Genomic DNA, 115,343 nt, shown 5'->3' on the forward strand with positions numbered 1-115,343 from the left:
CTGCTGAGTGAGTCCGTTAGGTCTCTCTCAAGCGGGAGGCGTATTCTACACTTCCGATATTTGATGTCAACAATTTTATTTAGTTTTTTTGAATTTATTTCAAATCGCTAAATTGTCTCCATCCCGCTCTACACTTGCCTTTCGGCTTGTTCGAAAAACACCTTTAAAGGGTTTTAAGAAGAAACATTCTTTAAAGTTTGTCCCGAAGCGAGGCGCGCATTTTACAGAGCATAATCGGAAGATCAAGGGCTAATTTAAAATAAATTGAAAAAACCGTTTGTTTGCTGTTTTTTGCATCAATTAACCTGTTTTTGGAGGTTATTTAGGGAGTTAATATCACCCTAGGCATTCTCTAAGGTAATTAGTAGTCTTATTATGACTTATTAATGTAAGTGTTACTTGCTTATTTATGAAGGCGACTTTGAACGGCCTTACATTTTAAATATCATAAAATAACAACAGCTAATTCTTACAGAGTGTTTTAAATTCAACACTAATAATTGAAGTGACTCACAGTCAATGAATAAACAAATCGTATAGCAATCAATCAAATTTATGTCAGTATTTTTAACAACTTATGATTAAATCATTGGCGCTCAAAAAAAATTATTATATATATCAGTACGCTATATAGGGGGAATGTTTCTTGCTTGAATACTAGGTCTAATTTACGACCACATCAAAAATAAAAGACGTTTTGATGGTGTAAAGATTAGATTTGGCCATCTTGGTCAAGTTACCAAACCGAAGAAGTTTGGAAAGCGTTTCTATACGTAGGCAGTAACAAACTGCTCATAATTATAAAACAATAAAGGAAGATTCTATGTTACGCAAACAGCTAACAGTGCTCGGAACAGGGTGCTTTTTGGCGATGTCTGTGCATAGTGCTTTGGCATTATCAAATTCAGACCGCAGTTTACTCACCTTAGATGGTTCTACCACCCATAATTTAAAAACCACTTCAAGGTACATTGTCCAATTAAAAGACCAACCCGCAATTAATGGCGTTAAATCAGCTACGTTGCCATCTAAAGCAGACGGGATTTTAAGTACTGCTAAATACGATGCAAATTCAGTTGCAGCAATTGCATATCGCCAACAACTAGTTAATAAACAAAAACAAGTAATGAGTAGTGTTGGTGTAACGGAAGCAGTCTATACCTATGAGCATGCATTTAACGGTTTCGCAGCAGTCTTATCGGAAGCTCAAATTGCAAAATTAAAAAGTAATCCAGAAGTTTTGAATATTTGGCCAGATGAAGTTAGACACATGGATACGTCAAATACACCTAGCTTTATAGGTTTAACGGCTCCTAATGGTCTTCATACTTTAGGTAATAAAGGTGAAGATATGATCATTGGGGTGGTCGATTCAGGTGTATGGCCTGAAAACCCTAGCTTAGATGATGAAGGTTATGCACCTATCCAAGAAACAAGACCTGAATGGCCAGCAGCTGAAGATGCTTGTGATGTAGGTACCGACCCACTATTTAGTTGTAATAATAAACTGATTGGAGCGCGTTATTTTAATTCAGGTTTCGCTCCCGAATCAATCTTACCTGGAGAGTTTGATTCTCCTAGGGATGCTGACGGTCACGGTACTCACACATTGACTACAGCGGGCGGAAACGAAAATGTTACAGCGTCTATATTGGGTGTTGACATAGGTACTGTTACAGGTATGGCTCCTCGAGCTCGTGTCGCAGCCTATAAAGTGTGCTGGAATGGTAGTGCGGAAGGCAATAGCGGGTGCGCGACTACAGACTCGGTTGCTGCAATAGATGCAGCTGTAGAGGATGGAGTAGACGTAATTAACTTTTCAATCAGTGGTAGCTCAACGGCACTAGTTGATCCCGTTCATGTTGCCTTTTTCAATGCAGCACAGGGAGGGGTATTTAGTTCACTTTCTGCTGGTAACTCTGGTCCAGGCGCACAAACTGTCGCCCATAATGTACCTTGGGTAACCACAGTTGCAGCCTCCACCTACGATGGTGAAACTGCATTAATTGGAAATACATTAGAAGTTAGTTATGAAGACTTAGCAGAAGACCTATACTCGGTTCACGGTTCAATTACAGCAGCAGTGCCAGAAACAGGTTTATCTGGTCAGCTTGTTGCTGCAACTCCAGCACTAGCCTGTGATGATGGTTTAACTAACCCTGAAGAAGTAGCAGGAAACATTGCGTTAATAGCTCGCGGTACTTGTAATTTCAGTATTAAAATACTTAATGCTCAAAATGCTGGCGCGACCGGTGTTGTCGTATACTCTGATGACCGTTCTCCTATCGCGATGGGTGGAGATGCAACTGGAATAACTATTCCTGGCGTTATGATTACCAATGAAAAAGGACTTGAATTAGCTGGTTTGGTTGATGAAGTCACTGTCAGTGTGAATATGACATACGATACGATTTCAGGCGGTACGGCGACTGAAATAGGTAATCAAATTGCTGGGTTCTCTTCACGAGGAGAAAGTTTAGCCACTGCCGATATTATCAAACCTGATATTACAGCGCCTGGTCAAAGTATCCTAGCAGGTACATCTGGTTCACAAATTGATAGTGGTACAATGGGAGAAAGCTATGCTTACCTTAGCGGTACTTCTATGTCTTCACCACACATTGCTGGCTTAGCTACTTTAATTAGAGAGGCTCATCCAACTTGGAGTCCTGCTGCGGTTAAATCTGCAATAATGACCACAGCTAGACAGAACCTTACAAAAGAAGACGGTTTGACTGCCGCTGACCCATTTGACTATGGTGCTGGTCATGTCGATCCTAACTACGCCGTTGATCCTGGTTTAGTCTATGACGCTAATGAGTTTGATTACTGGGCATTCCTATGTGGTCAAGGCGAAGCAGCGTTTACAGAAACAACTTCAGGTTATCCCTGTGATGCCTTTGAAAGTGCTGGTTATCCAACTGATGCGAGTGATCTCAACCTGCCTTCTATTGCAATTGAACAACTTGCTGACACGCAAACCATTACACGATACGTGACTAATGTGAGCGACTCTGACAGTTATGTTGCTACAGTTGATGCACCTGAAGGTGTTGATGTAACCGTAAGTGTTTACGATTTTTCCACAGAAACAATTGTTGACTCCGACACCATGAGCTTTAACGATGATGGTTTAGGTATCTATCAAGTTACCTTCGCTAAAAAAGATAGCGCTGTAATCGATGAGTGGGTATTTGGTGATATTACATGGAGTGATGGAAGTCACGAAGTACGTAGTCCAATAGCCATAAAACCGACTGCTCCACTTAGAGTTATTGCTCCTGAAACAGTGAACATGACTACGACAAGCTCTGTTGCTCGAGTAACCTTGTCAACGGAAATTGGTTATAATGGTAGATTGTTCGTTCAAGGAATCGGCCTTGATACTGCAGATGTATTTTATAGTAATGTTGCTCAGGATGCTGACCAAGAATTCGCTTTCAACGAAGCTGGGTTAGGGTTTTACTTTGTAGACGTACCTGAAGGTACGCGCATCGCTAAATTCGCGCTTTATGACGAAGATCAAAGTATAGAAGGTGTCGACTTGGATCTTTACGTATACGCTTGTCCTAGCTTTAGCTGTTCAGAAGTTGGTTCTAGTTTAACGGCAACATCTGATGAATCAGTTGTCTTAATTGACCCTGAGCCGTTAGCTAATTTGGGGGGTAGTGACATTTACGTAGTATTTGTACACGGCTACTCATTAAGCGGCGCTGACAGTGTTTTAGCTCCACTACATGTCTGGACTGTTGATGAGTCTGGTAAAAGCAAATTGACCGTCGTAGCTTCTTCGAGAGCTATTGAAGGTCGTTCTAGCCGGGTTTATGTCGGTATGTATGGACTGCAAAGTGGTGAAAACTACGTTGGTGGTGTCATATATAAAGATGAAAACGGTGACGAAAATGCGCTAACAGTTCTTGATGTAGAAGCTCAATAATTCGTTAGAATTAACCTATCTTTGTATGGGTTAAGAGTTAGTTAATTCAAAAGCCCGCAAATGCGGGCTTTTTTATTTTTCTAGGATTTAATAAAAAGCGACTTGAACAAGGGAAAATAGAGCCCAACACTAATGTGGCCGTAATATTATCCTCTAAGTAATAAATAGCATTTTGGGTTCTATAACACGCTTTATTTTAAAACCATAATTACAGGAACCTTCACGCTTAACGTAAAACCAACTTTTAACATCTCTCTTTATACGTAAAATCAAATCTAGTCAAATACTCCTATACTAAACTCGAGTTAAGAAATGTTGAGTAAGCTACATAAGCCTATTCAATGCTCAACTAAGAAGTTATATCAATAAGTTCGTTTAAAACTTCAATCGTCTAACCTGAGATTTGAAATATTAATAAAATTTGCTGTTCTACTCGCCATGTTGTTGAGCAGCACTGCCTAAAATACATTGTTGTCTTATTGTCGGGACCTCAGCATGAAAATAAAACACAGTACACCAAGTTATTACAGTTTATAACTTAGTGCCCAAAACTAGTAATAGTGGGATTTTAGCCCTAATAAATAACGTAATTAGGCTATATCCCGCTTAATAGACTAAAAATAGTTTTAACTAATGACACTTCCCTTAGCTTTTTAAAGCAAAGCAATCATTCATATTTGCTAAAACAACGGATGATTTTGTATAAATAGATATCGTTTTGTTTATTTTTTAAGTTAGCTTGGTTAGATATCGAACAAACAAACAATTCCGTTAAAAAAAGTGTTGACGACCCCAAACCTAATCAGCATAATACGCGCCACTCCAGAGAGGAGTACCCAAAGATAGATGGCTACGTAGCTCAGCTGGTTAGAGCACATCACTCATAATGATGGGGTCGCAGGTTCGAGTCCCGCCGTAGCCACCAAGTCTTGTTTTAGGACAAGCATGTGCGGAAGTGGTGGAATTGGTAGACACGCTGGATTTAGGTTCCAGTGCTTCACGGCGTGAGAGTTCAAGTCTCTCCTTCCGCACCATCTTTGTTGGGGTATAGCCAAGCGGTAAGGCAGCGGGTTTTGATCCCGCCATTCGTTGGTTCAAATCCAGCTACCCCAGCCATCTTTTGCGTAGTAAGTGCATTTGCACTTACTGCCATTTGGGGTATAGCCAAGCGGTAAGGCAGCGGGTTTTGATCCCGCCATTCGTTGGTTCAAATCCAGCTACCCCAGCCATATTTAAGCCCAAGATTATATCTTGGGCTTTTTTATTTCTAGCAAATTCTCTCCCTTCCCTCTGCAACCCTTTACTTAAGTACAGGATCACTTCAAACTAAACCAAATAAAAATTATAAATGGTTAAGGATCATAGTGATAAACGATATTGTAAGTTTCATAAACGATTTACTATGGAACAGAGGGTTAAGTGTTTTATGGGAAACCGAAGGAAATCAATCTAGCTTTTACGTTCCAATACTTGCGCTCATGTTGGTATGTGCTGGTATATGGTTCACTATAAGGTTGGGATTTTTACAATTTCGGCACTTCGGGCACATGTTTAGCATCATGAAAAACAGTACCAAAAGTGATGCTTCCGGCATAAGTTCATTTCAGGCACTGTGTACCAGTTTATCTGCCCGTGTTGGAACGGGAAATTTAGCAGGTGTCGCAGTAGCTATCTCATTAGGCGGCTCTGGTTCTATATTTTGGATGTGGATGATTGCTTTACTTGGCATGGCAACAGGATTTGCAGAGAGCGTTTTAGGTCAACTTTATAAAGTAAGAGATATTAACGGTGAGTTCCGAGGTGGTCCTGCTTACTATATTCAACAAGGTTTGAATAAGCGTTGGTTAGCCGTGCTATTTTCGTTGTTTCTATTTTTAGGTTATGGGTTTATTTTTAGTGCCGTACAAGCTAACACCATTACCGATGCCTTAAACCACGCATACGAAATACCAACCCATTATTCTGGTCTAATCATAATCCTGATGGCGGGAATGATTGTGGTTGGCGGCCTTCGTGCTATTGCAAGATTTGCTGAATGGATAGTGCCCTTTATGGCCATTACCTATGTTCTGGTAACCCTAGGTATTACCATCGCTAATTTTGATCTTGTGCCTGCAATGCTTGCGGATATTATTTCCTCAGCCTTTGGTTTGAACGAAGCTGCTGCTGGTGCTTTAGGAGCAGCAATTAAAAACGGTATCCAACGAGGACTTTATTCCAATGAGGCGGGCTCAGGAAGTGTGCCTCACGCAGCAGCGGGCGCTTCGCCTAATCCAAACCATCCTGTTTCTCAAGGCTATGTGCAGATGCTTGGAGTCTTTATAGATACCATGATCCTATGTACTTGCACTGCAGTTGTCATATTATTAGCTGGAGGATCAAGTAGTGAGCAAATGGAAGGCATACGCTTAACACAAGACGCAATGGGTAGCCACTTAGGTGAATTTGGTGGTGACTTTGTTGCTGCAGCCATTAGTTTATTTGCATTTACCTCTGTTGTTGCAAATTACGCTTACGGCGAAAGTAATTTGCATATGTTCAAGCTAGACAACAAAGTGGGACGATGGGTGTACACCGCGGGTTATCTATTGATGATTTTTTGGGGGTCAATGGCTTCACTACCTAAAGTTTGGGCAATGGCCGATATGGCGTTAGGGTTGATGACCTTTATCAATATTATTGCCATAGTAATGATGACGCCTACAATAGTGGCAATTAGTCAAGATTACTTTGAAAAACGTAAAAGAGGTCAAGAACCAGAATACGTCAATGGAGACTGTGATATTCAAGGTGAAACCGAAAAAGGAATATGGGGGAAATAAGCCTCTCCCATTAGGATTGGCGCTACTTTAGGCCAATCCTAATGCTACCTTCATGACTTGCTTTTTAATAGGCCCTGCCCTATCCGCCAAATTTAACCCAGCATTTCTGAACAACTTTAAAGGCAAATTATCATTGCTGAACACCGCGTATATTGCATCCATGGTAGACATCATCAATAGATTTGATGATCTCCGTTTATTTTCATATTGTTTCAATAAATGATGGACAGAGATTTCACGCTTATCCCAATCACTCAAGCATTCTAAAAGTGCAGACACATCACGAAACCCTAAGTTTACCCCTTGTCCCGCTAAAGGATTAATTGTGTGGGCTGCATCACCGATTAACACAGAGTTACCTTTACAATATTGATTTGCATGCATACGTGTTAGGGGAAAACTTGCGCTTTGCAATATTTCAAAATCACCCAGTTTATGGGGAAAATTAGCAATAATTTGAGTTTTCAAATTGCTCATATTTAAGCGTTTTAACTCTGCAATTTTGGTTGCCGAGTCGTACCATACCAACGAAGCAAAGCCGTCATACAAGGGTAAAAATGCTAATGGACCTGAAGACCTAAATTGTTGCCAAGTTATATCTCGCTGTTTTGCATCCGCCAATTTTATGTTGATCCCCATTGCCTGTTGCTTATATTGCCAACCTTGCTGACCAATATTCAAACAACGTCTAACCTGGGAGTTCCCGCCATCAGCGCCTACAAGAATTTTACACTCATAGGATGCATTATCCTCGGTGCGAATAATATTTGGCGCCCCCATGTGAATATCTTTAATGTTTGCGCCACTAACTAAGGTAATGTTTGGCAACACTTTAATCCGATTTAATAGGGCCAACTGAATCAATCGGTTTTCAACAATGAACCCCAGCTGTTGTTGATTGATTTCATTGCAATCAAATTGTGTCGACCCTTTGTCACTCTCCCAAACCAGCATTTTGTTAAATGGACAAAGACGCTTGGATTCAATATCTTGCCAAGCCCCCAAGGAGTTTAATAAGGTTTGAGCATTAAGGTTAATAGCCGATACCCGCATATCCGGTGGTTGCTCTGGAGCATAGTCAAAGGGTAATTTGGCTTCAAACACGACCACATCAAGACCTTGTTGTGCAAGCCCCACAGCGGTAGCAGCTCCCACCATTCCTCCCCCAACTATACCTACATCAAACATATATTCACATCACGCTGAATTACTATTAATAGCTATATCATACTGAATTACAGAGCGTTTATTCAGTGAATTATTGAAAAATTTAGGTACTGAGAATCTCTGGCAGTTAAATAATAGATGAAAGCTAGATCCTATCCACAATTAACGTTAAAATAAGCGGTTCGGTTAAGGCTAGTTTAAAAGAAGTTTGTCTCCCATAGACTGTCAATAATGACGTTTACATGACATATAAATATTAGGGTTTAAAACGCAATATGAGCAAAAAGTTATACATTAAAACGTGGGGCTGCCAAATGAATGAGTATGATTCGGAAAAAATGGCCGATCTACTTGATTCTACTCATGGTTATGAGCTTGCTGACGAAGCTGAAAATGCAGATGTTATTTTGTTGAACACGTGCTCTATTCGCGAAAAAGCCCAGGAAAAAGTATTTCATCAATTAGGGCGCTGGAAAAACTTAAAAAAAGATAAGCCAGAATTGATTATTGGTGTCGGTGGTTGTGTTGCCTCGCAAGAAGGTACAACTATAAGACAACGTGCACCTTTTGTAGACCTAATATTTGGCCCACAAACCTTGCATCGATTACCAGAGATGATCAATCAGATACAAGGTGGCAGCAAATCTGTAATCGACGTTAGTTTCCCTGAAATCGAAAAATTTGATCGTTTACCGGAACCTCGAGCCGATGGTCCTAGCGCTTTCGTATCGATAATGGAAGGATGTTCAAAATACTGTAGCTTCTGTGTAGTGCCTTACACTAGAGGTGAAGAAGTCAGTCGTCCGGTAGATGACGTTTTACTCGAAGTGGCACAACTTGCAGAGCAAGGTGTCCGCGAAGTTAATTTATTAGGTCAAAATGTAAATGCATTTAGAGGCCCTCACTTTGATGAAAGTATTTGTAATTTTGCTGAATTACTTGAGTTAATCGCTTCCATAGATGGTATCGACAGAATTCGCTACACAACTTCACATCCGGTTGAATTTACAGATGACCTCATTGAAGCGTACGCTTCCATTCCTGAGTTAGTTGATCATCTCCACCTTCCGGTACAAAGTGGCGCAGATCGTATTCTAAACTTGATGAAACGTGGCCATACCGCAATCGAGTTTAAATCTAAAATTCGTCGGCTCAAAAAGATTCGTCCTGATCTTTGTATGTCTTCTGACTTCATTATTGGCTTCCCTGGAGAAACTGATGACGATTTTCAGGCGACAATGGATTTAATTCAAGCAATTGACTTTGATATGAGTTTTAGCTTCATATACAGCGCACGCCCCGGTACACCTGCGGCCGACCTACCCGATGATGTCAGTGAAGAAACTAAAAAACAACGACTACAAATTTTGCAAAGCAGAATTAACCAGCAAGCCTTACGAATTGCCAGAAATATGCTGAACACAGAGCAACGTATTTTAGTTGAAGGGCCTTCTAAGAAAAATCCAATGGAGCTGTCTGGACGTACAGAAAATAATCGGGTTGTTAACTTTGAGGGCACGCCTGATATGATTGGTGAGTTTATCGACGTGAAAATTACAGATGTATTCGCGAACTCATTGCGAGGTGACGTTGTCAGACGTGAAAAAGATATGGGCTTAAGAGTCAGTGTTGCCCCTAAAACCATATTGTCAAAACAAACGGCACAAGAAAACGCGTTGGGCGTTCAGACGTTTTCACCAACATTAAATTAGATAAAAAAAGGTAAATTTTAATTTTGAGTACTATTGTCAGTAGCGAAGTATTTTTAGAACCCGCGGATAACAAACGGTTATCGAGCTTATGTGGACCATTAGACGACAACATAAAGCAAATAGAACGTCGTTTAGGGGTGGAAATTACCTATCGAAATAATGAATTTAAAGTACTTGGTGACCCTTCACAAAGTAACGGCGCAGCACAACTGTTGAAATTACTGTATATCGAAACCCAACCAGTCAAAGGAAAGGTACCGATTTTAGAGTCTGACCAAGTTCACTTGGCCATTCAAGAAGCCAAATGTCTTGAAAAAGCTGAAGCTGGGCATTACGGCAAAGAAGTACATATCAAAACCCGTAGGGGCGTTATCAAACCCAGAAACCCTAATCAAAGCCAATACGTGTCGAATATTTTGAATCATGACATCAGTTTCGGCGTTGGTCCTGCAGGAACGGGGAAAACCTATTTAGCTGTGGCGTGTGCTGTAGATGCTTTGGAACGCCAAGAAATACGCCGCATCCTGTTAACTCGCCCAGCAGTAGAAGCCGGTGAGAAGCTCGGATTTCTACCAGGTGACTTATCGCAAAAAGTAGACCCTTACCTGCGTCCCCTGTACGACGCCCTTTTTGAAATGCTAGGTTTTGAAAAAGTTGAAAAACTAATCGAACGCAACGTCATCGAAGTGGCGCCATTAGCTTATATGCGTGGACGTACATTGAATGATGCTTTTATCATCTTAGATGAAAGTCAAAATACCACTGTCGAACAAATGAAAATGTTTTTAACCCGGATTGGTTTTAATTCACGTGCGGTGATAACTGGCGATATTACTCAAATAGACTTACCCAGAGGGGTTCGTTCTGGATTGCGTCATACCATAGATGTATTGAAAGATGTTCAAGATATTTCTTTCAACTTCTTCACGGCTAATGATGTAGTTCGACACCCTGTGGTAGCTCGCATCGTTCGGGCATACGAAGAGTTTGAGTCTGCACAAGAGAAAGCTAAGTTACAAAAACAAGCAGAACAAAACGCAAAAGGCGACAACGAGAAATCTATCAAGTGAATATTGACTTGGATATCCAAATTGCTTGTGAAAATAACAACTTACCATCTAAGGATCAGTTTGAACTTTGGCTACAGAGCGCCCTAGCTGATCAACAAACTGAAGATACAGAGTTAACCATTAGAGTTGTTTCTCCCGAAGAAAGCCAAAACTTGAATGCAACCTATCGAGAAAAAGATAAACCTACTAATATTTTATCTTTTCCGTTTGAAGCCCCTGCTGAAATAGAACTTAGTTTATTGGGAGATTTAGTGGTTTGTGCAGACATTGTCGAAAAAGAAGCTAAGCAACAAAATAAACAATTATTTGATCATTGGGCACATATGATTGTCCATGGAAGCCTCCATTTACTTGGGTTTGACCATGAAAATGAAAATGATGCACAAATAATGGAAGGTCTAGAAGTGCAAATTTTAGCAAAATTAGGCATTGACGACCCCTATCAAGATCATTAAATATAGTGATCCAAGGAACCTAAAAAAGATATTATGAGCGAAGACAACCCCCACTCTACTAGCGGTTCTACGAATAAAAGCTGGCTAGATAAAATAGTACAAACTTTTAACGCAGAACCGAAAAGTAAAGAAGCATTGGTGGATATTATTTCCGATGCTGAACAACGAGAAGTGATCGACCCTCAAACCAGAGAGATGATTGAAGGTGTAATGGGTGTAAACGAGATGCGCGTTAGGGATATTATGATCCCTCGGGCGCAAATGATGACTATCAACGTTGACGAATCAGTGGAAGAATTTCTTCCCGTCATGCTTGAATCTGCCCACTCGCGTTTTCCAGTCATAAACGAAGACAAAGATCATATTGAAGGCATTTTACTAGCCAAAGATTTACTGGCGTATGCATTCATTCCCGGGAAAGAATTCCATTTAAAAGACGTATTAAGACCTGCTGTCATTGTGCCAGAAAGTAAGCGGGTGGATGTATTGCTCAAAGAATTCCGTCAAGAACGCTATCACATGGCCATTGTGGTAGATGAATACGGTGGAGTTTCAGGTTTAGTTACCATTGAAGATATACTCGAATTGATTGTTGGTGAAATAGAAGACGAGCATGATATCGAAGAAAATGATTCTGATGATATTCGCCCTTTAAATACTTACACCTACTCAGTTAAAGCCCTTACACCCATTGAAGATTTCAATCAATTTTTTGAAACTCACTATGATGTAGAGCAAGCAGATACTATTGGTGGAATCGTTTTGAAAGCCTTTGGCCATATGCCGATGACCGAAGACGAGATAGAAATTGATGGCCTAGTATTTAAAATTACTAACTCCGATAAACGCCGCTTGTTACAACTAAAAGTGACCTTGCCAAACAAAGAAGACTAAGTTTACGAAAGCTATGCTGCATTATATTGGTGTTATTTTATTAGGTGCTTTACTCACATTTGCTTATGCACCTTTTTCACTTTGGTTTTTAACACCGGTTTTATTGGCAGGATTCTTTTATCGATTACTGTTAACTAAATCCGGATTTAAAACCGCCTTTGCATTTGGTTTAGGTTGGTTTGGAGCGGGAATTTCCTGGGTTCATGTCAGTATTGCAGACTTTGGTGGCCTTCCCTTAGTAGGCTCCTTAGGGCTAATGATTTTGCTTTGCAGTTTTTTGGCCCTATACCCTGCTTTGTTTGCTTTTATTCTCAAAAAATATTGTCAACCTCGCTACTGGCCGTTAGCCGCCCCTTTCATTTGGTTTTTAATCGAGTTCATTCGAAGTTGGTTATTTACTGGGTTTCCATGGTTATCTATTGGTTATAGTCAACTTTCTGGTCCCCTTTCAGGCTGGATGCCGGTTATCGGTGAAACTGGAGTGAGTGTTTTAATGGTCGCGTTATGCGCCTCTATCGCTCTTAGTATTAAACAAAAAGCTTATCTACCTTCAATAGCTTTGGGGAGTATCTTATTAATCGGCGGCTGGGCACTTAATTCAGTTAATTGGGTTAGCCCAAAACCAAACACAGTCTCTATTGCGATGGTACAAGGCAACATTAAACAAGAAATGCGTTGGGCGCCAGAAGAAGAGGCTCCCACCATGGAAAAGTACCGTAAATTGACGGAAAGTCATTGGCAAAATCAGCTTATTATATGGCCTGAGGCTGCCATTCCGCGATTAGAATCAACAGCAGAGTCATTTTTATATGACTTGGATATGCAAGCTGCCAGCAATGACTCAGGTTTAATTACGGGTATTGTCAATTATGATTATGACTCTAGACAAGCCTTTAATAACCTCATTGCGTTAGGCAAAAAAGATTCTGCAGATACTCAAGGGCAATATCATTATTTGCACTCAAACCGCTATGACAAACATCATTTATTGCCATTTGGTGAATTCATTCCATTTGAAAGTTGGCTTAGAAAATTAGCGCCAATTTTTGATTTGCCCATGTCGTCCTTTACCAGAGGCGACTATTTACAAGCTAATCTGATTTCAAATGGTATAAATTTAGCGCCCGCAATTTGTTTTGAAATAGCATTCCCCAGACAAATTTCAGCAAATCTAACCCCAGAAACCGACTTTATTATAACGGTTAGTAATGATGCTTGGTTTGGCCACTCCCATGGCCCTGATCAACATTTAGAAATAGCCCAAGTGCGAGCCAAAGAATTTGGCCTTCCGGTTCTTCGGGCTACCAACAATGGGATTACAGCCTTCATCGGTTATGATGGCAAAATTATCAATCAATTACCGCAATTTCAGGCAGGCGTTTTATCCGCTGAATTAGCCAGTACCTCAGGCTACACGCCTTATCGCCAATGGGGTGACCTACCATTATGGATTTTGAGCTTGATTGCTTTGGGATGGTTGTGGCGAGAAAAGACTAAAAGTAGAAAGTAGTGTGATTAAAGTGGATTGTAATGACAGATTTAAGGATTTTGGCTTGACTAACGCCCAGCCAAAACACCTTTTATTCAATCTAAGTTACACCTCAGTTAGCGTAACTTTAGATTATTATTGACGTTAAATATATTCCACTTGAGACACTTCATATTCCACTGTGCCAGCGGGTGTCTGAATGGTCACAATGTCATCTTCCTCTTTACCAATTAATCCACGTGCAATAGGTGAATTCACCGAAATTAGGTTATTTTTAATGTCTGACTCATCATCACCTACAATTTTGTAAGTTGTTTCTTCGTCTGATTCAACATTTATAATGGTTACTGTGGCACCAAAAATAACTTTTCCGTTATTGGTTATCTTAGTTACATCAATAATCTGCGCATTAGATAATTTGCCTTCTATATCCTGAATACGGCCTTCACAAAAACTTTGCTGTTCACGAGCCGCGTGATATTCGGCATTTTCTTTTAAATCACCATGTTCCCTAGCCTCTGCTATGGATTGAATGATTTGAGGACGCTTAACAGATTTAAGTTCATTAAGCTCTTCGCGCAACATTTCTGCGCCTTTTGCTGTCATTGGATATTGATTCATTGATCAACGCTCACTTATTTGTGCTTTTGTTTATATTGAGGTTAATTAAAAAGTGCGCAGTGAATGCGCACTTTTATATCTAGAAAGTAAACTTAGTTTACCACAAGTTTAGCGTTCGTTAACTCTCTGGTGTAAAGATTGCACCGAGTTGACTTTCGCTCGATCATCAGCAGTTTGTGCGTTCACTGTGGCAAATGCAGCATTTAACGTTGTGGTATAAGTGATTTTATTGAGCAATGCTTCACGACGAATATACACAGAGTCATTAATCGCTTTACGTCCCTCAGTAGTGTTCACAATATAACAATATTCACCATTTTTAATGGCATCAACAATGTTAGGTCTACCTTCTGTTAGTTTATTGACGACACTACAGGCAATCCCCACATCGTTTAGCTGTTGGGCAGTACCGGAAGTAGCTTCTAAGCTAAAGCCTTTCTCAATCATTTTCCGAGCAAGTTCGACAACACGCTTTTTATCATTATGACGAACTGAAATAAGCGCCTTACCTTTTTGCGGAATTGGTGCACCCGCCCCCAAGTTTGCTTTAGCATAAGCTTCTTCAAAGGTATCACCTACGCCCATAACTTCACCGGTTGAGCGCATTTCAGGACCTAATAGTGGATCTACCCCTTGGAACTTAGCAAATGGCAGTACCACTTCTTTCACTGAGTAAAACGGCGGAATAATTTCCTCATTTACACCCTGTGAAGGTAGAGATTGACCCACCATTGCTCTAGCACCAATTTTTGCTAACGCCATTCCTGTTGCTTTAGACACAAATGGAACAGTACGAGCAGCCCTAGGGTTCACTTCGATTAAGTACACTTCACCATTTTTCACAGCAAACTGAGTATTCATCAAACCCACAACACCTAGCTCTAGTGCCATGTCTTTAACTTGCTTGCGCATAACGTCTTGAATTTCTTGACTCAATGAGTAAGGAGGTAAAGAACAAGCCGAATCACCGGAGTGAACACCCGCTTGTTCAATATGCTCCATAATGCCGCCGATGACCACGTTTTCACCATCGCACATGGCGTCAATGTCAACTTCAATGGCATCATCAAGGAATCGATCTAATAACACCGGAGAGTCATTGGAAACCTTTACAGCTTCATTCAAATAACGTTTTAAATCTTTTAAGTCGTAAACAATTTCCATTGCTCGGCCACCTAATACATAGGATGGACGCACAACTAATGGAAACCCAATTTTTTCAGCTTCGGCCAACGCTTGCTCCATATTGCTAACAGTGCAATTGGCAGGTTGTTTCAGGTTTAATTTATTCACCATATGCTGGAAACGTTCACGATCTTCGGCTCTATCGATAGCATCAGGCGAAGTACCAATAATTGGCACACCAGCAGCTTCTAAGTCACGAGCGAGTTTCAGTGGAGTTTGTCCACCATACTGCACAATTACGCCCTTCGGCTTTTCGATACGTACAATTTCAAGCACATCTTCTAGTGTAACGGACTCGAAATATAGTCGGTCAGAGGTATCGTAATCCGTTGAAACCGTTTCAGGGTTACAGTTGACCATGATAGTTTCATAACCATCTTCACGCATCGCTAGTGCGGCATGAACACAACAGTAATCAAATTCTATACCTTGACCAATGCGGTTAGGCCCGCCACCTATAACCATAATCTTATCTTTATCAGATGGGTTTGCTTCGCACTCTTCGTCATAGGTGGAATACATATACGCCGTGCTAGTTGAAAACTCTGCAGCACAGGTATCAACACGTTTATAGACAGGCATGATTTCCATGGAGTGTCTGACTTCACGAACGTCACTTTCAGCAACATTAGTTAATTCTGCTAAACGAGAATCTGCAAAACCTTTACGTTTAAGGATACGCATCATATCTAGATCGATACCCGTTAAACCAATCTCTGCTACTTGTTTTTCGAGGTTAATAAGGTCCTCAATCTGTACCAAGTACCAACGATCAATGTTGGTCAACGCGAATACTTGCTCTACTGACATCCCCATTCGCATAGCATCAGCAATATACCAAATACGTTCTGCGCCTGGTTCTCTGAGCTCACGAATTATAGTGTCTTCGCTTTCAGGATCGTCAATATCGATAATTGGGTTTAGGCCGTTAACACCAACTTCTAAGCCACGTAGTGCTTTTTGCAAAGACTCTTGCAGATTACGGCCGATAGCCATAACTTCACCCACAGACTTCATCTGTGTGGTTAGACGGTCATTAGCACCCGCGAATTTTTCGAAATTAAAACGAGGTATTTTGGTAACAACGTAATCTATAGCTGGCTCAAAAGATGCTGGAGTTAATCCACCGGTAATGTCATTGGCAAGTTCATCCAAGGTGTAACCAACCGCCAATTTAGCCGCGACTTTAGCAATCGGGAACCCCGTCGCTTTTGAAGCCAGAGCGGAAGAGCGAGACACCCTAGGGTTCATTTCAATAATGACCATACGACCAGTTTTCGGGTCTACACCAAATTGTACATTCGAACCGCCGGTTTCAACACCAATCTCACGTAATACTGCCATTGCTGCATTACGCATGATTTGAAATTCTTTATCCGTAAGGGTTTGCGCTGGCGCAACCGTAATAGAGTCGCCGGTGTGCACGCCCATAGGGTCGAAGTTTTCAATGGTACAAACAATAATACAATTATCGCTTTTGTCTCGTACCACTTCCATTTCATACTCTTTCCAACCAATTAACGATTCATCAATCAATAATTCACTGGTTGGTGAGAGGTCTAATCCGCGACGACAAATTTCATCAAATTCATCAACGTTATACGCAATACCACCACCGGAACCGCCCATGGTAAAAGAAGGTCTTATGATGCAAGGAAAGCCAATACGGCTTAGTACGTCATGTGCTTGTTCGATAGTATGCGCGATTTCAGCTCTAGGGCATGCCAAGCCAATTGATTTCATTGCCTTGTCGAAACGCTCACGATCTTCTGCTTTGTCGATAGCATCGGCAGTTGCACCAATCATTTCTACTGAGAACTCGTCTAAAACACCATGTTTGTTTAGATCAAGGGCACAATTCAATGCGGTTTGACCACCCATGGTGGGCAAAATTGCGTCAGGACGTTCTTTTTCAATGATGCGTTTAACCACTTCCCAGTGGATTGGCTCTATGTAGGTAGCATCAGCCATTTCCGGATCGGTCATGATAGTGGCCGGATTGGAATTAACCAAAATAACCCGATAGCCCTCTTCACGCAGAGCTTTACAGGCTTGAGCCCCTGAATAATCAAATTCGCAAGCTTGTCCGATCACGATTGGACCTGCGCCCAGAATCAGAATGCTTTTTAAATCAGTACGTTTTGGCATAGTATTCTTTCTCTAAGTATCAAGCTGAAGTTGAAGTAGTTGCTGATTTTGATTTTTCTATCAGCTCAATAAAATGGTCAAACAAAGGAGCAGCATCATGAGGACCAGGGCTTGCTTCAGGGTGACCTTGAAAACTAAATGCCGGTTTATCATTTCTGCGTATGCCCTGTAACGACTTATCAAACAAAGATACGTGTGTTACCTCTAAATTATCAGGCAAAGATGACTCATCAACAGCAAAACCATGGTTTTGGCTGGTTATCATCACTACATCACCTTTTAAATCTTTAACAGGGTGATTAGCACCGTGATGTCCAAACTTCATTTTTTGTGTTTTCGCACCGCTAGCTAGTGCTAATAATTGGTGGCCTAAGCAAATACCAAAAATTGGAATTTCAGTTTCTAAGAAACGTTTAATGGCCGCAATTGCATAATCGCAAGGTTCAGGATCACCAGGTCCATTAGATAAAAATATTCCATCAGGCTCCATGGCTAGCACTTCTTCAGCAGGAGTAGTAGCAGGGACCACTGTTAATCGGCAACTTCTGTCGACTAACATACGTAAAATATTATGTTTGGCACCAAAATCATAAGCAACTACGTGAAACTTACAATCTTCTACATTCTTGGCATAACCAGTTTCTAACGACCACACTCCGTCTTGCCAAGGATATGCTTTGTCAGTGGTGACAACTTTAGCCAGATCCATGCCTTTCAAGCCGGGAAATGCTTTAGCCGCGGTTAAGGCTTCGGAAACATCATCCTGATTAAATTCATCAACAGTAACAATGCATCCTTTTAACGCACCTTTATCACGTAAAATTCGTGTCAATCTGCGGGTATCAATATCAGCAATACCTAGAATATTGTTATGTTTCAAATAGTCAGAAAGAGAAGATTGATTACGGAAGTTACTAGCTAATAAAGGAAGGTCTCGAATAATTAGGCCTTTAGCCCAAATTTTTGTGGATTCAACATCTTCTTCATTAGTACCTGTATTACCTATATGGGGATAAGTTAAGGTAATAATTTGTTCAGCATATGAAGGGTCAGTTAAAATCTCCTGATAACCTGTCATCGATGTATTAAATACCACTTCACCGACAGAAACACCAGAAGCTCCAATAGATGTGCCTTTGAAAACAGAACCGTCTTCTAACACCAAAAGGGCAGAAATAGCCAAGTCAACCTCCTAATTAAGGACAACCCAAGGTTTTTTTGCAAGCTAAGCACCAAAACCCTATAAAAAACGAGTTGAAATTATTAATTTACATCCCGTTTACTTCATCGCCGCTAGTATTTTCGGGAGATTTAGCATCTCGAATCCGAAAATTTGGCAAATTCCCGAGATCATACACTAATGGTTTTATTTGATCCATTAGATTGTAGAAAAATTACTAAAATGAGCATTTGACTCAAAATTCAGGGGTTAATCATTAAAACGTTAAATTAGGTGAGAGGCAGAAGTAATAGTTTTTTTATCTGACCTTCTCCCTAATTAAGCTTAGATTAATTAAATCCCAACACATCCTGCATTGAATACAAACCACTAGGTTTGCCTATTAGCCACTTAGCAGCGGTTATCGCTCCTTTAGCAAACGTTAATCTGCTCGATGCCTTATGAGTAATCTCTAAACGCTCACCTATATCGGCAAATAATGCAGTGTGTTCACCCACCACATCGCCGGCTCTTACTGTAGCAAAGCCAATAGTTTCATGCTTACGCTCCCCAGTATCGCCCTCTCTGCCGTAAACGGCACATTGGTTTAAATCACGGCCAATTTCATCGGCGATAGCTTCCCCTATGGCCATAGCTGTGCCTGAAGGAGCGTCCTTCTTAAAGCGGTGATGGGCTTCAAGAATTTCAATATCTGCTGAATCCCCCATTGTTTTGGCGGCTTGACGAACCAAATTCAGCATAAGGTTAACCCCAACACTGTAGTTCGCAGCAAAAACAATCGGAATTTTAGTTGAAGCAAGCCTTAACATTTCTTTTTGTTTGTCGTTAAGACCAGTGGTACCAATAACGATTGCCTTATTATTTTTTACGCACCAAGCTAAGTTTTGTTCAAGTACATCAGGCAGCGTAAAATCAATAACGACATCTATTTCAGCAGCGTTATGCTCTAAGCTAGAAGTAATTTCCACATTTTGTTTGCCAATACCCGCTAATTCTCCAGCATCCATTCCTATCCAGTTAGAGCCTTCACGCACTGAAGCTGCAACCAACGTTACGTTAGCGTCTAAATGGGCTGCATCTATTAATACTCGTCCCATTCGACCATTGGCGCCTAGAATACCAATTCCTGTCATTTTCTACTCATCTCACCTAATCAATATTTTCGATTATTGTGCAATATAAACCACTAATTTGCAGCAGTAAAAACGCGATAAGTTATATTTGATTGAATCATTTGATGAGTAATTTTTTAAGCCATTATGATTTTGTAACCTTATATATATTGATTCAAAATCTGATTCCGCTACATTAAGGTAAACTAAATTAATGTTGCCCAACTATTGTGACTTATCAAATATTAGAAACATCTGCCCTACCTGATCCATTAGAAATTGATTTTAAACCTCTTAATATTCGCTATCGCCCCATGGCCATTTCCACTATTTGGATGTTTTCGATAATGTTCATGCTCATTATGACGTTAACGCGATGGCAACCATTTATTGCACTCCCAACAGATCTTTTAACAGCCTACCCGCTGGCTATTGGCGTAGTACTTTTTATTTCGATGCTAATTAGCCTCTATTTATATATTGCAATTCCATGTAAACAATATTGTTTAACAGAAACCAATTTGCATTTTGCTTGCGGTGTAATATTCCGCAGAATTTATAGCCAGCCAATATTACGAATACAACACGTTGAATTAAAACGAGGGCCCATTGAGCGTGCTTTCAAGTTAGCATCATTACAGGTTTTTAGTGCTGGCGGCTCTATTCATACCTTTGCAATTCCAGGCCTGAGTTTGCATGATGCACAGAAAATCAGGCAGTTTATCTTAGACCATAAAGGTGTTCGCACTAATGGATAACGACCATATTAACGCCGCGTCTAATCCGGAAAAATGGCAGAAACTATCGCCCATAGCAGTGCTATATTTTATTGCAAGTGGGATTAAAGTAGCCGCCAATAATGCTATTTATTTGCTTCCAGCTGTAGCTATAAGCTATTCCACTGTGCAAGAGAACCCACAAATTTGGCTCCCTATCGTAGTGGGTGTTTTATGTTTAATTGGTATTTCTTCGTGGCTTCAATATGCTTTTTATTCATTCCGACTGATTAATGAGACAGTAGAAATTCGATCTGGTGTTTTTTCTAAAACACATGTTGATTTACCTTTTGCTCGAATTCAAAACGTAACTATTGAAATTCCACTATATTATCGACTTACTGATACCTGTTGTTTGCAACTCGATACTGCAGGTTCGACAAAACAAGAAGCTAAAATCGTCGCTTTACCTGTAGATTTTGCCGAAAAATTAAAAAAATCCATTCTAAACAAAGTTCAAACTGAAAATGATAGTTCACAAGGGAAAATAGCAAACCAACAAGCTACCCACGAGCAATCGCCACTAAATAATGAGAATGAAGAAATACTTAATCAACGTTCTGTCAAAGATCTAATATTGCACGGTATAACCAACAATAGAGTATGGATTATTATTGGTGCTCTAGCGCCTTTTTATGATGATGTTGCCGGTTATTTAGCATCTATAGCACAGCAGTTAGGCTTTGATTATCAACACTTTTTTGACATACAGTCACAGGCAGTCTGGCAACTAGGATTAGCTTTTTTATCGTTAATACTACTGGCTACATTCTCTGTTACCTTATTATCCGTACTGGGCTCTATCGTTCTGTTTTACGACTATAAATTGGCGAAAACCACAGACCGATATATTCGGCGCAGTGGTCTACTAACCAAGCAAGAAGTCAGTATGAAACGTTCGCGACTACAAGTGATTGCCCTAAAACAAGATTGGTTAGATGTACTACTTGGCAGAATCAATTTAGAACTAAAACAAAATAGCAGTGGAGGTCAAAATAGTAACGAATTGCAAGCAGACACAAATAAAATATTAGTTCCCTCTGTTACTCAACAAGAAGCAGAAAGCATAGTCAAAGATGCCTTACCGAATAATAAACTCTATGAAACTGGCTTCCACAGCATCAGTAAAAGATTCATTTTGCGTCAAGTTTTGTGGTTAATCCCTTTTAATCTGCTTGTAAGCGCAATCACTTTTTCAAATTCAGGCATTTTCGGTATTTTACTCACACAGCTTGTAAGTGGGTTGATAATATTTTTGATATATTGTCGATGGAAACGTTGGGGTTATGCCGATGATGAAGAGTATATTTATATTAGAAAAGGATTATTCGGTGTGGATTTTTACAGCTTTCCAAAATATAAAGTACAACAAACCCAATTCATACAAAGTCGTATGATGAGAAGGCACAATTTAGCTACCATAAGTATCGTTATGGCCTCAGGTGCCTTAACTATTCCTTTTATTAATCAGCTTGATGGAAAAAGACTTTTAGGTAGCTCTTTGTTTACTGTATCCGAACTAAATCGTTCTTGGATGTAAACAGTAAGGCGTAATAATAAATATAGAACGATCTTAATTAACTTGACTATATTCTGACCTCTTTGGAGAAAAATCAAAATGCAGAAGAAATTAATCTGGGATTTGCCCCTTAGGCTTTTTCACTGGCTATTAGTGCTGGCGTTAGTATCCCAATGGATAACAGCCGAATTAGGTAGTGAATATATGGATTATCACTTTTATATTGGTTACTTCATCTTAGGTTTAATAATCTTCAGATTAATTTGGGGATTAGTAGGCCCCAAATATGCCAGATTCAGTAACTTTTTATATCCTCCTAAAGCTATCTGGCAATATTTAAGATCTTTTTTGCAAGCCAAAAACCCACACTTCACCGGTCACAATCCTTTGGGAGGCCTTATAGTCCCAGCGGTTATCTTAATTGTTGGGGCTCAAGCTGTTACTGGGTTATTTGCTAGTGACGATGTGCTTGCATCAGGACCTTATATGTCTGCGGTAAGCAGTGAAACTCAAGGGTGGCTGGATGGTTTACACCATCAAATTTTCAACCTTATATTGGCCATTGCTGGCATACACATAGTCGCCATTGCCTGGTATCAATTCGGTCGGAAAATACCGTTAGTTGGAGCGATGATTACAGGTAAAAAAACCGATGCTGCGCAAAGCAGTATCGGCTCATCAAGATTATTATTAGCGCTGATTATTGCAATTATAATTGCAGCCTTTCTATACTGGTTAATTGCTATTGCAGCACCTGTACCCGAAATGGACTACTATTTCTAATTGAAAATGAGTTCTTACAAGGTGCTATTCGGCCTTGTAAGAATCATGGCAACCTTTACAAGATTTAAACACTGCGCCAATATTTGCTTTTAACTGACCTTCATTTCCACTTGCAGCCGCCATTTTTAGGTTAGCTGCAGCTTCAGTTAATGCAGTAATTTTTGTTTGGAAGTCAGGGTAATCTTTCCAAATCGCTGGTAATGCTTCGGTATCAACACTGAACTTACTTGTATCAACGGAAAAATAATCGTTCATCATCAAAGATAACTGTTCTATGCGCGTTGCATTTTTTTCTAAGGTTTCGGCACTTAACGGGACTTGACCTTTTGCCATAGCGCCCATAATCCCAACGTTACTTTTCACTAATTGCAATATAGCTTGGCGGTACTCGACTGCGTCACCTGCATGTTTTTCAGACTTAGCAGCTGTAACAGCTACTGAAGCAAAGCTTGCAGTTAACAATGTAATACCTAACATCGCAGGAGCGATAATGTTTTTCATATTGACCTCGATTAAATAGATAGTTTATTGAATTCATAGACTTAGATTCGACTTACAAAAGCAATTTACATTGTTATATCGTTATAAATCAACAACAAATTAGTGAAACATTTAATTAAGCCTGAATGCTCAAACAAAGTTACTTACTATTAGTAGCCACTACATAAATTAAAGCGTAAATCTTAGGTATAAAAAAAGACGCCATAAATATAGCGTCTTTATCATACCATTAATTTTGTATTTAACTGGTTAAGTCATCGAAGAATTTCTTCACACCGTCGAAAAAGCCTTTCTCTTTGGGACGGTATTTAGCCGCTTCATCACCTTTGCCCATGGAGTTATTCAATTCCTGCAATAACTCTTTTTGTTTGCTATTAAGGTTAACTGGCGTTTCGACCACAACTCGACACATTAAATCTCCAACACTGCCACTTCGCACGGATTTAACCCCTTTACCGCGTAAACGGAAAAGCTTACCTGTTTGTGTTTCTGGAGTGATTTTCAGCTTAACTTTGCCATCTAGTGTAGGCACTTCAATGTCCCCACCTAAGGCAGCTACCGTAAAGCTTAATGGCACTTCACAATATAAATTATTGCTATCTCTGGTAAAGATATTATGTTCACGCACATGCACTTGAACATACAAATCACCTGGAGGTGCCCCGCTTTCACCAGCTTCACCTTCACCGGTTAAACGAATACGATCGCCAGTATCAACACCAGCGGGTACTTTGACTGATAAGGTTTTTGTTTTTTCAGTTCGGCCATGGCCATGACATGCACGACAAGGATCTGAGATAATTTGACCGCGACCGTTACATGTAGGACAGGTTTGTTGTACTGCAAAAAAGCCCTGACGCATTTGTACTTGACCGTTACCATGACAAGTTGGACAAGTAGTAGGTTTAGTGCCTTTTTTAGCACCAGAACCGTCACAAACTTCACAAGCGACAAGTGTCGGGACTTTTATCTCAACACTTTTACCGCGCACGGCCTCTTCTAGACTTAGTTCTAAATTATAACGTAAGTCGGAGCCCTGACGAGCACGTGACTGACGTCCACCACGACCACCGCCAAATATATCGCCGAATACATCGCCAAAAATATCGCCAAAATCAGCCCCACCACCAAAGCCAGCGCCGCCTCGGTTAGGATCAACGCCTGCGTGACCATATTGGTCATACGCCGCACGCTTTTGCGAATCGGTTAGGATTTCGTGAGCTTCTTGCACCTCTTTAAATTTTTCTTCCATGGCTTTATCACCCTTAGTTCTATCAGGGTGATATTTCATGGCGAGGCGTTTGTATGCCTTTTTAATTTCGCGCTCGTCAGCACTTTTGCTAACTCCAAGCACTTCATAATAGTCTCGCTTCGACATATCGCTTGTTTATCCTTTTTGATGACAAACACAACTTATTGTGTTTGAACTTGAGCAACGTTAGATGCCCTTTTTATTCGGGCTTATCCCCTTGCTACCTAAACGCGAAATTAAGTAACAAGGGGATAACACTTAAAAGGCGCAGAAAGGTTATTTCTGCGCCTGCTTTTATATTTCACCTATCAATTGACAGGTTTAAGACGCTTATTTTTTGTCGTCTTTAACTTCTTCAAACTCTGCGTCAACAACATCGTCTTCGCCTTCAGCAGATTCTGCTTGAGGTTGTTCTGCACCCGCAGCAGCACCATCAGCAGCAGCTTTAGCTTGAGCAATTTCCATCAACTTAGCAGAAGCTTGAATCAACTCTTGAGTTTTAGCTTCAATTTCAGCTTTATCTTCGCTCTTCACAGCTGTTTCAAGTGCTTCAATTGCAGTTTCGATAGTTGCTTTGTCTTCAGCTGGCAAATCATCACCGGCTTCTTCAATTTGTTTTTTGGTACCGTGGATCATGGCATCAGCCTGATTACGTGTTTGTACCATTTCTTCAAATTTCGCATCCGCATCTTTATTCGCTTCTGCATCAGCTACCATTTGCTCAACTTCAGATTCACTTAAACCAGAAGAAGCTTGGATGGTGATTTTCTGCTCTTTACCTGTATCTTTATCTTTAGCAGATACATGTAAAATACCGTCAGCATCAATATCGAAAGTCACTTCAATTTGAGGTGCGCCACGTTGCGCTGGACGGATACCTTCTAGGTTAAATTGACCTAGAGATTTGTTACCCGAAGCTTGCTTACGCTCACCTTGTAATACGTGTACGGTTACCGCAGATTGATTGTCTTCAGCAGTTGAAAACGTCTGAGATTTCTTAGTAGGAATCGTAGAGTTTTTCTCAATCAGTGCAGTCATCACACCACCCATGGTTTCAATACCAAGAGATAGAGGTGTAACATCAAGTAACAATACGTCTGTAACGTCACCGGCTAAAACACCACCTTGAATCGCCGCACCTGCAGCAACAGCTTCATCAGGGTTAACATCTTTACGAGGTTCTTGACCGAAGAATTCAGTTACATACTTTTGAACCAATGGCATACGTGTCTGACCACCAACCAAGATAATGTCGTTAACATCACTTACTGATAAGTCTGCATCTGCTAGCGCTTTTTTCACTGGCTCAAGAGTTTCTTTAACCATATCTTCAACAAGTGATTCTAACTTAGCACGAGTTACTTTGATTGTAAGGTGCTTAGGACCAGAAGCATCAGCAGTAATATAAGGTAGATTGACTTCAGTTTGTTGTGCAGAAGACAATTCAATTTTAGCTTTCTCACCTGCTTCTTTAAGGCGCTGCATTGCTAGAGGATCTTTACGTAAATCTACGCCTTGATCTTTCTTAAATTCGTCAACCAAGTAATTGATTACGCGGTTATCAAAATCTTCACCGCCTAGGTGAGTATCACCATTAGTCGCAAGTACTTCAAAGGTGTGCTCGCCTTCAACTTCATCAATTTCAATGATTGAAATATCGAAAGTACCACCACCAAGGTCATAAACGGCAACAACATTATCACCTTTTTTCTTGTCCATACCGTATGCAAGTGCAGCTGCAGTTGGCTCATTGATGATACGTTTAACTTCCAGACCAGCAATTTTACCGGCATCTTTAGTCGCTTGACGTTGAGAGTCATTAAAGTAAGCAGGAACTGTGATAACCGCTTCAGTGACTTTTTCACCCAAGTAGTCTTCAGCTGTTTTTTTCATTTTTTTCAGTACTTCAGCTGAGATTTGAGGCGGAGCCAATTTCTCACCCTTCACTTCTACCCATGCGTCACCATTGTCAGCTTTGCTGATGGAGAATGGCATAATGTCGATGTCACGTTGAACTTCTTTATCTTCCCAACGACGACCGATAAGACGCTTGATAGCATACAAGGTGTTTTGTGGATTAGTAACAGCTTGGCGTTTAGCTGGAGCCCCTACTAAAGTTTCACCATCGTTACTGTATGCAATAATAGATGGCGTTGTACGATCACCTTCTGCATTTTCTAAAATTTTAACTTTGTCGCCTTCTAAAACTGCGACACATGAATTTGTTGTACCTAAGTCGATACCAATGATCTTACCCATTAGCGTGTCTCCATAAAAAATTATTAAAACTAAGTCTTAGTATTTGTGGGGTTATTTTGATTTTTTTCAACATTAAATGTAAAAAAATCTCCACAAAAACGCTTATGCTTCGATGTCTACGCCACCTTCAGGGGCTCTAGAAACCATTACCATTGCAGGACGTAACAGCCTGCCATTAATTTCATAGCCTTTTTGCATGACGGCCATCACCGTATTAGGCGATAACTCTGCATTTTCTTGCATCGACATTGCCTGATGCAACTCTGGGTTGAAGGGTTCACCTTGCGGGTCAATCACTTTCAATCCGAATTTTTCTACTGTGCTTACAAATGACTTAAGGGTAATATCTACACCTTCTATCATAGGTTTGAGAGACTCATTATCAGGATCGGCTAATTGAATCGCTCTTTCCAGATTATCTGCCACTGGCAAAAGCTCTCCTGCGAAACGTTCTAAAGCAAACTTACGTGCTTTTTCCACTTCAGCCTCTGCACGACGACGAGCATTTTCCATTTCAGCTTTGGCACGCAAAACCGAATCTCTCTGCTCATTCACTGTTGCTTCAGCTTTTGCTAACGCTTCTTGTAACTTTGCAATTGTTTGATCGGAATCTCCGGCACCGGCATTTTCAGCCGCTTGTTCAACTTCAGCTTGTTCTGCTTGATTGAATTCAGGTTGTTCCTGTTGATTATTATCTGTTGGCTGTTGCTCTTTGCTCATGCCTTACTCCATCGCCTTTTTCACTTAACTTAAATCGGTTTATTTTCGAGTTGCGTTATTAATGGGGTTTGTTTAAACGGCTTCAAGGGTAAAGACCCCAGTTTTTTTAATGAAATAGGAAAAACATTTCCAATTGGAATTAAAAGCAAAGGGTTTTATAGTGAGTTTGGCTAATAAAAATAACGATATTTCAACAAATAGCCGCTGCAGAAGGATAAGAATTACTCCATGTTTACCCTTGTTTCCATGTCTACTGTCATATTTGTTTATTTAATCGCTTTATTCCTAGTAGGTTATTTAGGTGATAAATATTTACGACAAGGGCGACAGCACCCCATCATTTATAGTTTAGCCTTAGGCGTTCATTGTTCGTCATGGGCATTCTTCGGCACCACAACCCAAGCTACCCAATACGGCTGGGCGTTTGTACCTACATATTTAGGCATTATTTTGGTGATGCTTTTAGGCTTTGGTGCAATGAAAAAAATGGCGGAGATATGCCAACGAAATAACATCAGTTCTCTTGCCGATTTTATTGGAGTGCAATACAACAGTGCAAACCTACTGGCGGCCATAGTGTCATTGTTATGTTTTATTGGCGTGGTGCCTTATGTCGCATTGCAACTGGATTCAGTCGTAGATAGCTTAACTTTGTTAACCAATGAGTCCTCTACTAGAATGGGGCTCTATGTTGCCGTAGTACTTGCTGTATTAGCCATATTTCTTGGAGCTCGCTCTTTTGATTTAACCGATAAAAAGCCCGGATTAATGCTCACCGTTGCGTTTGCATCATCGTTGAAGCTTATCGCCCTAAGTTTTGTTGGCATATTCGTTTGTTATGAATTATTCAACGGCATATTCGATTTAATGGGTAAAGCACAGTTATCCTCCAAAGCACAACAGGTATTACAGACGAACTCAGGAATGTGGGTATACATAAGCCACGTTTTTTTAGGCATATGTGCAATGTTTTGTTTACCACGGCAATTTCATGTGAATTTCGTGGAGTACAAATCGAACACTGAGTTAAATACGGCTAGGTGGCTATTTCCACTATTTTTGGTGGGCATGGGCTTGTTCGTTCTTCCCATCGGCCTTGCTGGTCACATATTGTTTGATAAACAAGATGTTTCCACAGACATCTATGCACTTGCCCTGCCCTTAAAAGCAAATAGTGCTCTAACAACCTTAGTCAGCTTCGTAGGTGGCTTAGCCGCTGCAACTAGCATGGTGGTGGTGGCGACGCTAGCGGTCGGAATAATGATTTCCAATAACCTGATTACCCCTGTTTGGGTTAAATTTAAATTAATTAACCAAAACCAGAATAATTTAAGTCCTTCCATCATTTTATTTATTCGACGATTAACCATAGCTTCGGTATTAGCCGTCTCCTATTTTTATCACAAAGATGTTAGCTCAGGCTCGCCACTGGTCAATAGTGGTATTATTGCCATGGCTTTATTGGCGCAAACCTTTCCGATGATGCTCCTTGGTCTATATTGGCAGAAATCCAATAAATTGGCCGCCTATATTGGCCTACTCGTGGGCTCAGCAGGTTGGTTTTATTGGTTGCTTTGGCCCAGTATTACATCAAGCTACTATTTTGATCCTACTCCCACAGATTTAGAGTTGGGGCGTGGATTTATATTCAGTTTACTCGCTAATGGAATATGTTTTTGCATCATTGCCTGGTGCTCTCCCACTAAACCTGTCAACCAAGCTAATCATCCCCAAAATAACCTTCCTCAAAAACATCCAATTAAGCTCTCAAAATTATTGGCACTGACACAAAATGTGCTTAATGAAGATGAAATTAAAGGCCTCAAAAGCAAACTTGGTGAAGTCGATTTGAACAGCTTTGCTAGCATGAGTATTGTTGAATCTGTAGAAGGTATGTTGGCGGCTAAAATAGGCGGAGCAAGTTCACGAATATTAATCTCAGCCATCGCAGAAAAAGACGAAGTCCCAATAACCGAGTTAGTGGAATGGATGGAAGAAGCCGCGCAAACCTTTCAATTCAATCACGAAATATTGCAATCCAGTGTTGAGCATATCCAACAAGGCATTAGTGTAATTGATCCTGAACTAAAATTAATCGCGTGGAATCAACGCTATATTGAAATGTTTGACTATCCTGAGGGATATATTCATGCCGGCATCTCCATGCGAAAAATTCTGGCATTTAACGCCCAACGAGGGCTATTTGGTAGTATCGAGAACCCTCAACAGGAAATAGACAAACGTATTGAATATATCAAGCAAGGAAGTATTTATAAATATGTACGAAAACAACCAAACGGACAGGTAATTGAGCTCAATGGCGGCCCCCTGCCCGGCGGTGGATTTGTTACCACCTACAGCGATATTACAGAATATATGGAAATTCAACAGCAATTAGAACTAGCCAAATCGCAATTAGAAAGGCGCGTGGATCTGCGTACTGAAGAACTTAAACATTCCAATCAAGCATTAACCAAAGCCAAGCTGCTTGCCGAAAGAGCAAATGAAAGTAAAACGAAGTTCTTAGCCGCTGCAGGACACGACTTAATGCAACCTTTCAATGCAGCCAGTTTGTTTGGTGAACTAATACAGCAAAAATCAAACGAACCGGAAATAAAACTATTAAGCCAATCTTTGAATGACTCTATCAATAACGCTGAAGAGCTACTTTCACTGCTTTTAGACATGACAAAGCTAGAGTCAGGGGTACTTGAATCCCATATTCAAGAGTTCCCCATTGATGATGTTTTATCGCCTTTATTTAATGACTTTAATCTCATCGCCCAGCGCAAAAAATTGAACTTGATATACGTACCTAGCAGCGCAGTGGTAGTGTCGGATAAAAAGTTACTAAAACGCATAATTCAAAACTTATTATCCAACGCTATTCGTTATACACAGTCTGGAAAGATAGTAATGGGCTGCCGCCGAAACAAACAACATATTAAAGTCTGTGTTCTAGACACTGGCCCAGGTATTTCAACGGCTGATCAACACCATATTTTTGAAGAGTTTAGACAGTTAGATAAAACTAATATCCAACAAGGATTGGGATTAGGGCTGACGATAGTGGATCGGGTATCGTCATTACTCAACCACCCTATTCAGTTGCAATCGCAGCTTGGTAAAGGCAGCAACTTTTCAGTTTCATTGCCCCTTGGAAAACGCCTTAAAAATCCCGTTAAAACCGCCGACGCTATATTAGCAAAAACCGAGATTTTGCATGCTAGAACCGTTTTATTAGCCGAAAACGATCCGCAAACCCGTGAAGCGGTAGTGCAATTATTGGAAAGTTGGGAAGCAAAAGTGATCACCGTAGAAAACTTAAGTGGTCTTGAAAAAGTAAACGCAAATGAACACATAGATTTAATGCTGTTAGACTATCATTTAGATCACCAGTTGACCGGATTAGATATTGCCGAAAACCTTAGAAAAAAACTGCAATATAAAGTACCTGGCATCCTTAATTCATCTGATCGTAGCGATATCATGCGTGAAAATGCACAAAGAGCCGATCTTTTGTTTTTACCAAAACCCCTCAAAAGTGCGGCCTTAAAACGAATGTTGCGAAAAATTGGCTGGGCTAAAAGCGAATGAAATAGCGTGGTAATTAAGATACGACAAAGTCGCTTGCTGTTAACAAAATAACTTGTGCGGGTACAAGCAGCAGTTGCCTGTGGTATCACCAGCAAAAAGCCATGGCGCAACGCGAAATCCCCTGGGGTAAATCAAGAGTTATCACTTGATTATTTAAAACCTGAAGGACTTTATTCGTTATGTGATGGTTGGATTGCGCTTCACTATCCTAAGTGAAACGCTCTGTGCATAGCCGCATCTAGGATGTTGCTGGGGTGGAGGTTAGAGACCTTCGGCTACCCGATTAGGCATTTCGTTTTTCGAGGTAGGGTCAAATTTAAACTAATTTGTCGTTAGTGATGACAGTCTAAGATGTCAAGGGGCTAAGCACAATCGAAGTCACACTAGCAAAAATCGCGCAGAATACTGAAAATAAACACCCCAAAAACCGTAGGGGCTTATTTTTAAATGGCAACCAGAAAAGTATAGACCTAAATAACATATTGGCTTTTTCGTTTCCCGCCATGATTTTAATAATCAAAACGATAAATAAAGGAAATGAGCTGAGCAGTAGTGAATAAATATAAACTGAGGTTAAATTTTCAAATTTGAGAGCCAACATTACGGTTTCAGGAATAGCCTTTATGGCCAATATTTTGTCGCCACTAAAAGCTCCTCCAAAATCTGCAAACCATATATAGGTTATTGTGGTTAATAGAAGAAATAAAGTGAGCTTTGATAGCTGGTCAATAAAAATCATAAGCAAGCTAACTCCCAAACCTGCGCTGATAAAGCGACCGAGCAACATGGAATATGTTGAAAAAATGAAGAAATTTGTCAGATAGGTAACGACGAACCCATTGCCTAAAAACTGTGATAAAAAGCCTGATGTCATAAGATATGAATAGAAGCCCTCGGTTCTAGAGGTATATATACAGAGAAATAGAAAAAGTGAAATACAGGTCAATATAAGAACATTAAATGAAAAGTTAAAAATTCCATTGTCTAGTGAAAAGTATCTACCTAAAAACAGCTCAATTTCTTTGGCTACTTTTGATTTAGATGGGTTCTCGCTCGTGCCATGAATATAGCTATACACTACCTGTGTACCTTCCTCGCTTAACGCTTTGTCTGAATTCCATATTGCTAGGCCTAATAAAATGGAGGGCATAACTCCAGCCTGAACGAGAGACCAAACTAATTCGGAAACTTCCATCTAAGTACCTTTATGCATAACGCCGCGCCCTGCGGAATTTAGGAGCACCAGCGAATAAATTCTCCATAGCAGCGCCTTGTGTACGCCCAGCATGGGCATGAACTAAATAAGGTGAAATTCCTCGGTAGGAAGATCACCGCTTATTCAACTTACGTTATTAAACGTTAACGATTAAGGAATGGCAAGGGTTAAACCGCGAGGTTTTATCTAAAGGAAGCCGGATGTTGAAGGTGAGTTAGCAGCTAATTGCAGGAGCAATATACAACAGCTTTGGCTGGTCCCGAAGGGTGAGCCTCGTCAGACTTGAATACACGAATGCCATCCGGTAGCGGCATGGAAACGAGTTCGAGCCGATAAAGGAGCCACTGGCATCGATGGGATGATCATTGATGACTTCCCCCGTTTGGGCAAAAGATGGAAACTGGAAACGTATAATGGCTGAGCTACGCTAAGGCCAATATCATCCATCACAGGTTATACGCGTTGAAGTTGATAAACCCGAGGCGGTGAACGTCAACTGGGCATTCCAATCGTTGTCGACCGTGTGATCCAACAAGCCATTGCTCAAGTGCTCACGCCTATCTTCAACCCCACCTTCTCGAACAACAGTTATCTACGGGTTTATACCAAATTCTTGTTGTTTTGCTTTACTTAACCTTTGCGAGACTAAACGATAAGATTCAATTAGGTAATACTCCAACTCTTCATTAGTATGAGATTGAGCGTTAATTTGTTGAATCCACTTCATACCCCGATTAGCAAAATATGGGGCGGGAATATAACCTTGTCGTTCGCACAGAAAATAGTAATTCTGTTCAGAGGCTTTAAAGGTAAATGCAGGTTTTTTATCTTTACTCCAGCCTCCAATTGCAAAAACTTTTCCGCCAATTTTCCACACATGAGAATTGCCCCACTGCATAACATAGGTGGTTGACTTGAGTGCACCACAAAAATGATTAAACTCGTCGTAATTCATATTGATTATTTAGATTAACCGTTTTAAATAATGCTAAACAGCCAGATAATCTTGGGCAATGTCAGAAAAAATCACACTTGATTCATCAGTTGTTTAAATAACACCCCAGCTTGGGTTCGGTTATTTAACTTCAACTTTTTGAGTATGGCCGAACCATGCTGTTTGATGGTGGTTTCTTTGATACCCAGTTCGTAAGCGATTTGTTTATTTAACAAACCATCAGCCATCATTTTAAGCACTACAAATTGTTGTGGTGTTAATTGTTCCAAATTTTTCGCAAATTCAGACTCTTCTGCTGGAAGTTTTGCTTCAACCTGAGCAATCAAATGTTCGGGTAACCATTGCAGACCATCCAATACTTGTTCAATAGCATTGGCGATTTCAGACAATGAGCTGGATTTTGGAATAAATCCACTCGCACCTAAGTTAATCGCTTTTTGAATAATTAAAGGTTTCTCTTCACCAGAGACAATGACCACTAAAACATCGGGATGTAATAGGCGGATTTGACTCAACCCGAACAAACCATCATTGCCTGGCATATTTAAATCTAAAAACACCAATTCAATTTCTGGATCCTGATTTAGCGCTGACAAGGTTTCTTGTAACGTCGAGGTTTCAGTGATGTGATCATCGAATAACGCACTTACAGCCTGTTTAAGGGCAATACGAAATAACGGATGATCGTCTGCGATAAGCGCTTTAACTGACATACTGTATGATTATTTGCGGCTACTATGCTTGGCAGCATATGAAAGGTTGCTGCTAAGCTCAAGTTATATTAATAATAAAACCATAAAAAAAGGGCGACTAGGTCGCCCCTGGGGAACAGCACAGGATGCCGTTAGAAAGTGTAGCCCACTGTAAGGTGAACAGTACGTGGATCGCCGTAATAGCCGATCAACGTGGTGTCGCCTCCTAGTCCAGGCAATAAATCACCATCGGCATTGCGGCCACCGGTGAAGTTATAACCACCTACCCGATACTCTTCATCTGCTAGGTTTTTAGCATGTAAACCGGCTGTCCATTGGCCATTATCGCTATACCAATTTAAGCTCAGGTTAACCAGTCCATACCCTTCTTGACGTAATAATTCATCAGGTGACTCGAATAACTCATAATCATCACGATAGTAATAATTACCGTTGAAAACGAAGTCGCCCATATCAGTGCTAAATTCGTATTTCACGCCCGCATTGAAGGTAAAATCAGGGGTATTTGAAATAACAAAGTTATCTGATAAATCAATAGGGTTACCCGCAGCATCTACAGAGAAAACTTCGGTAAACTCAGCATCAATGGTACCTAAGGCACTAGTGAAAGTAAGCCCCTCAGCAGCAAGGTAGGTAAGTTCAATTTCAAGACCATTTGCATCCGACTCACCCACGTTCGCAATTCGCTGCGTAGGCTCAGCCAAGTCATCAGAAGGTACATTCACCACGTACTGTCTATCGGTGTAATCTAATTTGAATAGGGTTGCGTTGAGTCTAAATGAGTCAGTTACATCACTTTTCATACCGATTTCGTATGAATCAACAATCTCTGGGGCGGCCGCTGGCTGGAAGAACGTGGCTCTAGGGTTATACATGCCTGATTTGAAACCTTGCGAGTAACTACCGAAGAACATGGTTGAGTCTGTTAAAGCATACTCCAAGCCGAGTCTAGGGGTTAAGCGAGACCAGGTTTCAGTATCATCGATCACCACATTTGGCGCATAATCTGGTCTAACATAACCATCTACCCAACCAGAGTTTGGATAAGCTTGACCAAGTCGGGTTCCTGCTTCCACCATTCCGTGTTTTTCGTCTTTTGTATAACGCAGTCCTACAGTCGTCGAAAGTTTATCCGTAATGTCATAAGACACTTGACCATACAGGGCTAAACTTTTTGTATCTGTACAACCGCTTTGCTCGATTGAAATTCCAAATGCCATCAAATAAGCGTCGTAGATACCACAGGCCTCAGCATCGTAATAATAGGCTCCTGACACAAAAGTGAGGCCATCCCCTACATAATTTAATTGGAATTCCTGAGAAATCTGTTCATCAGTATAAGTAGCTGGTGTATCAAAAATACCTAAAGGCGTGCTATCAAAGTCGATATTAGTGGGTGAATCCCCTTCACGGCTTGCGGTCACTGATTTAAATGCCCAACTATCGTTAATATCCCACTCTACCGTTAAGCTCATGCCTTCGGTTTCAACTTTGTTCCAAGTAGGTAAACTTGAATAAGAGTCGTAAACACTATCAGGTTGTGGCGCATCCGTTAAGATACTGTCGGAAAGTCGATATCCGCCCTTAGCATTTGATTCATCTTTGGTTTTGTCATAATTAAAACGAACGAATACATCTTCTGTGGCTTGATACTCCAAGGTAAACCGAGCAGCTTGGACATCTTTATTATAGTTTTCAGTATCCTGCCCTTCTGGGGCTACTAAGAACTCACCAAAACCATCTCGATTTAAACTGGCTACAGCAAATCCAAAGAATAGGTCTTCGGTAATAGGGATTTGGCCAGACACTTTTAAGTCTCTTTGCGAATAACTACCCACTGTTGCATTGACTGACAACTCAGTGTCACCAGACATTTTTTTAGTTACATACTTAATTGCACCACCAATGGTGTTCTTTCCATACAAGGTCCCTTGAGGGCCACGAAGCACCTCAACTCGTTCCAAGTCGAACAAATCTAAAACTGCTCCTTGGGGTCTGGAAATATAAACATCATCAATGTACACACCTACACCAGGTTCAAAACCCCAAACAGGATCTTGTTGACCGACACCACGAATAAACGCAGTTAATGTTGAGTTGGTACCACGGCTTACTTGTAAAGTAGTATTGGGTGATTGTTGTTGGATCTCAGTCATTACTGACATCCCTTTTTCCATTAACTCTACAGCTCCAAGAGAGGTAAGAGAAACTGGAACTTCTTGCAGACTTTCTACGGTTTTACGCGCAGTAACTTCAATTCTTTCTAAGCCACCTTTAGATTCTTCTTGTGCAACTACTTGCCCTGATAGACAAGATAATGCAACGGCAGATGCTAGAGTCGAAAGTTTTAAAAGCTGTCTTTTTTGAGCGCTAGATTGTGTGTGTGTGTGTGTTTCATAGAGTGTCCTTCTTACACAGTTTCTTTTTATAAAGTTGTTAGTTTCGCTGCGGTCACAGTGACAGTGTAATTACTCTAATCTAGTTCAAAATGTTTTACCTTAGTACCATAGTACTATGTCTTAAATCGGAAAAAAGATTAACACTATAGCCCGCACTCATAACTGGATTTAACCCAGTTCCCTGAGTGAAATGATATGTATCTCTGCGGTCACAGATTTTTGTATCATTTAAAAAAGGGAATAAAAATGCTGAGTCTCATTGGCTTAATCGGTGGCTTATTTTTACTCATAGTCTTGACAATCAGAGGCATGAATCTTTTTATTGCAGCCCCTCTATGTGCACTTATCGTTGCTTTAACGAGTGGATTACCGGTTTTCATCGGTGATACCAATTTTGTCGAAACCTACATGTCGGGTTTTGCAGGGTTTGTTGCAAACTGGTTCTTCATGTTCTTGTTAGGAAGCTTGTTCGGTAAATTTATGGAAGACACGGGCGCAGCTGATGCTGTTGCCAAAGCGATTATCGGTCGCCTTGGTAAACAACATGCGGTAGCTGCTGTCGTTATTGCCTGCGCCATTCTCACTTACGGCGGCGTAAGTGTATTTGTTGTGGCATTTTCTGTTTATCCCATGGCATTGAGTCTTTTCAAAGACGCGAATTTACCCAGACGCTTTATCCCTGCTGCTTTAGCCTTTGGATCGGTAACATTTACAATGACCTCAGCGGGCTCACCAGAGATACAAAATTGGATCCCCATTAAATACTTAGGAACATCACCTTTTGCAGCGTGGGAAGTGAGTTTAGTAGTAGCTATTTTCATGGCAACCCTTGGTTTCTGGTGGATTAGAAAAATGATGAATAAAGCTATTGCAGCTGGTGAATGTTTTGAGACCAAAGATCACGACCCCAAAATTACAGAGCGACACTATCCTCACTGGGTGACAGGGTTAATCCCCTTGTTAGTGGTGTTAATTTTATCCTATACCTTTCATGAATCGTTACAACAGATGGCGTTGATTGTCGCTTTAGGTGGCGGAGTATTGACCCTGATGATCATCAATTTTAAGTACTTCCATAACCTGACCGCTGCCGTGGGTGTTGGCACAACGGGGGCGCTTATTGCCATAGGCAACACTGCGGCTGTAGTAGGCTTTGGCACCATTGCTAAGTCTACCGAAGCGTTTCAAACGGCAGTGGAAGTCATGACTCAAATTCCAGGTAATGAATTAATTGGTGCGGCCATAGCCGTCAGTGTAATCGCCGGATTAACCGGTTCAGCCTCGGGCGGCCAAGCGATTGCGCTACCTTTAGTTGGCCCACATTATATGGACCAAGGTGTCGATCCTGAACAATTACATAGAATTGTATCAATCTCTTCTGGCGCATTGGATTCACTGCCCCATAACGGTTATGTTGTGACCACCATACGTGGGATCTGCCACGAAACCCATCAACGTGCTTATTGGGCAGTAGGTGCGTTAACCGTCGTAATCCCATTAATTGGTTTAAGTTTAGCTATCGCACTTTTCACTTTCTTTTAATAGTGAAACTGGAAATAAAGGAAATAGGTTTGAAATTTAATTATCGCATTTGCCTAAAAAGTTGTTTTTTACTGTTAATTTTGAGTATGCAAACTGCCTGTGCAAACTCGGTAAGTAGCCATAAAACAGCGGTTGACTCGAGCAACACTAAGTCCACGCTTTTAGTAGAAAAAAAATCGTTTACGACACAAAACTTCCAAACGTTTGGTGGCAAAACCATTGAAAAGGTCAGTGTTGGTTGGGAAAGCTATGGCAACTTAAGCACCGAAAAAGACAACGTAATTTTAATTACCCATTATTTCACCGGTAATTCTCACGCCGCGGGAAAATATCAACAAAGTGACAATGCCGCAGGATATTGGGACGCTATTATCGGCCCTGGTAAAGCCATAGATACAGATCGCTTTTTTGTTATAAGTGTGGATAGTCTTGCTAATTTAGGAGCACATAATCCAAACGTGATCACTACAGGGCCAGCTTCAACTAACCCCAAAACCGGTAAACCCTATGGTCTCGATTTTCCAGTGCTCACCATCCGTGATTTTGTCAATATTCAAAAACAAGTTTTAGAGTCTTTAGGGATTTCAAAATTATATGCCGTAGTGGGTCCATCAATGGGCTCAATGCAAGCACTGGATTGGGCAATTGCCTATCCTAATTGGGTAGAACGCATGGTATCAGTAATAGGCGCAAGTGAAGCGGATGCATGGACCTCCGCCAAACTCGAACATTGGGCGACTCCCATTAAACTGGATAAAAATTGGCAACAAGGAGACTATTATTCGAGTCAGGGGCCATTAGATGGGCTAGTCGCCTCGTTAATGTTAATTACCCAAGATGCCCTCTATCCCGATTTTTTCAATCAAGTGGGCAATGATATTAACTTCAAGGCATTGGAAGCTGCAGCGCTTGAAGATATCCGTCAATCTCCCAGCATCATTAATTGGTTAAGAGCAAGAGCTCAAGCTCGCGCTGAATCTATGGACGCTAATCATCTCTTGTATTTGGTTCGCGCTTGCCAATTGTATATTGCCGGCCACCAAGGTGATTTAAATAACGCACTGGCAAAAGTAAAGGCAAAAACCCTATTCTTACCGGCCGCCACCGACCTGTTGTTAATGCCTTACAATTTAGAGTCTACCCATCAAATGCTATTGGATAACGGCAAAGACAGTGAGCTTTCGATTCTTCCAGGCACCTTGGGCCATTTAGAAGGTGTTACTGGTATTAGTAAGCACGGAACCCTAATCCAATCATTTTTAAATAAATAGGTTATCAAATCATATGAGAAAATTACGTAATCTGGTTATCTGTATGGGGTTAACCGCAATTGTGCCAATCAATGTGTCGATCAGCGCTGAAACGACCGATTTAAATTTAGATATAAATGAAATCACCATATCGGGTTTATCGAGCGGTGGCTATATGGCTAACCAATTTCACATCGCTCATTCTGATTGGGTAAAAGGTACTGCTATTATTGCTGCTGGATCTTATTATTGTGCTCAAGGAAGCATTACCACTGCATTGTCTGAATGTGTAAATAAGCAATCGTCTGAATTCTCATTAGAGCCTTTGCAAACGCAGTTGATGCAATACGCTAGCGAAGGATTAATTGCTCCTCTATCCAACTTACAAGACAGTCGAGTTTGGTTGCTACATGGCAAATTAGATGCAAAGATTTCTTCTCCAGTGGCCAACGCCCTTTACCAGCAATACCAAGGGTTAGTATCAGATAAAAATTTAACTTACATTAAAGACAAACCCTTTGCGCATCACTTCCCTACACTATCAACGGGTTCTTCCTGTGATACATCCGAATCCCCCTTTTTAGGTAACTGTAATTATGATGCAGCTGGTGAGTTTCTAAATTTTTTATTTCCTCAGTTAAATTCCCCTAACCAGAAATCTAGCGGCACGATTACCGCAATTAATCAACACAAACTGGGGAGGGAACCCGCTGAGACTATGGCTAAAACGGGTTATGTGTATATCCCTAAAAGCTGCGCAGAAGGTCAGCAATGCCAAGTCCATGTTAATTTCCATGGATGTAATCAAAATGCTGAGACCATAGGTCAAGACTACATCATTGGAAACGGATTAAATCGCTGGGCGGATAACAATCAGTTAATCGTTTTATATCCTCAAACATCAACCTCTATGATGCTTCCAATGAATCCTCAAGGTTGTTGGGACTGGTGGGGATACACCGGTGAAAATTACGCAACGGCTCACGGAAAACAAATTGAGGCAGTTAAAAACATTGTGGAATCACTTGCCGCTCAATCAAAATCTAAAGGATAAAAAATGCAAAATAAGACCATATTAATAACTGGCGCCGCCAGTGGTATTGGTTTTGGTATAGGCCAATACTTAGGAAAGATGGGGCACAAGATCATTGTCGCTGATATTAATCAGCAAACGGCGCAAAGCGCAGTGGATAAATTAAGCGCAAATAATATAGATGCGCGTTCAGTGCAACTAGATGTGAGTGATCCTGAACAAATAGAGGCATTACCTGCAAAATTGTTACCCGATAAAGTTGATGTACTGATTAACAACGCTGGAATTCAACATGTCTCTCGGTTGGAAGACTTTCCAGCTCAAAAATGGCAACAACTGATCAATATCATGCTTGTTGGTCCCGCCATATTAACAAAAGCATTTTTACCCCATATGCGCGAACAAAACTACGGTCGTATTATCAATGTAGGTTCTTTGCACTCGGTGGTTGCCTCCCCTTACAAGTCTGCTTATGTGGCGGCCAAACACGGTTTATTAGGTTTCGCAAAAACCTTAGCTCTTGAAACGGGTGATTGCGATGTCACCATCAACACCTTGTGTCCAGGTTACGTTAAAACCCCACTAGTAGAACAACAAATTGCAGCGCAAGCGGTAGAAAATGGTATCAGTGAAGAGGATGTAATCAATAAAATCATGCTTGAGCCTATGCCTAAAAAAGCTTTTATTGAAATTGAGGAATTGGCAAGCACTGCGGCATTTTTGATCAGTGATGCGGCTAAAAATATGACGGCGCAAGCACTGGTGATAGACGGAGGTTGGACAGCACGATAAACATTATTTGAGACGGTCTTAACTATCATGCTTGGTTTTCAAGACTAAGCATGGTTATACTGAGTTTTTGAATTTAAATAGAATGTTATGCCATTTAAAACTATAGGTCTAATTGGAAAGCCTGCACATGAAGGTGCAAACAAGAGCCTTAACGCTATTTTGCAATTTCTGAAACGAAGAGGTTGTCGCATTCTGGTCGAAACTAAGGTTTCAAGCATGCTACAAGGGAATGGTTTTGAAACGGCTGAATTAGAAGATATAGGTTTACAAGCAGATTTAGCTATTGTTGTGGGTGGCGATGGAAATATGCTTGGTGCCGCTAGGGTGTTAGCGCAACATGATGTAGCTGTAGTAGGCGTTAACCGTGGTAACCTTGGATTCTTAACCGACATCCACCCAGATGATATTGAACGCCAACTAGAATGCCTTTTTAATGGTGAATTTGTTAGAGAGCAGCGTTTTATTTTACAAGTTGATGTATTCCGAGAGGGCCAGCAACAAAGCTCTAATTCGGCCATCAATGAAGTGGTACTGCATCATGGTAAAGTGGCTCACATGATGGAGTTTGAAGTATATATTGATGATAACTTTGTGTTCAGTCAGCGTTCCGATGGACTCATTGTTGCCACACCGACCGGTTCAACTGCATATTCTCTATCAGGTGGAGGCCCAATACTCACCCCCAACTTAGATGCCTTAACACTGGTGCCCATGTTCCCTCACACCTTGAGTAGCCGGCCTATAGTGGTTGATGCAAACAGCGTAGTAAGAATGATAGTATCCAATGATAATACGGATAACCTGCAAGTAAGTTGTGACAGCCACATTGCTTTAACGGTTTTTCCTGGTGACGAGATTTTTATCAAGAAAAACCAAGAGAGATTGTCGCTGATCCACCCCAAAGACTATAACTACTTCAACGTACTTCGCACCAAATTAGGTTGGGGTTCAAAATTATATTAATTTTTAACCGCTAAATCGCAATTCTACTTTACATGCAGCAAATATTGTATATATTTACAGTTACTGTATATTTAAACATGTATTTATTGTTATGTTAATTCACTTATCTGTCCAAAATTTAGCAGTTGTTAAGTCATTAGACGTTGATTTTAAGCAAGGCCTTAGCGTGATCACCGGTGAAACTGGTGCCGGTAAGTCTATTGCCATTGACGCACTTGGGTTGTGTTTAGGCAATCGTGCGGATGCCGGTATGGTCCGCCCTAACTGTGACAAAGCTGATGTTTGCGCCACCTTCGATATTACTAAGCTTCCAAAAGTTAAAGCATGGCTGAATGAGAATGATTTGAGTGAGCATGAATTAGCAGAACATGAACCGCAAGAGCTGATGATCCGCCGAGTAGTTTCCTCTGAAGGACGCTCTAAAGCCTATGTAAATGGATACCCAGTTCCAGCACTACAGCTTAGAAATTTAGGTTTACAATTAATTAGTATCCACGGTCAACATGCTCACCAATTATTGCTTAAATCTGATGTACAAAAGCAATTAGTCGATAATTTTGCGGAGCATGAAAATTTACTCAGCACAGTTAAACAACAATATGATCTGCTTAACAATGCCCAAAAACAAATGACCGTTCTTTTGGCGGGCACGCAAAAACGTACAGACCGGCGTAATTTACTGCAATACCAAGTTCAAGAATTAGATGAATTTAATTTAGCTGATAATGAATTTGTTGAATTAGAAATAGAACATAAAAAATTAAGTAACAGCCAAGCACTTTTGGAACAATCACAAAAAAGCTTTTATCAACTCTATGATGCCGATGAAGGCAGTGCATTAAACGCGGTACAAAGCAGTATAGATATGCTTACAGAGCTTGAGGAACACGATCCTGAATTATCTCCTATTGTCACCGTATTGAATGAGGCATTAATTAATATCGACGAGGCATCTAATCAATTACGTGCCTATACGGACCGTTTAGAAATTGATCCCATGAGAATGCAGCAAATTGAACAGCGTTATTCACAAGCGCTAGATTTAGCAAGAAAACATGGTGTGCGACCTGAGGAACTATTTGACCATCATCAACATTTGTCAGCTGAGTTAAAAGAGTTAGACAATCAAGATGAATCTCTGGAAGAATTACAGGGCAAGCTCGCAATACTGCAACAAAGCTATATCAGTGCAGCAGAAAAATTAAGTAAAAGCAGAAACAAAGCTGGTAATAAATTGGCCAAGTTAGTAGAGCAACACATTCAAGATATGAATATGTCGCAAGCAAAATTTTCTGTTTGCATAGAATTTGATCCACAGCTGGCTCCCTCGCCCTCTGGTTTAGACAAGGTGAAGTTTTTAATCTCCACAAATCTAGGCATACAAGCAGATACTTTGGAAAAAGTAGTGTCCGGTGGTGAACTTTCTCGAGTTGGCCTTGCCTTACAGGTGATTAGTGCTAAAGGTAACTTAATCCCAACTATGATTTTCGACGAGGTAGACACTGGAATTAGTGGGCCTACGGCTTCTGTAGTTGGAAAATTGTTACGGAAACTAGGGCAAACAAGCCAAGTGATATGTGTCACTCACTTACCTCAGGTAGCTGCTAGTGGTCATCAGCAAATGTTTGTGACTAAGTTTTCAGATAAAAAGACCACTGAAACACATATGCTTTGTTTGCAAGAAAGTGAGAGAATTGAGGAGTTAGCTCGATTATTAGCTGGCGATACTTTGACTAATTCAGCTATCGAAAATGCCAAAGAATTGCTGAGCAGTTATCATTAGTCTCGATTAAATATTGATTGCAGGCCTCATGGTGAGTTAGCATGCGTGTCCAGAAATAGGCAGCCTTAACGGCTTAGCTAAATTAATTATTTAACTTAAATGAAAGAATGAATGAAGTATAAAAGTATAATAGTTGCTGTAGTAACAACATTGTTTTTGTCTGGTTGCACAGATTGGATATACCGTATTGACGTTCCCCAAGGCAATTTCCTTCAGGAAAAAAGCGTTAAGCAACTACGAATTGAAATGACCAAGGAACAAGTCATATATGTTCTTGGCCGCCCTGTTGTTCAAGATTCTTTTGACCATGATACATGGTATTACGTCTACGAAATGAAACGGGGTATGAGTAAACGTGGTGAAGACTTTCGTAAAGAATTAATCATTCATTTTGAAGACGAAAAAGTGGCTAGCGTAACTGGTGACTTTGAGCTTTCCGAAGATTTTAATACGCCATTAGATCAGTAACAAATAGCTAAATTACCACCTATATGCCACCTTAAATCTTCATAGTAGGGGCATATAGGCTTGTTAGTGAATTTCTGAGTGAGTAAGTTTTAATATATTAATCTTAAGCGCCATCAAGCTCGTTACGTTTGTATTTATTTACCTTACTCTTTACGATTGTAGTTACGTTAGTAGTCACCTTAGTATTAGTCATTACATTAGCTTAATTCTGAGCTGACAATTATTATTTATCCCCCTGCTTTAGTCCTACTAAGCTTCCCCTCTTCATTCCGGTTGTTTTCTGGTTAATCCGTGTTTACGCGCTAGGACTTGGTATTCGCTCGACTGTTTTCCACTGTGTCTGCTAAACAACTCCCTCACCAGACGCTAATTTCTTATTATCACTTTAAACTAGCTGGTTACCCTCCTGCTTAGCTTTTATTCCACCCTTTACACCCAGTCCGCGATTAATATCAACAAACCCCATCAAAACTTAGTTATTTATGGCATAATCCCGCGCAAAATTTATATGTCTTTTATCAATAGGAATTGCCATCGTGTTAGCTACTGCCAATATCACCATCCAATTTGGTGCCAAGCCTCTTTTTGAAAATGTTTCCGTTAAATTTGGAGAGGGAAATCGTTACGGTCTTATCGGCGCTAACGGTTGCGGTAAATCCACGTTTATGAAAATTCTGGGTAATGATTTAGAACCATCATCAGGTAACGTCACCAAAGATCCTAATGAACGAATTGGTAAACTAAAACAAGACCAGTTCGCCTTTGAACAATACTCTGTAATTGATACCGTGATCATGGGTCATGAAGAGTTATGGAAAGTAAAAGAAGAGCGTGATGCGATTTATGCCAATCCTGAAATGACCGAAGAGGATGGCATAAGAGCAGCAGAATTAGAGTCTGAGTTTGCCGAAATGGATGGCTACACCGCAGAATCCCGGGCAGCAGAACTGCTAACTGGTGTGGGCATTGAAGAGGCCCTGCATTATGGCCCTATGAGTGAAGTGGCTCCAGGCTGGAAATTACGGGTGTTGTTAACCCAAGTTCTATTTTCCGATCCAGATATCATGTTGCTTGACGAACCGACCAACAACTTGGATATTGATACCATTCGCTGGTTGGAAGATACGCTAAACTCACGTAACTGTACCATGATCATTATTTCCCACGATCGTCACTTCCTAAACAGTGTTTGTACTCATATGGCGGATTTAGATTACGGTGAATTAAGACTTTTCCCTGGCAACTACGATGAGTATATGACCGCAGCGACCCAATCCAGAGAACGTTTATTGTCTGACAACGCTAAGAAAAAAGCGCAAATTGCAGAACTAAAATCTTTTGTCAGCCGTTTCTCTGCAAATGCATCAAAATCGAAACAAGCCACTTCCAGAGCGAAACAAATAGATAAAATCCAACTAGATGAAGTTAAACCCTCTAGTCGTCAAAACCCATTTATTCGTTTTGATCAGGACAAAAAACTGCATCGATTAGCCCTTGAAGTGGAAGGACTCAGTAAATCCTTTGACACTCCCCTATTCTCAAACCTGGATTTAATGATCGAGGTCGGCGAAAGAGTTGCCATCATTGGTCCTAATGGTGCGGGTAAAACAACGCTGATGCGCTGCTTATATGGAGATATTGCTGCTGACAGTGGTATTGTAAAATGGTCTGAGAACGCATCCATCGGTTATTACGCCCAAGACCATGCACACGACTTTGAAGAAGACAAAACTTTACTAGACTGGATGTATCAGTGGGGTAAAGAAGGTGATGACGAACAGGTTATTAGAGGGACACTGGGCAGATTGTTATTTTCCCAAAAAGAAATTGATAAGTCCGTCAAGGTGATATCTGGTGGTGAGCAAGGCCGCATGATCTTCGGCAAACTCATTCTTCAGAAAAACAATGTATTGTTAATGGATGAACCCACCAATCACTTGGATATGGAGTCTATTGAGTCATTAAACCTAGCTCTTGAAAACTACCCTGGTACCTTGTTATTTGTCAGCCACGACCGCGAGTTTGTATCTTCATTGGCAACTCGCATTCTGGAAATTACAGAAGACGGCATTGTCGACTTTAGAGGTAACTACGAAGATTACTTAAGCAGTAAAAAACTCGTTTAATTAAGCTAACTTAACTAACCTGTAGGCGGTAAAGGTATGCAAAATAAAACCAAAAACATCGGCGTTTTTGTGGATGTGCAAAATGTGTACTACACCTGCCGACAGGCTTATCAAAAACAGTTTAATTATCGACAGTTTTGGCAGCACCTCTCAACTCGCGGCAACATAGTGGTTGCCAATGCCTATGCCATTGCCCGTCAACATGACCAACAAATTAAATTTCAAGATGCCCTTAGGCATATTGGTTTTGAAGTTAAACTAAAACCCTTTATTCAACGCAGCGATGGCACAGCTAAAGGTGACTGGGATGTTGGTATTACCGTTGATATGATCGATCAATCACCGCTTCTAGACGAGGTGATTTTACTCAGTGGAGATGGCGACTTTGCGGTATTAATGGGTTATATCAAAAGCAAGTATCAGGTTTCAACACAGGTCTATAGCGTTCCTCAACTCACCGCCAAAACCTTAAGCGATTGCGTGGATATATATCATCCTATTGAAGCCAATTCAGCATTCCTTAAATAATCGTCAACACACTTCGCTACCATTTGTTTAGTGCTTCAGCAAAATACTGTACATACAAACAGTATTAAGCTATATTTATCCTTGATGGCACAAAACCAACAGAAATATGAGGAAACATAATGGCTATTATTGTGAGATATGTTGTTGAGCGAAATGGAGAAGAAAAACTTGTGACTTCTGACAAAAAGGCGGCTGATCAATATGACAAAATGCTTGATGTTGCGGATAATCTAGGCACTTATATCCAAGCAAAAGGCATCAAATTGCCAAATGATGTTGCCGAAGACCTCACTATTTTATTGTCTAAAAATAAAGACGTCATTGCCAAATTATTTAAAGGCACAGATGCGGATTCCATATTAGAACAAGAAAAAGCGGAAGTAGTTAAGATGGATAAAAAGAAAGCTTAATTAGTAAGATACTTTATCCTAGTTTAAAAACACGCTTACGCGTTTGTGTAAGCGCTGGTTCACTTTCTCGATTCTATATATCAATCAAGAAAGTGATACTCCAGTTACCACAAACATGGAAAAGCGAGCCTTTTAACAATAGTGTTATTCCGAATCTATTGCTTCTCTTATCTTATCGATAAACTCTAAACGTTTACTATCTAAATTCGAATCGGTAGCCGTGGGCCAATTACCATTAAATGCAATCACGAGATCTCTATTAGGATCGACAAATATTGTTTGTCCAAAGATACCATCAGCAGTAAAACTGCCGTCATCGAATGTCCACCATTGGTAACCGTAGCCCCTGCCCTCAACACCTATTTCAGTTTGTGTAGTGGTCGCCTTAGCTAACCAGTTATCGGGTAAAACAGATTGCCCATTTATTCTGCCTTGTTCTAGTATAAACAAACCGTAGCGAGCAAAGTCTCGTAAGCTTGCTTGAATGCAACAGCCAGAAATTTCATTACCATCAGCCCCCAAAATCCAGGTTGCTTTGTTAGCCATACCAAAAGGCTGCCAGATCTTTTCAGTTAGATAATCTGCCAGTCTTTTACCGGTAGCTCGCTCTACCAAAATACCAATTAGGTTAGTCTCACCTGTTGAATAATTCCACTTTTCTCCCGCAGGATGAGCCCTATTTAGCATTCGCATATAACTAACTATTGTTGGCAAACCGTCTTCTGCTTGGTGATTATTAAATAACGCCACATCAGAGTTTGTATCGTAATAATCTTCATTCCACGCCACACCTGATGTCATGGTTAGCAATTGTTCAATGGTCACATCGTCATAGACAGAACCTTTTAGCCCCGCAATATAATCAGACACAGGATCCTTGAGACTACGAATATGACCTTCCTTTAGCGCAATCCCCACTAAGCTTGAGGTAAATGATTTCGCCACTGAAAAGCTCGTCCAACGTCCTTGTTGTGAATGTCCAAGTGCGTATTTTTCAAATCTAATTTTGCCTTTATGCAGGATTAAGCCGCCAGCCAAACGCTGCTCGTCAAAAAACCTATCGACATCTTCATTAACAACGAGTGCCTCGCCTTTAGGCAACACTCTAATATTATCTGCTGGTGTAATTTCCCGGGATTTCACCAGAAATGACAGTTGATCTAGCACTAGAAAACCTGCATCTCGCTGGCTTTGACTCCAGAACAGGACATCAGTATCTTTAGGTGGATCTAAGAGCAAGGAACGCCAAGTCGGTCCAATCCACCAGCCCCCGATGACAGCAATGATTAAAATTACTAAGAATGTACTAAATATCCATTTTATTGCAGTTTTCATACTCGTCCCTATTTGTCTTACAAGACATAGCTTATGGTGAGATCTTTCGGTTTAGGTTTTTTGTTCTGTTAATTGCGCAAATGCGCGCACCGGAAAGGTACCAAAACCTTTGATTTTTACCGGCACCGCATAAAAATAAAACCCTTTATCTGGCAGCGATTGCAAATTGCACATGTGTTCAACAATTAAAATATCCGCCCCCAATAAAGTACTATGAACTGGCCTTGCACCGCCGCGAGTATCATCTATATTATGGCTATCAATACCCACCAATGACACGCCACTTTCCTTCAAGAAAATAGCTGCGTCTTCCGTTAGATATGGATGATTTTCATAATACAGGTCCGTATTCCAATGACGAGACCAGTTGGTTTCTATGAGCACGGCTTTATTGGTTAAATCTAATTGTGCAAAGTAGCTTTCATCAATTGCTAAAATATTTTCAGGGATAGTAATTTTAACCCCATCTAGATGAGCAACTGATTCAAGTGAAAGTTCAGAAAGATCATCGCCATCAGCATAACGATGAAATGGGGAATCGATATATGTGCCAGTATTAGAGCACATTTCAATTTTACCGATTTGAAATGACGTGCCTTCGTCATAGTGCGATTTTGACGCTTCTCGGCTCAAGTAGTCGCAAATGATTGGAGCTGGTAAGCCTTTGTAGGTCACTAAGCCATCTTCCACTGTATGACTAAGATCGATTAATTTACTCATTTATCGTCAATTCCCTTTATTACACTGTTACGTGATTAAAACCTGTAAACTTTTAAATAATATGCACTTTTTGGAACTAAATTAGAAGCTGTCAGATATAAAAAAGCCAGTTGGATTAGCAACTGGCTTTAAATGTGAAACAAGAGTGAGATCAAGCTATAGCGTTATTTACCGCTTTTCAAATGATCTGCTACTAAAAATGCCATTTCCAGTACTTGATCGGCATTCAAACGAGGGTCACATTGTGTCTTGTATGCTTGCGCAAGATCATCATCACTAATTTGATACGCGCCCCCAGTACATTCAGTAACGTGTTGTCCAGTCATCTCTAAATGGATACCACCTGGATGTGTTCCTTCAGCACGGTGAGCTGAGAAGAACTGCTGAATTTCACTTAAAATATCGTCAAAGTTTCTAGTTTTGTATCCACTGGAAGCTTTTTTGGTATTGCCATGCATAGGATCAGAACTCCACACCACTTTTCTTCCTTCCGCTTTTACACGACGAAGTAATTTTGGCAAATTCTGCTCAAGTTTATCTGCGCCCATACGCGTAATGAGTGTTAAGCGCCCAGCACTATTATCTGGATTCAAGGTATCAATCAATCTCATCAATTCATCTTCTTGAATTGTTGGCCCGATTTTGACACCAATAGGATTATGTATACCTCGGAAAAACTCAATGTGTGCATGATCCAATTGGCGAGTGCGCTCTCCAATCCACACCATGTGTGCTGAACAATTGTAGGGCTTACCAGTTAAAGTATCGATACGAGTTAAAGCTTGCTCATAGTTCAACAACAAGGCTTCATGAGAAGTAAATAAATTGGTTTCATGGAGCGTCGCGTTATTTACATGATTAATGCCAATCACATCCATAAACTCTAATGCATCTTGTAAACGATTGGTCACGTCTTGGTAGCGATCACGCAACGGATTGTTCTCAAGAAAGGTCATATTCCAACGATTGACTTGATGCAAATCAGCTAGACCACCTTGAGCAAAAGCACGCAATAAATTTAGGGTAGAAGCGCCTCTATGGTATGCCTCTAACATCCGATTTGGATCAGGCATTCTGGATTGTTCAGTAAACTCAAAGCTATTAATAATATCACCGCGGTAGCTTGGCAAAGACACACCATTAATGGTTTCTAAATCTGACGAACGCGGCTTTGCATATTGTCCTGCCATTCTGGCCACTTTCGTTACTGGGCACTTTCCAGCGAAAGTTAAAACAATTGCCATCTGTAAGATAACTTTAAAAGTATCACGAATTTTAGGGGCGTTGAATTCATCAAATGATTCAGCGCAATCACCACCTTGAAGTAAGAAACCTTTGCCTTCGGCAACATCACCTAACTGTTTATATAGCTGGCGGGTTTCTTCTGCAAAAACCAGTGGTGGATAACTATGAAGTTTGCTTTCTACTTGCTTTAATAACGCTTGATCTTGATAAGTAGGTTGTTGCTGGATAGGTTTAGACCTCCAGCTGTCAGGTTGCCATTGGCTCACACGCTTTCCTTTAATGAAGTCAAAAAAAGCAGGTCAAACCTGCTAAATAAAATTTATGGGAAATTACCCTAATATGCCGTCATAATACAATGTCTATATGCACTAATCTATTCGACTATTGACTATAATGTCGAAATAAATTGTTTGTACCTTGCCTTAGGGTTATTTGTATCAAACTAATGGAGATAGTTAATCTTCAAGCACAATTAAAGCGGAAATATGTTCAATAAGACCATCTGCTGATGACTCAATTAAATCCAGAACGTACTCAAAGCCTTTTTTACCACCATAATACGGGTCTGGTATAATCTCTTCTTCTAAACCAGAAAAAGACATAAATAGCTTTATTTTATCCTGATACTCTTCTGGGCATTCACTTTGCAAACCACGCAGGTTCATTTCATCCATGGCAATCAAGATATCGAAATCATGAAAGTCTTGTTTGCTAATTTTGCGACAAGAAATGCCGTCAAAATCATAACCGCGAGCTTCACCAACGCTAACAGACCGTTCATCTGGCGGTGCGCCAACATGATAGCCCTGGGTTCCTGCTGAATCAATTTTCAACAACAAACCTTTTTCTTTGGCCTTTTTTCTAAACACAGCCTCAGCACTTGGTGAACGACAGATATTTCCCAAACATACAAACAAAACAGAGCGAATTGTTCCAGCCATTCAAGTTGTTTCCTATTTCCGATTCTCTTATGCTTATTATATTATACCATTCTATCTAGCTAAAAATGCGCGTCTAGCGTTAAATGCATTTCAAAGGAAAAAAATGTCAAAAAAACGAGTACTCATGTTAAGCAGTTCAAAAGTGGGTAATGAAAAATATTTAGCTAATCACAAAATAATGATATTGCCGTTTTTAGATAAAATTCAATCGGCTATTTTTATCCCCTATGCCGGTGTGACTATGTCTTGGGATAACTACACTGACAAAGTGCAAGAGGCGCTACCAGAGATAAACATTAGTGGTATACATAGCTTCAACGATCCATCAGAGGCTATTCAAAATGCTCAAGCTATTATTGTTGGTGGCGGCAATACGTTTAACTTGCTTTATCAATTGCAGAACAAGGGTTTAATTGACTGCATAAAAAATAGAGTAGACTCAGGCACCCCCTATATTGGCTGGAGTGCTGGGTCGAATATATGCGGATTGAGTATTAAAACCACCAACGACATGCCGATAATCCAGCCAGAGTCATTCTCTGCTTTAGCACTGCTGCCGTTTCAAATTAATCCTCACTATAGCGATTACCAACCACCCGGTCACAATGGTGAAACCCGGGCGCAACGTATTGAAGAGTTTTGTGTATTAAACCCAACCATTCCAGTTGTTGGCATTAGAGAAGGCAGTGGACTGTTATTGGATAACCAAAAACTAACCTTAATCGGTGATTTGGACGGCGTTATATTCAACGCAAAAGAGCAACATAGCATTGCAGCCAATTCAGAGCTAACTCACCTATTGTAATAATCCATCAATAGATAAGTATTCTGCGGCTTGTTCGGTGTTGTTAAGCTTAGGCACAACACCGAGACAAGGTGCGGGGATCAGAGCCTTTAAACTATCAATATTATCTTGCAGATATAACATCTGATCATCAATCTGATTTGCCACCCAACCAATCACCTGCAAACCATCGACACATATCGCCTGGTAGGTGAGTAATGCATGATTTAAACAGCCTAACTTCATACCAACCACCAGAACCACTGGAAGTTTATGTTGTATCGCAAAATCAGATAAAAATACGCCCTCAGAAATGGGTAACCGCCAACCACCCGCGCCCTCAGTAAGTAACAGATCAGCTTTTTCATTGACGAGTTGTTGATAAGCCAAATTGATTTGTTGCATATCCACAGTGACGTCCATGCGTTTTGCAGCTAAATGGGGGGCCACGGGATCGGCAAAGGCAATGGGATTTATTTGTTCATATGCTAGCTGTTTTGTACTGACCTTTTGTAAGGCTAAAGCATCATCATTGCGCAGCCCTTCAGCGGTTTGCATACAGCCTGCAGATACGGGTTTAAAACCTATAGTACTCAACCCTTTGTTTGCAGCAAGTTGCAAGATCGCCGAGGCGATAACGGTTTTTCCAGCATCAGTATCCGTACCTGTAATAAAAATAGAATGGGTCATATCGCTTTACTCAACACTAAAAAACTCACTTCATAGGACAAGGGCAATTGCCCTTTAAGCGCAAAATCTTGCCGATAAATGCGTTCAAATTCTGCCAATGACTGTCGGCTCAATTTAGAATGATTGCCCGTTTCAGGCACTACATTTGCGCCTATGTGACGAATACTATTCAATAAACTAATCGCGCTTTGATGCCAGGTAGTATAGTTTTTTTGATGACCTACTACGCTAAATCCGCTTGTTTTTGCCGCTTTTACCAATTCGCTGTGAGGCAAGAAATGATTGACCCTAGGCACGCAGTCTACTTTTGACCAAGTTTGATCTAATTCAGCCATCGAACCTTCGCTCAACAAGACTAAAACTGCGCAGCCTTGCTCACTTAAAACCCGATGGATCTCATTTAAACTTGTTTGAATGGTCGTACACCACTGTAATGCCATACACGAAAACACCGTATCAAATGTTTTATCTGCAAATGGCAGTGCTTCTGCATCGGCGATATGAAAGTCGATGTAACCTTTAGCATCTTTAGATGGATTAAGCTTTTTTGCCTGGGCAATCATACCAGCAGCTAAATCAACAGCGGTGAGAGACTGAAACTTATCTGCGAGTCTGCGGGTTAGCCGAGCGGTGCCGCAGCCAACATCCAGAAGTTTGCCGTTTTTGTTCTCAGCAACCTGTTGAATGGCATCAAAACCGATGTCCAGTTGAACTTGAGCAATATCATCGTAACGATGGGCTGATTGGCTAAATTGATAAGCTATTCTGCGTTTTTTATCATCTATCGTATTATTCATTGGACAATACCTGATAACGCTTAAGCACCATCTGCAAACCATCCACAAATGCATCTATATCGGTGGTTCTGTGACTCGCTGACAAGGTAATACGCAGTCTATCTGTACCTTTAGGTACAGTAGGATATCGAATCGCCGTTACCCAGAGTCCAAGCCGTTTGAGATCATCACTAATTTTTACACACTTAACCGGATCACCCACAACAATAGGTTGAATGGCGGTGTTTGAATCTGTCAACGGAATACCCTTTTGCTGACATAATGATCTAAATTGGGCTATTCGCTGGGTCAAAGCTTGTTGTTTAGTACCATCAGCTAAAGATTGAAAACTCGCGTAGGTGGCCAAGGCCATAGCCGGTGGCATTGCTGTGCTATACACATAATGTTTAGCAAAATTAATCAAATAATCGATGAGAACCTGTGAGCCCGCGACAAAGGCACCTGAAGTGCCAATGCCTTTACCAAAAGTCCCCATTAAAATTGGAACTTGGGTTTGACTTAAATTAAAGTGCTCAACGCTGCCTAAACCTGTTTCACCTAAGACCCCCATGCCATGAGCGTCATCTACCATTAACCAAGCATCATGCTGTTGAGCAACGGTGTTTAATTCAGCTATCTTCCCTAAATCACCATCCATACTAAACACCCCCTCTGTCACTATGAGGTTATCTTGGACAGAAGATGATAAGTCCGATGATTGATTAGCTGCGAGCAAATTACTTAGATGGCTAACATCGTTATGTCGAAAACGTTTGAACTTAGCCTCACAATGTTTTCCAGCTTCTACAAAAGACGCGTGCATTAATTTATCTGAGAGAATGCACAGTTGAGGATTAGCCAGTGCCTGACAAACGGCTTGATTGGCAGCAAAACCAGAGTTGAACAATAACGCAGCTTCACGTTTTAAACCTGTGGCTAAATAATCTTCCAACTGCTGGTGAGCTTGAGTATGACCGGTAACTAGCGGTGACGCACCACTACCCACTCCGTAATCTGAAACGCCCTCAACCCAAGCTTGCATCACTGCTAAATCTTGACGTTGGCCAAGGTAGTCATTGCCGGAAAAACTTAAAAAGTGCTGGCCTTCAACTTCGATCATAGCGCCAACAGAAGCGTCAATGACCCTTCGTTGACGTAACAATCCATCACGTTGACGGGCGTTTAGCCCTTCTTTTAAATAAGCGAAAGCCACTAACTATTTAGTCGTTTCAGGTACGGCCGTGACTGGCTTACTGGCATCATAAAACAACTCACTTCCTGCTTGCTCAGCTTCACCAGCCTGAATTTCTTCCATTAAAGCGGCTTCATGGGCTTCGTCTGAATACTCACGGGTTTGTTTCGAATTAATTCCCAGCTTTTTGAATAACATCACATCTTCGTGCGTGTCTGGGTTAGAGGTTGTCAACAATTTGCATCCGTAAAAAATCGAATTAGCACCAGCCATAAAACACATTGCTTGCATTTGTTCATTCATGGCTTCACGCCCTGCAGACAAACGAACAAAAGACTTCGGCATTAATATACGTGCCACAGCAATAGTACGCACAAACTCAAAGGAATCTAAATCTTCCACATCATCCAACGGCGTGCCTTTAACTTTCACTAACATGTTAATAGGAACACTTTCTGGGTGGTGCTCTAAATTAGCCAATTGCATTAATAGCCCTGAACGGTCATCAGCCTCTTCCCCCATGCCAACGATACCACCGGAACAAACATGCATACCGGCGTCACGGACATTTTGCAGTGTATCTAAGCGATCCTGGTAGGTACGAGTGGTGATGATATCACCGTAATATTCTGGTGATGTATCCAAGTTATGATTGTAGTAATCTAGACCAGCCTGTTTTAGCGCAATTGCTTGATCACGAGTTAGCATCCCTAAGGTCATGCAGGTCTCAAGTCCAAGTTTTTTGACTTCTTTAATCATTTCCAACACATAAGGCATATCGCGATCTTTTGGATTACGCCAAGCAGCTCCCATACAAAAACGGGTCGAGCCGGTGGCCACCGCTTCTTTAGCTCGTTGAATGACTTTTTCAATTTCTAACAAACGCTCTTTTTCTAGACCTGTATCGTAGCGAGCACTTTGCGGGCAATATTTACAATCTTCAGGACAAGCTCCAGTTTTAATCGATAATAGTGTGCTGACCTGCACATAATTAGGATCGAAATGTTGGCGATGAATACATTGAGCTTGAAAAAGTAAATCATTAAACGGCATGGCAAACAATGCATTTACTTCATCTAAAGTCCAGTCGTGTCTAATCTCTGATTTACCTGAAAAATCTGCTGGAAACGCCATATTTGGTCCTTTACTATCGAATTATGTTGGCTTAGTCTAAGCCCCACTTAAACATTGTCAACTCCTATCAGGCATTTTGATTTACAAGTGAGCGCAAATTGAACAATTTTGACCTACCTGACTTAGAATTCGACCAAAAACATATATGGCACCCCTACACTTCAGCCATTAATCCCCTTCCTTGTTACCAAGTTGAATCTGCAGAAGGGGTGTTATTAAAGCTTAATGATGGTGAAGAATTAGTGGATGGCATGTCGTCTTGGTGGGCAACCATTCATGGCTACAATCATCCAGATTTAAACCAAGCCGCTAGGGAACAACTAGGGAAAATGTCCCATGTGATGTTCGGTGGGATAACCCATAAACCGGCTATCGATTTATGTAGAACCTTAATCGATATCACCCCAGAGGGGTTAGAGCGGGTATTTTTAGCCGATTCAGGCTCTGTATCCGTTGAAGTGGCTATGAAAATGGCATTGCAATATTGGGCTTGTCAGGGTGCCCCTGAAAAATTTCGGTTTATATCTCCACGTAATGGTTACCATGGCGATACATTCGCGGCTATGTCGGTGTGCGACCCCGTCAATGGAATGCACAGTATTTTCAACCAAACACTTACAACCCAAATTTTTGCTCCTGCACCACAAACTCGATTCGATCAGACCTGGAATGAAGATGATATAGGCCCGTTAGAGGATTTAATACTGACTCATAAGAACGAAGTTGCGGCGCTGATAATTGAACCCATAGTGCAAGGTGCCGGTGGCATGCGCATTTACCACCCAGAATATTTGCATCGTTGTCGTCAATTATGTGATGAGCACAATATATTATTAATTTGCGATGAAATTGCCACCGGCTTCGGCCGAACAGGAAAACTCTTTGCGTGTGAACATGCGGGCATCAGCCCCGATATTATGTGTGTAGGTAAAGCGTTAACAGGAGGCTATATGACGTTGGCTGCTACTTTATGTACTGAAGACGTTGCCTTAGGAGTCTGCGCCGGTGAACCTGGGGTATTTATGCATGGCCCCACTTATATGGGAAATCCTTTAGCTTGCGCAGTGGCTAATGCGAGTTTGGCTTTATTGGCTCAAAACAAGTGGCAATCTCAAGTGGCAAGTATCGAAGAACAACTCCAGCATCAGTTGTTACCATTAAAAGATCATGTTGCAGTAGAAGATGTTCGAGTGCTGGGTGCGATTGGTGTCATTGAGTGTAAAAAAGCAGTAAATGTCGCAGAGTTACAACGTGTGTTTGTTGATAACGGTGTGTGGATCAGGCCATTTGGTAAACTGATTTATATCATGCCTCCGTTTATCATTAATCAACAACAACTGAGTCAGTTAACAGCCGCTATTGCCATAAGCTTACAAACTCTTAATTAGGATAAACTCAAATATCAGACAGTATCCAAACTAACACCACGACACTAATGGCTAATAAAATAATCACATTGACCCCAAAATAATCATTTCGGCGACGAGTTCGATATCGCCGCATAATTAACACAAATAAACTCATAGAAGTGCATAGGCAAAGCAATATAATCAAATAAATACTAAGTGACATAGACCAATCTTGCCGACCATTCACTCCCCAATATTCTTGCACACCTGAGATCAATTCTGGACGGGCATAATGGAAAACAATTAGTGACGCGACAAATATCACCCAAGCAACGATATTCAATCCCAAAACAATTTGGTAAAATTTATCGTGGCTTCGTGGCGTTTTTCGGCGATTTTCACCCTGCCAAGGGTATTGATCAGACATATTCTCTGTTTAGCGCCTATTTTTACTTGAGTCTGTCAATTAGCTAAGTAAGATTACACACCTTATTTAAATGACAGAGTCTAGTGACATTTTAATTATCCAGCTTTAGTAACTGTAGAGCATTAAGTAAGTTTCATCTAGATTATTGTTTATCCTAGACGATTGTCATATTTTAGTTTGTAATCAAAAAATTGCAGGTTACCCCCTGCTGTAGTGGAGAATATCAATGGCGCATGCCCCAGTGGTTGACGTGTTAACTGGCAAGTACCCAATCGGGGAACAGGTAGTTTTGAAAGGATGGGTAAGAACCCGCAGAGATTCTAAAGCAGGATTGTCTTTTATCAATTTACATGATGGAAGCTGCTTCGACGCGATTCAGGTGATTGCCCTGAATACAACGGAAAATTATAGTGATATCCAACGTCTTACTACGGGTTGCTCTATTGCCGTAACTGGCGAGGTTAAAGCCTCACAAGGTAAAGGCCAAGCCCTGGAAATAGATGCGAAGCAAGTTGACATTTTAGGTTGGGTGGAAAACCCTGATACCTATCCCATGTCAGCAAAGCGCCATAGTATTGAATATCTTCGAGAGCACGCTCACCTGCGGGCAAGAACCAATGTAATTGGCGCAGTCACCCGTGTTCGTAACTGTTTATCTCAAGCAATACATCGTTTTTTCCACGAACGAGGCTATTTTTGGATCAGTACTCCAATTTTAACCGCTAGCGACACTGAAGGTGCCGGTGAAATGTTCAGAGTATCCACCTTAGATATGATGAACATACCCAAAACTGAGCAAGGTGAAGTTGATTATTCCCAAGACTTTTTCGGAAAAGAAACTTACTTAACGGTTTCAGGTCAGTTGAACGTAGAAACTTACTGTACAGCCATGTCCAAGGTATATACTTTTGGTCCAACGTTCAGAGCCGAAAATTCAAATACAAGTCGTCATTTAGCCGAGTTTTGGATGATTGAACCAGAAGTGGCTTTTGCCGAGCTATCTGATGTGGCTCAACTAGCCGAAGACATGCTGAAGTATGTGTTTAAAGCGGTGCTAGAAGAACGCGCCGACGATATGGCTTTCTTTGCGCAACACATTAACAAAGATGTTAAAGATAGAATGGAAAAGGTAATTTCCCAAGACTTCGTCAGAATGGATTACACCGATGCCATCGAAATACTGAAAAACTGTGGTAAAAAATTCGAATTCCCAGTGGATTGGGGCGTAGATTTATCTTCTGAGCATGAACGTTATCTTGCCGAGGAGCATGTAGGTGCGCCAATTATCATGCAAAACTATCCTAAAGATATTAAAGCATTTTATATGCGCATTAATGACGATGGTAAAACGGTTGCAGCAATGGATGTATTGGCTCCAGGAATTGGTGAAATCATTGGAGGTTCTCAACGTGAAGAACGTTTAGATGTATTTGACCAAAGATTAGAAGAAATGGGGCTGGATAAAGAAGACTATGCTTGGTATCGCGACTTACGTCGATACGGCACAGTACCACATTCAGGATTTGGTTTAGGCTTTGAACGCTTAGTAGCCTATGTGACAGGGATGCAGAATATTCGTGATGTAATCCCCTTCCCTCGTTCTCCAGGTAATGCAAATTACTAATTTGTAGAACTAAGTTAGTTCATATATTTCCGAAAGCCATCTTAAAGATGGCTTTTTTTTTACATATTTTTCTAAAAATACCCATTTAATGATAACGTAAACATAGGTTTCACACAGGAAGTACGACCATGTCTAAATTACAAAAAAATTTGTTCGAACAAGCGCGTACTTCAGTATTGTTGAAACAGGCTTGTGAAGATGCAATTACTTACCAAAACAATTCGCATCAAAAGGCCATATACCCTTCGCAACATAATTTAGAATTATTGAGTGAATTCGATACTCAGCTACCGGAACAGATGGGCGATGAAAATGCCATTTTAAGTTTATTAGCTAAACAAGGTGAACTGAACACGGTTCGGTATGCAAACGGTCGTTATTATGGTTTTGTAAACGGTTCAGCCCTTCCCATAGGCTTGGCAGCCAAATGGTTAGCCGATGTGTGGGATCAAAACGCAGCACTGTTTGCAACCTCTCCAATTGCAGCAAAGTTAGAGAGCATTTGCCAACAATGGTTACAACAACTATTTACACTGCCGTCCGATACAGTAACGGGTCTTGTTGGTGGTACATCCGTGGCCAGCTTATGCGGTTTAGCCGCTGCCCGCTATCGTCAATTGAGCCGATTAAGTTGGGATATTAGTCAACAGGGTCTGTTTGGCGCTCCCGCGCTGCGCATCATTTTAGGCAAACAGACACATGGCACTGTGGTCAAGGGGTTAAATATACTCGGATTCGGGCAACAGCAAATAGAATGGGTTGAGTGCGACGAACAAGGTCGTATGATTGTTGACTCAATTCCACCTTTAGACCAAAGCTGTATCGTCGTTTTACAGGCTGGCAACGTGTGTAGCGGAGCATTTGATGATTTTCACAGTATTATTCCCAAAGCTAAAGTGGCAAACGCTTGGGTACATGTTGACGGTGCGTTTGGTTTATGGGCTGCGGCGTCCACGATGTTTGCTGACCTAACAAAAAGCATTCACTTAGCTGACTCATGGTCCGTTGACGCTCACAAAACCTTAAATACTCCCTATGATTGTGGTGTTATATTATGCGCAGACCCAACCGCACTCACCCATGCACTGCATCATCAAGGCTCCTATATTCAGCCTAGTGAAAATCGCGACAACATGCACTACACCCCAGACATGTCCAGACGGGCAAGGGGCATCGAATTATGGGCTTGCTTGGCTTATTTAGGTCGAAGTGGGATCGCAGAGTTAGTTGAACTTTTACATGAGCATGCAATTTACTTCGCCGAACAAGCCAAAATTGCGGGTTTTAATGTGCTAAATGATGTGGTGTTCAATCAAGTTATTTTAACGACAGACTCTGATGAGGTCACAGTAAAAACGCTAAAATCCATTCAAGACTCTGGAGTAACATGGAGTGGTGGCGCTACATGGATGGGACAACAAGTGATTAGAATAAGTATTTGTTCATGGGCTACGACACAGAGTGAAATAGATAAAAGTATCGCAATATTTTCTGATTGTTTAGCGAAACAAACTCAAGCTAACTAAGGTTTAGTCAAGATGAGTAACGGTTCAAAATAATGAGTAAAGGATTATCTGACCCAATTCACAGCGGAAAAACTGTCTGCCAACAGTGTGACACCAAAGTGGTTATTCCTCGTTTAGCCCATCGGCAAAAAGCAAAATGTCCTCTTTGCGGTCATGTATTGACGCAACACCTCGATAGTGCGAATCAGCGAATAATTATGTTTGCCGTCAGTGCGTTGATTTTCTTAATACTGTCTATGCCATTTAACTTTCTTGGTTTTAGTACTAATGGGCAACATCAAGCTATTGGTATTATATCGGGGTTAGATGTGTTGATAGTTAACGACTACATGTTCTTAGCAGTCGTTCAGTTACTTTCCATTGTTATCGTTCCAGCCATCGTATTAACTGGCTTACTACTTGTACTGTTACCTTTTCCAGCAACAAAAAATCCTAACACCTCCAAGGCTATTCTGAATGTGGTTTATACCCTTATTCCGTGGAGTATGGCAGAGATATTTTTAATTGGTGTACTGGTTAGCTTAATTAAAATTAGTTCGTTTGCTGATATTAGCATAGGTCTATCATTTTACGCTTATATAGGCTTTACAGTCTGTATGGTTGCCACAATGTTATCTATGGATAAACACCAACTTTATATTACTGCCACAGACGCCCAGCACAGTAAAAAAAAGCTCCCAAAATCAGAGAGTATTCAACGAACTTGGGCGCTGTTACTGACATCAATCTTATTATATATTCCCGCTAATACCTTACCTATTATGCATACCGTTTTTTTGGGAACAGATGAGCCTAGTACCATTTTAGGTGGTGTTATTTCTATGTGGCAAAACAAATCCTACCCCATTGCTTTAGTTATTTTTGTAGCAAGTATAGTAGTGCCTATTGGTAAATTAGTAATATTAATTTGGCTTAACTACTGCGTACAATACGGTACGATTAAAAAGCAAAATAAACGAATATTTTGGTATCGACTAACAGAGTTTATTGGTCGTTGGTCAATGGTTGATATATTCGCCGTTGCTATTTTGGTTAGCTTAATACAGCTTGGGAACACTATGAGTGTATTTCCCGGCCCCGCTGCACTAGCATTTTGTGCTGTGGTGATACTAACAATGCTAGCAGCAATGACTTTCGATCCTAGATTAATTTGGAGCAATTCGGACGCACAAAATGACAGATAATAATAATCAACAAACAGACTCACAAGCAGCCGATATAGAATCCAGTCGAATAATATCTAAGTTTTGGCTAATTCCGTTGGTTGCGCTGTCTATTGGTATGTGGATGGTCTATCACCAATGGGCCAACCAAGGCCCGTTAATTACCATTGAATTTGTCTCAGCTTCTGGTATCGAAGCTGATCAAACTAAAATAAAAACTAAAGATGTCGAAATTGGGGTCGTCAAAAAAGTAGAACTAAAACCTGATCTAAGTGGCGTAATTGTTACCGCACGAATGAATCCCAGCGCCGAAATCTTATTAGGAGAAAATAGCAAATTTTGGTTAGTTCGCCCTCGTGTATCCCTCAACGGCGTTTCAGGTTTAACCACTTTACTTTCCGGCCCTTATATTACTTTAGAGCCCAACACGGAAGGTGAGCAATCAAGTGAGTTTATTGCCTTGGAAACACCGCCGACTACTGCAGCTGGTACGCCAGGTTTACAAATATCCTTAAATAGTGACCAAGAGCTATCCTTTAAAGCTGGTGATCCAATAATTTATAAAGGATTAAAAGTGGGCGAATTTGAAGATATGCATTTTGATGTCGACAAGCGTAAGGTGTCTTATAATGCCTTTATTCAAGCGCCTTACCATAAACTCATTACTGAAAATACTAAATTTTGGAATGCCAGTGGTATAAGTCTCGATTTGGCTGCCAATGGCATTGAAATCAAAACCGGTAGCATAGAGACCATGCTCACCAATGGCGTCACATTTGGTATTCCAGAAGGTATGCCCACCGGCAAACGCGTCACCAGTCAAGCATCATTTGAGATATACAAAGACTACGATAGTGCATCTAATAAACGCTACAAATTGGGAGTCAACTTTGTATTAATGATCAAAGATAGTATTCGCGGATTAACGGTTGGCGCACCTGTAGAATATCGAGGTCTGCAGATTGGAAAGGTAGTTGAAATCAATCTTCCTGGTTTAGCTGAAAGTAAATTGCTAGACGATGAATTTGCCATCCCAGTACTAATCAATATCCAACCAAGTAGAATGCAACAACCAGATAACCAAGCAGGCGTAGAAATTATTAAGCGACAAACGTTACGTGGTATTGAACAGGGTCTGCGAGCATCTCTTAAAATAGGTAATATAGTGACCGGCGGACTGTATGTCGATTTACAACATTACAAAGATGCCGAACCAGAACCTTTAAGTAGATTTCATGGGTATAATGTCATTCCCACAACATCAGGGGAATTCGCTCAGATCACACAAAAAGTAAGTGGCGTTTTAGACAATATAAATGCCATACCTTTTGCTGAGATATCGCAAGATGCGAGTCAACTTATGCAAACCTTCAATTCTACTGCACTTGCACTTCAACAAACTATCGACACCTTGGATGGCTTACTTGTGGATGTGAAAGATCAACAAACAAGTGAGAATATAAACCATGCAGCTGAATCTTTTACTCAACTACTCAAGGACTACTCAGCAGGCTCTAAAACAAACCAAGAACTAATATCAACAATGCAACAATTTCAAACGACTCTACAACAATTAATCCCGTTATTACAGCAACTTAACCAAAAACCAAATAGTTTAATATTCAGTGATGGTACTCAACCAATAATTGAACCTAAAGCACAATCTATAAACGAGGAAATTCAAAATGACTAAGCCTGTTTTTTATGTGTTGGGAATAGTCCTGCTGTTGGCAGGTTGTGCTACCGAGACGAATACAAATGTTCAGTACTACCTGCTCGATAGCTCAACATCAATGTCGATACCAAGTGATCTTTCTCAACGTCCTAAAACGGTTGTTGTGCAACCAATTGAATTAGCCGATTACTTAAAACAAGCTGGATTGAGTATGCAATTAGATGAACATCAAGTTTACTATTCTAAACAGCATTTCTGGGCACAACCTTTACAAGCAAGTATTCAAAGTTCACTAATAAACGATCTTAATGAACATTCCAATACGGCTTTATTCTCTTCCTCTGATGAAGTTAATTCTGCTAGCCATGGAATTAACCTTAGGGTGAAAATAAATCATTTTTCGCCTACATTTAAATCAAGAGTAGTGTTAGCTGGTCAATATTGGATATATAATAAGCAAAGTCAGACAGAGTTGACTAGGTCAATGTATCACTTTAAATTTGAACTACCTTTGGCTAAAAATGGTTACGGACATGCAGTTGGTAAATTACGAGACTTGTTAGAAAACTTAAGCGAAGATATAGTAGAGAACATGGATAACGTTAGAAACTAATGATAAAAAAAATCACAGATTGGATGCTTTCCTATCTATATTTAGGTGCTGAAGGTGATAAAAATAGCGAAACAAATCAACAATTATTTGTTTCAAATCTTTTTTCAGTTATTGGCTATTCCCTCACTTTCATATTAAGTATCTCTGCAGCCTTCGGTGGTGAGGTAGTTCTTTCTATTTCGCTTTTTACTGCCAGCTTTTTGTTTTTCGTCAGTCATCAAATCCATCGACTCAAAAAAATTAAAAATACCTACAAAATCTCTACCCGTATTATTTTTACTTGTCTGCTTTTTTTAATGCTTTACTTGGTGTTTAGTGGTGGCCATGGAAACACCGGTCCGCTGTGGATTTATATATTACCTCCAGTCGCTTTCTTTTTTGGGGGACTTCGCCGAGGACTGGCGAATATAGGTCTATTTGTCATCATAGTGAGCGTCATGTTGTTTTACCCAGGCGAAGTATTATTAAACACCTCATACACTCACGAATTTAAATCGCGTCTCATTTATTCCTTTTTAACGGTTACTTTATTATTTGGTTTTTATGAATTTTCAAGACAAAAATTCATCTCATTTATGCAAAAGTTAAGTGATCAATTTGAACAACAAGCAATGCAGGATCCACTGACCTCGTTACCTAACCGCAGAGCCATGCAAGATTATTTAGACCACGAACATAATCGTGCTCAGCGCAGCAAAGTTAACATGTCATTATTATTGTGTGATATTGATCACTTCAAAGGTGTAAACGACCTTTATGGTCATGAAGGCGGTGATTATGTGCTTAAGAATTTGTCTGAGTTATTCACTTCAACGTTACGAAAACAAGATAAAATATCGCGCTGGGGAGGAGAAGAGTTTCTATTTCTTTTACCAGAAACTAACGAGCATGACGCGCACTTTTTAGCTGATAAAATACGCCTTAAAGTAGCAGGTCATACTTTCAAGTATGCTGGAAAAGAATTTAATATTACCTTGAGTATTGGGGTTAAAGAGGTCACTAAAAACATAAGTGTAGATAAAGCCATAAGTGCAGCTGATAAGTTCTTGTACCAAGCCAAAGAAAATGGCCGAAATTGCACTATGCCTGAGAGTAAAATTTTAACTCACAATAAAATCAGTAATAATAACATCCAATCAAAATAAGATTAACGTCGCTTCCTTTAACACGCTAATCTAATAGTCATAAACTTTAGTAAAATACTTAGCTAACAGCCAAAACTACGACTTCCCAAGATCTTTGACGCCCCTACCACACTTATTGCTTTTAATTAGATAGCGTGTCGAACGCTAAGTATTGAGCCCAAAAATCAATGGCACTCTTATTGCAATCCTCATAATAAAATTAACACGAAAGATTATTTGCAACAGAGTTTTATGAAAAATATAGCCAAAAATTTAGTCCATTTATGTACCCATAAACCTAAATCTGTTTATGGAATTTTGTTGCTATTTGTGTTGCTCCTAGCATCGCAAATTCCTCGCATCCAAATTGATACAGACCCAGAGAATATGCTGGATGCAGAGCACCCCGCCCGTGTATTCCACAATCAAGTAAAACAAACCTTTAGTATGTATGATGCAATAGTTGTTGGCGTGGTGAATACCTCCGACGAATATGGTGTATTTAAACCCGACGTACTAACTGACATTTTTGACATTACGAAGACAATTATGTCATTAGATGGCGTGGTTTCTGCTGACGTTATGTCAATTTCAACGGTAGATAATATAAGTCAAGAAGGTGAAGGGGCAATTCGGTTTGAATGGATGATGCCCTCGCCACCTGAGACCATTTCAGTTAGCCAACAAATACAGCAAAAGCTGTCACGCCTACCTTTATTGCAAGACACACTAGCGTCCAATAACGGTAAGGCTGCAGCCATCTATGTGCCAATTTTAGATAAAAACCAAAGTTTTAAACTCGCAGAGCAAATTCGTGCTGCAATACAAGCGCGCGATAGTTCCGCTCAGTGGTACATTACAGGTTTACCGGTGGCTGAAGACCAGTTTGGTTTCGAGATGTTCGTACAAATGGGCATTTCAGCACCCTTAGCTGGTTTAACTATTTTTATTCTTTTGTTTGTGTTCTTCCGCAATATTCCGCTCATTATTGCGCCCATGATAGTCGCTATGGCAACCGTAATCATAACCATGGGTGCGTTAATTGGAATGGGCTTCACCGTTCATATCATGTCGTCAATGATTGCTATTTTTCTGATGCCTATTGCGGTAGTTGATTCGGTGCATATATTGTCGGAGTTTAGTGACCGCCATAAGCCTGGTGAAGATCTACAAGAAACCATAGAAGAAGTAGTAGGCCATCTATTTACGCCCATGCTATACACATCAATCACCTCATCAGTGGGGTTCTATTCATTGATGTTAACCCCCATTCCACCGGTGCAAATATTTGGTGCCTTTGTAGGCTCAGGTATCTTATTGGCGTTTTTAATCACAATTACCTTTATGCCCGCCTACCTGTCTAGGATGAGCGAAGCTTCATTACAAAATCTTCAAGATGTGATGCATAGCCAACAAAGTGGAGGGACCAGAATAGCCAAAATAGCAGCTGGCTTGGGTAAGATTGCAATGAATTTTAAGGGCTCATTGATTTTGAGTTTTGCGGCGATTTTTGCAGTATCGGTTTGGGGAATTACGCAAATTCAAATAAACGATAACCCAGTAAGATGGTTCAAACCAGACCATGAAATTCGAGTCGCTGACAAAGTTCTCAACGAAAACTTTGCAGGAACCTACGACGCATACGTTGTGCTGAGTCAACAATCATCGTTAGTACCAATTCACAACTTAATGATAAAAGACCTGCCTTCTACTTTAAATGAATGGCAACAGAGCACAGTTGAAAAGCTTAAGAATGAGCCATTAAACGAACAGTATCAACAACTTATTATTGAAATCGAAGACAAAATGTTTTCCCAAATAAGTTCTATAGAAGATCAGTATTTGAATCAGTTGTTAAGTCTGACAGAGTTGGCTTTAAGCCAGTCAAAAGCGTTCCAGTCACCACAACTACTGGCCTACATAGAATCCTTGCAACTTGAATTACAAGGTTCAGGGCTAGTGGGTAAATCCAACTCCCTTGCCGATGTGACCAAAGTAGTCAATCGTGAACTCAGATCCGGTGAAGCAAAAGATTACCAAATCCCTACGTCACCACAAGCTGTGGCGCAAACATTAATGCAATACCAGTCATCCCATCGCCCTAATGACCTATGGCACTTTGTTACCCCAGATTACCAGCAAAGTTTAATTTGGTTACAGTTAAGCAGTGGTGATAACCAAGATATGACAAAGGTAATTCAATTGGTGGATGATTACGTAGCCAGCCATCCCCTGCCCGCAAATATTGAACTAGGATGGGCGGGCAAAGCCTATATTAATGTCATTTGGCAAGAAAATATGGTGGCAGGCATGCTTAATAGTTTAATTAGTGCATTTGTGATTGTTTTTGTGATGATGGTGATACTCTTCAGATCCCTCGTGTTTGGTTTGCTAGCAATGCTGCCACTGACCATCACTATCACTTTCATTTATGGGTTGATTGGTATTATTGGCAAAGATTACGATATGCCAATCGCTGTTTTATCAGCATTAACACTGGGTTTGTCAGTAGACTTCGCCATTCACTTTTTAGAAAGGGCCCGCGCCTTATACAAACAAAACAAAGATGTTAAACAAACATTTGCGTTGATGTTTCAAGAGCCGGCTAGTGCCATTACACGTAATGCCCTTGTCATTGCCCTAGGTTTTACCCCCTTATTATTTGCTCCCCTTGTGCCCTATATCACTGTGGGCGTATTTTTAGCGAGTATTATGGCAATTTCTGCCCTAGTGACATTACTTATTTTGCCCGCAGTAATGTCGTTGGCAAAAACCTTAGTGTTTAAAAACTAAGTCAATTTGGAGGTTTAGAATGTTAAGAATTACATTATTTACGTTTTCATTGTTAGTGTCGTTACCCGGCACTGCAGCTGTTGATGTTGATGAGTTAATTAGCAGCGCTGAAAAGGTTGCTTATTACAGTGGCGAAGATGGCCGCTCAGATGCCCGCATGATGATTGTCGACTCTCAAGGACGTAAACAAATGCGTCAATTCACTATCTTAAGACGTGATATCGAAGACAACGGAGATCAGCAGATGATGGTGTTTTTCAGCCGTCCTACGGATGTTAAAGACACAGTATTTAGAGTGGAAAAACATGCTGATATTGGAATTGATGATGACCGCTGGTTGTATCTACCGGCACTGGACTTAGTCAAACGCATATCAGCCGGCGACAAACGCACCTCCTTTGTGGGTTCACACTTTTTTTACGAAGATGTATCTGGTCGGGCTGTCTCAGAGGATACCTTTGAACTGATGAATGAAACATCGGAAAACTACATTTTGAAAGCCACACCCAAGTCCGCAGACAGTGTTGAGTTTAGCTACTACCACGTCAGCATTAGTAAACAAACAAAGCTGCCGGTGAATATTGATTTTTTTAATCAAGATGGTGTGAATTACCGACGAGTTGAAGCTATAAAAATCGAAGAAATTCAAGGGTTTCCTACAGTGGTTCGCTCCAAAGTAAGCGATTTAATTAATGGTGGTTATACCTTAATGGAATTTAGAAATATCAGCTATGATCTAGGGCTGCCAGACGTGGTATTTTCTGAACGAAGTTTGCGTACTCCGCCTCGCCAATGGTTAAAATAATGAAAAATAGGTTATCGTCCCGCGCTTTTTTTACGATGACGTTACTTTTCGTCACGTTAAACACTGTAGCCCAAACTTCAGAAGATGAATGGGATATGGGCGACTGGTCGGAAGAAGCAGTGGAAAGCCCGATATTTACCGGCTTTATTGACGTTAGCGCGGGCAACAGAATATCCTCAGATCCGGTCATCGATGGTGCTAAAACCCTCAGAGATATTCGTTTACAAGTGCAGTGGGAAAAGCTACTCAACCATTCCAGTTTAACCATCACCAGCGACCTGTATTATGACGGTGTATTAGATGATGTGAAATTAGACGTTCGGGAATTTGCATGGCAAGGAAGACTAGATGCCTTGGGTGAATGGGGTAAATATTTTGATTTAAAACTAGGTCAACAAGTGTTGACTTGGGGAACAGGTGATTATTTATTTCTGAATGACCTTTTCCCAAAAGATTATCAATCATTTTTTGCAGGTCGTAATGACGATTACCTCAAAGCACCTTCCCTATCAGCTAAGTTATCTGGATTTTTTGATTGGGGAAATATTGACTTGGTTGTTACTCCAGAATTTGCAGCAGACAACTACATCAATGGCGATTACTTTTCATTTTTCTCTTCACAGGTAGGCAGCAACATCGCTCCCGGTTTTGAAGTAAATCCACCTTATTTACCGGAGTCGCCAGAATATGCATTACGCTATTATAAAACCTTTGGCTCATCTGAACTTGCCATTTATGCTTACGATGGCTTTCATAAATCGCCCAGCAGCCAAACCAGTGAAGGCCAAGCTTACTTTTCTGAACTCAAAGTTTATGGTGCCAGCATCGTAAGCCCTGCTTTTGCGGGTCTGCTCAAAGCAGAATTCGCTTATTATGCCTCTCGAGATGATAATCAAGGCACGGATCCGCTAATTCCAAACGATCAAAGTCGACTTTTGGTTGGCTATGAACAGGAGTTAATGAAAGATGTATCTGGCAGCCTGCAGTGGTATTTAGAACGCACCCATGACTATTCACAATTAAAGTTAAACTCCCTAACACCAGAATATGATCCCAATCGCAGTCGTATTGTCGTTACTCAACAACTTGTTTATCGGTTAATGCAACAAACCTTAACCATAAACGCATTTAACTTTTACTCCACCAGCGACAAGGACGGTTTTTTAAAATTGCGTGTTGATTACAGTCCAGTTGACCAGTGGCGATTAGCGATGGGTATGAATCTATTTTACGGTGATGACAATCACACATTTTATAATCAGTTTGAAGATGCGAGTAACTTCTACGCTAGCTTCAAATACTTTTATTAAGCTACAAAACCATTAAAAAAGAGGATAATGATGTCTGCTGAACGAGCGTTAACCGCATTTGCCGGTTTTATGGTGTTAGTTTCCGTTGCCTTAACGGTTTGGGTTCATCCCAACTTTGTTTGGTTTACGGTTTTTATAGGTGCTAATTTATTTCAACAAAGTTTTACAGGCCTGTGCCCTGCCACCTTTATTCTTCGTAAAGTGTTTGGTTTTAAAACCGAAAAAGAACTGGCGAATGGCCAATAAAATTCAGTAATACGCCATAAATGACAAAACCAAAAAAGATAACGGCCCACATAATCAGATCACGCGGGCAAATTATCTTCCGTCGTATTTTAAGCCATATTTCTGTAATTTCCGATAAAGGGTTCGCGGACTCACCTCTAATTGCTGGGCAAGTTCATCTACAGGTAAAGTGCTAGAAAAACACAATTGAGAAAGGTACTGTTTTTCGACTTCATCCAAGGAAATAACTTGCTTCACGTCCTTGCCCTCAAAATTATCGGAATGAATGATGAGTTCAGGCAAATCCTCAACCTCAATAATGTCTTCATTAGCAAGTAACGCTGAGTGCTCGACAATACTTCTAAGCTCACGAATATTGCCAGGAAAATCGTACTGACTTAATTTAAGCATCGCTTGTTGACTAAATCTTTTACGATGTAGTTCGGATTGTTTTAAAAAATGTTCGGCTAAAATAGGGATATCGGAACGACGCTGAGCCAATGAAGGCAACATAATGGGAAAGCCCGCGATGCGATAATACAAATCTTTCCTAAACTCACCCGATGCTACTAATTCAAGTAAGTTCTTATGACTTGCACAAATTAATCTAAAATCAGCTTTTTTCTGTTTAATCCCACCTACGGTGCGATAACAATGGGTTTCAAGCAACCGCAATAGTTTAACTTGCATAGCCAAAGGCACATCTGCTATTTCATCAAAAAAGACAGTGCCACCATTAGCCATCTCTATCAGCCCTTTTTTGGCATGGGTTGCGCCAGTAAAAGCACCTTTTTCATGACCAAATAACTCCGACTCAAATAAATTTTCGTTAAGACCTGTACATTCAATAATTACAAAGGGTTTTTCTGCTCGAAAACTCGACTCATGAACAGCCTTAGCCACTAACTCTTTACCAGTACCCGTTTCGCCGTGTAAAAGCACCGCAATATCGGACTTAGCTGAGCGGTTAATCTTATTTAGCATCTTTTTAAAAGGCTCTGATGCACCTATCATAAGTTGCGCATTCGACTCATTGGACGCAAACTTTATACGGTCTAACACTTCTAAAAATCCGGTGGTGATACCATTTTCATCTTTGATGGGTTTCATCAAAATATCACAATAGGTTTTTCCGTATGGCGTATCGTGAATATGAATAACACTGCTAGTTTTATCGGTTTTATTACACTGCTCCATTGGACAATCTTCACCGTGCTGATCACAGGGGCTTGAGTTTCGGTGGGAAATTTCAAAACAGCGGCTTTTACCTACTATCACTTCATTTTCATAGGTATCTCGATACGCTGGATTAACGGCTAAAATACGGTATTCAAGATCAATAAAAATTGCCGGCTTTTCCATTGCATCAATCATCGATTGTACGACACTCACATTCATAATCGGTGAAACCTTCATTAAGTCATTATTGACTCATACTCTGACAAAAATGACACAGGAATCAAGTTATATCTAAATCATCTCAAATGATTTTAATAAAACATATAACTTTCAATACCTTAAACAATTTTGAATTTATAGCACGGGTCTTGCTTATTAAGTATTTACGTGTCGTACCCTTTAACGATATTAAAAAAGTAAGGATCTAAAATGGCTAAAATAGTGATCTTAGGCGCAGGAACCGGTGGCATGCCAGCGGCTTATGAAACAAAAGAGATATTAGGCAAGGAACACCAAGTTGTTGTGATCAATGAACGAGCTGAGTTCCGGTTCGTTCCTTCCAACCCTTGGGTTGCTGTTGGATGGCGAGAGCCTAACGCAATAACGATGCCCATTGAAAAATATCTCAATAAAAAAGGCATTGAATTCATTTGCGCAAGGGTGGATAAAATCGATGCACAAAACAATGTTATTTTAACCCACGACAACCGAAGCATAGACTACGATTATTTGATAATTGCCACAGGACCTAAACTTGCCTTTGCTAATATTCAAGGAGCTGGACCTGACTTTTACACGCAATCCATTTGTACCTTAGATCACGCTCAACAATGCTATCAAGATTTTGAAAAGCTAATAAAAAATCCAGGACCAGTTGTGGTTGGTGCTTTCCAAGGCGCCAGTTGCTTTGGGCCTGCATACGAATATGCGTTTATCTTAGATAAAGCACTCCGAGACGCTAAGATCCGCCACAAAGTACCCATTCACTTCGTTACCTGTGAACCTTATATCGGGCATATGGGCTTAGGTGGTGTGGGAGACTCTAAAACCATGTTGGAGTCAGAACTTAGAACCAGAGACATAAAGTGGACTTGTAACAGCAGCGTAGATAAGGTCACTGAAAGTATGATGTTTGTTTCTGAGTTAAACCGAAAAGGTGAAGTTGAATTCGAGCATCAACTACCATTTCACCATGCCATGCTTATCCCTCCATTCAGTGGTGTTGACGCTGTGGCAAATGTTGATGCTTTGTGCAACCCTAAAGGTTTCGTTCTCACCGATGAATACCATCGCAATCCAACCTACCCGAATATATTTTCCGGCGGAGTCTGTGTTGCTATCCCTCCAGTTGAGGCAACTCCAGTCCCTACAGGAACGCCTAAAACAGGTTACATGATCGAAACTATGATGACCGCCATCGCCCACAATCTAAAAGCCCTCATTATTGACAAGCAACCGCCTCACACTAAAGGCACTATGCATGCAATTTGCTTAGCCGACATGGGCAACACAGGAGCAGCATTTGTAGCCATGCCGCAAATTCCGCCTCGTAATGTCGCCTGGTTTAAAAAAGGGAAATGGGTACATTTAGCCAAAATTGCATTTGAAAAATACTTCATGCGGAAAATGCGCACGGGCACAAGTGAACCGGTTTACGAAAAGTATGTGCTAAAAGCACTTGGAATAGAACGACTAGAATAGGAAATACTATGAATAAAATATTAGCAATATGTGTAACTACAATAGGTGTGTTAACTCTTGTCAGTTGCAGATCTTATGGAACGGCTACTAAGGTGGATGAAACAGCCACGAAAAAGGACCCGCTAACAATTAGTCAGCTTCAAAATCAGGAAGCATCCTCAAAGCAACAGATGCAAAACATTGCCAAACAAAAAATGCAGCAATTTGGTAAGCAACTCATAAGTGAATTACTCAATGCAATTGGCACTGGTGGCTTTGAAAGTGCAGTAGAGGTTTGTCAACAACAAGCACCTAAAATTGCCGCTGAACTATCCACTAATGGTTGGACCCTAAGTCGCACAAGTTTGAAAACCCGCAACACCGATAACCAACCCAATGAGTGGCAAAAAGAGGTATTAGTGAACTTTGAACAGCAACTGAAACAGGGCGAAGCAATGGATAAATTGGTCTTTAGTGATATTAAAAATGGGCAATTTAGAATGATGAAAGCCATTCCTACTGGTCAGTTATGTGTTGCTTGTCATGGTACAAATATATCCTCGGATTTACGTGAAAAAATAAACCAACACTACCCACAGGACACGGCAATAAACTTTTCGTTAAATGATATTCGCGGCGCTTTTAGCGTCACTGCGCCTATGTCTGAGTAGACTACTGCCAAACAAATTAATCCACAAAATCAGCTGCCAAATCAGCAACTGTCACTTATGACACACTTCTTGTCATAAGTGACACACAAGCCCAAAAATAAAGCCTCACCAAAAATAAAACTCCAATCCTTTCAACACCTTAAAATATTTTCCATATTTGGCACGCAGAATGCAATTTGAGTTCAATAATGTTGATTAAGATCAACTCCGAGGTAGAAACCATCGGAATATAATAGATTCGACAACACTTTTTAAATCACTAGGAGAAACAGTATGAACGAGACTCTAATTGAGTTATCTCGTTGGCAATTTGCCTCTACCGTCATGTTTCATTTCATATTTGTTCCATTAACCTTAGGCTTGAGTTTTATGCTTGCCATAATGGAATCTGTGTATGTTTTGACTGGCAAAGAAATCTATAAACAAATGACCAAGTTTTGGGGTAAGTTGTTTGGGATCAACTTTGCTATTGGCGTTGCCACAGGTTTAACCATGGAATTTCAGTTCGGTATGAACTGGTCTTATTATTCCCATTATGTAGGTGATATCTTTGGTGCGCCTTTGGCGATAGAAGGACTTATGGCCTTCTTCTTAGAATCTACCTTTGTTGGTTTGTTTTTCTTTGGTTGGGACAAAATGACCAAAGTGAAACACTTAATGACAACTTGGTTAGTTGCCATAGGTTCTAACTTCTCTGCCCTTTGGATCTTAATTGCCAATGGCTGGATGCAATATCCTGTGGGCGCAGAATTTAACTTCGAATCCATGCGCATGGAAATGACCAGTTTTGCAGAAGTCATTTTCAACCCTGTAGCGCAAGTGAAGTTTGTACATACGGTATCTGCAGGCTATGTTACCGGTGCAATTTTTGTTCTAGCTATTTCTTCTTATTACTTACTTAAAAACAAAGACGTTGCTTTTGCTAGACGCTCTTTCGCCATCGCGGCCAGCTTTGGGTTAGCATCGGTCATCTCAGTTATTATTTTAGGTGATGAAAGTGGTTATGAATTAGGTGATGTTCAAAAGGTTAAATTAGCCGCTGTCGAGGCTGAATATGAAACCCAGCCTGCCCCTGCTGCTTTCACCTTGTTTGGCATACCCAATGATGAAACTGAATCTGTCGATTATGCTATCCAAATACCTTACGCCATGGGTATCATTGCCACACGCTCACTAGACGAAGAAGTGGTTGGCTTAAAAGAACATAAAGAGCGCCATAGAGAGCGTATTTTATCTGGAATTGTAGCTTACGACTTATTAGACAAAGTCAGAAATGGCCAAGCGACAGAAGCTGAACGGGCTGATTTTGAGCAACACAAAGACAATTTAGGCTTTGCCATGCTCTTACAGCCTTTTACGGATGATGTTACTAACCCTTCCGAAAATGCTATTCAACAAGCTGTTGATTACAGTATTCCAAAAGTTGCACCGTTATTTTGGAGTTTCAGACTGATGGTTGCTTCTGGATTTGCCATGTTAGTGCTGTTTGCCCTAGCCTTCTATTACTCTACTAAGCACCAAATTACTAAACCTCGCTGGTTATTGAGGTTTGCTCTTTGGAGCCTACCACTTCCTTGGATAGCCTCAGAAGCGGGTTGGTTTGTTGCCGAATACGGTCGTCAACCTTGGTCAATTGCAGAAATATTACCGGTACATGCATCTGTATCCAATTTAAGTGTTACTGACGTCGTTATCACGATAATAGCCTACACATTCTTCTATGCAATTATGTTTATCGCCGCCTTTTATTTAATGCAGAAATACGCCAAAAAAGGCCCCAGTGAAACTTTTGCCGAAGCCGAGCGTGAATTAGAAGAGGCGGCACAACTACTAAACGATGAACAACCTCAAGGAGCAAACTCATGATTGATTATGAAACCCTTCGCGTTATCTGGTGGGTGTTGATAGGTGTATTACTCATAGGTTTTGCGATTACCGACGGCTTTGATTTAGGAGTAGGTGCATTATTGACGCTGATTGGAAAAACCGATCAAGAACGCCGAGTCATGATCAATACCGTAGGGCCCCACTGGGACGGTAATCAGGTGTGGTTAATCACTGCCGGTGGCGCTATTTTTGCTGCTTGGCCGATGATCTATGCTACTGCGTTTTCAGCTTTATATTTAGCACTAGCCTTAACCTTAATCGCGCTGTGGATGCGTCCGTTAGGTTTTGATTACCGTAGCAAGCTAACCAATAAAAAATGGCGAATGATGTGGGATTGGGCGCTTTTCGCAGGCGGCTTTATTCCTGCCCTAATATTTGGTGTGACATTTGGTAACTTACTACTGGGTATCCCTTTCGAGTTAGACGAGACTTTAAAGTCAACCTATACAGGCTCGTTCTTCAGTTTACTAACACCATTTGCACTGCTAACCGGACTAGTTTCAGTTGCAATGCTGTTAAACCACGGAGCAACTTGGTTACAACTTAAATCCGATGGTGACCTATATCAGCGGGCACGTTCTTTGTCAGTAATACTAGCTTCAACAACAGCGGCTCTTTTTGCCTTAGCAGGAGTGTATTTGGCCCTTGGCGTCGATGGCTATCAAATTACTTCAAACGTAGATATAGCTGCAACCAGCAATCCTTTGCATAAAACCGTATCGATTGTAAGTGGAGGATGGTTACAAAATTACAGTGCCTTTCCATGGATGATAGCAGCCCCTGTTCTAGGTATTGTTGCTGCATTGGCCTCCGCCTTCTTTTCTAGTGTCGGCAGAAGTGGCAAGGCATTTGTTGCAAGTGCGCTAAGTATTGCAGGCATTATTTTAACTGCAGGATTCTCAATGTTTCCATTTTTACTACCCAGCAGCATTATGCCTGACGCAAGCTTAACCATATGGGATGCAACCTCGTCGTTTTTAACTCTACAAACCATGTTTATTGTGGCCTGTGTGTTTGTACCTATTGTGCTGTGTTATACCGCATACGGTTTCTGGGTTATGAGAGGACGAGTGAAACAAGCTGACTTGAGCAAGTCACACGCAATTTATTAATAATAACAGGAGAGAAATTATGTGGTATTTCACATGGATTTTAGGGGTTTTATTAGCATGTTCATTTGGCATCATTAACGCCATGTGGCTTGAGTCAACAGAAGATATGGATCGTACGGACGAATCATAATGGAAAATCAAATAACACCTCAAGCTATACAATGGTTAAAGCGGCAAAGCATGGATTTTCGCGTGCCGCAAATGAAGGTGTTTTTGGTCAGGCTAATACAGTTTATTGCTCAAATCTTCACATTCTGGTTATTTGCTGAAATGATGATGTCGATAGTTGTCGAGCAGCAAACAATTGATGCCCGCAAGGTGTTATACCTTGCGGTTGCATCGAGTATTTGGTTAGCCAGTGTATATTTTGCAGATAGTCTATCGGCCATCTGCAAAACAAACGTTGAAAGCCAAATTGAAGGCGATATCCAACAAATTTGGCAGCAACAACAAACCGCCTTAATACGCCGATATTCATCGGCTTATTGGCAACAGTTAATGTTCGATCACATAACTGATGTGGGTAATTACGTCAGTCAATACTGTGTGCAAAAGTGGATGGCCGCTACAACACCGCTGGTTATTTTATTGGTGATAGCGCCAATTAATTATGTTGTGGCAATCTCCTTACTACTTAGCATGCCTGTGGTTCCTTTATTTATGATTATTGTAGGTAAAGGTGCAGCTGCACTCCACCGTAAACATTTTATCGCTTTGGAACGTTTAGGGGCGATGTTTTCTGATAGGTTAAAAGCCCTCCCCTTAATTACCAGTAGTAATCAACACCAAGAACAACAGACACGATTAAGCCAGGCCAGTAACATTGTCAATTCTAAAACCATGAAAGTAGTATCTGTGGCATTTTTGTCTACCACAGTGTTAGATTTTTTTTCCACCTTATCAATCGCATTGGTAGCAGTTTTCATTGGTTTTAGTTTAATCGGTGAGTTTGAATTTGGACCTAGTATGGATCTTCACACTGGTCTATTTATGCTACTCGTGGCTCCGTTATTATTTGCAGAATTAAAAACCTTGGGAAAATACTATCATCAAAAATCCAAAGCAGAGGCCAGTGCAGAACGATTTGCAGAGATATATAACGAGGTAAAATCTACGCTAAAAGAGCCAAACTTCAATGGTATAGATTGGCTGAACTTTCAAGTTCAGGAGCCTAAGATTAGTGCCAGAAAAATCTCTATACGCCCCGGAGAATGGGTGTTTTTAGAGGGGCAATCAGGCGCAGGTAAAACCGTTCTGTTAGAAGCATTAATGGGGTTTCGAGAAGCATCTCACCACTTTCCAGCTCCTAGCTATATGCTTACTCAAGATACCGTAGTTTTAGATAATACCCTTAGACATAATTTAACCTTGGGAAAAGACATCCCTGATCATTTGCTTTGGGAAGTGTTAGTTGATGTCGAGCTTAATGATTGGGCGTTTAACCTAAAACATCAATTAGACACACCTTTAGGCGACTATCCCCCTTTATCCGGAGGCGAAGCTCAACGTTTAGCCCTTGCTCGTATTTTACTAATTGACGCTGACGTCGTTTTTCTTGACGAACCCACCGCCCACCTTACCCAAGAGCAACACAAAGTACTGAGCCTGTTGTTACATCAACATTTGCAGCAAAAAACGGTTATTTGGGCGTCGCACAAATCTATTCCCTCCCATTGGTTTTCACAACATTGGCAACTTGAAAATGGCATTTTAAGGAACCCAAATGAAACATAAAAAACTGTTGGCGGTTAGCTTATTGCTCGCCATGGTGCACTTTCTGGTGGGTTTCACTATTTTATTAGTATCCTCATGGTTTATTGCTGCCTCAGCGATTGCGGGTCTGGGCTTTAACTATATGTTGCCAGCAGTAGTTATTCGAGGCCTAGCGATTTTGCGCATTGCTTCTGGTTATTTCAGTATGCTATTTGGCCATCATCACCTACTCGACTCCTTAGCCGACATTCGGGTATCTGTGTTCAAATCTCTTGCTGACAATCACGTTATTGCGCGGGATACGTCCTTAAACGCACTGGCTTATCAAAGTGAAGAAGTAGCGTCAATTTGGATTGCTTGGGTGGGCCAAAATGCCGGAGTATTATTATCCATCAGTGCGCTAATGTTCTGTGCGGTAGTGTTTACACCCGCATTAACTTGGCCATTAATAGTGTTTTTAGTCGTGTTTAGTGTCATTTACTTGGGATTAGTATTAAGTACCTTAGGTAACGCTGTAAAACTGGCTAAATCTCAAAAATCCACCCAATTGAGCTTAATTCAACACGTTGAAAGTGCGCCTATCTGGCATATGCAAAATCAAGTTCAACCACCTAAATTATCCAATATTCGTAAAATACAAAACCGCATCCAATCGAATACTAGAATAGCGACCTTACTCACCTCTATCACCAGTATTGCGACTATGTGTTTTATATTAATTAATTACGCAGGAGCCCATGTGGGAAACAGTTTGTTCGTGATTATCCCCATGGCATTATTAAGTGTAAATGATTGGTTGGGCCGCGCCATTGAGTCACAAAACAAGCTAGCAAGTTTTCACATTGCCAATAAAAGCATGGCAGCTTTGGTACATGAGTCCGCGCCTATACATCGGCATGATACCGAGGTAAAAAGTCTCAAAGTTTCTAACTTTAAAGCTGAAAACACCCGTATGCCAGAAGTGTCGGGCACATTCGACTCTGCCAGCTTGAGTTTAATTGTAGGCAGTTCAGGCTCAGGGAAAAGTCGTTTTCTACAATCCCTTGCAGGTTTGATTCCGTGTCAAGGTAGTCGGAAAATCAACCAAAAAGACCTGCCAAATGGGTTACTTGACGACAGCCTTTATGTTGAACAGTTTCCATATTGTCTATCAGATACCTTAAAAAGTAACTTGCTTATGGCCAACCCCGAGGCGTCGGATGCTTGCTTAAACGAAGTTCTCAATAAAGTGGGTTTGGGTTACATGACGGATATCAATCAATGGATTGGAGAAAATGGAAGACGTTTTTCTGGCGGTGAAAAAAAGCGTCTAGGTTTAGCCCGCGCTTTATTAAGTCAAGCAAACCTCATTTTAATTGATGAGCCATTTGAAGCCTTAGATGAAAAGAATATTGAAATTGCATGTGCCCTTATCAATCAATTAGCCGAGCTGAAAATTGTGTTGGTTGCTTCTCATATTATTCCTCATCAACTCAAAATAGATCAGCAAATATCACTTGATCCAAAGTTGCAGCTCGAAACCAGCAAAGAAGGAATCTTCCACCATGAATAAACTCATCATTCAACCATTTATGGATGAAAACACCAATACCGTCACCTATGTCTTAACTGATAAAACCTGCAACTTGTCTGCGATTATTGACCCAGTTTTAGATTTTGATGCCAGTTCGGGCACCCTATCTTCCGCCAGTGCAGATAAGGTGATCAAATATTTAGATGACAATAATTTTTCCCTAGAGTGGATTCTGGAAACCCATGCCCACGCCGATCATATAACCGCCTCCCAATATATAAAAGAAAAGCGCGGCGGCGAAATTGGCATAGGCGAACATATCCGTATAGTTCAAACAACCTTCAAAAAGATCTTTAACTTAGATGCAGAATTTCCTTGTGACGGAAGCCAATATGATCATTTGTTCAGCGACGGAGAAATAATTAAGTTAGGCCACTTAAACATTCAAATAATGAATACGCCAGGTCATACACCTGCTTGTGTGAGTTATTTAATTGAAGATGCCGTTTTCGTTGGTGATACTTTGTTTATGCCTGACTACGGCACGGCTCGCGCAGATTTTCCCAACGGCAGCGCTAAAGCTCTGTACCAATCGATTCAAAAAATTCTTGCACTGCCTGGAGATACACGTATTTTTGTGGGCCACGACTATAAAGCCGAAGGTCGTGATGAATATGCTTGGGAGTCGACTGTATTTCAGCAGTTGCGCAACAATATTCATGTAAAAAATGGCACCAGCGAAAACGACTTTGTGAGTATGCGCAACGCACGGGATAAAACCCTTGCGGCCCCCAAACTTCTGCTACCGTCTATTCAAATGAATATCCGCGCAGGACTAATGCCCGACACTGAAGACAATGGGATTTCTTATTTAAAAATACCTCTAACCAGTAAGCTGGGTTAAGCCATGCATGATCCAATAATTTGGTTTGGTGCAATAACCATGGGCTTGAGCCTCGGTTTGCTGGGCTCTGGTGGCAGCATATTAACCTTACCTTTACTCATTTTTATTGCTAAAGAACCTGAAAAAATAGCCATAGCTGAATCTCTGTTGATTGTTGGTTTAGTGGCTTTAGTTGGCACCATAACGCACTATTTCAAAGGTAATATTCTTTATAAACTGGTCATCTATTTTGGTATTCCCAGTATGTTTTCAGCATATGCTGGTGCTTATTTGGCGCAATTTGTAAGCGCAAAATTACAAATGCTAATTTTTGCCGTAATAATGCTATTAGCCAGTGTATTCATGCTCAAACCTATTTCTCCTGTTGCTGCTCAAACAGCACCTTCACAATCAGTGTTTTGGCTAATTCCCGCGAGTTTATTAGTCGGGTGCTTAGCCGGTTTAATTGGTGTGGGTGGTGGTTTTCTCATTGTGCCAGCACTCATGTTTATTGCCAAAATACCCATCAAGGAGGCTGTAGGTACCAGTTTAGTGATTATTGTGATGCAGAGTGTTAGTGGCTTTTCCCAGTATTTACAAGTATTCAAGTATGCTGATATCGCGCTAAATTGGCCGCTGATTACACTGGTTAGCGGCTGTGCTATCGGTGGCATATTAGTCGGTTTACAAGTTGCAGATAAACTTCCACAAAAGGTGATAAAACAACTCTTTGGTGCTGGCTTAATAGGCTTATCAGCCTACACCTTTATCGCAAACTTTTAATCAAGGATTTGTTATGCCTATCATCAATTTAAATGACCACTTTTCAATATCTGGTGAATTAGACAAAGCACAGCTATCTGAACTGATAAAAAATGGCTTAACCCTATTAATTAATGTTCGACCCGACAATGAATCTGCCCATCAAATATCCAGTCACGAATGGAAACTGCTTTGTGGTTCACTTGATATTGATTACCAGCATATACCGGTTAAATCAGGTTATTATGAGGATCAACAAATTGCATTATTTACCCAGTTGATTGAACAACAAAAGGGCTTAGTGCATTGTTTTTGTAGAAGTGGAACCCGTGCTGTTCACCTTTGGGCGCTGAGTCAAAAAGATCAACGGTCTTTTCAACAGTTACAAAACCTATGCGCCGCCAAAGGCTATGATTTATCAGCAATTAAAGACTATTTTTAATCGTTTCGATTTAAATCCATAGAATTAGACTAGACTAACGAAATAGCCATCTGATGACAGCCCGTATTTTCAATACAGTCAGCGTCAATAGTTTAGGAGCAAAGCATGATTTTTTTGCGCAAATTTTCATTAATCTATCGATTAAGTTTCATTGTTATTTTAATGGTGCTGGTGTTAGTACTGCTCAGTTTTAGTGTGCTGAATCATCATTATCAAGTTCTAGAGCAACAGGCTTACAAAGAAAATAAAAGCGTTGTCGATGTTGCCTACAGCGTCATCGAGCATTTTCATCAATTGGCAAGCAAACAACAGCTTAGCGAAGAGGATGCAAAAGCAATGGCCATCGCTACTGTTAGCGATCTAAGATACGACAACAACAATTATTTCTGGTTACAAGATGCCACCCCCGCCATGATCATGCACCCTTTTAAACCAGGGTTAAATGGCAAATCCCTGTACGATAGTATTGATGCAAATGGCAAAACGTTTTTCCGAGAAATGTCCCAATTAGTAAAACAACAAGGCAGTGGCTTTGTGACTTATGTTTGGCCATTGCCGGGTGAAGAAACACCAACATCCAAAATATCCTATGTTAAAGAATTTGCGCCTTGGGGTTGGACTATAGGTTCGGGGATTTACATGGATAAGCTTGACGCTTTCTACGCTAAATTGCGTAACTCTTATATAATTGAATCCTCTATTGGGTTGCTATTCATTCTAGGTGCGACTTGGTTAATTAGCAGAAGTATTACCGCACCAATTCAAGAAGCCGCTGAACGAATGCGTGATATAGCCCAAGGTGAAGGAGACCTAACCCGCCAACTACCTGTCCAAGGGAATGATGAAATTACCCAGTTAAATCAACATTTCAACCAATTCACCTCCAAAATACGAGAGTCTCTTGTTCAAGTAAAAGCAATTGTCGAAGAGTTAATTATTCAATCTAACTCTGTAGCCAAGGTCAGCCAAAGTAGTAACACTTTTGCACAACAACAAAGTGACGCGACTATTCAAGTTGCTGATGCGATTGATCAAATGAGCAAGCAAATTACTGATGTAAGCAACAATGCATCCAATGCCCAAAAAACCACAAATGATGCAAAAAACAACGCACAATCAGGGGCAGTTGCGGTTACTCGTAGCGTCGATGATATACAATCTTTAACATCAAGTATTGAGCAAGTTAATTCAGTTGTATCTCAATTAGCTGAGCAAAGTGAAAATATTGGCAGCGTATTAGATGTGATCAGATCCATTGCAGAGCAGACTAATTTATTAGCCTTAAATGCGGCAATTGAAGCGGCTCGCGCAGGCGATCAAGGTCGAGGATTTGCAGTAGTCGCTGATGAAGTGCGCACCTTAGCTAGCCGCACTGGACAAAGTACAGATGAAATTCAAAGCATGATTGAAAAACTACAAAATGATGCTAAAGCAGCCGTAGACGCAGTAAAGATGAGTCAGGACACTTCTCAAAAAACCGTCGGTGACATTAATCAAGCCAACCAAACACTACAAGAAGTAGCCAGATTAATGGGGCAAATGTCGCAAATGAATAGCCAAATTGCCCAAGCCACAGAGCAACAAACTGAAGCTTCCCACGCCATTAATTTGCGATTAAATGACTTAAATGAAACTTCTGAACAATCTGTTACAACGGCTACCACACTAAACCACGCTAGCCAAACTCTTAAAGCACTCAGCGATAAGGTCCATACCGTGGTAAATCGCTTTATATTATGATGTTGAGGCTATAAGTTGCTGGTAAAACTGAATTGGTTTAGTCCCGGTTTGGGGCTGAGTGATTAACAGAGCCTAAAAAACACAGGCTTTACTATTAGTGGCTAGCATCCATTGTTATCATTTGTACAAACTATCAACTGAACATCATTATGAAAGTCATTTTCTCACATGGAAAAGAAAGTGGTCCTTGGGGATCTAAAATACGAAAGTTAGCCGAGATTGCACAAAACCTCGGATATTCAGTAGACAGCATAGACTACTCTGATATGGATAACCCTGATAGGCGTGTTGATAAACTTATAAAAATACTCGCAACCACAGATGATAAAGTTGTTTTAGTGGGCTCTTCTATGGGCGGCTACGTTTCCATGGTAGCGGCGCAAGAACATACATGTGAAGGTATATTTCTGTTAGCTCCAGCCTTGTATATGCCTAACTACGCAATACAGTCTTACTCTCCTAATACCCAAAACCTTTGTATCGTCCATGGTCTAGGTGATGAAGTGATCCCCTATCAACACTCAGCGAAATATGCGCAACAATCTAAATGTGAATTGCATCTAATCGAAGGCGATCACAGACTCAACTCGTCACTGGATGAGGTGTCAGAGATTTATACGGCCTTTTTAACTCAATTCGAGTAATTTGAGAACTTTAAAAGCTTTTAGGCGCTAAAAAAAGAATTTAGTGAACGTTTGCGACATTTTATAAAGATCATGTTTTAACTAAAATCCGTTAAACTGACAATTGGTACACGCAAATATTCACCGCACTAGCTAAATTGAGGGAATCAATTTTGCCACTGCCAGTAATGGTAAATGCATCGGCAGCACAAGCAGATAAGGCCTCACGGGGCACGCCGCGAGCTTCGTTACCAAATAAATAACATTGGTAATCGGAAAATTCTGGACTCTTGATATGTTTGCCTTGCATATCCAAATAAGCAAAACGTTTAAACCGAGTCTGTAACTCGTCTAATTCAACCTCTAACTCAATAGGTACGTGAAATATCGCCCCCATACTGGCACGCACCACCTTGGAGTTAAAGGGGTCAACACTGTTGGGACTGAGCAATAATCGAAAATCCCCAAACCAGGCTAAAGTTCGCAAAATAGTCCCTAGGTTACCGGGATCTTGCACTTCATGGAGATAGATGCAGCGCTCCCCTCGCAGGTTTGTTTGCTGCAATTTAGCCGCTTTTGGTAATGGCACACAAGCTATAATGCCCTGAGGGCTTTTGGTGTCACTGAGCTGTGCCATTTGCTTTTTATTGAGCACGACCAGACTACTTTGACTAAACAGTGGTTTAGCCCAATCCTGGTATTCTTCGGTAATATATAAAGTAATATTGCTTAATTCAGCGTCTTGTTTTATTGCTTTTTGAAGCTCTAAAACCAGATGTTCACCTTCCACTAAATAATAACCAAATTGAGCACGGTATTTTTTTTGATGGAGCTTTTTTACATCATCAAATTTCATATTAACTTGCCTTGGAATAGTGACGAGATAAAACACAAGTTAAATACAGCACTTTTGGTCATGCAGTTCCCTATTTTTATTTAGTTATTTGTTTATGGATTGGGTAAACGAATTAATCAACTCGCAAACTCATTGTACCCCGTTGATGAAATCAAGTCAGGCAAAAATAAATTGTCTTAAAAGGCATATTTTACCCTGAGTAATTTGCAAATTTGCCCTGCCAGCTTACAATAAGCGCCGTTTAAACCATCTAAAATAGCAGACTCACTTTATGGCACGCTCTAAAACCAGTAAAAAATGGCTGGACGAACACGTTAACGATCCCTACGTAAAAAAAGCGCAAATTGACGGCTACCGTTCCCGTGCAAGTTATAAGCTGATTGAAATTAATGAAAAAGATAAGTTAATTCGTCCTGGCAACATTGTGATGGATCTTGGCTCAGCGCCAGGTGGATGGTCTCAAATAGTTGCGCCTTTGGTAGGCAAAAAAGGCAGAGTAATAGCCTCAGATATTTTACCAATGGATTCGATACTGGATGTGACCTTTATTCAGGGTGATTTCACCGAAGAAGCGGTTTATGAGCAAATTGTTGCTGAATTAAACAATGAAAGAGTCGACGTTGTGGTTTCAGATATGGCACCGAATATCAGTGGCGTGAATGCCACCGACCAATACAGTTCCATGTACTTGGTAGAATTAGCCTTAGATATGGCTCGCAACGTCCTTAAACCCGGCGGCAGTTTTTGCGCAAAGGTGTTTCAAGGTGTGGGCTATGAAGAATACTTAAAAGACGTGCGCAGTTCGTTTAATAAAGTGGTCATTCGCAAACCTGATGCTTCCCGCCCACGTTCTCGTGAAGTTTACATTGTCGCCAAAGGGTTCAAAGCTTAAATCAAGTTTTGTGCTGTGCGTTAGCGTTCTAACAAAGGTAACTTATCGGCAACCCCATTCCATTTATCAGCGTCTTCTGGAGGCGCTTTTAGCTCATTCAAATTAGGCCATTCTTGGCATAGTTCTTCGTTTAACGCTAAATATTGTTGGTGTTCGGCAGCCAGATCAGTGTCTTGAATAATTGCATCAGCCGGACATTCAGGTACACAAAGGGCACAATCGATACAAATTGCGGGATTGATCGCCAAAAAATTAGGCCCTTCAAAAAAGGCATCTACTGGGCATACTGCAACACAATCTGTATATTTGCACTTAATGCAATTATCTGTCACTACAAAGGTCATTGAAAGCTAGTTTGTTTAGGATAAAAATATGCGGATAAGTTTAAAGAAGCCTGTTAAAAACACAAGTTCTTTTTAGTTTTTGATAAGACGAACTATTTTCACTTGAATTGATCGGATATCCAAGTAAACAGGGCTATCTATCGCAGATTAGCTGATTTAAAATATCTCGCCCTGACAGACAGGCTGTCCGGCGTTTAAAGAGTGTGAAATATGTTACGTTTGACGGATATTAAGTTACCCCTAAATCACCCAGAACAGGCCATTGAGCAAGCAATACTCAATAAGCTCAAAATTGAGCAAAGCCAGTTAATATCCTACAACATGTTCAAACGTGGCTACGATGCACGCAATAACAGAGACATCCAACTCATTTACACCTTGGATGTAGAGGTTAAAAACCAATCTGAACTACTCGCGCAATTCGAACGAGATCCCCAAGTTCGACTCACTCCAGATATGCAATACAAGTTTGTCGCCCAAGCCCCTGCTAATTTAACTGAGCGACCCGTTGTGGTTGGCTTAGGCCCCTGCGGCTTATTTGCCGCGTTAATTCTAGCGCAAATGGGCTTTAAGCCGATTATCATCGAGCGCGGAAAAGAAGTAAGAGAGCGCACCAAAGACACCTTTGGTTTTTGGCGTAAAAAACCTCTTAATCCAGAATCAAACGTGCAATTTGGCGAAGGTGGTGCCGGTACATTTTCCGATGGCAAACTATACAGTCAGGTAAAAGACCGCAAACATTATGGTCGTAAAGTACTCCATGAATTTGTTGCCGCAGGCGCACCGGAAGAAATCATGTATGTGAGTAAACCCCATATTGGTACCTTTAAGTTGGTCAATATGGTGGAAAAGATGCGCGAAAAAATTATTGCCTTAGGCGGCGAGTTTCGCTTTAGTACCCGCGTAGAAAAGCTCGATTTAGTTCCTCAAAAACAAGGTTATAAACTCAAGGGTTTGCACTTATCTGATGGAGAATACCTAAGTTGCAATCAGGTTATATTAGCAATAGGCCACAGCGCCCGAGATACCTTTACCGCACTTTATGAACAAGGTGTGCATATTGAAGCTAAACCTTTTTCAGTGGGCTTTCGCATTGAACATGAACAAAGCATGATCGACAAGTGTCGATTTGGTGAAAATGCCGGCAACCCAATTTTAGGGGCGGCAGATTACAAACTTGTTCATCACTGTAAAAATGGCCGCACCGTGTATAGTTTTTGTATGTGCCCAGGGGGCACTGTGGTGGCCGCAGCTTCTGAGCCAGGAAGAGTGGTCACAAATGGTATGAGTCAATATTCTCGGCATGAGCGTAACGCCAACAGTGCCATTGTTGTAGGCATTACCCCAGAGCAAGATTATCCCGACCACCCACTAGCAGGTATCGAATTACAGCGCTCCCTAGAAGATCGTGCTTTTGCCGTAGGCGGTGAGAACTATCATGCACCAGCACAGCTAATAGGCGACTTTTTATCAGGAAAAGCCAGTGCTGAATTAGGCGAGGTAAAACCCTCATACACCCCAGGTATCACCCTTACTGATTTATCTAAGGTCGTTCCCGATTTTGTTACCGAATCCATACGCGAGGCCATCCCTGCATTTAATCGTCAAATCAAAGGCTTTGCTAAAGCTGATGGGTTATTAACGGGCGTGGAAACTCGCACCTCATCGCCCATTTGTATTAAACGAAACAAAGACTATCAAAGTGTTAACGTTGAAGGTTTGTATCCTGCTGGCGAAGGGGCTGGTTATGCCGGTGGTATTTGGTCGGCAGGCATAGATGGTATCCGCGTCGCTGAAGCTGCGGCTTTGGCCATGGTTGCCAATGACGAAAAACCGGAATAAGCACAAGCAAGCAGGGTAAACATTGGTGATACAGCAAAGTAGTAAAAAAGATAGGTTTATTCCGTTAAGAAAAACAGACCTAATCAATGCCTGTATAGTACAAGGACAGCTAGTTGAAGCTGATAAAAAAGCCTTTACGGAGCTATGTCATATACTGGTTAGCACCCTACATTTTGAATATCATCAAACCCTTGAAACGTTAAAAGACAACTACGCGCCTTTTGATCCTAACGCTGACACTCTACCCGTTCATGCCACCTCGCAAGCATCCTTAGAAGATAAACAGCAGGTATTCGCACAAACCTTTGCTCAGGTATTAAATGCCGCGAACTTTGAAAAGGTGACGGAACAAGATTTACAAGAAGCTCTGCACGAAGCCTCTTTATTTAAAGTAAGACTAGAAGTGGAATTTTCAGATTTTGCCGAAGTGGTATTTTATCGTCGTGGTGAATACCAAAAAACCGAAACCTTAAGTAAGTTTTGGGGTTTAAAAAAACAACAAGTCACGTTCACCAATTACGACAAAATTGCGGTATACATTAAGTTTAAAAACGCTGAATATTTTGCACAAAAGAAAGCGAAAAATCTTAATTTCGAACCAGACTCTACCATCATAAAGTTATTCCAAAACGTACCCAAAGCAGATTTAGAAATGCTCTTTCCCAACAGTGAGGTGCGCATGCGTACCCTAGACAAAGCCATCATCGGTGGCTCGGCATTAGTGGGCGGAACTGTGGTACTGGTAACAAAGTTAGGGGCTTCCCTATTGCTAATGGCAGGCCTAATCAGTTATTGGGTTGGTCTTTCCGATAAAGCCGTCACCATTGGCACCCAAGAACTTATCGCCCTTTGTGCCGGAGCTGGCGTGATTGGCGGTTTTATATTTAAGGAATGGAGTAAGTTTAAAAATCGTAAATTAAAATTTATGAAAGCTCTGGCAGATAACCTCTATTTTAAAAATCTCGACAACAACGCTGGGGTTTTTCATCACCTAATTGATGCCGCTGAGGAAGAGGAGTCTAAAGAAGCCATACTCGCCTACTACTTTTTACTGATCAGCCAACACCCTATCAGCAGCGAACAATTAGATCAGCAAATTGAAGAATGGTTTGCTCACCAATTCAATTTTGAAATTGATTTTGAAATCGAAGATGCGCTAAATAAATTGCACCGATTTGGCCTCATCGAAAAGCAAGATACCCTCTATCGCGCCCTACCTCTCAATCAAGCCCATGCTCAACTCGATAAAGAATGGGACAATATATTCAGTACGCCGGTAAATGAAAGCGATTCAAAACTCACTTAGTTAAACACCTTATAAAGTCCCTTCTGATATTTCGCGAAGCAATTTATATTTTTTTGTGTTCTATCTATCCCCATTGACGTTCAAAACAACACGACATCTATGTTGTTTGCATCAATTGAACATAGCGCGCAGCCTCAACTAACTATAATGGTTGAGCATGACAATCTAATTTGGGAATAAGATGAATTTATGATACTGCACATTGAGTATTTAACTCTTGATACATACTCAGAACCCGTTAATTTTCAGCACATAGTTTGTATCTGCACCCTGTTGAATGTCATCACAGGCATGGGTTAGCATTTTCAGTGGAAACAATACTGCCATTGCCTTAAATTTCCCCAGCCAAGCTCCATATTCATCTTGTACTAAACTACTCGCCCAGTAAAAAAACCAATCATCCTCGGTATTTACCGTTAGTCATATTTTCCGCAAATAGGCTTTTTAGGTGGTTAAGCTTTGTCTCACTAACTAACGAGAGGAAACAAACATGTTCACGTCAAAACACCTAAAATCTGTTGTCATAGTTTTAATCGGTTTACTGCCTGCATTTGCGTCCTTGGCAAATGTTGTAGGAAGCTGGCAGGGAGAGCTTAAAGTTAATCAAAATACCAGTTTGCCGATGATCGTGCATTTTAGTCAGCAAGATACGCAAATTACCGCAACTTTAGATAGTCCAGCGCAAGGTGCCACCGGTATTCCCATAAACGATGTTGAGGTAACGGCACAAGCAGTAAGCTTCAAAGTCAGTGCTATTGGCATGACCTTTACTGGTAACTTTAGTGATGCAAACACCATAATAGGCACCTTTACTCAAGGCAGTGCTCAATTGCCACTAACCCTAAACCGCAACCAAGATTCGGTAAAAGTCCCAAATCGTCCACAAACTCCCGTGGCCCCATTTACTTATGTGAGTGAGGAAGTGTCATTTAGCAATCCCGATGCAAAAATCACCCTCGCAGGCACGTTGACGAAACCCAAAAGAGACGGAAAATTCGCTGCGGTTATTCTCATTTCTGGCTCGGGCCCGCAAGATCGTGATGAAACCTTATTCAACCACAAGCCCTTCGCTGTGATTGCCGACCACTTAACCAAGCAAGGTTTAGCCGTTTTACGTTTTGATGATCGCGGAACCGCGCAATCTGAAGGTAATTTTGCCACTGCCACCAGCGCAGATTTTGCCACCGACGTGCAAGCGGCTGTTACATACTTAAGCACTCGCTCAGACATTCTGGCTGATAAAGTTGGCCTAATTGGACACAGTGAAGGTGGTATGATCGCCCCTATGGTTGCCAGCAACAATCATGACATTGCCTTTGTGATTATGCTTGCTGGTTTAGGGGTAGATGGTGTGACCTTAGTTACTCAGCAATCCTATGATATTCAAAAGTTAATGGGCAAAAAAGAAGCAGCCCTGCGCACAGAGCGCCAACAAGACACGCAATTGTACACACAAATAGTTAATGGCATGGCCACCGACGAGATCCGTGATTATTTTCTGCAACAAGGACTAGGGGAAACCGCAGCTAGCGCTAAAGCTCAACAATTGGGTTCAGATTGGATGCGCCTTTTTCTTGGCTACCAACCACAACACTATTTGAATAAGGTTACCAGCCCTATCCTCGCCATTAACGGTAGCAAAGATTTGCAAGTGGATGCAAAAGCCAATTTAGCTGGACTAGAACGCATTTTAAAAGCAAATAAACACCCTGATTTCGAGATAAAGTCACTGCCAAATTTAAATCACTTATTTCAAAAAGCAGACACAGGATTACCCAACGAGTATGCTACTATCGAGCATACGATGGATACTCAAGTGCTTGTTTTAATGGCTAAATGGATAAAAGCTAGAATTTAATGATGTTACGATCTTTTGTATTTTTACAATTACTGGGTTGGTTGCTGTTTGGAGCAATCAACTTTTTCAGCAGGGCCATGCTGCAAGGAGGCACTTGGGTAGAATTTATTTCTACAAGTGTCTTGGTGATAGTGGGATTGTTAGTATCTAGCGGATTAAGACGCTTCTATCACCGCCCTAAAGTACTTAAATTGCCACCTGGAATGTTAGTTTTAACCGCCTTTTGTGCAAGCATAGTGGCTGGTATTTTTACTACCTTAGTAGTGTTTATCTTATTCGAGCCCTTTGCTCAAACCCTCTACAACACCCCAACGTTATTTACTGTGATGCAAGTTACCTCCAACATTATCAACCTGAGTTTGGTGATGATCATTTGGTCGGCTTTGTATTTTGCTATTAAGCGTTATCACAAATATGAACAAATGAAGGCGGAGAAATTAGCCTTAGACAGCACCCTCAAACAAGTGAGCTTAGAGGCATTAATCAATCAATTAAATCCTCATTTTATGTTTAACACCATAAATAATATCCGTGCGCTGATTTTAGAGGATGCGAACAAAGCAAGAGACATGTTGAGCCACTTAGCCGACATGTATCGCTACACCCTCAACACCGACAATAGCCATCTAGTCACCTTGGCCGACGAGTTAACCATGATAGATGACTATCTAGCCTTGATGGAAATTCAATTGGAGGGCCGACTACAGACTGAGTTTGACGTTGAGGCTGCTAGCCAAGCCGCGTTCATCCCCCGAATGATGCTGCAACTGTTAGTTGAAAACGCAATTAAATATGGTATTGCCAACAAAAAACAAGGTGGACAACTTACCCTAGTGGCCAAACGTCAATCTGAAGCTTTATTTTTGCAAGTTCGTAATACCGGAAAAATCGAAAATAGCTTACAAGATAGTACAGGTATGGGGTTAAACAATATCCAACAACGTTTAGCCCTGCTGTACGCTGATAAAGCCTCTATTACCATGACTGAACAAGACGCCCAGGTTGTGGTGACCATATTATTGCCATGGAGTACAAGTGATGATTCGCGCAGTGATAGTTGATGATTCTCGTTTAGCTCGATTAGAGCTGCGGAATCTATTGGAACAGGTAAAAGACATTGAGGTTGTAGGCGAAGCTCAAGACGTTGATGACGGTCTCGATCTCATTGATGAAACCAATCCAGATTTAATTCTGCTCGATATCAATATGCCAGAAAAAGACGGCTTCGATTTACTCAGCGAATTAGATACTGTACCCCAAGTAATTTTCACCACCGCCTATGATCAATACGCAATTAAGTCATTCGATTTCAACGCTTTAGACTATATTTTAAAACCCGTTACCGCGGCTCGACTCGAACAAGCCATTGAAAAGGTCAGAGATAAGCTAAGAACAACAGCGCAAACCCAAAACAAAAATGATTTACTCACACCCGAAAGCCGCTTTTTTGTCAAAGAAGGCGAACAATGTTGGTTAGTTAAGATGGCGGATGTGCATTTAATTGAATCTGTTGGCAATTATAGTCGGCTGTATTTTAACGGCAACAAACCGATGATCTACAAAGCCTTAAGTAAAATTCAAGCTCGTTTAGAGCCCGGTTTATTTTTCCGTGCTAACCGCCAGCAGTTAGTAAATATGAGTGAAATAGACGAGGTTTCCCCGCTGCTAAATGAAAGTTTGGAACTCACCTTAAAAAACGGCGTAAAAGTCAGCGTATCACGTCGCCAAAGTGTAGAGTTTAAAACCCTATTTAAACTCTAAACAACACATATCAAACATGGTCATAATGAGCTGTAGCTTAATTTAAGGGGATATTTCGCAAATCTTAAACGCCTTACAGGGATAAGAATAAATTTCCGGCTGAACCGCTTTTAGCGCAGTCATTTTTTTCGCCTTAAACGCGCTTTCGAATTGACTGATGCGTTGATAATAATCCGCGAGTAACTGCTGTTTAGTTTCTTCATCCACAAAAGCAAATGTCAGGGAGTTTGCACCGACTTTGACCAACTCCGACCAAGACAAATTAAAGTTGGTGACCGCAGTGTAATACTCATCGGTCATATTCGAATCCCACATACCTCGGTCATCAGTTGATAACGCAACTGGTACCCCTAAGCGCAAATATTCCGGAAAAGGATGGTTAGAATAATCGTCAACATATTCTAATAACAGGTTACTGATTAAGTTAATTTCAATAAGATATTGATTGTAGCGCATCAATAATAAGGTATCGGCATCATCAATTAGATTAAAGCCATGGCCGATGCGAGTAGCCCCTAATAAAAGCGTATCGCGAATGTGCTGATTAGGCTCGTCACTTTCTCCGGCGTGAATGGATAAGTTCACCCCATGGAACTGATGCCTAAGCTTTCGCATGGTTGATAAAAATCGTTGGGGATGACCTTTATCATTATCTTCGCGGCCAACCAAGTCAACGGCAACATAAAGCTCAGGATGTTCAGAAACAAATTTATACATCCACACTAGGCCATTTAAAGCCTGCGAAGAAAACCGCAATAACGCGTATTGCAAACGAACTGTAACACCGCTGTCGATGGCATCTTGTTGGGCAAAACGTTTACGGTATATCTGATACACTTCTTCAGGTTCAAAACGGCTGCCATCTGCGTGAACATAACCTTGAACGCCAGCATCGGTTTCTAAATAAGATAAACCTTCAGCACCAAATGCTTGCATATTTTTGACAATTAAATTGGCTTGCATATAAGGATTAGACAGCAAAGAATTAAGACGATTCCAATGGGTTTCAAAGAACTCATCACGGCCCTCGCTGGCTTTGTCGAGTCGAATACTGTTCATCCAAGCTTGTTTTTCTTGGGAGTTAAGATCTTGTAGACGTTTGTATTCGGACTGCTCACAGCTATCTAGCTTTTTGTATTCAAACTCTTGAATATTCACAAATAACATTAAATAGGGAGATCTTGAACGTCTATCTGAACGGTGAGCTTTGCAATTATTTATTTTTACTTTTGTATAATAAACATAACCGTTTTGCTGTTGTTTAATGGCCTCGTTAAACCACCACGATGAACGATTCGAACCTGTGGAATGGTTATGTAAATCGCCCCCTTTGGGCATTGCATATAAAAAGGTATATAAGTCTTCAGCCGAGGCCGTTTTTTTAAAAGATTCGAACTCTTTATCAAAGGTTGCTGCAAATGTGCTAGATATAACACTCATACAAAAGATAGAGAGTAAACACACCAATTTCATTGTAATGGCTCCAAAGGGGCTAGTGATTGATATCAACTAGCTTAATGCTATTTGTGGTTAGAAAACGAATTCTAAGGCGGACTATTTTACTTCGTAAGGTAATTGACTCTGGTAATCATCCCAGTTGCTCACAATTTTTTGAATCACCGTATTGGCAACAGTATAGGCGGCATTTTTAGCCGGATAACCACCGTCTGGATAAGGAGCGGTCACACTCCAACTGCTTAGTTTGTCTGCCGGTGCCATGGTATAATTACTCACGGTTCTAAGCACCATAATTCGCTGCGGATCCACTTTATCAATACGAGCAAGGCGCATTAAGGAGGTTAAGGTTCCAGAGTCTTCCATATTACTGGTCATAAAGTTAGCCGTATCGCCACCGTATAACTTCAGCCAATCGTTAGCCCATTCGTTCAAGTGTTTCCCGTGCCAATATTTACTTGCACTTAAGGTATCCCCTTGGGTCACAAAAGGCGGTTTTTGCGCATTGGGCATGGTTTTGTATAAGGCTCTGAAGGCTTTTATCCCTTCACTATCTGGCAATTTAAGGGCTTTTGTTTCACTAAAGGCCCAATCGGCTAATTGACTGTTTAGCTCAAAAGACACCGTATCTAACGTCCATCCCGTTGAGATGTCTTCAGGCTCTTCCGCCGGCTGTGTTGCCCCCAATGGAATAATTCCATATGGCCAAGATGCGGGAATTTCTCGGGCATCAATTTGATAAATCAGATCACCATCAACAACGTGCTTTGCCCATGCCGCCGAGCCTAGGGATATATCTTCAGGATCGCCACCGGCAATTCCCGCAACCACCCAATAAGCTTTACTCAGATCAAAGCGCGAATCCAACCCCAATGCCATAATCGACGCGGTTGCATTGGGAATACCACCACCAACACAAATTACCAGCACACCGTCGTCATTTAAGTATAAGTCGTATTCGCCTAATGGGAAATCCAGCTTGTGATTGAAATTGCCACGCTCTAGCCAAAGTTGCAGTTCACCGGCGTCATCTCCCATTGCTTCACCAGACTCGTACATGGTTACCACCACAGCTTTAATAGCATGGATTTGTGCATTAAGGTTAACCTCGTTGATGGCCTCAACTTTAGCTGGTTTAGGCTGGTTGCTAGTCGTTTCGGTATTACCACAGGCGACTGTATTCGCCGCTAACAAACCCAACATAGCTGGCTTAGCGTATTTCAAAAATGACATATTTATACTTCTCCTTACAAGATCCCATTGCTCAACATAAAATCGTATTACATCGAACTTAAAACTTGCCCAACTGGTCAGCAATTATCATACCCTAAGCATAACTTTACCCATAAACAATGGCTAAACACCCAAAATACATAGTTAAATCATTGATATTAAACGACTATGTTTATTTATTGGCAAACCTAAATTCAAAATTAATCTGCCAAGTTTCCTTATTCAAAACCTCGTATTTTCACCACACAAAGAACACCTTAGCCCATTAGCACCAAATAAGGGCGCAGATTCTTAACATAGGCATAGAACCGCAGTGACATTAAAATGCGAGGTTGGGAGGGTGCTGATCTGTAGTGCAACAGGGAATAATTGGGGAAATAAACAATAAATATAAAACATATTGCAAGGTTAACTAGGTACAACGACGACCTAGTTAACCTTGTTCCATGAACTTTAAAAAGAACTTAATTTTAAAAGTACTTAACTTCTAACAAGCTTACATTCAAAACTGCTTACTCAGCAGTGACCTCGGTAAACACATAAGAATGCTGCATATCAATGAGTGTAAGAGTACGTTTACCTGAGTCAGTTTGGCCTATTACTAACTCCATTCCATACAAGATAGGATTTAACATCACTACAGACGTTGAACCATCTGAATTAGTTTTAGTGGTTAACGCAGTCGTCCAAACGCCGGGGTTGAAAATAGTTTCACCGTCAACGTTAGATATCCATACCTCACCTAACGTATCACTCTCATAATGCTTAGCTAAATTGGCTAAAATAGCCGCGTCAGCAGGCATATCAATTTCATCAAAACGGGACGCATGTACTTTTTGTTGTTCAAGTACATTAACTTCTACCTGTTCACTCGCTTTGGGCGTGGCATCATACAATAACTCAATTAACTTGCGCTGAAATGCAGAGGCCAAATAATACCCTTCGTCAGAGTTGGTCAAAATAACCGCTGCTACATTAGCATTGGGTATCACAATAAATTGCGATTGATACCCAGCCAAACTACCACCGTGTTCGATGAACTCCACACCGGCAATTTTTCGTGTTGACAGCCCCATGCCATAATACTCATCTTTACCAGAAGACACGCCAGGTACCCGTCTTTCCAATAAGGGCGTTTCTGCAAACAGTCGTTTTCCGTCAGGGCTAACACCTACCCTTAACTCGTTGATGAGGTACTTGAGCATATCGGAAGAAGTAGAAAACGCGCCACCAGAAGGACGATAAGGTACAAGCGTTAGGTTAAACCCCTCAGTTGCGGTCTGTTCAACTTCCACAGACTTAAATTCAATACCGATAGCATAAGGTTTGGCAACATTGTCCGCTAAGGCCTTTTCAAAAGAAAAAGTGGTACTCTTCATTTGCAAAGGATCAAAGATAAATTCTTGCATAGCTTTATCGTAAGCGGCCCCCAACTCCATGTCGGGGTAGAGAATATGACCGGCAATAAGCCCCGCCACTGCAGGCATTTGATTGTTGTATTGGTATAACTCACCAAAATCACTGGTAGGCTCTACGTTGGCTAAATCTTCAACGGCCATTACGCTTGGCGCATCGGGTCCGCTATTAAATACCCATGTCATATCTTTACGAGGTAATCCTGTGCAAGCACAGACTAGATGACGAATAAGCACTTTATCTGTGGTTTCTTGGCTACCTAATTTAAATTCAGGATAGTGATCAGTGACTTTATCATTCCAGTCAAGCTTGCCCATTTCAACTAGCTTAGCCAGCAGCAGGGTTGTCATGCCTTTGGTATTTGAGGCCACGGCAAATAACGTGTCTTTATCAACAGGCTCATTAGTCTGGATATTTTTAACCCCTACCCCACCTTCATACACCACCTTACCGTTTTGATAAATGGCGATGCCAGCGCCTGGTACCTGTAACTTTTTGGCCGACTCATCGACGAAACTCAGCAACGCCTCGACTTTTGGGGCATCCAATTGATGTGCAATATTGCCTGACACATCTTCAACCTCAAAGCCTTGCAATGTATAACTGCTTTTTAGTGAACTTAACTGCGAACTGCGTTTTCCTAATACAGCCAAACTAGAATCAACTAATACAATATGCCAGTCACTGTCTTTACGCAGTACTAGAGCAAAAAAAGCCCGCTCTTCGGATATAACACTTTCATATTCAATAAAGGTTTGCTGTTGCCAACCATTTTTCGCCACCTCGTCGTTAATAAAACGCACTTCACGGGCAAAGTCGGGAGAGACTTTGTGCCAAGCTTGCAAGGCAGCCTGCGCAGCATCGTTGGCACCTTTAACCACAGTAATTACCATGAAGCTATCATCTTCAGGTGCAGTGTATTTAATTAACTCAGTGCCTTTGTCTTCAGTCCAATTTTCCGGTGCATCATAGGTTGCCCCTAACCAATCATCAGAGAGTTGACTTGCCCCATCCAAACCCGACAATTCAGGATCAGCAGGTGGTTCAATATTGGAAGTGTCGCTAGTACAAGCGTTTAGAAACAAAAACAGTGAAAAAATAACCGAGCAGCAATGAAGTTTACGCATAACATCAGTCCTTTGATTTGATTAAAAAACAGACTACACCAGTAAGTGCGATTTGGAAAGTAAAAGGGAAGTTTAGGTTTATGAGCAATTCCTAACTGGGCAAAAAAAGCCTATTCGTCATAATCCTAAATTATGAAAATCCGTCATTAGTTATCATATTAGAAACGTAACTTCGCCGCAAAATAATCTATAGTTTAGGCTGTCTATTCAAGCTATGGATTGCATATGAGTCGCAAAGAGCCTTCACTTCTGGTCATTTTTTCTTATCTCCCCTGGTGGGCTAGTGTGACCGCGGGTGTATTGGTTTATGTCTCATTAGCTTATGTATTTCCTGCACTGATTATCGAAAACCCAATTATTTCGATGATGATTATGGCAGGCCAGAATGTAGCGTGGGTTTTTGCTTTGATGTTTACTCTCCCCGCAGTATCTTCGATATTTAAACATAAAAAACGACAGCAATTATTACAACACCAACAAGGAATAGACACTCTGCGTGAAATCTCATGGAGTGATTTTGAAGTGCTAGTAGGAGAAGCATTTCGTCGCAAAGGTTTCTCAGTTCAAGAAAATATGAATGGTGGTGCTGACGGTGGCGTAGATTTAAGAATTTCAAAAGACGGGAAATTACATTTAGTCCAATGCAAACATTGGCGTTCTTCCAAGGTAGGCGTTTCCATCGTACGAGAAATGTTTGGCGTACTAACGGCATCAAAAGCCCAGAGTGTTTACCTAGTGACTTCGGGGGAGTTTACCAATGAGGCGATTAAGTTTGCTAATAACCTTCCCATTACACTTATCAATGGCCAAGCTCTACTTGCTTTAATCAATGAAATAAAAACAACGGTTAACCCAATTCAAGTCAGCCACAACACAATAAAAGAGCATACGCATAACTCCGAAAAGATCTGTCCAAAATGTCAATCTCAACTGGTCAAACGAACTGCCAAAAAAGGCAAATATATGGGTAAAGAATTTCTAGGATGCGTAAGTTTTCCGCGCTGTCGTTATACCGAACAGCTCTAAAACCTTTAAAAATCGAAACAAGGAACGTTATGTACCGAGGTAAACTAACAAATTGGAATGATGATAAAGGCTTTGGCTTTATTAAAGCTGATGGCTTAACAAGAGATACCTTCATCCATATCTCAGAATTAAAGCACATGAGTCGCAAACCAAGAATGGGTGACTACATTAACTTTGAAATAGCTAATACCAACGGCAAAAGTCGAGCGATAAAAGCAAGTATTGAAGGCGTGGGTGCTATTCCAAAACCAAGTTTCAAACGAAACAATAAAAAACAATTCAAGTTGCGATTTTCTTACATTTTGATTCTGATAAGTTTTGGAATACTAGCCATTAAACACTTTCAAGAACCCGCTAAAAGCACTTCACAATCCACCATTATTTCATGGCCCACATTTACAGAAACAGAGAGTAAGCAAAACTTTTCATGTGACGGCAGACAGCATTGCAGCCAAATGACATCAAGGGCCGAAGCAGAGTACTTCCTAAGAAATTGTCCCAATACCAAAATGGATGGAGATAGAGATGGAATACCTTGTGAAAGGCAGAGGTTTTGATCTGTTTGATACATAATCATCGCCTTCGAAAGTATAAATTGGTTGGAGCAACATACCCCAACAACGATCAAATAATATAATTACCACTCATTTAGTTGCTGCATATCTTTTAGTCGTCCACGTTGCAGCAATAGAGCGTCAAACAAATCATCTATTGAGTCATTGTGAGGTGTGAGCCCTGGCAATGCGATATTCGCCTCGGCAAAAAAACGTTGTTTTTGATTTGCAACTTCATCTTCTAACCAAGCCGATAGCCACCAATCCTGCATTCGTTCTTTCGCTTCCTTTAGCTTAAGCTCAGAAGGCAAACGATCTCGTTTGTTGTTATTGACTTTGTGGTCACTTGGGACCAAATTCCAAAGATCATTATTTGGCCAACGAGAAAAAGGCATACTGTGATCAATGTCGTATTCTTGATTTAACCGTTTTGCAGACCAGACGCATTGCATCGATTGGGACTTTGATAAAACCTCAAAACGATTACGAACTTCAGATGTGGTTCGCTGAGGATCTAACCATTTGAGTGCTTGATAAAGGTAAACTTGTTTTTCGGGTGTCGCATAAGCTGCATTTCCCTTGTAGACGGCCATTGTTTTAACCCACTCATTGACCAAAACGGGCTCAATCCAACAAGCATAACGGCTTAACGCCAGCCAAGTGGTTTCAGGCAAAGAAAACTCGCCCCATTTTTGTAAGGTCGGTAAATCTAGGAAGATACTATCTCTTGCCCTCACAGATTTAGTTGCCGCTTCGAAAACCTGTGTTTTTTGATTTGGGAGAGTAATGTACTGACAAGGCATTTCTTTGATATTTTTAGCGCTAGCGCTAATGGTTTTATGCAGAGCAATGGCGTCTTCACCAGTAAATAAGTTTCCAATTCGGTAATCTGATGCCGCCCGATGTTTTAATTTATGCCAACCGTCAGGTTTCATAAACCCCATATTAGGTTTAGCATTTGGCACTTGGAATAATTGATGATGATCGATTAAATCTTTGTATTGATGCATCCAATACAAAGCAACTAATCCTAAAGGCAAAATAACTCTATCGCCTGTGGCCAAAGACTCTCTGCGTATCACGGCACCAGGGTGACCATCTGCTATCCGTAACAAAACTCTAAGCAGTGCGAGCTTATGCGTAGCTGACTTTCCATCGTTCACTGCCACATGACGAATAAATGGAAACGCACCTGTGCCGTCGTCTGGCAACTGCAAAATCACGGTTTGCCAATAAACGCCTTCTCGGCCGAGTTTATCGGCTTCATTTTGAGCTTCAAGTTTGGCAAACAAACCGTAGTCTTGTGCTAAATGTTCAACCTCTTCAACACTTACATCGAACATTTGCCGACTTTGCTGTTCTTCTTTTGTCATTCCAAGTTTGAGTGAAATAACAATTTTCCCACCGGGTTTAAGTAAGTTAGCTAATTTACGAATAGCTCTTGCTCGATGGCTAGGAGGGACATGCATCCAAACAGCACTGAGTAAAATCAAATCAAAATTAACTTCAAGCTTAGTGGTTTTTTCCAGTGCAGGTAACGAATCTTGTAGCCAATACACCTTCTTATGTTGCGTTGTTTCCTTACCTACCCGCAACATTTCAGCGGCGGGTTCAACAGCATAAATCTGGCAATGATTATCAGGTTTGAGTTTCTGTTCGGCTAGATCAGCAATATAACCAACATCCCTCCCCACTCCAGCTCCCACATCTAAAATAGATGGGTTAGTTTTTTGCTCAAACAAAGAAGTTAAATGATGCGCCCAATTGTTATGAACATCGAGAAAAGACAGTGACAAATACTGAGGGGCAATTTCTTCAATTTTGTTATTGTAGTAGTCGGAAGACACGATAATCCTTAGCCGAGTATTTATTCATTGTTCAACATATAAAAGACAATATAAATTTATATCATAACTTCATATTCGTAAGACAGCTAAAGATATTAGCTTGGAGAGCGTTTAGGAAATCAGACTATTGAAGAGTTATCATTAAGTTTAAATGAATCAGTCCTAATAGTAGCTTTTAATCACTTTAATTAGCCTTAACTTTGTGTTTTTAAGCTGCGTGTACGGCAGCAAACTTGTCTTTAAGCGCTTGCATCTTTTCTTTGATTTTCTAAGCTGCGTGTGCGGCAGCTAACTTTGTGTCTTGGCCTATGCGTCGTTTTTGCGCTTTCTAAGCTGCCTGTGCGGCAGCTAACATCTACAGATAACAGGCTTTAGCCATATGAAATTTCTAAGCTGCGTGTGCGGCAGCTAACGATTAGCTAAAGCGTATCAAGTTGAACAAGGTTTTCTAAGCTGCCTGTGCGGCAGCTAACAAACCCAAACGCTAAATTCCCCGTTCTTTATGTTTCTAAGCTGCCTGTGCGGCAGCTAACGTTTATCACTTCTGATACTGATGCGGTTATGTTTTCTAAGCTGCCTGTGCGGCAGCTAACTACTACCTTGGGCAATCAATACCAAGCTGACATTTCTAAGCTGCCTGTGCGGCAGCTAACACTGTAGGTGAGTTTGAGCGCGGCTTTGGAACTTTCTAAGCTGCCTGTGCGGCAGCTAACTGTCGTCTTTGTCTTTGACTTGAGCAACAAAATTTCTAAGCTGCCTGTGCGGCAGCTAACAGAAGCGCAGTTCAATCATTAATCTCTGGTTTTTTCTAAGCTGCCTGTGCGGCAGCTAACTACCAGTTCATTTTCAGCGCTGTTCAATCTAATTTCTAAGCTGCCTGTGCGGCAGCTAACCCCATACGCTCGACTCTGCCGCCATCGTTTTATTTCTAAGCTGCCTGTGCGGCAGCTAACTTTTAGTTTCAAGCCAAGAAGAGACAGAAACTTTTCTAAGCTGCCTGTGCGGCAGCTAACGAGATGGTTGCATGTGGTCAACTTTGAAAACGTTTCTAAGCTGCCTGTGCGGCAGCTAACCTGCAAATCGCGCTCGTAGTCTTGCTCGTTTATTTCTAAGCTGCCTGTGCGGCAGCTAACAATTTTTAAGTATGAATAAACATCACAACACATTTCTAAGCTGCCTGTGCGGCAGCTAACATTCCACAACAGCCCGTTTGCTTACACTAAATTTTCTAAGCTGCCTGTGCGGCAGCTAACTGATTGCACATGATTTATTAGAACATTCGAACTTTCTAAGCTGCCTGTGCGGCAGCTAACTTTTCCCCACCTTGGTTTGAATAGTTGACCAATTTCTAAGCTGCCTGTGCGGCAGCTAACGATATTAACCCTGATTGCGAAAAGCTTTGCAATTTCTAAGCTGCCTGTGCGGCAGCTAACGTGATATATCCCAATTCAAACTTGACAGTGACTTTCTAAGCTGCCTGTGCGGCAGCTAACGGATTGATGAGCCTAGACGATTAAAGGGGAAGTTTCTAAGCTGCCTGTGCGGCAGCTAACAATTAGGCTACCACAAAAAGCCGAAGGTTAAGTTTCTAAGCTGCCTGTGCGGCAGCTAACCAATTATAGCTGATAAGGATTTTCATGTGTTTTTTCTAAGCTGCCTGTGCGGCAGCTAACTCACCTCTGGCCTCTGCCTCTTTTATGTATGCTTTCTAAGCTGCCTGTGCGGCAGCTAACTGATTCGTCCGGTGTGTTTGCTTGTTCTGTTATTTCTAAGCTGCCTGTGCGGCAGCTAACTAAGCGACGCGTGCGATATACGCGACGAGAGCTTTCTAAGCAGCCTGTGCGGCAGCTAACATTCCTAACGATTAATGATTTGTCGTCGGGATTTTCTAAGCTGCCTGTGCGGCAGCTAACTTTATCTAAATTAATTAAAATAATATTATTTATTTCTAAGCTGCCTGTGCGGCAGCTAACATGATCACTCAATAGATTTGACTTTCTATACATTTCTAAGCTGCCTGTGCGGCAGCTAACGAAGTAATCAGCAAAACCCGACACAACAAGCGTTTCTAAGCTGCCTGTGCGGCAGCTAACACTCGGTTTCATCGGACAAGTTAACTACTTTTTTTCTAAGCTGCCTGTGCGGCAGCTAACGAGTTGGTTGACGGGGTATTTTGTGGGGTTGCTTTCTAAGCTGCCTGTGCGGCAGCTAACACATCTCAAACACTGACACAGCACTAATACTATTTCTAAGCTGCCTGTGCGGCAGCTAACTCACTATCTGAGTCGGGTTTGAATCTCATAGTTTTCTAAGCTGCCTGTGCGGCAGCTAACTTGTTAGAGCAAGTTAACCAAATGATAAAGGTTTTCTAAGCTGCCTGTGCGGCAGCTAACGTAGCAACTGCAACGCTAGGTGTTGATTTGTCTTTCTAAGCTGCCTGTGCGGCAGCTAACCATCTAAGCGGGGTTAAACGAAAAATAGTAGGTTTCTAAGCTGCCTGTGCGGCAGCTAACGTCTAGCTGAAATTGATCTACCTGCATCATCTTTTCTAAGCTGCCTGTGCGGCAGCTAACATATGGTCGCGCACTAAATCCGCTGGTCTACTTTTCTAAGCTGCCTGTGCGGCAGCTAACCTATAGATCTAACTTTCTACACGGGGCATAATTTTCTAAGCTGCCTGTGCGGCAGCTAACTTAATTCCAAGTCCCGCTTGGTCGGTATGTCTTTTCTAAGCTGCCTGTGCGGCAGCTAACATATGGATTTGTCAGCATCTGGCATTGAAAACTTTCTAAGCTGCCTGTGCGGCAGCTAACAAAAGATGCTTAATGAAAGGCTTGATATGTTTTTTCTAAGCTGCCTGTGCGGCAGCTAACTACAGCTCGTTTAAAGGCTATATAGATTTTAATTTCTAAGCTGCCTGTGCGGCAGCTAACATGACATGCTGATTATAGGGTTGCTTCCAAATTTTCTAAGCTGCCTGTGCGGCAGCTAACTTACTGGTAAGACCACTTAGTTTGAAAGTTGTTTTCTAAGCTGCCTGTGCGGCAGCTAACTCATCGACAATAAACGCATTGAATTACTTCAGTTTCTAAGCTGCCTGTGCGGCAGCTAACACGTTTATATCTGAGTTGGTTGATATTAAAGATTTCTAAGCTGCCTGTGCGGCAGCTAACTTCTAAAAGATTGGTGTACTGTGTGGACTGAGTTTCTAAGCTGCCTGTGCGGCAGCTAACTACCCGTGACGGAAACTTGTATTTCTTGAGTTTTTCTAAGCTGCCTGTGCGGCAGCTAACTTGATGGTATGTTAGACGGACAAAGCGTTATTTTTCTAAGCTGCCTGTGCGGCAGCTAACGTATTGACGAGTTACAGTCCTGCAATTATGTGTTTCTAAGCTGCCTGTGCGGCAGCTAACACACATTAGCGAATAATGAAATGTGCGCTCTATTTCTAAGCTGCCTGTGCGGCAGCTAACCACTTGGGGGCGCAATGCTTAGCCCAGGAGCATTTCTAAGCTGCCTGTGCGGCAGCTAACGGCAAGAAAGGAAAAAGCCCCGCGATAAGCGATTTCTAAGCTGCCTGTGCGGCAGCTAACATGTCAACAATTCCGCCACCTTTACCCGTGACTTTCTAAGCTGCCTGTGCGGCAGCTAACTATCTCCCAATGGTTTTCCGTCTGTTCTTTGTTTTCTAAGCTGCCTGTGCGGCAGCTAACAAAAGTTTTATTCATTGTGGTGTGTTGAGAACTTTCTAAGCTGCCTGTGCGGCAGCTAACATTTGAATTGTGGCCGTTGCTTTTTCGTTTTCGTTTCTAAGCTGCCTGTGCGGCAGCTAACTTCAACCCACATCAACATACAGATGTAAAGACTTTCTAAGCTGCCTGTGCGGCAGCTAACCAGGGTGTAACATTATTTGTTTTGCTCTTGGTTTTCTAAGCTGCCTGTGCGGCAGCTAACTACCGTTGCCACTCTTTTTAACATCTGCAACCTTTCTAAGCTGCCTGTGCGGCAGCTAACTTGTCATTAGTCCATCTCCAGTTGTAATCCTTTTTCTAAGCTGCCTGTGCGGCAGCTAACAGACCCTAGTTAAAAATGTGCTTGCGCGTAAGTTTCTAAGCTGCCTGTGCGGCAGCTAACCTTATCTGGACTCAGGCGCGACTAACTTAGACTTTCTAAGCTGCCTGTGCGGCAGCTAACACAGGTGGAAATTACGCAGCACTACATATCAATTTCTAAGCTGCCTGTGCGGCAGCTAACGTTCTAATTGCAAAACAAGCTCACTTGGGTAATTTCTAAGCTGCCTGTGCGGCAGCTAACTATCTGTTGTTTTGCAATATTGGGTTATAGAATTTCTAAGCTGCCTGTGCGGCAGCTAACAAGATTGAGTAAGATTATGGACGTTACAGAGTTTTCTAAGCTGCCTGTGCGGCAGCTAACGATTGCCAGATGTGCGGATTACTTTTGATTTGTTTCTAAGCTGCCTGTGCGGCAGCTAACTATAGAATAATAATGTAAAAATAAGTTACAACATGTAGTTAGGTAAAAATTTGAATTTTTACCTTCTATTTCACCACACTTTGTAACTTACTGATTTATTTTCAGTTTTTTAAAGAGCAAACTTTAATGGTTAAAACTTAGGTAAGGATGAATTACCACTAAAGCCATAAGTATTAAACTTTAATGGAGCATTATTTGGTCCTACCGTTTTTCTAACAATACTCATATTAAAATCATCATTACTTGTAAGACTTTTCATTTTTATAAATGGCAAGGCTTTATCTTCTTCTGACATTTTATAACCAGAAAAGTACAAACTCGCCTGCTCAAATGTTTCATTATGCCGTTTCATTCTTCGCCGAATATGTTTATCTGGATTCCCAGCTTTTTGACGACGATTAAAGCTTTCAAATGAACCTACATCAGCCGGAACATCCGCAATATTTTTAATATGCAGGTAATCCGTTAAACGGCTTAACCATTTATGAATATTTAATCGTTCTAAATCTGCTTTATTTACAGAAAACAAACGCAATTTATTACCTAAAAAGCCCGGTTTGTCGGTGTTCATTCTGTAGTTAGGAAAACTCACGGCAATAGGCACTTGCTTATTACTGTCTTGTATTTCAACTAAAGCTAAATGGACTTGCATCATTAGCTTAGACCACAAAAAATGAACACCAATATCGTCACTCGGTAAAATGGTGATATCGATATAGTGTTTCATATTAGTTTATTCCCCAAATACGCCACCACGTATTAACATCGCCATAATATAGTGTTGTTGTTCAATCGCTGGCTCTTTGCCTTTAATCATCCAAGCATCAAGTAAATTATAAAAGTCTGTTTTTTCTTTTGGTTGACGATACGCTGCACCACGGTTTGTTACTGAACCATAAGGTTCAACTGCAATAGGACCTACTTCGTCAACAGATGGATGCCAAGTATCGATTGTGCGTAAGGCATTACCAATTTTTTGAGAATGCATTGCGGCCTGTCCATCAAGTTGATATAAAAATTTACTTTTATCGCCTTTCCCCCCACCCATCACTAATTCTTGCGATGGATACACAGCTTGGCCTTCGCCTAATTGGCTATAAGCTTCAACTTTTATAAGTACATGATTATCGGTTATGCCCTGTTGAATAAATTGTGCAAGTTGTGTAATTTTTGCATCACTTGAAAATTCACGTAATGAATACTCTTGGCTATTAAATTCAATGGTTTCATTTGCCACTGTTACAACAACTTTTACGTTTTCAGCACCTACACGATTGCGCCATAAGAAACGAGCACTAGCAATATTAAAAGCATAACGTTTTGATAACTCTTCAAAACTTACATCAGTTTGATATTGCGTTATTTTTTTAGCCAGTTCAGCTTGATAATCAGGGTTATTACAAGTTGACGGAGTTACTAAATCGCTTAAGACCCGTAAGGTAAAAACAACTTTTAAGGTGTCTGTTTTATGCGTTAATGCAGCAATGTCAACTGTTTGTAAATTGGCTTTAGATACTTCTGCATCTAACTTTGTTGGATCATTTGCTGTTGCCGCTTTTAAACGATTTGAAATTGTACCACGTACTGCTTTTTCGCCCACTTGTATTGGTTGCCATTCTTGCTGTTCCCAATTGCCTGCAAACATGAGTGCATCTGATGGTACTAACTTAGCTTCAAATGCTAATACTGATGGTGTTTTTAATTTAATTTCGGCCATTTTTATTACTCCATTGATAAAATATTTTTATTAATTTTTTATTAAACGTTTTTAAAAGTTCATTGCTTCATCATGATCAAAATTATCAGGTTCAATCACTTCATCTTCGAAAGGGGTTGTTTTAGCGACATACCAAGGATATTGATGTTCATAACGCCAGAATGTGTTTTCAATATGTTTTATGTTATGTACGCTTTTCCATTCACCTACGCTATAAGCACTTTCAGCAAAGACAGTAGGCACCGTTGAATCTCTTACATTGTTTACTTCGCCAGCTTCATAAATTGGAGAAATTGCACAATAGCCCGTATTAATTGGCACTAAATAGCCACTTTGAGGTTTTTTTACATAACGCCAATTGGCTTTTTGATTTGCGCTTTCAATAGCTTCGATTTCTTGCTCATCTTCACTTGTTATTTTTTCAGCTTTAAATTTAAGCTGGGCAAAATCACACCATGCATCAAATAAACAAGTGTTATCATCTATCGCTTTTTGCTGTTGAAAATGCTCAGCTAAATAATTACTACGATCAATTAAGGCAAAACCTGGCATTAATTTTCGTAATGTTTTTTGTTCTTCATTTAACGGGGTTAACTCAATACTTTCTATATGCGTAATTTGACCGCCTGCTAAACGTAACACTGGTACTTTTTGTTTTACATGTTCAATTAATTGTTCTGCGGTTTCTGTATCACCCGCAATCAAACCATTTACTTCAATCAACAAGGATACTTGCATATGCATGCGCCCTTCTTCGTTTGTTGAGGCAGCTTTTAACAGTTTTGTTTTCGCATCAAAGACATCCACACCTTTCAAGTAATTAGGGTTACGGGACAATGCAAAAACATAGTCGCCCCAACCTTTAGGTTGCCTTGCGTGTACCGTATTTTTATGACTAATTACGGCAACACCGCCTAAATTAACGGCTAACGTTTCAGGTAATTTACGTGATAATGCATGAGCAAAACCCAAAAAATTAGTGATGGCAGGAAAACCATAAGTTAAACCCGCAATGGCATTGGCATTTTGTACCGATACTTTTTTAAGTAATAAATATTGGCTCATGGTTACGCCTCCGCTAATTTTGGTGTGTTGTGTTCAAAACGTTTTAACTGATGCAAACAAACTTTAGAAAAATAAGCATGTTCGATATCACCCAAGCGATATTTTTCATCATTTTTTAATTGTTTAATTAACCAACTGGCAAAATCAGCCGCTATCACAGCTTGCCAGTCAAGCTTTTCACGTTCACGCTGGAAGCTTTCTGTGGGGTTATAAACATCAAGCCAAAAAGCATGAGCGTGTTTTAGTTGGCAATGTGATTCACTTGCCCAACCTGCTGGTAATGATTGAATATTGGCCGCGTGAATCATTAGTTGATCGAGTATGGGTAAAATAAAGTGATAATCACGCTTGTAACGGACTTTAAAGTTATTGTCTTCAGGCTTTAATTTACTTAAAAAGGCTTTAAAGTCACGTAAGTAACCCGATACTTTGTATGTCAGTTGCCGGTTAAATAAGCTGGTATTATTTATTGGTGGTTTAACCTGTGCTGTGAATGTAGGTGGTGCTGCATTTAATAAAAAGTTCTGACCATAACGCTCACTATTTAACTGTGAAATATTTTGTGGTTTTGAGCCGCCAAAGGTTTGTACGGCTGTATTTGGAAAACTGATATCCATTCTTTCATCGTACTTATAAGTTCTGCGGGCATCACGAATAGATTTAGAATCACCAAAACGTGTCTCTGTGACTTTTTTATGTAAATTATGCGCCAGTGCCGATGAAAATAGCGGGCATAATAAATGATACCTAAGGTCATTACTTTCCGACTTAATTGGAAAATAAAGCTGTTTACTTAAATTATGTGAGCTTAACTTTTCATCACCCAGCGCTAACTTAAAACCATCTACCCAAGTTTGGTATAATTCGGCATTATCAGTAAAAGTACTTAACGCTTGAGCATGGTTTTGTTGCAATTGCGCGATTAGGCTTTCACCATTTACCGTTATGTTTAGCAGCTTAGCTACATCTAATGCAGCTGCGTTACCTACAGCATCAATTGCTTTATTTGTTAAGCTTGCTGTAACAAGGTATCGGTTATTTACCGTTTGAGTATCTGTATATGGCTGGCTTACTAAGATACTACTAGCTTTAGCATCACTATGAGTAAATTTTGCCGCATGGGTTGCTAAACTGATTTGCTTTGCTCGCCTAGCTGCATCAGTTAGCCACACCACAGGTTTATAATTTTCTTCAATAGGAGCCGATTTTTCTGCATATTCAGCTTTAGCGGTCGTTATTTCTATTTCGTTTTCACTTTTTTCTAACACTCTATTTAGTGCTTTTTGAAAAGGTTCCAACTTAGCTTGTTTGCGCTGCTCTATATAATCAGCTAACGCTTGAGTTAATGTTGCTTCCATCGTTTTTCCTTTTACTTAATATCAAAAACACCTAGCTGTTCATGCCAGTGCCAATTTAATTCTTGATCCTGCTCTTTACTCGGCTCCCTTAAACCAATCACACCAAAGGTTTCACTTACCTGTTGCAAGCTTTCATCTAATTTATCTGCAAAAATTTGGTAGGTTTCTTCAACGCTTAAGTTAAACCACCAATGATTCCCTTGGGCCAATTCAATCGTTTTATTTTCATCAATAAAGCGATTGCTTTGCGCCTTATACTCATGCGGATAACGAGTATCGTCAATTTGACTCCACGTTAAAGTTTCGCCTTCTTCTAACCGTAAAATAAACTCTTCTTGAGCTTGAGATTTTCTAAATTCGGTTTGACGAATAAATTCCGCACTCCAATCAATTGCAGAGTCTTCATTCCACCAAAGAGATGCAGGTTTATCTGAGTTGTAAAACAAATCTTTTTTCTCTTCCCCAATAACATCCAATGTGACCCTTAATGATCTATGCTCTTGAATTGCAAACGACTTAATTGCATTAGCAGCTTCTTTTTTATGACTTTCTATCGGAGCTTTAGCAAAATCACCTTGGCTCATATGAGGTTCAACAATTCTTGGTATTGCTGAAATATTGTCTAATTCTGTTGTTAATAATTCATTCAAATCTTTACTGTTAAGTGGAAGCTCAGGGGATTCAAAACCTGGCTTACAGTAAGCCACTTTTTCACCTTTTAATGCGCGTATGTTTTGGTTAAGCACGACCAAATTTGCGGTCGTAGGTGGAGCTTGCCTATGCCGCTGTATACGCCCTGCTAACTGGATAATTGAACGTAGTGAGCTAGGCTCTGCAATTGCCCAGTCGTAATCATGGTCGCGCCCAACTTCCACTATAGATGTGCCTAATACAATAAACACATGATTGTCTGTCGATGTTTTATTAAGTCCGTCGGCTTTTAATGCGTTGGCAATTTCAGGTTGTTGCCAAAGCGCTTGTTCATCATAACGAGTTAAAGTTTTATCTAAGCGAGTTTCTTTATAAGAGCGTAACGCTAATGGAAACTGTGAATGATAAATACAAAAATGGAATTTATAGTTAGCTCTTGGTGACATAGCTAATAATATTTTAGCGACAGCAATCATTGAATTAATGTTAGCCATTCTAATCACACCAATCGATACTTTTTTGCCGCTACTATGTGTTACATGGTGTTGGTCATGTAATTGATAAATTTGTTGATGAATGGTATCTGCCACATTTTGAAAAATCTGCTGATTCTTTTCAGCAACATTTGGCTCTGTTGAGCCACTATTATCGGACTCAGGTAACTCAATATTAACGATTTTGCCTTTACGTAAGACTTTACTGTTAGCCGTTAACTTTTTTAAACGTAACTCGACAAATCTATTATTTTTTTGTTTGAAGTCCTCTTTATTTTTTATTAATTCAACTTCACTTTTGTTTTCATCAAACCAAGCGCAAACAACACCTTGATTGTTATTATGTGGGAAGTTAGCTTGGTTATAATGTTTACGACCTGCTACGTAAGCGTCGTACAAAGCACTGATAAGTGCAGGAGGTAAGGTTGCCGATGATAATAAAACCCGAGAACCTAACATACCTGCCCAGTTAACTAATCGACATAGTGCAGGCAAGTCTTCTAAACCAAAATCATCGGGTTCATCTAAAATTAAGTCTGATGTTAGTAACCGCAACATGGGCGCAATTTGTTTACCACCTCGTTTACTTTCTGTAGCAGGCATTAAGTGGTCAATGGTACTAACCAAAATAGGCGCACTGATTAACTGCTCTAATTTAGGATTGCCTTTTAACCAATGCTTTAAACGACCGTCGTAAATTTGGCCTTCGTAACTGACATATAATTGCTCAAAAAAATCTTGTGCTGATTCACTGCCATGATCAGGCTTGATTGATATTTCTTCATCTTTATTTAATTGGTGTAATAATTTAACGGCATTAGAGCCAATTAAAACCGCGAGTTCATCATCACCTAATTTAAGTAGATCTCGATAAGCATCACCCGTTTGTAACGTTAAAGTACGCAAACCTAAAGCAACGGAGAAACGACACCCTTCGCGTTCGTCTGCTAAGGCATACATAATTCGTGCATTGGCCATGGTTTTACCACACCCAGTTGATGCCATGTTAATACCAAAAAAACCTTGTTTTTCACTGGCTTTAGCAAATTCTTTTGATGCTTTAAACGCTTTGTTTTGCCATTGATATTTAGGGTCTTTCGCACTTTGTGAAAAAAGCCTATGTTGTGCTAATGCTGGTAATGTGTATTTTAAAGCCGGTAAGTTTTTAGCAAAAAGAAAAGCGTTATGAGCAACACCGATATTATGTTCATCTAATTTTTGTTTTAACTGATTCGTTTTTCTATCCGTATTGGCGTTAGCTTTATAGCTATCATCTCGCCATTTCATTTTTGAATCTTTTAACTCAAGAGATGAATAATAATGATCCGCCAACATAAGCGACAATCTTGATAAATGGCTAACAAAACGCTGATTCAGCCAATCTGTTTTTTCAGATAATTTATGGTAACTCAATGCTCGCTTGGCTATTTCACTTGCTTTGTTTTGCCATGCTTTACTCAACAGTGGCGTGCCATGAGCAAAACGCCAATTGGCATTAATTACTGATGGCCCTATATCAGCTAAATTTTCTGCATTTTTTGAATTCCAATGACAGTCAAAACACTTTGTCAGCCAATGTTCAGCTTCATCTAACTTAACTGAGTTAACTTGTGGGTAAGGTAAACGATGGTGAGAAACAATTAACCATGCAACTAGCTTTCCAAACTGTGTATGATCACAAAACGAATTAAACGGGTTTTGATGTTTGCCGTTATCTTTAAATAATATTTTGTGTATTTCAGTTTCAGCATGAGCCGCATTTGATTGCTGATTAATTTCTACCAGTTTTGTTAGCCACTCTTGATCAGTTGAACCTTTAGTAAAGGCTTCAAACAATCTTAACGAGACCCACTCGTGACGATATGGTTCAGATTTTGATTGCATAGAGCCGGCTAACTTTTGTTGAAATAAATCATTTGCTTTACCAAAGTCATGAAATAATCCGGCGAGGCTTGAGGCCAACATTATTGCTTCATTTAACTCCCAGCCGTTTTCCCATTCTTTATGAGCAAGATCTAACTTGGTATAATTAACCGCCACCACTCCCTCACAATTAAATTTAAACCTATTCCCTACAACCCATAGAAACTGGCTTCTTGAACGTGAACGTATCCAGTGGCAACTGACAGCGGTACTTTTACTCGCAGTTTGACGAAGCATTTTTTTGACTGTTATTAGTCCGTCTTCAGTTATTAGCGTTTGCCAGGTGTTGTCGCCAATACGATTGGCGAATGCATCTAGTACTCGCCTAGTTTTTTTAAGGGCGTTTTTTTCGCATTGGCTAACAAAAGTCACCATCATATTTAGCTATTTCCTTCACCTTTTAGATTAGTATGACGATTCAGGTTTAGCGCAACGCTCTTAACTTGTTCGAACATAAAATCAAGAGCTTTATGGTCCGTAAATTTTTGTAATACTTGTTGGCGAAACTCTTGCTCTGTAGCGTTTTCTTTAGCACAAATAAAAGCCCATGGAAGAACTATTGCATCCTTTATCAAATCTGCAATATCAAAAACTAAAGCCCCCCGACGTGTTTTTCCATGCATCACCGCGAAGCCATGTGGAATGCCAAGAACCCATAATGTTACTGCCGCTAGGCCGTATGCTAAATAGTTACCATGGTTAAGAAAATCGTTTGCTTTGTCGGTATAATTTTTAGTTGAGCCTTGATGCTGGCGGCTGAAGCCTGAGGTGCCTGTATTATTGGCAGCAAACTTGTATAACACTTTGGTGAGTTGCGCTTCTGTTAGCAATAATTCTGACGATTTATTGGCTTGGCCTGTGCGTTGTTGGAAAGTTTGTAATGCACTTTGAATTTTACCATCAGATACATTAAAGCCCTCGACTTTAAGTTCCTTGTCTTTATTCCATACGTCAGTTAAATATTCGATTCGAGCTGTTTGAAAATGTTTTGCTGCCTTTAAACGCTTTTCGTCGTCAAACCAAAAACTCATCCAGCCTTGAATATATTCAGTTGGGCGATATTCACTTTGTGGAGACATCCATTCTATTTC

General features: G+C 40.7%; 88 protein-coding genes, 4 tRNA genes and 1 CRISPR repeat array (1 of these 93 running past the window's edge). Of the genes, 57 read left to right on the forward strand and 35 right to left on the reverse strand.

Translation table 11 applies throughout. From position 1 onward, the window contains the following. The first annotated feature begins 823 nt into the window (after nucleotides 1–823). The 6 genes from AB6T38_RS15335 to AB6T38_RS15360 all read left to right on the forward strand — a co-directional run bounded on the left by AB6T38_RS15335 (nucleotide 824) and on the right by AB6T38_RS15360 (nucleotide 6,759). Nucleotides 824–3,937, forward strand: coding sequence for a S8 family serine peptidase (locus AB6T38_RS15335; RefSeq protein WP_372548139.1), 3,114 nt, complete (start codon nucleotides 824–826; stop codon nucleotides 3,935–3,937). A gap of 848 nt (nucleotides 3,938–4,785) precedes the next feature. Further along, a tRNA-Met gene (locus AB6T38_RS15340) sits at nucleotides 4,786–4,862 on the forward strand. A gap of 24 nt (nucleotides 4,863–4,886) precedes the next feature. Then, a tRNA-Leu gene (locus tag AB6T38_RS15345) sits at nucleotides 4,887–4,971 on the forward strand. 7 nt (nucleotides 4,972–4,978) lie between these two features. Beyond that, nucleotides 4,979–5,053 (forward strand) — tRNA-Gln (locus tag AB6T38_RS15350). Nucleotides 5,054–5,091: 38 nt separating this feature from the next. Continuing rightward, nucleotides 5,092–5,166 (forward strand) — tRNA-Gln (locus AB6T38_RS15355). 135 nt (nucleotides 5,167–5,301) lie between these two features. Further along, entirely contained in the window at nucleotides 5,302–6,759 is a 1,458-nt protein-coding gene (locus tag AB6T38_RS15360) for an alanine/glycine:cation symporter family protein (RefSeq protein WP_372548140.1), read from the forward strand. A 27-nt stretch (nucleotides 6,760–6,786) separates the two neighbouring features. Here AB6T38_RS15360 and AB6T38_RS15365 read toward each other — a convergent pair whose 3' ends face one another. Next, nucleotides 6,787–7,947: an FAD-dependent oxidoreductase gene (locus AB6T38_RS15365; protein ID WP_372548141.1), complete on the reverse strand. Its 1,161-nt coding sequence runs from the start codon at nucleotides 7,945–7,947 to the stop codon at nucleotides 6,787–6,789. A 254-nt stretch (nucleotides 7,948–8,201) separates the two neighbouring features. On the opposite strand from AB6T38_RS15365, the gene miaB reads away from it, so the two are divergent. The 5 genes from miaB to lnt are packed head-to-tail and all read left to right on the forward strand — an operon-like array spanning nucleotide 8,202 to nucleotide 13,567. Further along, nucleotides 8,202–9,638: a tRNA (N6-isopentenyl adenosine(37)-C2)-methylthiotransferase MiaB gene (miaB, locus tag AB6T38_RS15370; RefSeq protein ID WP_372548142.1), complete on the forward strand. Its 1,437-nt coding sequence runs from the start codon at nucleotides 8,202–8,204 to the stop codon at nucleotides 9,636–9,638. Between the two features lie 23 nt (nucleotides 9,639–9,661). Then, nucleotides 9,662–10,708 carry a PhoH family protein gene (locus AB6T38_RS15375; RefSeq protein ID WP_372548143.1) on the forward strand — a complete coding sequence of 349 codons (1,047 nt, stop codon included), beginning with the start codon at nucleotides 9,662–9,664 and terminating at the stop codon, nucleotides 10,706–10,708. Further along, nucleotides 10,705–11,163: an rRNA maturation RNase YbeY gene (gene ybeY / locus AB6T38_RS15380; protein ID WP_372548144.1), complete on the forward strand. Its 459-nt coding sequence runs from the start codon at nucleotides 10,705–10,707 to the stop codon at nucleotides 11,161–11,163. The genes AB6T38_RS15375 and ybeY overlap by 4 nt, the downstream gene beginning before the upstream one ends. 33 nt (nucleotides 11,164–11,196) lie before the next feature. Continuing rightward, on the forward strand, nucleotides 11,197–12,057 hold the full coding sequence (corC, locus tag AB6T38_RS15385; protein WP_372548145.1) for a CNNM family magnesium/cobalt transport protein CorC: 861 nt from the start codon (nucleotides 11,197–11,199) through the stop codon (nucleotides 12,055–12,057). Between the two features lie 13 nt (nucleotides 12,058–12,070). Then, nucleotides 12,071–13,567: an apolipoprotein N-acyltransferase gene (lnt, locus tag AB6T38_RS15390; protein ID WP_372548146.1), complete on the forward strand. Its 1,497-nt coding sequence runs from the start codon at nucleotides 12,071–12,073 to the stop codon at nucleotides 13,565–13,567. Nucleotides 13,568–13,690: 123 nt separating this feature from the next. On the opposite strand, the gene greA is transcribed toward lnt, so the two are convergent. The 4 genes from greA to dapB all read right to left on the reverse strand — a co-directional run bounded on the left by greA (nucleotide 13,691) and on the right by dapB (nucleotide 19,813). Next, nucleotides 13,691–14,167: a transcription elongation factor GreA gene (greA, locus tag AB6T38_RS15395; protein ID WP_348493249.1), complete on the reverse strand. Its 477-nt coding sequence runs from the start codon at nucleotides 14,165–14,167 to the stop codon at nucleotides 13,691–13,693. Between the two features lie 108 nt (nucleotides 14,168–14,275). Beyond that, nucleotides 14,276–17,500 (reverse strand): carbamoyl-phosphate synthase large subunit, encoded by a 3,225-nt coding sequence (carB, locus tag AB6T38_RS15400; protein ID WP_372548147.1) that lies wholly within the window; start codon nucleotides 17,498–17,500, stop codon nucleotides 14,276–14,278. A 19-nt stretch (nucleotides 17,501–17,519) separates the two neighbouring features. Next, the gene (gene carA, locus AB6T38_RS15405; protein WP_372548148.1) at nucleotides 17,520–18,683 is read right to left on the reverse strand and encodes a glutamine-hydrolyzing carbamoyl-phosphate synthase small subunit; all 1,164 of its coding nucleotides are present in this window, start codon (nucleotides 18,681–18,683) and stop codon (nucleotides 17,520–17,522) included. A 326-nt stretch (nucleotides 18,684–19,009) separates the two neighbouring features. Beyond that, on the reverse strand, nucleotides 19,010–19,813 hold the full coding sequence (gene dapB, locus AB6T38_RS15410) for a 4-hydroxy-tetrahydrodipicolinate reductase (RefSeq protein ID WP_372548149.1): 804 nt from the start codon (nucleotides 19,811–19,813) through the stop codon (nucleotides 19,010–19,012). A 209-nt stretch (nucleotides 19,814–20,022) separates the two neighbouring features. Here dapB and AB6T38_RS15415 point away from each other — a divergent pair, with 209 nt between their 5' ends. The 3 genes from AB6T38_RS15415 to AB6T38_RS15425 all read left to right on the forward strand — a co-directional run bounded on the left by AB6T38_RS15415 (nucleotide 20,023) and on the right by AB6T38_RS15425 (nucleotide 22,870). After that, the gene (locus AB6T38_RS15415; RefSeq protein WP_372548150.1) at nucleotides 20,023–20,550 is read left to right on the forward strand and encodes a PH domain-containing protein; all 528 of its coding nucleotides are present in this window, start codon (nucleotides 20,023–20,025) and stop codon (nucleotides 20,548–20,550) included. After that, entirely contained in the window at nucleotides 20,543–22,108 is a 1,566-nt protein-coding gene (locus tag AB6T38_RS15420; RefSeq protein ID WP_372548151.1) for a PH domain-containing protein, read from the forward strand. Before AB6T38_RS15415 ends, AB6T38_RS15420 begins: the two co-directional genes overlap by 8 nt. A gap of 78 nt (nucleotides 22,109–22,186) precedes the next feature. Then, complete coding sequence (locus AB6T38_RS15425; protein WP_372548153.1) at nucleotides 22,187–22,870, forward strand: cytochrome b/b6 domain-containing protein; 684 nt, start codon at nucleotides 22,187–22,189, stop codon at nucleotides 22,868–22,870. Between the two features lie 24 nt (nucleotides 22,871–22,894). Here the strand turns inward: AB6T38_RS15425 and AB6T38_RS15430 are convergent, their stop codons facing one another. The 4 genes from AB6T38_RS15430 to grpE form a co-directional block, all read right to left on the reverse strand. Next, nucleotides 22,895–23,371, reverse strand: coding sequence for a cytochrome c (locus AB6T38_RS15430; protein ID WP_372548154.1), 477 nt, complete (start codon nucleotides 23,369–23,371; stop codon nucleotides 22,895–22,897). Between the two features lie 241 nt (nucleotides 23,372–23,612). Next, a complete protein-coding gene (gene dnaJ, locus AB6T38_RS15435; RefSeq protein WP_372548155.1) occupies nucleotides 23,613–24,749 on the reverse strand; it encodes a molecular chaperone DnaJ in 1,137 nt (378 codons plus the stop codon). A gap of 204 nt (nucleotides 24,750–24,953) precedes the next feature. Next, the gene (gene dnaK, locus AB6T38_RS15440; RefSeq protein ID WP_372548156.1) at nucleotides 24,954–26,882 is read right to left on the reverse strand and encodes a molecular chaperone DnaK; all 1,929 of its coding nucleotides are present in this window, start codon (nucleotides 26,880–26,882) and stop codon (nucleotides 24,954–24,956) included. 102 nt (nucleotides 26,883–26,984) lie between these two features. Continuing rightward, nucleotides 26,985–27,602, reverse strand: coding sequence for a nucleotide exchange factor GrpE (gene grpE / locus AB6T38_RS15445; RefSeq protein ID WP_372548157.1), 618 nt, complete (start codon nucleotides 27,600–27,602; stop codon nucleotides 26,985–26,987). A gap of 228 nt (nucleotides 27,603–27,830) precedes the next feature. Here grpE and AB6T38_RS15450 point away from each other — a divergent pair, with 228 nt between their 5' ends. Continuing rightward, the gene (locus AB6T38_RS15450; RefSeq protein ID WP_372548158.1) at nucleotides 27,831–31,199 is read left to right on the forward strand and encodes a PAS-domain containing protein; all 3,369 of its coding nucleotides are present in this window, start codon (nucleotides 27,831–27,833) and stop codon (nucleotides 31,197–31,199) included. Nucleotides 31,200–31,545: 346 nt separating this feature from the next. Here AB6T38_RS15450 and AB6T38_RS15455 read toward each other — a convergent pair whose 3' ends face one another. From AB6T38_RS15455 to AB6T38_RS15470, 4 genes are all read right to left on the reverse strand, one after another. Then, nucleotides 31,546–32,394: a hypothetical protein gene (locus AB6T38_RS15455; protein WP_372548159.1), complete on the reverse strand. Its 849-nt coding sequence runs from the start codon at nucleotides 32,392–32,394 to the stop codon at nucleotides 31,546–31,548. 613 nt (nucleotides 32,395–33,007) lie between these two features. After that, the gene (locus AB6T38_RS15460; protein ID WP_372548161.1) at nucleotides 33,008–33,370 is read right to left on the reverse strand and encodes an MmcQ/YjbR family DNA-binding protein; all 363 of its coding nucleotides are present in this window, start codon (nucleotides 33,368–33,370) and stop codon (nucleotides 33,008–33,010) included. A gap of 71 nt (nucleotides 33,371–33,441) precedes the next feature. After that, nucleotides 33,442–34,083, reverse strand: coding sequence for a response regulator (locus AB6T38_RS15465; protein ID WP_372548162.1), 642 nt, complete (start codon nucleotides 34,081–34,083; stop codon nucleotides 33,442–33,444). A gap of 131 nt (nucleotides 34,084–34,214) precedes the next feature. Next, complete coding sequence (locus tag AB6T38_RS15470) at nucleotides 34,215–36,512, reverse strand: TonB-dependent receptor (RefSeq protein ID WP_372548226.1); 2,298 nt, start codon at nucleotides 36,510–36,512, stop codon at nucleotides 34,215–34,217. A gap of 216 nt (nucleotides 36,513–36,728) precedes the next feature. On the opposite strand from AB6T38_RS15470, the gene AB6T38_RS15475 reads away from it, so the two are divergent. From AB6T38_RS15475 to AB6T38_RS15520, 10 genes are all read left to right on the forward strand, one after another. Then, the gene (locus tag AB6T38_RS15475) at nucleotides 36,729–38,024 is read left to right on the forward strand and encodes a GntP family permease (RefSeq protein ID WP_348493272.1); all 1,296 of its coding nucleotides are present in this window, start codon (nucleotides 36,729–36,731) and stop codon (nucleotides 38,022–38,024) included. Nucleotides 38,025–38,110: 86 nt separating this feature from the next. Further along, nucleotides 38,111–39,295 carry a homoserine O-acetyltransferase gene (locus tag AB6T38_RS15480; RefSeq protein ID WP_372548227.1) on the forward strand — a complete coding sequence of 395 codons (1,185 nt, stop codon included), beginning with the start codon at nucleotides 38,111–38,113 and terminating at the stop codon, nucleotides 39,293–39,295. A gap of 13 nt (nucleotides 39,296–39,308) precedes the next feature. Beyond that, nucleotides 39,309–40,328 carry a PHB depolymerase family esterase gene (locus AB6T38_RS15485; RefSeq protein ID WP_372548163.1) on the forward strand — a complete coding sequence of 340 codons (1,020 nt, stop codon included), beginning with the start codon at nucleotides 39,309–39,311 and terminating at the stop codon, nucleotides 40,326–40,328. Between the two features lie 3 nt (nucleotides 40,329–40,331). Beyond that, nucleotides 40,332–41,099 carry a 3-hydroxybutyrate dehydrogenase gene (locus AB6T38_RS15490; protein WP_372548164.1) on the forward strand — a complete coding sequence of 256 codons (768 nt, stop codon included), beginning with the start codon at nucleotides 40,332–40,334 and terminating at the stop codon, nucleotides 41,097–41,099. 87 nt (nucleotides 41,100–41,186) lie between these two features. Continuing rightward, on the forward strand, nucleotides 41,187–42,062 hold the full coding sequence (nadK, locus tag AB6T38_RS15495; protein WP_372548165.1) for an NAD(+) kinase: 876 nt from the start codon (nucleotides 41,187–41,189) through the stop codon (nucleotides 42,060–42,062). A gap of 91 nt (nucleotides 42,063–42,153) precedes the next feature. Continuing rightward, nucleotides 42,154–43,845, forward strand: coding sequence for a DNA repair protein RecN (gene recN, locus AB6T38_RS15500; protein WP_372548166.1), 1,692 nt, complete (start codon nucleotides 42,154–42,156; stop codon nucleotides 43,843–43,845). A 111-nt stretch (nucleotides 43,846–43,956) separates the two neighbouring features. Next, complete coding sequence (locus tag AB6T38_RS15505) at nucleotides 43,957–44,313, forward strand: outer membrane protein assembly factor BamE (RefSeq protein WP_372548167.1); 357 nt, start codon at nucleotides 43,957–43,959, stop codon at nucleotides 44,311–44,313. Between the two features lie 536 nt (nucleotides 44,314–44,849). Continuing rightward, nucleotides 44,850–46,439, forward strand: coding sequence for an ABC-F family ATPase (locus tag AB6T38_RS15510; protein ID WP_372548168.1), 1,590 nt, complete (start codon nucleotides 44,850–44,852; stop codon nucleotides 46,437–46,439). A 36-nt stretch (nucleotides 46,440–46,475) separates the two neighbouring features. Then, nucleotides 46,476–46,967, forward strand: coding sequence for an NYN domain-containing protein (locus AB6T38_RS15515; RefSeq protein ID WP_348493279.1), 492 nt, complete (start codon nucleotides 46,476–46,478; stop codon nucleotides 46,965–46,967). A gap of 119 nt (nucleotides 46,968–47,086) precedes the next feature. Beyond that, nucleotides 47,087–47,377, forward strand: coding sequence for a YebG family protein (locus AB6T38_RS15520; RefSeq protein WP_348493280.1), 291 nt, complete (start codon nucleotides 47,087–47,089; stop codon nucleotides 47,375–47,377). A gap of 144 nt (nucleotides 47,378–47,521) precedes the next feature. On the opposite strand, the gene AB6T38_RS15525 is transcribed toward AB6T38_RS15520, so the two are convergent. The 4 genes from AB6T38_RS15525 to AB6T38_RS15540 all read right to left on the reverse strand — a co-directional run bounded on the left by AB6T38_RS15525 (nucleotide 47,522) and on the right by AB6T38_RS15540 (nucleotide 51,618). After that, a complete protein-coding gene (locus AB6T38_RS15525) occupies nucleotides 47,522–48,712 on the reverse strand; it encodes a serine hydrolase domain-containing protein (RefSeq protein ID WP_372548169.1) in 1,191 nt (396 codons plus the stop codon). A 51-nt stretch (nucleotides 48,713–48,763) separates the two neighbouring features. Further along, nucleotides 48,764–49,432: a cyclase family protein gene (locus AB6T38_RS15530; RefSeq protein ID WP_372548170.1), complete on the reverse strand. Its 669-nt coding sequence runs from the start codon at nucleotides 49,430–49,432 to the stop codon at nucleotides 48,764–48,766. A gap of 164 nt (nucleotides 49,433–49,596) precedes the next feature. Then, nucleotides 49,597–50,943 (reverse strand): class II 3-deoxy-7-phosphoheptulonate synthase, encoded by a 1,347-nt coding sequence (locus AB6T38_RS15535; protein ID WP_372548171.1) that lies wholly within the window; start codon nucleotides 50,941–50,943, stop codon nucleotides 49,597–49,599. A 189-nt stretch (nucleotides 50,944–51,132) separates the two neighbouring features. Continuing rightward, complete coding sequence (locus AB6T38_RS15540; protein ID WP_372548172.1) at nucleotides 51,133–51,618, reverse strand: low molecular weight protein-tyrosine-phosphatase; 486 nt, start codon at nucleotides 51,616–51,618, stop codon at nucleotides 51,133–51,135. A 103-nt stretch (nucleotides 51,619–51,721) separates the two neighbouring features. On the opposite strand from AB6T38_RS15540, the gene pepE reads away from it, so the two are divergent. Beyond that, nucleotides 51,722–52,423: a dipeptidase PepE gene (gene pepE / locus AB6T38_RS15545; RefSeq protein ID WP_372548173.1), complete on the forward strand. Its 702-nt coding sequence runs from the start codon at nucleotides 51,722–51,724 to the stop codon at nucleotides 52,421–52,423. Here the strand turns inward: pepE and bioD are convergent. From bioD to bioB, 4 genes are read right to left on the reverse strand one after another with little or no spacing between them, the layout of a single operon-like run. Continuing rightward, on the reverse strand, nucleotides 52,415–53,092 hold the full coding sequence (bioD, locus tag AB6T38_RS15550) for a dethiobiotin synthase (protein WP_372548174.1): 678 nt from the start codon (nucleotides 53,090–53,092) through the stop codon (nucleotides 52,415–52,417). The genes pepE and bioD overlap by 9 nt on opposite strands. Beyond that, nucleotides 53,089–53,889 (reverse strand): methyltransferase domain-containing protein, encoded by an 801-nt coding sequence (locus AB6T38_RS15555; protein ID WP_372548175.1) that lies wholly within the window; start codon nucleotides 53,887–53,889, stop codon nucleotides 53,089–53,091. Before AB6T38_RS15555 ends, bioD begins: the two co-directional genes overlap by 4 nt. Beyond that, nucleotides 53,882–55,081, reverse strand: coding sequence for an 8-amino-7-oxononanoate synthase (gene bioF / locus AB6T38_RS15560; RefSeq protein ID WP_372548176.1), 1,200 nt, complete (start codon nucleotides 55,079–55,081; stop codon nucleotides 53,882–53,884). The genes AB6T38_RS15555 and bioF overlap by 8 nt, the downstream gene beginning before the upstream one ends. 3 nt (nucleotides 55,082–55,084) lie before the next feature. Beyond that, nucleotides 55,085–56,194, reverse strand: coding sequence for a biotin synthase BioB (gene bioB, locus AB6T38_RS15565; RefSeq protein WP_348493289.1), 1,110 nt, complete (start codon nucleotides 56,192–56,194; stop codon nucleotides 55,085–55,087). Between the two features lie 98 nt (nucleotides 56,195–56,292). Between bioB and bioA the strand changes: the two genes are divergently transcribed. After that, nucleotides 56,293–57,582: an adenosylmethionine--8-amino-7-oxononanoate transaminase gene (bioA, locus tag AB6T38_RS15570; protein WP_372548177.1), complete on the forward strand. Its 1,290-nt coding sequence runs from the start codon at nucleotides 56,293–56,295 to the stop codon at nucleotides 57,580–57,582. A 7-nt stretch (nucleotides 57,583–57,589) separates the two neighbouring features. Here the strand turns inward: bioA and AB6T38_RS15575 are convergent, their stop codons facing one another. Beyond that, nucleotides 57,590–57,970, reverse strand: a complete 381-nt coding sequence (locus AB6T38_RS15575) for a hypothetical protein (RefSeq protein ID WP_372548178.1) — start codon at nucleotides 57,968–57,970, stop codon at nucleotides 57,590–57,592. A 226-nt stretch (nucleotides 57,971–58,196) separates the two neighbouring features. On the opposite strand from AB6T38_RS15575, the gene asnS reads away from it, so the two are divergent. From asnS to AB6T38_RS15625, 10 genes are all read left to right on the forward strand, one after another. Next, the gene (asnS, locus tag AB6T38_RS15580; protein WP_372548179.1) at nucleotides 58,197–59,594 is read left to right on the forward strand and encodes an asparagine--tRNA ligase; all 1,398 of its coding nucleotides are present in this window, start codon (nucleotides 58,197–58,199) and stop codon (nucleotides 59,592–59,594) included. 128 nt (nucleotides 59,595–59,722) lie between these two features. Continuing rightward, a complete protein-coding gene (locus tag AB6T38_RS15585; RefSeq protein ID WP_372548180.1) occupies nucleotides 59,723–61,120 on the forward strand; it encodes an aspartate aminotransferase family protein in 1,398 nt (465 codons plus the stop codon). Nucleotides 61,121–61,152: 32 nt separating this feature from the next. Further along, nucleotides 61,153–62,304, forward strand: a complete 1,152-nt coding sequence (locus tag AB6T38_RS15590) for a paraquat-inducible protein A (RefSeq protein ID WP_372548181.1) — start codon at nucleotides 61,153–61,155, stop codon at nucleotides 62,302–62,304. Further along, nucleotides 62,294–63,976, forward strand: coding sequence for an intermembrane transport protein PqiB (gene pqiB, locus AB6T38_RS15595; RefSeq protein WP_372548182.1), 1,683 nt, complete (start codon nucleotides 62,294–62,296; stop codon nucleotides 63,974–63,976). Before AB6T38_RS15590 ends, pqiB begins: the two co-directional genes overlap by 11 nt. Then, entirely contained in the window at nucleotides 63,969–64,571 is a 603-nt protein-coding gene (locus tag AB6T38_RS15600; protein ID WP_372548183.1) for a membrane integrity-associated transporter subunit PqiC, read from the forward strand. The genes pqiB and AB6T38_RS15600 overlap by 8 nt, the downstream gene beginning before the upstream one ends. Next, nucleotides 64,571–65,716: a GGDEF domain-containing protein gene (locus tag AB6T38_RS15605; RefSeq protein ID WP_372548184.1), complete on the forward strand. Its 1,146-nt coding sequence runs from the start codon at nucleotides 64,571–64,573 to the stop codon at nucleotides 65,714–65,716. The genes AB6T38_RS15600 and AB6T38_RS15605 overlap by 1 nt, the downstream gene beginning before the upstream one ends. A 231-nt stretch (nucleotides 65,717–65,947) precedes the next feature. Further along, entirely contained in the window at nucleotides 65,948–68,488 is a 2,541-nt protein-coding gene (locus AB6T38_RS15610) for an RND family transporter (protein ID WP_372548185.1), read from the forward strand. A gap of 19 nt (nucleotides 68,489–68,507) precedes the next feature. After that, nucleotides 68,508–69,293 (forward strand): outer membrane lipoprotein-sorting protein, encoded by a 786-nt coding sequence (locus AB6T38_RS15615; protein ID WP_372548186.1) that lies wholly within the window; start codon nucleotides 68,508–68,510, stop codon nucleotides 69,291–69,293. Continuing rightward, nucleotides 69,293–70,603 carry a hypothetical protein gene (locus tag AB6T38_RS15620; RefSeq protein WP_372548187.1) on the forward strand — a complete coding sequence of 437 codons (1,311 nt, stop codon included), beginning with the start codon at nucleotides 69,293–69,295 and terminating at the stop codon, nucleotides 70,601–70,603. The genes AB6T38_RS15615 and AB6T38_RS15620 overlap by 1 nt, the downstream gene beginning before the upstream one ends. Before the next feature lie 30 nt (nucleotides 70,604–70,633). Beyond that, nucleotides 70,634–70,849 (forward strand): DUF2892 domain-containing protein, encoded by a 216-nt coding sequence (locus AB6T38_RS15625; RefSeq protein ID WP_372548228.1) that lies wholly within the window; start codon nucleotides 70,634–70,636, stop codon nucleotides 70,847–70,849. 72 nt (nucleotides 70,850–70,921) lie between these two features. Here the strand turns inward: AB6T38_RS15625 and AB6T38_RS15630 are convergent, their stop codons facing one another. Then, nucleotides 70,922–72,226 (reverse strand): sigma-54 interaction domain-containing protein, encoded by a 1,305-nt coding sequence (locus AB6T38_RS15630; protein WP_372548188.1) that lies wholly within the window; start codon nucleotides 72,224–72,226, stop codon nucleotides 70,922–70,924. 210 nt (nucleotides 72,227–72,436) lie between these two features. Between AB6T38_RS15630 and AB6T38_RS15635 the strand changes: the two genes are divergently transcribed. From AB6T38_RS15635 to AB6T38_RS15690, 12 genes are all read left to right on the forward strand, one after another. Beyond that, nucleotides 72,437–73,708, forward strand: a complete 1,272-nt coding sequence (locus tag AB6T38_RS15635) for an NAD(P)/FAD-dependent oxidoreductase (RefSeq protein ID WP_372548189.1) — start codon at nucleotides 72,437–72,439, stop codon at nucleotides 73,706–73,708. An 8-nt stretch (nucleotides 73,709–73,716) separates the two neighbouring features. Continuing rightward, nucleotides 73,717–74,358: a DUF3365 domain-containing protein gene (locus AB6T38_RS15640; protein WP_372548190.1), complete on the forward strand. Its 642-nt coding sequence runs from the start codon at nucleotides 73,717–73,719 to the stop codon at nucleotides 74,356–74,358. A gap of 273 nt (nucleotides 74,359–74,631) precedes the next feature. Continuing rightward, nucleotides 74,632–76,224 carry a cytochrome ubiquinol oxidase subunit I gene (locus AB6T38_RS15645; protein ID WP_372548191.1) on the forward strand — a complete coding sequence of 531 codons (1,593 nt, stop codon included), beginning with the start codon at nucleotides 74,632–74,634 and terminating at the stop codon, nucleotides 76,222–76,224. Beyond that, nucleotides 76,221–77,357 (forward strand): cytochrome d ubiquinol oxidase subunit II, encoded by a 1,137-nt coding sequence (gene cydB, locus AB6T38_RS15650; RefSeq protein WP_372548192.1) that lies wholly within the window; start codon nucleotides 76,221–76,223, stop codon nucleotides 77,355–77,357. Before AB6T38_RS15645 ends, cydB begins: the two co-directional genes overlap by 4 nt. A 19-nt stretch (nucleotides 77,358–77,376) precedes the next feature. Next, on the forward strand, nucleotides 77,377–77,487 hold the full coding sequence (cydX, locus tag AB6T38_RS15655; protein WP_100643419.1) for a cytochrome bd-I oxidase subunit CydX: 111 nt from the start codon (nucleotides 77,377–77,379) through the stop codon (nucleotides 77,485–77,487). Beyond that, nucleotides 77,487–79,091, forward strand: coding sequence for an ABC transporter ATP-binding protein/permease (locus AB6T38_RS15660; protein ID WP_372548193.1), 1,605 nt, complete (start codon nucleotides 77,487–77,489; stop codon nucleotides 79,089–79,091). Before cydX ends, AB6T38_RS15660 begins: the two co-directional genes overlap by 1 nt. Continuing rightward, nucleotides 79,081–80,622 (forward strand): ATP-binding cassette domain-containing protein, encoded by a 1,542-nt coding sequence (locus AB6T38_RS15665; RefSeq protein ID WP_372548194.1) that lies wholly within the window; start codon nucleotides 79,081–79,083, stop codon nucleotides 80,620–80,622. The genes AB6T38_RS15660 and AB6T38_RS15665 overlap by 11 nt, the downstream gene beginning before the upstream one ends. Beyond that, nucleotides 80,615–81,487 carry an MBL fold metallo-hydrolase gene (locus tag AB6T38_RS15670; protein ID WP_372548195.1) on the forward strand — a complete coding sequence of 291 codons (873 nt, stop codon included), beginning with the start codon at nucleotides 80,615–80,617 and terminating at the stop codon, nucleotides 81,485–81,487. Before AB6T38_RS15665 ends, AB6T38_RS15670 begins: the two co-directional genes overlap by 8 nt. 3 nt (nucleotides 81,488–81,490) lie before the next feature. Then, nucleotides 81,491–82,249 (forward strand): sulfite exporter TauE/SafE family protein, encoded by a 759-nt coding sequence (locus AB6T38_RS15675; protein WP_372548196.1) that lies wholly within the window; start codon nucleotides 81,491–81,493, stop codon nucleotides 82,247–82,249. Between the two features lie 13 nt (nucleotides 82,250–82,262). After that, nucleotides 82,263–82,670 carry a TIGR01244 family sulfur transferase gene (locus AB6T38_RS15680; protein WP_372548197.1) on the forward strand — a complete coding sequence of 136 codons (408 nt, stop codon included), beginning with the start codon at nucleotides 82,263–82,265 and terminating at the stop codon, nucleotides 82,668–82,670. Between the two features lie 105 nt (nucleotides 82,671–82,775). After that, nucleotides 82,776–84,410: a methyl-accepting chemotaxis protein gene (locus AB6T38_RS15685; RefSeq protein WP_372548198.1), complete on the forward strand. Its 1,635-nt coding sequence runs from the start codon at nucleotides 82,776–82,778 to the stop codon at nucleotides 84,408–84,410. A 149-nt stretch (nucleotides 84,411–84,559) separates the two neighbouring features. Continuing rightward, nucleotides 84,560–85,054 (forward strand): YqiA/YcfP family alpha/beta fold hydrolase, encoded by a 495-nt coding sequence (locus tag AB6T38_RS15690; RefSeq protein ID WP_372548199.1) that lies wholly within the window; start codon nucleotides 84,560–84,562, stop codon nucleotides 85,052–85,054. A 91-nt stretch (nucleotides 85,055–85,145) separates the two neighbouring features. On the opposite strand, the gene AB6T38_RS15695 is transcribed toward AB6T38_RS15690, so the two are convergent. Beyond that, complete coding sequence (locus AB6T38_RS15695) at nucleotides 85,146–85,889, reverse strand: TrmH family RNA methyltransferase (protein WP_372548200.1); 744 nt, start codon at nucleotides 85,887–85,889, stop codon at nucleotides 85,146–85,148. Between the two features lie 271 nt (nucleotides 85,890–86,160). Between AB6T38_RS15695 and rlmE the strand changes: the two genes are divergently transcribed. Beyond that, entirely contained in the window at nucleotides 86,161–86,781 is a 621-nt protein-coding gene (gene rlmE, locus AB6T38_RS15700; protein ID WP_372548201.1) for a 23S rRNA (uridine(2552)-2'-O)-methyltransferase RlmE, read from the forward strand. 20 nt (nucleotides 86,782–86,801) lie between these two features. Here rlmE and fdxA read toward each other — a convergent pair whose 3' ends face one another. Further along, a complete protein-coding gene (gene fdxA / locus AB6T38_RS15705; RefSeq protein ID WP_372548203.1) occupies nucleotides 86,802–87,125 on the reverse strand; it encodes a ferredoxin FdxA in 324 nt (107 codons plus the stop codon). Between the two features lie 210 nt (nucleotides 87,126–87,335). On the opposite strand from fdxA, the gene AB6T38_RS15710 reads away from it, so the two are divergent. From AB6T38_RS15710 to AB6T38_RS15730, 5 genes are all read left to right on the forward strand, one after another. Beyond that, on the forward strand, nucleotides 87,336–88,967 hold the full coding sequence (locus AB6T38_RS15710) for an NAD(P)/FAD-dependent oxidoreductase (protein WP_372548204.1): 1,632 nt from the start codon (nucleotides 87,336–87,338) through the stop codon (nucleotides 88,965–88,967). A 28-nt stretch (nucleotides 88,968–88,995) separates the two neighbouring features. Then, nucleotides 88,996–90,273 carry a TMEM143 family protein gene (locus tag AB6T38_RS15715; RefSeq protein ID WP_372548229.1) on the forward strand — a complete coding sequence of 426 codons (1,278 nt, stop codon included), beginning with the start codon at nucleotides 88,996–88,998 and terminating at the stop codon, nucleotides 90,271–90,273. A gap of 490 nt (nucleotides 90,274–90,763) precedes the next feature. Next, a complete protein-coding gene (locus AB6T38_RS15720; RefSeq protein WP_372548205.1) occupies nucleotides 90,764–92,131 on the forward strand; it encodes an alpha/beta hydrolase family protein in 1,368 nt (455 codons plus the stop codon). Continuing rightward, complete coding sequence (locus AB6T38_RS15725) at nucleotides 92,131–93,192, forward strand: sensor histidine kinase (RefSeq protein ID WP_372548206.1); 1,062 nt, start codon at nucleotides 92,131–92,133, stop codon at nucleotides 93,190–93,192. The genes AB6T38_RS15720 and AB6T38_RS15725 overlap by 1 nt, the downstream gene beginning before the upstream one ends. Beyond that, a complete protein-coding gene (locus AB6T38_RS15730) occupies nucleotides 93,170–93,892 on the forward strand; it encodes a LytR/AlgR family response regulator transcription factor (protein WP_372548230.1) in 723 nt (240 codons plus the stop codon). The genes AB6T38_RS15725 and AB6T38_RS15730 overlap by 23 nt, the downstream gene beginning before the upstream one ends. A gap of 42 nt (nucleotides 93,893–93,934) precedes the next feature. Here AB6T38_RS15730 and AB6T38_RS15735 read toward each other — a convergent pair whose 3' ends face one another. The 3 genes from AB6T38_RS15735 to AB6T38_RS15745 form a co-directional block, all read right to left on the reverse strand. Beyond that, nucleotides 93,935–95,365: an adenosine deaminase gene (locus AB6T38_RS15735; protein ID WP_372548207.1), complete on the reverse strand. Its 1,431-nt coding sequence runs from the start codon at nucleotides 95,363–95,365 to the stop codon at nucleotides 93,935–93,937. Between the two features lie 81 nt (nucleotides 95,366–95,446). Continuing rightward, nucleotides 95,447–96,580, reverse strand: coding sequence for a purine nucleoside permease (locus tag AB6T38_RS15740; RefSeq protein ID WP_372548208.1), 1,134 nt, complete (start codon nucleotides 96,578–96,580; stop codon nucleotides 95,447–95,449). Between the two features lie 512 nt (nucleotides 96,581–97,092). Continuing rightward, nucleotides 97,093–99,123 (reverse strand): serine hydrolase domain-containing protein, encoded by a 2,031-nt coding sequence (locus tag AB6T38_RS15745; RefSeq protein ID WP_372548209.1) that lies wholly within the window; start codon nucleotides 99,121–99,123, stop codon nucleotides 97,093–97,095. A 225-nt stretch (nucleotides 99,124–99,348) separates the two neighbouring features. Between AB6T38_RS15745 and AB6T38_RS15750 the strand changes: the two genes are divergently transcribed. Both AB6T38_RS15750 and AB6T38_RS15755 read left to right on the forward strand, forming a co-directional pair. After that, a complete protein-coding gene (locus AB6T38_RS15750; protein ID WP_372548210.1) occupies nucleotides 99,349–100,149 on the forward strand; it encodes a DUF2034 domain-containing protein in 801 nt (266 codons plus the stop codon). Nucleotides 100,150–100,178: 29 nt separating this feature from the next. After that, entirely contained in the window at nucleotides 100,179–100,706 is a 528-nt protein-coding gene (locus AB6T38_RS15755; protein ID WP_372548211.1) for an excalibur calcium-binding domain-containing protein, read from the forward strand. Nucleotides 100,707–100,786: 80 nt separating this feature from the next. On the opposite strand, the gene AB6T38_RS15760 is transcribed toward AB6T38_RS15755, so the two are convergent. The 7 genes from AB6T38_RS15760 to cas1f all read right to left on the reverse strand — a co-directional run. Further along, complete coding sequence (locus tag AB6T38_RS15760) at nucleotides 100,787–102,550, reverse strand: methyltransferase domain-containing protein (RefSeq protein WP_372548213.1); 1,764 nt, start codon at nucleotides 102,548–102,550, stop codon at nucleotides 100,787–100,789. Between the two features lie 205 nt (nucleotides 102,551–102,755). Next, nucleotides 102,756–107,044: a CRISPR direct-repeat array (repeat unit 28 nt; unit sequence TTTCTAAGCTGCCTGTGCGGCAGCTAAC). Nucleotides 107,045–107,174: 130 nt separating this feature from the next. Next, a complete protein-coding gene (cas6f, locus tag AB6T38_RS15765) occupies nucleotides 107,175–107,771 on the reverse strand; it encodes a type I-F CRISPR-associated endoribonuclease Cas6/Csy4 (protein ID WP_372548214.1) in 597 nt (198 codons plus the stop codon). A 6-nt stretch (nucleotides 107,772–107,777) separates the two neighbouring features. After that, nucleotides 107,778–108,761, reverse strand: coding sequence for a type I-F CRISPR-associated protein Csy3 (csy3, locus tag AB6T38_RS15770; RefSeq protein ID WP_372548215.1), 984 nt, complete (start codon nucleotides 108,759–108,761; stop codon nucleotides 107,778–107,780). Nucleotides 108,762–108,812: 51 nt separating this feature from the next. After that, the gene (gene csy2 / locus AB6T38_RS15775) at nucleotides 108,813–109,826 is read right to left on the reverse strand and encodes a type I-F CRISPR-associated protein Csy2 (RefSeq protein WP_372548216.1); all 1,014 of its coding nucleotides are present in this window, start codon (nucleotides 109,824–109,826) and stop codon (nucleotides 108,813–108,815) included. Nucleotides 109,827–109,828: 2 nt separating this feature from the next. After that, on the reverse strand, nucleotides 109,829–111,184 hold the full coding sequence (gene csy1 / locus AB6T38_RS15780) for a type I-F CRISPR-associated protein Csy1 (protein ID WP_372548217.1): 1,356 nt from the start codon (nucleotides 111,182–111,184) through the stop codon (nucleotides 109,829–109,831). 11 nt (nucleotides 111,185–111,195) lie between these two features. Next, on the reverse strand, nucleotides 111,196–114,630 hold the full coding sequence (gene cas3f / locus AB6T38_RS15785; protein WP_372548218.1) for a type I-F CRISPR-associated helicase Cas3f: 3,435 nt from the start codon (nucleotides 114,628–114,630) through the stop codon (nucleotides 111,196–111,198). A 2-nt stretch (nucleotides 114,631–114,632) separates the two neighbouring features. Beyond that, on the reverse strand, nucleotides 114,633–115,343 hold the 3' portion of the coding sequence (gene cas1f / locus AB6T38_RS15790; RefSeq protein WP_372548219.1) for a type I-F CRISPR-associated endonuclease Cas1f. It continues 285 nt past the right edge of the window; the window shows 711 of its 996 coding nt (coding positions 286–996); its start codon lies off the right edge, out of view; its stop codon occupies nucleotides 114,633–114,635.

It is taken from the genome of Aliiglaciecola sp. SL4 (genome assembly GCF_041538045.1).
In the GTDB taxonomy this organism is placed as follows: domain Bacteria; phylum Pseudomonadota; class Gammaproteobacteria; order Enterobacterales; family Alteromonadaceae; genus Aliiglaciecola.

Coding starts and splice junctions, on each gene's coding strand:
- dapB (WP_372548149.1), bottom strand. CDS start 19,813: ATGACAGGAATTGGTATTCTAGGCGCCAATGGTCGAATGGGACGAGTA.
- bioD (WP_372548174.1), bottom strand. CDS start 53,092: ATGACCCATTCTATTTTTATTACAGGTACGGATACTGATGCTGGAAAA.
- pqiB (WP_372548182.1), top strand. CDS start 62,294: ATGACAGATAATAATAATCAACAAACAGACTCACAAGCAGCCGATATA.
- AB6T38_RS15555 (WP_372548175.1), bottom strand. CDS start 53,889: ATGAATAATACGATAGATGATAAAAAACGCAGAATAGCTTATCAATTT.
- AB6T38_RS15600 (WP_372548183.1), top strand. CDS start 63,969: ATGACTAAGCCTGTTTTTTATGTGTTGGGAATAGTCCTGCTGTTGGCA.
- AB6T38_RS15640 (WP_372548190.1), top strand. CDS start 73,717: ATGAATAAAATATTAGCAATATGTGTAACTACAATAGGTGTGTTAACT.
- AB6T38_RS15740 (WP_372548208.1), bottom strand. CDS start 96,580: ATGTCATTTTTGAAATACGCTAAGCCAGCTATGTTGGGTTTGTTAGCG.
- corC (WP_372548145.1), top strand. CDS start 11,197: ATGAGCGAAGACAACCCCCACTCTACTAGCGGTTCTACGAATAAAAGC.
- AB6T38_RS15670 (WP_372548195.1), top strand. CDS start 80,615: ATGAATAAACTCATCATTCAACCATTTATGGATGAAAACACCAATACC.
- AB6T38_RS15645 (WP_372548191.1), top strand. CDS start 74,632: ATGAACGAGACTCTAATTGAGTTATCTCGTTGGCAATTTGCCTCTACC.
- AB6T38_RS15530 (WP_372548170.1), bottom strand. CDS start 49,432: ATGAGTAAATTAATCGATCTTAGTCATACAGTGGAAGATGGCTTAGTG.
- AB6T38_RS15490 (WP_372548164.1), top strand. CDS start 40,332: ATGCAAAATAAGACCATATTAATAACTGGCGCCGCCAGTGGTATTGGT.
- lnt (WP_372548146.1), top strand. CDS start 12,071: ATGCTGCATTATATTGGTGTTATTTTATTAGGTGCTTTACTCACATTT.
- AB6T38_RS15420 (WP_372548151.1), top strand. CDS start 20,543: ATGGATAACGACCATATTAACGCCGCGTCTAATCCGGAAAAATGGCAG.
- AB6T38_RS15710 (WP_372548204.1), top strand. CDS start 87,336: ATGTTACGTTTGACGGATATTAAGTTACCCCTAAATCACCCAGAACAG.
- pepE (WP_372548173.1), top strand. CDS start 51,722: ATGTCAAAAAAACGAGTACTCATGTTAAGCAGTTCAAAAGTGGGTAAT.
- AB6T38_RS15425 (WP_372548153.1), top strand. CDS start 22,187: ATGCAGAAGAAATTAATCTGGGATTTGCCCCTTAGGCTTTTTCACTGG.
- AB6T38_RS15625 (WP_372548228.1), top strand. CDS start 70,634: ATGTCTGCTGAACGAGCGTTAACCGCATTTGCCGGTTTTATGGTGTTA.
- dnaJ (WP_372548155.1), bottom strand. CDS start 24,749: ATGTCGAAGCGAGACTATTATGAAGTGCTTGGAGTTAGCAAAAGTGCT.
- cas3f (WP_372548218.1), bottom strand. CDS start 114,630: ATGATGGTGACTTTTGTTAGCCAATGCGAAAAAAACGCCCTTAAAAAA.
- AB6T38_RS15745 (WP_372548209.1), bottom strand. CDS start 99,123: ATGCGTAAACTTCATTGCTGCTCGGTTATTTTTTCACTGTTTTTGTTT.
- grpE (WP_372548157.1), bottom strand. CDS start 27,602: ATGAGCAAAGAGCAACAGCCAACAGATAATAATCAACAGGAACAACCT.
- AB6T38_RS15365 (WP_372548141.1), bottom strand. CDS start 7,947: ATGTTTGATGTAGGTATAGTTGGGGGAGGAATGGTGGGAGCTGCTACC.
- rlmE (WP_372548201.1), top strand. CDS start 86,161: ATGGCACGCTCTAAAACCAGTAAAAAATGGCTGGACGAACACGTTAAC.
- AB6T38_RS15505 (WP_372548167.1), top strand. CDS start 43,957: ATGAAGTATAAAAGTATAATAGTTGCTGTAGTAACAACATTGTTTTTG.
- cas6f (WP_372548214.1), bottom strand. CDS start 107,771: ATGAAACACTATATCGATATCACCATTTTACCGAGTGACGATATTGGT.
- AB6T38_RS15520 (WP_348493280.1), top strand. CDS start 47,087: ATGGCTATTATTGTGAGATATGTTGTTGAGCGAAATGGAGAAGAAAAA.
- AB6T38_RS15335 (WP_372548139.1), top strand. CDS start 824: ATGTTACGCAAACAGCTAACAGTGCTCGGAACAGGGTGCTTTTTGGCG.
- AB6T38_RS15695 (WP_372548200.1), bottom strand. CDS start 85,889: ATGAAATTTGATGATGTAAAAAAGCTCCATCAAAAAAAATACCGTGCT.
- AB6T38_RS15725 (WP_372548206.1), top strand. CDS start 92,131: ATGATGTTACGATCTTTTGTATTTTTACAATTACTGGGTTGGTTGCTG.
- miaB (WP_372548142.1), top strand. CDS start 8,202: ATGAGCAAAAAGTTATACATTAAAACGTGGGGCTGCCAAATGAATGAG.
- AB6T38_RS15525 (WP_372548169.1), bottom strand. CDS start 48,712: ATGAAAACTGCAATAAAATGGATATTTAGTACATTCTTAGTAATTTTA.
- AB6T38_RS15730 (WP_372548230.1), top strand. CDS start 93,170: ATGATTCGCGCAGTGATAGTTGATGATTCTCGTTTAGCTCGATTAGAG.
- AB6T38_RS15750 (WP_372548210.1), top strand. CDS start 99,349: ATGAGTCGCAAAGAGCCTTCACTTCTGGTCATTTTTTCTTATCTCCCC.
- AB6T38_RS15630 (WP_372548188.1), bottom strand. CDS start 72,226: ATGAATGTGAGTGTCGTACAATCGATGATTGATGCAATGGAAAAGCCG.
- AB6T38_RS15620 (WP_372548187.1), top strand. CDS start 69,293: ATGAAAAATAGGTTATCGTCCCGCGCTTTTTTTACGATGACGTTACTT.
- AB6T38_RS15450 (WP_372548158.1), top strand. CDS start 27,831: ATGTTTACCCTTGTTTCCATGTCTACTGTCATATTTGTTTATTTAATC.
- AB6T38_RS15475 (WP_348493272.1), top strand. CDS start 36,729: ATGCTGAGTCTCATTGGCTTAATCGGTGGCTTATTTTTACTCATAGTC.
- AB6T38_RS15665 (WP_372548194.1), top strand. CDS start 79,081: ATGAAACATAAAAAACTGTTGGCGGTTAGCTTATTGCTCGCCATGGTG.
- AB6T38_RS15465 (WP_372548162.1), bottom strand. CDS start 34,083: ATGTCAGTTAAAGCGCTTATCGCAGACGATCATCCGTTATTTCGTATT.
- AB6T38_RS15690 (WP_372548199.1), top strand. CDS start 84,560: ATGAAAGTCATTTTCTCACATGGAAAAGAAAGTGGTCCTTGGGGATCT.
- AB6T38_RS15610 (WP_372548185.1), top strand. CDS start 65,948: ATGAAAAATATAGCCAAAAATTTAGTCCATTTATGTACCCATAAACCT.
- AB6T38_RS15430 (WP_372548154.1), bottom strand. CDS start 23,371: ATGAAAAACATTATCGCTCCTGCGATGTTAGGTATTACATTGTTAACT.
- csy2 (WP_372548216.1), bottom strand. CDS start 109,826: ATGAGCCAATATTTATTACTTAAAAAAGTATCGGTACAAAATGCCAAT.
- fdxA (WP_372548203.1), bottom strand. CDS start 87,125: ATGACCTTTGTAGTGACAGATAATTGCATTAAGTGCAAATATACAGAT.
- csy1 (WP_372548217.1), bottom strand. CDS start 111,184: ATGGAAGCAACATTAACTCAAGCGTTAGCTGATTATATAGAGCAGCGC.
- asnS (WP_372548179.1), top strand. CDS start 58,197: ATGGCGCATGCCCCAGTGGTTGACGTGTTAACTGGCAAGTACCCAATC.
- greA (WP_348493249.1), bottom strand. CDS start 14,167: ATGAATCAATATCCAATGACAGCAAAAGGCGCAGAAATGTTGCGCGAA.
- dnaK (WP_372548156.1), bottom strand. CDS start 26,882: ATGGGTAAGATCATTGGTATCGACTTAGGTACAACAAATTCATGTGTC.
- AB6T38_RS15455 (WP_372548159.1), bottom strand. CDS start 32,394: ATGGAAGTTTCCGAATTAGTTTGGTCTCTCGTTCAGGCTGGAGTTATG.
- AB6T38_RS15480 (WP_372548227.1), top strand. CDS start 38,111: ATGCAAACTGCCTGTGCAAACTCGGTAAGTAGCCATAAAACAGCGGTT.
- AB6T38_RS15680 (WP_372548197.1), top strand. CDS start 82,263: ATGCCTATCATCAATTTAAATGACCACTTTTCAATATCTGGTGAATTA.
- AB6T38_RS15460 (WP_372548161.1), bottom strand. CDS start 33,370: ATGAATTACGACGAGTTTAATCATTTTTGTGGTGCACTCAAGTCAACC.
- AB6T38_RS15685 (WP_372548198.1), top strand. CDS start 82,776: ATGATTTTTTTGCGCAAATTTTCATTAATCTATCGATTAAGTTTCATT.
- AB6T38_RS15755 (WP_372548211.1), top strand. CDS start 100,179: ATGTACCGAGGTAAACTAACAAATTGGAATGATGATAAAGGCTTTGGC.
- AB6T38_RS15635 (WP_372548189.1), top strand. CDS start 72,437: ATGGCTAAAATAGTGATCTTAGGCGCAGGAACCGGTGGCATGCCAGCG.
- AB6T38_RS15515 (WP_348493279.1), top strand. CDS start 46,476: ATGCAAAATAAAACCAAAAACATCGGCGTTTTTGTGGATGTGCAAAAT.
- AB6T38_RS15615 (WP_372548186.1), top strand. CDS start 68,508: ATGTTAAGAATTACATTATTTACGTTTTCATTGTTAGTGTCGTTACCC.
- csy3 (WP_372548215.1), bottom strand. CDS start 108,761: ATGGCCGAAATTAAATTAAAAACACCATCAGTATTAGCATTTGAAGCT.
- AB6T38_RS15585 (WP_372548180.1), top strand. CDS start 59,723: ATGTCTAAATTACAAAAAAATTTGTTCGAACAAGCGCGTACTTCAGTA.
- cydX (WP_100643419.1), top strand. CDS start 77,377: ATGTGGTATTTCACATGGATTTTAGGGGTTTTATTAGCATGTTCATTT.
- recN (WP_372548166.1), top strand. CDS start 42,154: ATGTTAATTCACTTATCTGTCCAAAATTTAGCAGTTGTTAAGTCATTA.
- AB6T38_RS15605 (WP_372548184.1), top strand. CDS start 64,571: ATGATAAAAAAAATCACAGATTGGATGCTTTCCTATCTATATTTAGGT.
- AB6T38_RS15735 (WP_372548207.1), bottom strand. CDS start 95,365: ATGAAATTGGTGTGTTTACTCTCTATCTTTTGTATGAGTGTTATATCT.
- AB6T38_RS15720 (WP_372548205.1), top strand. CDS start 90,764: ATGTTCACGTCAAAACACCTAAAATCTGTTGTCATAGTTTTAATCGGT.
- AB6T38_RS15675 (WP_372548196.1), top strand. CDS start 81,491: ATGCATGATCCAATAATTTGGTTTGGTGCAATAACCATGGGCTTGAGC.
- AB6T38_RS15590 (WP_372548181.1), top strand. CDS start 61,153: ATGAGTAAAGGATTATCTGACCCAATTCACAGCGGAAAAACTGTCTGC.
- nadK (WP_372548165.1), top strand. CDS start 41,187: ATGCCATTTAAAACTATAGGTCTAATTGGAAAGCCTGCACATGAAGGT.
- AB6T38_RS15575 (WP_372548178.1), bottom strand. CDS start 57,970: ATGTCTGATCAATACCCTTGGCAGGGTGAAAATCGCCGAAAAACGCCA.
- cydB (WP_372548192.1), top strand. CDS start 76,221: ATGATTGATTATGAAACCCTTCGCGTTATCTGGTGGGTGTTGATAGGT.
- bioB (WP_348493289.1), bottom strand. CDS start 56,194: ATGGCGTTTCCAGCAGATTTTTCAGGTAAATCAGAGATTAGACACGAC.
- AB6T38_RS15660 (WP_372548193.1), top strand. CDS start 77,487: ATGGAAAATCAAATAACACCTCAAGCTATACAATGGTTAAAGCGGCAA.
- AB6T38_RS15540 (WP_372548172.1), bottom strand. CDS start 51,618: ATGGCTGGAACAATTCGCTCTGTTTTGTTTGTATGTTTGGGAAATATC.
- AB6T38_RS15485 (WP_372548163.1), top strand. CDS start 39,309: ATGAGAAAATTACGTAATCTGGTTATCTGTATGGGGTTAACCGCAATT.
- carB (WP_372548147.1), bottom strand. CDS start 17,500: ATGCCAAAACGTACTGATTTAAAAAGCATTCTGATTCTGGGCGCAGGT.